The organism is Polyangium sp. 15x6 (genome assembly GCF_029960785.1).
Lineage (GTDB): Bacteria > Myxococcota_A > Polyangia > Polyangiales > Polyangiaceae > Polyangium.
The window spans coordinates 114,085-195,040 of record NZ_JASBQE010000010.1 but is presented as its reverse complement, the minus strand read 5'-3'; the positions used below and the strand labels follow the sequence as shown (position 1 = coordinate 195,040).

Annotated in this window: 65 protein-coding genes, 4 tRNA genes and 1 other RNA gene (1 of these 70 cut by a window edge); 38 read left to right on the top strand and 32 right to left on the bottom strand. The window is 69.1% G+C overall.

Annotated features, from left to right (window positions below; translation table 11 throughout):
* The 3 genes from QHF83_RS10730 to QHF83_RS10720 form a co-directional block, all read left to right on the top strand.
* Positions 1-1,189 (top strand): plastocyanin/azurin family copper-binding protein (locus QHF83_RS10730; RefSeq protein WP_282417684.1); only part of this gene is annotated, 1,189 nt, incomplete at its 5' end.
* Positions 1,190-1,293: 104 nt separating this feature from the next.
* Positions 1,294-2,916: a PAS domain-containing protein gene (locus tag QHF83_RS10725; protein ID WP_282417683.1), complete on the top strand. Its 1,623-nt coding sequence runs from the start codon at positions 1,294-1,296 to the stop codon at positions 2,914-2,916.
* A gap of 1 nt (position 2,917) precedes the next feature.
* Complete coding sequence (locus tag QHF83_RS10720; RefSeq protein ID WP_282417682.1) at positions 2,918-3,760, top strand: hypothetical protein; 843 nt, start codon at positions 2,918-2,920, stop codon at positions 3,758-3,760.
* On the opposite strand, the gene QHF83_RS10715 is transcribed toward QHF83_RS10720, so the two are convergent.
* Together QHF83_RS10715 and QHF83_RS10710 are read right to left on the bottom strand one after the other, a co-directional pair.
* On the bottom strand, positions 3,749-5,314 hold the full coding sequence (locus tag QHF83_RS10715; protein WP_282417681.1) for a carotenoid oxygenase family protein: 1,566 nt from the start codon (positions 5,312-5,314) through the stop codon (positions 3,749-3,751). The two genes, QHF83_RS10720 and QHF83_RS10715, sit on opposite strands and share 12 nt — an antisense overlap.
* 26 nt (positions 5,315-5,340) lie before the next feature.
* Positions 5,341-7,137 (bottom strand): NYN domain-containing protein, encoded by a 1,797-nt coding sequence (locus QHF83_RS10710; protein ID WP_282417680.1) that lies wholly within the window; start codon positions 7,135-7,137, stop codon positions 5,341-5,343.
* A gap of 160 nt (positions 7,138-7,297) precedes the next feature.
* On the opposite strand from QHF83_RS10710, the gene QHF83_RS10705 reads away from it, so the two are divergent.
* Positions 7,298-9,694, top strand: a complete 2,397-nt coding sequence (locus tag QHF83_RS10705; protein ID WP_282417679.1) for a VCBS repeat-containing protein — start codon at positions 7,298-7,300, stop codon at positions 9,692-9,694.
* A 3-nt stretch (positions 9,695-9,697) separates the two neighbouring features.
* Here QHF83_RS10705 and QHF83_RS10700 read toward each other — a convergent pair whose 3' ends face one another.
* Entirely contained in the window at positions 9,698-13,108 is a 3,411-nt protein-coding gene (locus QHF83_RS10700) for an ATP-binding protein (RefSeq protein WP_282417678.1), read from the bottom strand.
* Between the two features lie 239 nt (positions 13,109-13,347).
* Here QHF83_RS10700 and QHF83_RS10695 point away from each other — a divergent pair, with 239 nt between their 5' ends.
* On the top strand, positions 13,348-14,223 hold the full coding sequence (locus QHF83_RS10695) for an SIMPL domain-containing protein (RefSeq protein ID WP_282417677.1): 876 nt from the start codon (positions 13,348-13,350) through the stop codon (positions 14,221-14,223).
* 2 nt (positions 14,224-14,225) lie between these two features.
* Here the strand turns inward: QHF83_RS10695 and QHF83_RS10690 are convergent, their stop codons facing one another.
* From QHF83_RS10690 to QHF83_RS10670, 5 genes are all read right to left on the bottom strand, one after another.
* Positions 14,226-14,630 (bottom strand): hypothetical protein, encoded by a 405-nt coding sequence (locus QHF83_RS10690; protein ID WP_282417676.1) that lies wholly within the window; start codon positions 14,628-14,630, stop codon positions 14,226-14,228.
* A gap of 4 nt (positions 14,631-14,634) precedes the next feature.
* On the bottom strand, positions 14,635-15,618 hold the full coding sequence (floA, locus tag QHF83_RS10685) for a flotillin-like protein FloA (protein WP_348980440.1): 984 nt from the start codon (positions 15,616-15,618) through the stop codon (positions 14,635-14,637).
* Positions 15,619-15,624: 6 nt separating this feature from the next.
* The gene (locus tag QHF83_RS10680; protein WP_282417674.1) at positions 15,625-16,959 is read right to left on the bottom strand and encodes an NfeD family protein; all 1,335 of its coding nucleotides are present in this window, start codon (positions 16,957-16,959) and stop codon (positions 15,625-15,627) included.
* Positions 16,960-17,055: 96 nt separating this feature from the next.
* Complete coding sequence (locus QHF83_RS10675) at positions 17,056-20,547, bottom strand: protein kinase (RefSeq protein WP_282417673.1); 3,492 nt, start codon at positions 20,545-20,547, stop codon at positions 17,056-17,058.
* 95 nt (positions 20,548-20,642) lie between these two features.
* Positions 20,643-21,428 (bottom strand): sterol desaturase family protein, encoded by a 786-nt coding sequence (locus QHF83_RS10670; protein WP_282417672.1) that lies wholly within the window; start codon positions 21,426-21,428, stop codon positions 20,643-20,645.
* Between the two features lie 154 nt (positions 21,429-21,582).
* Between QHF83_RS10670 and QHF83_RS10665 the strand changes: the two genes are divergently transcribed.
* Positions 21,583-21,984, top strand: coding sequence for a DUF6184 family natural product biosynthesis lipoprotein (locus tag QHF83_RS10665; RefSeq protein ID WP_282417671.1), 402 nt, complete (start codon positions 21,583-21,585; stop codon positions 21,982-21,984).
* 170 nt (positions 21,985-22,154) lie between these two features.
* Positions 22,155-22,916: a hypothetical protein gene (locus QHF83_RS10660; RefSeq protein ID WP_282417670.1), complete on the top strand. Its 762-nt coding sequence runs from the start codon at positions 22,155-22,157 to the stop codon at positions 22,914-22,916.
* Here the strand turns inward: QHF83_RS10660 and QHF83_RS10655 are convergent.
* Positions 22,913-25,645, bottom strand: a complete 2,733-nt coding sequence (locus QHF83_RS10655; protein ID WP_282417669.1) for a phosphoenolpyruvate carboxylase — start codon at positions 25,643-25,645, stop codon at positions 22,913-22,915. The two genes, QHF83_RS10660 and QHF83_RS10655, sit on opposite strands and share 4 nt — an antisense overlap.
* Positions 25,646-25,852: 207 nt before the next feature.
* On the opposite strand from QHF83_RS10655, the gene QHF83_RS10650 reads away from it, so the two are divergent.
* Positions 25,853-26,473 (top strand): DUF4360 domain-containing protein, encoded by a 621-nt coding sequence (locus tag QHF83_RS10650; RefSeq protein WP_282417668.1) that lies wholly within the window; start codon positions 25,853-25,855, stop codon positions 26,471-26,473.
* Positions 26,474-26,501: 28 nt separating this feature from the next.
* On the opposite strand, the gene QHF83_RS10645 is transcribed toward QHF83_RS10650, so the two are convergent.
* The 4 genes from QHF83_RS10645 to ffs form a co-directional block, all read right to left on the bottom strand.
* Entirely contained in the window at positions 26,502-27,047 is a 546-nt protein-coding gene (locus QHF83_RS10645; protein WP_282417667.1) for a hypothetical protein, read from the bottom strand.
* Positions 27,044-27,805: a TerC family protein gene (locus tag QHF83_RS10640; RefSeq protein WP_282417666.1), complete on the bottom strand. Its 762-nt coding sequence runs from the start codon at positions 27,803-27,805 to the stop codon at positions 27,044-27,046. Before QHF83_RS10640 ends, QHF83_RS10645 begins: the two co-directional genes overlap by 4 nt.
* Positions 27,806-27,869: 64 nt before the next feature.
* On the bottom strand, positions 27,870-28,661 hold the full coding sequence (locus QHF83_RS10635) for a hypothetical protein (RefSeq protein ID WP_282417665.1): 792 nt from the start codon (positions 28,659-28,661) through the stop codon (positions 27,870-27,872).
* A gap of 64 nt (positions 28,662-28,725) precedes the next feature.
* Positions 28,726-28,813, bottom strand: an RNA gene (gene ffs / locus QHF83_RS10630) — signal recognition particle sRNA small type.
* Positions 28,814-28,986: 173 nt separating this feature from the next.
* On the opposite strand from ffs, the gene purD reads away from it, so the two are divergent.
* The 5 genes from purD (at position 28,987) to QHF83_RS10605 (ending at position 33,087) form a co-directional block, all read left to right on the top strand.
* The gene (gene purD, locus QHF83_RS10625) at positions 28,987-30,330 is read left to right on the top strand and encodes a phosphoribosylamine--glycine ligase (protein WP_282417664.1); all 1,344 of its coding nucleotides are present in this window, start codon (positions 28,987-28,989) and stop codon (positions 30,328-30,330) included.
* 27 nt (positions 30,331-30,357) lie between these two features.
* Positions 30,358-30,864 (top strand): hypothetical protein, encoded by a 507-nt coding sequence (locus tag QHF83_RS10620; RefSeq protein ID WP_282417663.1) that lies wholly within the window; start codon positions 30,358-30,360, stop codon positions 30,862-30,864.
* A 79-nt stretch (positions 30,865-30,943) separates the two neighbouring features.
* Entirely contained in the window at positions 30,944-31,882 is a 939-nt protein-coding gene (locus QHF83_RS10615) for an FHA domain-containing protein (RefSeq protein ID WP_282417662.1), read from the top strand.
* Positions 31,883-31,891: 9 nt separating this feature from the next.
* Entirely contained in the window at positions 31,892-32,758 is an 867-nt protein-coding gene (locus tag QHF83_RS10610) for an FHA domain-containing protein (RefSeq protein WP_282417661.1), read from the top strand.
* Between the two features lie 44 nt (positions 32,759-32,802).
* Positions 32,803-33,087, top strand: a complete 285-nt coding sequence (locus QHF83_RS10605) for a hypothetical protein (protein WP_282417660.1) — start codon at positions 32,803-32,805, stop codon at positions 33,085-33,087.
* A 230-nt stretch (positions 33,088-33,317) separates the two neighbouring features.
* Here the strand turns inward: QHF83_RS10605 and QHF83_RS10600 are convergent.
* Positions 33,318-33,400 (bottom strand) — tRNA-Leu (locus tag QHF83_RS10600).
* A 114-nt stretch (positions 33,401-33,514) separates the two neighbouring features.
* Between QHF83_RS10600 and QHF83_RS10595 the strand changes: the two genes are divergently transcribed.
* Positions 33,515-34,816: a DUF362 domain-containing protein gene (locus QHF83_RS10595; protein WP_282417659.1), complete on the top strand. Its 1,302-nt coding sequence runs from the start codon at positions 33,515-33,517 to the stop codon at positions 34,814-34,816.
* Position 34,817: 1 nt separating this feature from the next.
* On the opposite strand, the gene QHF83_RS10590 is transcribed toward QHF83_RS10595, so the two are convergent.
* Positions 34,818-36,821: a protein kinase gene (locus QHF83_RS10590; protein WP_282417658.1), complete on the bottom strand. Its 2,004-nt coding sequence runs from the start codon at positions 36,819-36,821 to the stop codon at positions 34,818-34,820.
* Between the two features lie 123 nt (positions 36,822-36,944).
* Here QHF83_RS10590 and QHF83_RS10585 point away from each other — a divergent pair, with 123 nt between their 5' ends.
* Positions 36,945-38,876, top strand: coding sequence for an ABC-F family ATP-binding cassette domain-containing protein (locus tag QHF83_RS10585; RefSeq protein WP_282417657.1), 1,932 nt, complete (start codon positions 36,945-36,947; stop codon positions 38,874-38,876).
* 4 nt (positions 38,877-38,880) lie between these two features.
* Here the strand turns inward: QHF83_RS10585 and QHF83_RS10580 are convergent, their stop codons facing one another.
* From QHF83_RS10580 to QHF83_RS10570, 3 genes are read right to left on the bottom strand one after another with little or no spacing between them, the layout of a single operon-like run.
* Positions 38,881-40,419, bottom strand: a complete 1,539-nt coding sequence (locus QHF83_RS10580; protein ID WP_282417656.1) for a hypothetical protein — start codon at positions 40,417-40,419, stop codon at positions 38,881-38,883.
* A 38-nt stretch (positions 40,420-40,457) separates the two neighbouring features.
* Positions 40,458-41,705 carry a phospholipase D-like domain-containing protein gene (locus tag QHF83_RS10575; RefSeq protein WP_282417655.1) on the bottom strand — a complete coding sequence of 416 codons (1,248 nt, stop codon included), beginning with the start codon at positions 41,703-41,705 and terminating at the stop codon, positions 40,458-40,460.
* A 59-nt stretch (positions 41,706-41,764) separates the two neighbouring features.
* Positions 41,765-43,534, bottom strand: a complete 1,770-nt coding sequence (locus QHF83_RS10570; protein ID WP_282417654.1) for a VWA domain-containing protein — start codon at positions 43,532-43,534, stop codon at positions 41,765-41,767.
* Positions 43,535-43,945: 411 nt separating this feature from the next.
* On the opposite strand from QHF83_RS10570, the gene QHF83_RS10565 reads away from it, so the two are divergent.
* Positions 43,946-45,124 (top strand): hypothetical protein, encoded by a 1,179-nt coding sequence (locus QHF83_RS10565; RefSeq protein ID WP_282417653.1) that lies wholly within the window; start codon positions 43,946-43,948, stop codon positions 45,122-45,124.
* Positions 45,125-45,127: 3 nt separating this feature from the next.
* Here QHF83_RS10565 and QHF83_RS10560 read toward each other — a convergent pair whose 3' ends face one another.
* The 4 genes from QHF83_RS10560 to QHF83_RS10545 form a co-directional block, all read right to left on the bottom strand.
* Entirely contained in the window at positions 45,128-45,793 is a 666-nt protein-coding gene (locus QHF83_RS10560; RefSeq protein WP_282417652.1) for a hypothetical protein, read from the bottom strand.
* A gap of 56 nt (positions 45,794-45,849) precedes the next feature.
* Positions 45,850-47,484 (bottom strand): TROVE domain-containing protein, encoded by a 1,635-nt coding sequence (locus QHF83_RS10555; RefSeq protein ID WP_282417651.1) that lies wholly within the window; start codon positions 47,482-47,484, stop codon positions 45,850-45,852.
* 299 nt (positions 47,485-47,783) lie between these two features.
* Positions 47,784-49,214 (bottom strand): HAMP domain-containing sensor histidine kinase, encoded by a 1,431-nt coding sequence (locus QHF83_RS10550; protein ID WP_282417650.1) that lies wholly within the window; start codon positions 49,212-49,214, stop codon positions 47,784-47,786.
* Positions 49,211-49,882: a response regulator transcription factor gene (locus QHF83_RS10545; protein WP_282417649.1), complete on the bottom strand. Its 672-nt coding sequence runs from the start codon at positions 49,880-49,882 to the stop codon at positions 49,211-49,213. Before QHF83_RS10545 ends, QHF83_RS10550 begins: the two co-directional genes overlap by 4 nt.
* Before the next feature lie 127 nt (positions 49,883-50,009).
* Here QHF83_RS10545 and QHF83_RS10540 point away from each other — a divergent pair, with 127 nt between their 5' ends.
* The 3 genes from QHF83_RS10540 to QHF83_RS10530 all read left to right on the top strand — a co-directional run bounded on the left by QHF83_RS10540 (position 50,010) and on the right by QHF83_RS10530 (position 52,289).
* Entirely contained in the window at positions 50,010-50,963 is a 954-nt protein-coding gene (locus QHF83_RS10540) for a hypothetical protein (RefSeq protein WP_282417648.1), read from the top strand.
* A gap of 124 nt (positions 50,964-51,087) precedes the next feature.
* On the top strand, positions 51,088-51,702 hold the full coding sequence (locus QHF83_RS10535; protein WP_282417647.1) for an HdeD family acid-resistance protein: 615 nt from the start codon (positions 51,088-51,090) through the stop codon (positions 51,700-51,702).
* Positions 51,703-51,773: 71 nt separating this feature from the next.
* Complete coding sequence (locus tag QHF83_RS10530; protein WP_282417646.1) at positions 51,774-52,289, top strand: GNAT family N-acetyltransferase; 516 nt, start codon at positions 51,774-51,776, stop codon at positions 52,287-52,289.
* Between the two features lie 78 nt (positions 52,290-52,367).
* Here the strand turns inward: QHF83_RS10530 and QHF83_RS10525 are convergent.
* The 3 genes from QHF83_RS10525 to QHF83_RS10515 form a co-directional block, all read right to left on the bottom strand.
* A tRNA-OTHER gene (locus QHF83_RS10525) sits at positions 52,368-52,492 on the bottom strand.
* 151 nt (positions 52,493-52,643) lie between these two features.
* A tRNA-OTHER gene (locus tag QHF83_RS10520) sits at positions 52,644-52,767 on the bottom strand.
* A gap of 217 nt (positions 52,768-52,984) precedes the next feature.
* Entirely contained in the window at positions 52,985-53,335 is a 351-nt protein-coding gene (locus tag QHF83_RS10515; protein ID WP_282417645.1) for a hypothetical protein, read from the bottom strand.
* Positions 53,336-53,697: 362 nt separating this feature from the next.
* Between QHF83_RS10515 and QHF83_RS10510 the strand changes: the two genes are divergently transcribed.
* Positions 53,698-54,261, top strand: coding sequence for a LuxR C-terminal-related transcriptional regulator (locus tag QHF83_RS10510; protein ID WP_282417644.1), 564 nt, complete (start codon positions 53,698-53,700; stop codon positions 54,259-54,261).
* Positions 54,262-54,409: 148 nt separating this feature from the next.
* Complete coding sequence (locus tag QHF83_RS10505) at positions 54,410-54,814, top strand: hypothetical protein (RefSeq protein WP_282417643.1); 405 nt, start codon at positions 54,410-54,412, stop codon at positions 54,812-54,814.
* Positions 54,815-54,990: 176 nt separating this feature from the next.
* On the opposite strand, the gene QHF83_RS10500 is transcribed toward QHF83_RS10505, so the two are convergent.
* Positions 54,991-55,115 (bottom strand) — tRNA-OTHER (locus tag QHF83_RS10500).
* Between the two features lie 242 nt (positions 55,116-55,357).
* Between QHF83_RS10500 and QHF83_RS10495 the strand changes: the two genes are divergently transcribed.
* A complete protein-coding gene (locus QHF83_RS10495; protein ID WP_282417642.1) occupies positions 55,358-55,906 on the top strand; it encodes a hypothetical protein in 549 nt (182 codons plus the stop codon).
* Positions 55,903-57,408, top strand: coding sequence for a hypothetical protein (locus tag QHF83_RS10490; protein ID WP_282417641.1), 1,506 nt, complete (start codon positions 55,903-55,905; stop codon positions 57,406-57,408). The genes QHF83_RS10495 and QHF83_RS10490 overlap by 4 nt, the downstream gene beginning before the upstream one ends.
* Here the strand turns inward: QHF83_RS10490 and QHF83_RS10485 are convergent, their stop codons facing one another.
* Positions 57,409-58,203 carry a sulfite exporter TauE/SafE family protein gene (locus QHF83_RS10485; RefSeq protein ID WP_282417640.1) on the bottom strand — a complete coding sequence of 265 codons (795 nt, stop codon included), beginning with the start codon at positions 58,201-58,203 and terminating at the stop codon, positions 57,409-57,411.
* A gap of 21 nt (positions 58,204-58,224) precedes the next feature.
* Positions 58,225-59,853 (bottom strand): RNA repair transcriptional activator RtcR, encoded by a 1,629-nt coding sequence (gene rtcR / locus QHF83_RS10480; protein ID WP_282417639.1) that lies wholly within the window; start codon positions 59,851-59,853, stop codon positions 58,225-58,227.
* A 154-nt stretch (positions 59,854-60,007) separates the two neighbouring features.
* On the opposite strand from rtcR, the gene QHF83_RS10475 reads away from it, so the two are divergent.
* From QHF83_RS10475 to QHF83_RS10435, 9 genes are all read left to right on the top strand, one after another.
* Positions 60,008-61,234, top strand: a complete 1,227-nt coding sequence (locus QHF83_RS10475) for an RtcB family protein (RefSeq protein ID WP_282417638.1) — start codon at positions 60,008-60,010, stop codon at positions 61,232-61,234.
* A gap of 5 nt (positions 61,235-61,239) precedes the next feature.
* A complete protein-coding gene (gene rtcA, locus QHF83_RS10470; protein WP_282417637.1) occupies positions 61,240-62,268 on the top strand; it encodes an RNA 3'-terminal phosphate cyclase in 1,029 nt (342 codons plus the stop codon).
* A gap of 93 nt (positions 62,269-62,361) precedes the next feature.
* Positions 62,362-65,613, top strand: a complete 3,252-nt coding sequence (locus tag QHF83_RS10465) for a PD-(D/E)XK nuclease family protein (protein WP_282417636.1) — start codon at positions 62,362-62,364, stop codon at positions 65,611-65,613.
* The gene (locus QHF83_RS10460) at positions 65,610-69,077 is read left to right on the top strand and encodes a UvrD-helicase domain-containing protein (RefSeq protein ID WP_282417635.1); all 3,468 of its coding nucleotides are present in this window, start codon (positions 65,610-65,612) and stop codon (positions 69,075-69,077) included. The genes QHF83_RS10465 and QHF83_RS10460 overlap by 4 nt, the downstream gene beginning before the upstream one ends.
* 82 nt (positions 69,078-69,159) lie before the next feature.
* Positions 69,160-69,441 (top strand): hypothetical protein, encoded by a 282-nt coding sequence (locus QHF83_RS10455; protein WP_282417634.1) that lies wholly within the window; start codon positions 69,160-69,162, stop codon positions 69,439-69,441.
* A gap of 100 nt (positions 69,442-69,541) precedes the next feature.
* Positions 69,542-70,120, top strand: a complete 579-nt coding sequence (locus tag QHF83_RS10450) for an HD domain-containing protein (protein WP_282417633.1) — start codon at positions 69,542-69,544, stop codon at positions 70,118-70,120.
* A 78-nt stretch (positions 70,121-70,198) separates the two neighbouring features.
* Positions 70,199-70,396, top strand: coding sequence for a hypothetical protein (locus tag QHF83_RS10445; protein ID WP_282417632.1), 198 nt, complete (start codon positions 70,199-70,201; stop codon positions 70,394-70,396).
* An 11-nt stretch (positions 70,397-70,407) separates the two neighbouring features.
* A complete protein-coding gene (locus tag QHF83_RS10440) occupies positions 70,408-70,866 on the top strand; it encodes a hypothetical protein (protein ID WP_282417631.1) in 459 nt (152 codons plus the stop codon).
* On the top strand, positions 70,863-71,414 hold the full coding sequence (locus tag QHF83_RS10435) for a hypothetical protein (RefSeq protein ID WP_282417630.1): 552 nt from the start codon (positions 70,863-70,865) through the stop codon (positions 71,412-71,414). The genes QHF83_RS10440 and QHF83_RS10435 overlap by 4 nt, the downstream gene beginning before the upstream one ends.
* Here QHF83_RS10435 and QHF83_RS10430 read toward each other — a convergent pair.
* Positions 71,397-72,899, bottom strand: a complete 1,503-nt coding sequence (locus QHF83_RS10430; RefSeq protein WP_282417629.1) for a D-Ala-D-Ala carboxypeptidase family metallohydrolase — start codon at positions 72,897-72,899, stop codon at positions 71,397-71,399. The genes QHF83_RS10435 and QHF83_RS10430 overlap by 18 nt on opposite strands.
* A gap of 483 nt (positions 72,900-73,382) precedes the next feature.
* Between QHF83_RS10430 and QHF83_RS10425 the strand changes: the two genes are divergently transcribed.
* Genes QHF83_RS10425 through QHF83_RS10410 form a run of 4 tightly spaced genes read left to right on the top strand, consistent with a single transcriptional unit; the run spans position 73,383 to position 75,880 of the window.
* Positions 73,383-73,991, top strand: a complete 609-nt coding sequence (locus QHF83_RS10425; RefSeq protein ID WP_282417628.1) for a hypothetical protein — start codon at positions 73,383-73,385, stop codon at positions 73,989-73,991.
* Complete coding sequence (locus tag QHF83_RS10420; protein ID WP_272417122.1) at positions 73,988-74,404, top strand: hypothetical protein; 417 nt, start codon at positions 73,988-73,990, stop codon at positions 74,402-74,404. The genes QHF83_RS10425 and QHF83_RS10420 overlap by 4 nt, the downstream gene beginning before the upstream one ends.
* 7 nt (positions 74,405-74,411) lie before the next feature.
* Positions 74,412-74,861, top strand: coding sequence for a D-aminoacyl-tRNA deacylase (dtd, locus tag QHF83_RS10415; protein WP_282417627.1), 450 nt, complete (start codon positions 74,412-74,414; stop codon positions 74,859-74,861).
* 44 nt (positions 74,862-74,905) lie between these two features.
* A complete protein-coding gene (locus tag QHF83_RS10410) occupies positions 74,906-75,880 on the top strand; it encodes a 2-dehydropantoate 2-reductase N-terminal domain-containing protein (protein WP_282417626.1) in 975 nt (324 codons plus the stop codon).
* Here QHF83_RS10410 and pdxA read toward each other — a convergent pair.
* The 3 genes from pdxA to QHF83_RS10395 all read right to left on the bottom strand — a co-directional run bounded on the left by pdxA (position 75,875) and on the right by QHF83_RS10395 (position 79,174).
* Complete coding sequence (gene pdxA / locus QHF83_RS10405) at positions 75,875-76,927, bottom strand: 4-hydroxythreonine-4-phosphate dehydrogenase PdxA (RefSeq protein ID WP_282417625.1); 1,053 nt, start codon at positions 76,925-76,927, stop codon at positions 75,875-75,877. The two genes, QHF83_RS10410 and pdxA, sit on opposite strands and share 6 nt — an antisense overlap.
* Positions 76,924-77,664, bottom strand: a complete 741-nt coding sequence (locus QHF83_RS10400; RefSeq protein WP_282417624.1) for a response regulator transcription factor — start codon at positions 77,662-77,664, stop codon at positions 76,924-76,926. Before QHF83_RS10400 ends, pdxA begins: the two co-directional genes overlap by 4 nt.
* A 61-nt stretch (positions 77,665-77,725) precedes the next feature.
* Positions 77,726-79,174, bottom strand: coding sequence for a metallopeptidase TldD-related protein (locus QHF83_RS10395; protein ID WP_282417623.1), 1,449 nt, complete (start codon positions 79,172-79,174; stop codon positions 77,726-77,728).
* A 137-nt stretch (positions 79,175-79,311) separates the two neighbouring features.
* Here QHF83_RS10395 and QHF83_RS10390 point away from each other — a divergent pair, with 137 nt between their 5' ends.
* The gene (locus QHF83_RS10390) at positions 79,312-79,734 is read left to right on the top strand and encodes a CopD family protein (RefSeq protein WP_282417622.1); all 423 of its coding nucleotides are present in this window, start codon (positions 79,312-79,314) and stop codon (positions 79,732-79,734) included.
* A 179-nt stretch (positions 79,735-79,913) separates the two neighbouring features.
* Positions 79,914-80,956, top strand: partial view of a tetratricopeptide repeat protein gene (locus QHF83_RS10385; protein WP_282417621.1) — the 5' portion only. 1,396 nt of this gene lie beyond the right edge of the window; the window shows 1,043 of its 2,439 coding nt (coding positions 1-1,043); its start codon is at positions 79,914-79,916; the stop codon falls past the right edge of the window.

Below are 80,956 nucleotides of genomic sequence, written 5' to 3'. Positions count from 1 at the left end.
CCAGGGCGGCGTCGGCGGCGGGACCGGTGGCCAGGGCGGCGTCGGAGGTGGCACCGGCGGCCAGGGCGGCGTCGGCGGCGTCGGCGGGACCGGCGGCGAGGGTGGCGCCGGCGGCGGGACCGGCGGCCAGGGCGGCGTCGGTGGCGGGACCGGCGGCGCGGGCGGCATTGGTGGAATGGGCGGTGCCGGTGGAATGGGCGGTGCCGGTGGAATGGGCGGTGCCGGTGGAATGGGCGGCGCCGGTGGAATGGGCGGCATGGGCGGCACCGGTGGAATGGGCGGTGCCGGTGGAATGGGCGGCATGGGCGGAACCGGTGGCATGGCCAACGTCTGCCTCACGGCGGCCGATTGCCCCACCCCGGCGAACGAATGCGAGCAGGCGACGTGCTCGAATGGCATGTGCGGCGTGGAAGGCAAGATGGCCGGCACGCCGACCTCGTCGCAAGTGGACGGCGACTGCAAGCAGCAGGTCTGCGACGGCAGCGGCGCCACGACGGCCGAGAACGACGATCTCGACCTGCCGGACGACGGCAAGTCCTGCACGACGGACACCTGCGACAATGGTTCGCCCGTGTATACCCCCCTGGCGGAGGGGACCATGTGCATGGAGTCCGGCGGCAAGGTCTGCAGCGCCATGGGCGCGTGTGTCCAGTGCAACGTCGACGGCGATTGCACGAGCGGCTCGACGTGCATGGCAAACCAGTGCGTGGCTCCCGCGACGTGCTTCGACGGCATCCAGAACGGCGACGAGACGGACGTCGATTGCGGCGGGGCCTGCCCGAAGTGCAATGGCGACGCTTGCACGGCCGATAACGAATGCCAGAGCGGCATCTGCAACGGCGGCCAGTGCGTGGCCAGCGTCAATGGTTGCACGCCCGCGTCGGCGGTGGATCTCACCGCCCAGGGGGCGACGACGATTACGTCCAGCGGCCTGGCCTACAGCCCGAAGTGCATCAAGGTGAAGGCGGGGTCGACTGTGACGTTCTCGAGCAACTTCAGCACGCATCCGCTGCAGGGCGGCGTGGTCGTGAACGGCACGGCGACGCCCGCCGCGACCGGCCCGTTCGCCACGGTGACGGACTCGGGCACCATGAAGGACTTCGGGATGGTGGACCCGGGGACGTATCCCTTCTACTGCGTGCCGCACGCGACGCTCGGCATGAACGGCGCGGTGTTCGTCGTTCCGTGACAGGAAGATGACGCAGAAGTGCGGGCACCCTCGTCCGAGGCGTGCCCGCTCCTTGCGCGCCGTCGCCCAACTTGCCGGGTCGTGTTATCGTCCCCGGTAAAGTCATGGCAACCCCCGACGGAGCGCCAGCCTCGTTCTCGATCCACCCGGATCTCCTGCTCTCGGTCCTCGACGACGCGACGGCGCTCGTCGACGGCCGCGGCCGCGTTCGGCTCACGAACCCGCGCATGGACCGCCTGTTCGCCTCCGAGGAGGGCACGCGTTTTCTCCCGTTCTTCGAGCGCCAAGGCGCGTTTCGGATCTTGCCGACGAGCGTGCTCGAGGGCGGGGCGCTCGCGGCCGCGCGGGGGATCGAGGACGTGCTCGCGGGGGCGCGCGAGCGGCTCGAGATCGACCTCGGGGCCCCGGGAAGCTCGCTGCTCGCGATTGCGTGTGCGGTCGACGGCGGCCGCGGCGCGCTCGTGCGGGTGCGCCTGCGTACGGCCGAGGAAGAACACCGCGCGCGCTGCGCCGAGGTGGTCGAGGCCATGCAGCTCGGGCTCTACGTCTACCGGCTCGAAGAATCAAAAGGCAACGAGGCGGCGCTGCGCTGCGTGTACGGCAATACCGCCGCCGAGCAGCTCACGCAAAGGCCCACGGCGAAGTTCGTGGGAAAGCTGCTCGACGAGGTCAGCAGCGTCCCGCGGCAAAAGGGGCTCATCGATCGATATGTCGAGGTGGTCCACGAGAGGAGGACCGTCGACATCGATTACACGGTGACGGACGCGAGGACGGGCAAGGACGTTTCCTGGGCGATCAAGGCCTTCCCGCTCTCGGGGCAATGCGTGGGCTCGATCTTCGAGGACGTCACGAAGCAGCGGGAGACCGAGCAATCGCTCCGCAGCACGTCGCAGTTCCTCGACTCGATCCTCGACAACATCCCGATGATGATCTTCATCAAGGAGGCGAAGGAGCTCCGGTACGTCCACATCAACAAATACATGGAGGAGCGCCTCTCGTCGCCGGTCGGCTGGATCGGGCATACCGATTACGACATTTTTCCGAAGGAGCTCGCCGACGTTTTCATCGAGGCGGACCGGGCCGTCTTCGAGGGCCGTGTCATCGTGGACATCCCCGAGGAGGAGGTCCCGATGAGCGGCGCGGGCGTGCGCCTTTGCCATACCCGCAAGATTCCGCTGTACGACGAGGCGGGAGAGCCGCTCTTCCTGATCGGAATGAGCGAGGACATCACGGACCGGAAATCGGCCGAGGACGCGAAGCGGCGCGAGCTCGTGCTGCTGGAGACGCAGACGAAGCTGATGGAGCTCGTCCGGCAGCTCTCGACGCCGCTCCTGCCGCTTTCGCAGGGCGTGCTCGTGGCGCCGCTCATCGGGCAGATGGACGAGGCGCGGGGGCAGCATTTCATGGAGGCGCTGCTCGCGGGGATCCAGCATCACCAGGCGGAGACGGTGCTCATCGACATCACGGGCGTGCCCTCGATCGACGCGTCCGTGGCCGAGCAGCTCCTTCGGGCCACGCGCGCGGCGGGCCTGCTCGGCACGGAGACCGCGCTCGTGGGGGTGTCTCCGGACGTGGCGCGCACGATCGTGGACCTCGGGGTCGATTTCGGCGCGCTCGTGACCTATGGGGACCTCCGGGCGGGCATGCGGGCGGCCGCGGAGGGGCGGCGGCGCCGGCACGCCGCGAAAGCGGGCCAAGGCCAGGGGCGGCCGAGCCCGCGGACGTGACATGTCGAGCCCGGCCCCGCTCACGCCTGTCCTCGCGTCGATGCTGCCCGGGCCGGGCGCCTCGGACGCGGAGCACGCGAAGTCCTTTCGCCGGGCGGCGCACCTCCTGCTCGATCACGCGACGCTTTTCATTGCCGGATCGCCTCATCGCCTGGCCGAAATCGAGTTTTACTGGTACGGCCCCGGGCATCAGGATCCTTTCGCGCATCGAGATCCGATCCAGGTCGACGCGGGGGTCTGGTATTTTCATCGGCAGGGCGGGACGTACAAGGGCGGGACGTACAAGGGCGTCGACGTCGCGATGGGGCGAAGGCCCGATACGTACGTCGGCATTCTGATTCGCAGCATCGTGGACCCGGCGAGCGAGGCGTTGATCGAAGGCTCGTGCACGTGCGTCGATCACGTGCTCCTGCGGACCGGCAAGGAGAGCGTCGCGGCGCTCGCGGGCTCGTTCGATGGGTCGATCGATCCGCGGGAGGGCTCGCCGCTGTATCTCGCCCACGAGAATCCCCGGGGCGGCCCGGCGGAGGTCTTCGATTCGCCGCGGGTGGGTTTGACCTTGAAGAAGGGCGCGACGCCCGAACGGCAGGCCTTTCTCGGGCGGCCGTATCGATTCACGATCGAGCCCGCGCGGACGAAGAAGGGGCGGCCCCACCTCGTCGTCCGGCTGCACCAGAAAGGTGTTTCGAATGAGGAGATTGTCCGGGTCACCCGGGGCGGGGCAGCTTCGATCGAGCGATGGGTGCGGGCGTTCGAGGCGGGGAAGGGGAGAGACCCGGAAGCGTATCGGGGCGATCTCTCGACGGAGCAGCTTTGCGAGCTCTGGGGCGCGCTATCCGCCTGACGCGGGCACCCACGTGCCGTGAAAGCCGAAGGGGACGCGCTGGCGGGCGCGGACGACGGCGACAGGCTCGGCGTCGGGGTTCGTCGCGTCGAGGATCAAGAGGTCACTCGTGTCCTCGTCGGCGTGATAGACCGTGGTGATCAGATACCCATCGCCCTCGGGCGCGGCTTCCGTGCGCGGGACGAAGAGCGCCTCGTTCGTGTACGTCGATCGGCCGAGGTTGCGATATCGCACCTCGCCGGTCTCGAAATCGACGCGGCCGATCGCGTTCATGATGCCGCGGCCGCACGTCGGCGCGATCCGCGCCGCGACCCAGCCATACCGATGGCGGCGCGTCGCGAAGCGCGGGTCGACCACGGGGAACTCGCACGGCGCGTCGTCGAGGATCGTCTCGCTGATCCTGCCCGTGTCGAGGTCGAGCCGGAGCCGCACGAGCGCGCCCGGCGGGTATTCCTCGATGTGCGGGTTCATGGTCTCGCCGCCCGGATCGAAGAGCGGCAAGCGGGGATAACGGACGATGTCGAGGACGACCGCGTTCCCGTCGTCGAACGCGTTCATCGGATGGAACACGTAGCAGGGCGGGATCTCGTACCAGCGCACGGGCGCCGCGGGGTCGTCCCGTAAAACCACGCCGAGCCGCGCGCCGCGCGAGGGCTGCCAGCGGACCGTGTTCGGGCTCTTCATGTCGTCCATGTGGAGCACGGCCGGCAGGTGATAAAAGACGGCACGGGTCTCGGTCACGCTGAAATCGTGCATCATCGCGGGGAAGGGCGCCTCGATGTCGCGCGAGAGCCGCACGGCGCCGTCCTTTTCGAACACGTGATACGTGAGCCCGCCCCGGCCGCCCCAGTAGCCGAACGTGTAAATCGTCTCCGTGCCCGGCTCGATCTTGGGGTGCGCGACCATGCCGCCCTTGCCGGATCGCAAGGCGCCGCCGAAATCGAAGCGGCCCTTCGTCGCGAGGGTGACCGGGTCGATCTCGTGCGCGGGCGAGCCCTCGACGAGCGAGAGCAGCCGGCCGGCCATTCGCTGGATGCTGGTGTTGCTGCGGTCGACGGCGCGCAAGATGCGCTCGAATTGCTCTTCGCTCGGTCCTTTGCCGAGGAGCGCCTGCGCCTGCAGGGTGACGAGCTCCGTTCCGGAGAAGCCGAGCGCGAGCCAGCCTTCGATCGTCGTGGAGAGCGCGAGGTCGCGGATCCCGCCGAAGAGCGCGCGTCCGGCGCGCTCCTCGAGGGCGAGTTTTTCCGTGCGGACCCAGCGATTCTTGTGGGAGACGCGGCCGTCCTCGATCACGAAGGCGTCGATCATCCCGTCGCCGTCGAACCAGTGATAAAGGTCCGGGTTCGGCGGTTCGAACCGGGGGCCGGGGCTCATGCGATAGAGGGTGCCGCGGAGATCACGCGGGACTTCGCCCCGGAGGACCTCGAGCGACGACGCATCACTCTCCCGGCGCACGGGCGCGAAGTTGCCTTCGAGGTAAGGGTTCGGCCGGAAGGCGCGGGGCCTCGGCCTCTTCTTGTCGAGCGCGAGGAGGAGGTCTTCGGCGAGGCCCATGGCAAACGCTCCTTTCGAATCGAGGTTCAGGCTTTGGCTTCTTGTACCGTCCCGCTCACGTCGGTCGTCTCCGCGGGCGGAGTCTCCTCGATGGCGCCGATGAGCCAGCGCTCGATCGCGCCGCGCTCCGTCGTGGAGAGGTTCAGCTCGGCGTCCTCGCACATCGCCAGCACGTTGCGCTGGAACGCCTCGGCGAGCAGGCGCGCGCCCCAGGGTTTCGGCGCCTCGTGCAGCGGCAGCCCGCCGTACATGATGCCACGAAGGACGAACGTCACGGCCGAGCGCGACACGGAATGGCCCTCGGCGAGCAGGGCGTCCCGTACCGATTTCGAGGTCGCCGTGACCTGGAAGGCGCTGCGGCCGAGGATGTCCGCGATCGTCCGGAAGAGCAGGCCGAACTCCGGCGGCCGGAGGACGGGCACGCCCGTGATCTCGTGCACGCGCCGGAGCACGCCGAACTCGTCACGCGAGGGCGGCGGCCAGTCCTCGCTCTCGGCCTCCGGAGGCTCGTGCCGGGCGGGATCGTAGAGGTGTCCAGGGCTCGCCGTGTGCACGACGAACCCCGGATTTCCCGCGTGGAGCAAGAGGTCCTTGAAGCTGCCGGTCCCGGCCCAGCGGCTATCGACGACCACGTTGCCGAGCCGTCGGATGACCTCCTGCGAGGCCGAGGCCATGGTCACGGGGCGCGGCGAGCTCGACACGTAGTCGCGCAGGACACGGACGATCTCGGCGCGTAGATCCGAGGGGCGCGCGAGCGTGTCGGGCGAGGGCTCGATCGTGGTCGCGAGCTGGATGCTCGGGTTCGGGGTCGACGGGAGCGGGATGCTCGGCGCCGGGCTCGACATCGGCATGGGCACCGGCGGCGGCGGCGGGACGAGGGCCTGCGTGGGCGCCGTGGGCACGGCGAGCGACACCGCGGGTGGAAGGTCGGTCGTGACGCGCCAGCTCTCGGCCTCGTCGTCGACGATGCGCAGGCGGACGTCGCGCCGACAGAGCTCCTCGGTGAGGGCGCGCAGGCTCTTGAAGCCGAGCCAGTCGTTCGCCGCGGAGAACTCGTGGAAGCGGCGGTAGACGCGCGGCAGGCTCGCGGCGGGCAGGCTCCCGCCCGCGCGCGCGGCGCCGACGACGGCCGCTGCCATCTGCGAGAGCAGCTCCGCGCCCGCGTCGCCCGCGGGCAGCGAGGCCGGCGGGGGCAGGATCGAGGCGGACGGGAACATCGAGAACGAGCGGTCGCGCTGCGGCGGCGAGATCGCCGGCGGCTCGAACCCTTCGCCCTCGCTCGGGACGCGCAGCGTCTCCTCGATGAACCGGTCCTCCGTGATGAGCCGATCACACGCGGCGGTGTACGCCGAGGCTGCATACCCGACGGCCACGACCACGGTGCGCCGGTCGTGGGCGCGAAGCCGCAGCAATACGGGCGTGAAGTCGGCGTCGCCGGACATGATGACGAACTCGTCGAAGCGCGTCGGGTGACCGAGCGTGTCGAGGATGTCCATCACCATGCGGATGTCGGAGCTCGTCTTGCCCAGCGACGTGAGGGGCGGGCAATCGACGACCTCGAACGCGGCGCGGGTGAAGTACGGCCGGTACTTGTGGAACGTCTTCGGGTTCAGGTAGCACTTGCGGACGAGGACGGAGAGGGGCGTCCTGACCAACTCGCTGCTCTGCGCCTTGGCGATGAGACCTCGCTCCATCCACGCGAGCCAGCGCGTTGGTTCGGTGGCGAAGACCTCTGCCGCTTCCGGATCGACCCGATGGAGCCCGAGGTAAATGTTGTCGAAATCGACGAAAAGCGCGGTTCTGATCCGCTCGGCTTGAGGCATGGAGTTCCCCCCGACGATCCGGGACCACGAGCCTAGGCTGGGGCGACGAGGTTGGTCAAGCGAACCCCGACGAGGATCTCGGGCATCACCGGAGCCTGGAAGGGGGAGCGCCAGAGATTTGTCCTTCACGCCCGTGCGTCGCAGTGCCATTCCTCCAGGGATGCGACGACGGTTTGCGTTCCTGGTGCTTTCTTCATCGGCCGCGGCGCTGCTCGCGGCGCTGGGCCAAGGGTGCGGTGACGGCGGATCGTCGTCCGCGGGCGGAACGGGCGCAGGCAGCACGACCGGCACGGGTGGCATGGGCGGATCGTCGTCGACGGGGACGGGCGGCGACGACACGCTCTTCGACGCGGGGAGCTGCCCGACCGGCGAGGCGTGTGACGGCGGCGTCTGCGCGGGCGGCGTGTGCTGCGCGGTGGAGCTCGCGTGCGGCGACGCGTGTTGCGGCGGGGGCCAGGTCTGCTCGTTCCAGAAGTGCGTGACGCCGGGGGCGAGCTGCGCCGAGTCGGGCGACTGCGCGGCCGGCGAGTATTGCGAGTTCTCGCTCGGCGATCCGCAGGTCATGGACGGCGGCGTGGACGCGGGGTGCATGGGCGGCGCGCAGGTGCCCTCGGGCAAGTGTCTCCCGAAGCCGCCGACGTGCGCGCCTGGCATGCCCCCGCCGAACCCGGGCGATCCGCTCACGTGCCTCGAGTCTTGCCAATACAAGCCCGCGGCGTCGACGTTCGCGCCCGAGCTCAAGTTCGCCTGGGGTGGGCAGCTCTCGGCGCCTTTCACGACCGACGTGATGATGTCGCCGATCGTGATCGAGCTCGACGACGACGACTGCGACGGGAAGGTCACGGCGAAGGACATCCCGGAGATCGTGTTCGCGACCTTCACGAGCGGCGCCTACCAGGGCGCCGGGGTCCTGCACGCGATCAGCATCGTGGGCGGGCAGGTCGTGGAGAAGTGGACCGTGGCCGGCATTCACCCGACGAAGCAACTCGCGGCGGGCAACATCGATGGCGCGGCGGGCAACGAGGTCGTCGCGTGCGCCGAGGGCGCGGACGCGGGCGTGCGCGCGCTGAAGGGTGACGGGAGCCAGCTCTGGGCGACGCCGCCGATGCGTTGCTTCATGCCCACGGTCGCGGACCTCGACGGCGACGGGACGGTGGAGGTCGTGGTCGAGGGCGGCATCCTCGACGGTGTGACGGGCGCGGTGAAGGCCTCGTTCTCGACGGAGCTTTCGAGCTCGTTCGTCGTGAGCGACGTGACGGGCGACGGCGTGCTCGACATCGTGACGGGCAGCCAGGTCTTCGACGCGAACGGCATGCTCGTGCTCGACACGGGCACGGCAAACCAGAGCAACTTCTACGCGACGCAGGACTGGAAGAGCCCCTGGCCGGCGGTCGCCGATTTCGACGCCGACGGCAAACCCGAGGTGGTGGTCGTCGACAACCTGAACCACGCGCTCGTCGTGTGGCGGTACGACGCGGCGGCGCCGGGCAAGTTCACGATCGTGCGCCCCGCGCTCGACATCAATGGCACGCTCTCGCCCTCGCTTTGCCCCGCGGGGAGCTGGGGCAACACCCACGGCGGCGGCCCGCCCACGATCGCCGATTTCAATGGGGATGGGACGCCGGACGTGGCGATGGCGGGCGGCGTGGGGTATGCGGTGCTCGACGGCAAGAAGCTCGTCGACGCGGCCGTGCCCGGGCCCGAGGCGTTCTTGTGGATCAAGCAGACGTCCGATTGCTCGAGCGCCTCGACGGGCAGCACGGTCTTCGATTTCGACGGTGACGGCAAGGCCGAGGTCGTCTATTCGGATCAGCAGCGGCTCCGCGTGTACGAGGGGCCGACGGGGAACGTGCTCTGGGAGCGGTGCAACACGACCGCGACCTTGATCGAGAATCCCGTCGTGGCGGACGTGGACAACGACGGACACGCCGACATCGTGGCCGTGTCGAACGCCTACGGGCAGGCGAGCGCGAGCTTGCAATGCGACGACGGCGTGAGCATCGCGCAATCGGGCGTGCGGATCTTCGGCGACACCTCGGGCAAATGGGTGCGCACGCGGCGGGTGTGGAACGAGCACGCCTACCACATCACGAACGTCGAGGAGGACGGGACGATCCCCACGAAGGAATTGCCGAATTACCTCCAGCCTGGCCTCAACAATTTCCGCCAGAACAAGCAGCCGGGCAGCGAGTTCGCCGCGCCGGACGCCGTCGTCTCGCTCGCGCCCGTCTGCTTCGGGCCTTACGGGCTCGTCGCGGTCGTGCGCAACGTGGGCGAGGCGTCCTTGCCCGCGGGCGTCGTCGTCGGGTTTTACAAGGGAAACCACCCCAATGGCGAGCTCCTCGGGCAGGGCACGACCTCGAAGGTCCTTTATCCCGCGGAGTCCGAGTCCGTCCTGCTCCCGCTCGCCGGCGCGCCGGGCGACGTCACGAACGGGACCGCGCCGATTTACGCCGTCGTCGACGACACGAGCGTCCCGCACCCGGCCTGGACCGAGTGCCGCACCGACAACAACGTGTCCGCTCCGGCGAGCGGCGCCTGCAATTCGCCGAAGTAAGCTTCAAGCGGCGGCGGCCGAGACCGCGTCGAGCAGTCCGAGGACCACGTCGGGCTGGGCCGGTTTCACGAGGTGCTGCGTGAAGCCGGCCGCCGCGGTCAGACGGCGATCCGACTCCTGCCCATACCCCGTCAATGCGACGAGCCTGGCCGGCCTGTGCCCCGAGGCGCGCAGGCGCCGGGCGACCTCGTAGCCATCCATGCCGGGCAATCCGATGTCGAGGAACACGACCTCGGGGCGCTGCTCGCCCGCGGCCGTGAGCGCGCTGAGCCCATCGTGGACGATCCGCACCTCGTGGCCCTGCTCTCGTACGAGCTCGCCGATCATGTACGCGGCGTCGACGTTGTCGTCCACCACGAGGACACGGAGCCTCCGGCCTGCATGTGCATGGTTTGGCGAGCCAATCCTCTCCGGCGGCGAAGGCTTGGCCTCGGCGAGCGCCGGCTCCTCCGGCGCGAGGGGCAGCCACACGAAGAACGTGCTGCCGTGCCCGAGGCCCGGGCTCCGCGCCTCCACCGTGCCGCCGTGCATCTCGACCAGGTGGCGCACGATGGAGAGCCCGATCCCGAGCCCGCCCTGGGCCCGATCGAGCGTGCGCTCCGCTTGCTCGAAGATGTGCCACACCCGGTCGAGCATCTGCGGCGCGATCCCCACGCCATCGTCGTGCACGCGGAGCTCCACCCGCCCCCCGACCCGCGCCACGCAAAGGGTGATGTGCCCTCCCGGATCGGTGTATTTCGCCGCATTCGTGAGCAAATTGACGAGGATTTGCTCCAGGCGAACGGCGTCCGCGAAGACGGGCACGGGTTCGCCCGGAAGCTCGAGCGTGAGCGTGTGGTGCCGCCCCTCGATGAGCCCGCGCGTCGCGTCGACGGCGCGCGAGACCACGGTCGCGACGTCGAGCCGCTCCTTGCGGAGCTCGATCTTGCCGCGGGTCAGGCGCGAGACGTCGAGCAGGTCGTCGACGAGGCGCGCGAGGTTGTCGGTCTGGCGCTCCAGGATCTGGAGATGCCGATCCGTCCCCGCATTCGCGTGCCGCGCCCGGATGATGTGCAGCGCGATGCGCATCGGCGCGAGGGGATTGCGGAGCTCGTGCGCGAGCATGGCCAGAAACTCGTCTTTGCGGCGGTCCGCCTCGGTCTGCATCTCCTCGGCCTGCTTGCGCTCGGTGATGTCGGTGCACGAGCCGATGTGGCCGAGGAACGTGCCGTCCTCGCCGAGCCGCGGGACGCCATAATCGAGGAACCACCGGTACGAGCCGTCCGGCATCCGCAGGCGATACTCGAAGGTGAAGGGCTCGTGGGCGGCCACGGCCGTCTCGAAGATCTTCCCGACCCGCGGGCGATCTTCGGGGTGAAACGGTTCGAGCCAGCCGCTGCCCAGCGCCTCTTCCTCCGATTGGCCCGTGAGCCGCTGCCAGGTCGCATTGACGTAATCACACGAGCCGGTCGCGTCCGTCACCCAGATGATGACCGGAGCGTTGTCGGCCAGCGTGCGGAAGCGCTTCTCGCTCTCGCGCAGGCGCTCGGTCTCCTTCGCCACCTGCCGGCGCAGCCGCGAGAGCTCGATCCGCGCCTCGACCCGCGCCAGGAGCTCCCGCGGCGAGAAGGGTTTGACCAGGTAATCGTCCGCGCCGAACGCGACGCCCTCCACGCGCGCCGACTCGCTGGCGCGGGCCGAGAGCATCACGATGGGTACGGTCTGCGTCCGCGGGTCGGCGCGTAGCTCACGGACGAGGGCGAAGCCGTCGAGGCCCGGCATCATCACGTCGGTGAGGATCAGATCGGGCACGTGGGCGCGGGCGTGGGCGAGCGCCTCGATCCCGTCCGAGACCGCCTCGACGTCGTGGTACGGCTCGAGCAGGCGGCGGATGTAGTGCTGCATGTCGGCGTTGTCCTCGGCGAGCAGCACGCGGGCGCGGACGTCCGCGTGCGCGGGGTGCGGGGAGGGCGCGCCCTCGCTCGCGACCCGCGCGGGCGCCTCGGTCCAATGCTCCGCCTCCTCCACGAAAGCCGCTGCGTTCGTCGCCGAGAGCCCGAGCTCGCGCTCGGCGCCGATGCGCTCGGGGGGTAGGTGCGCTGCGCCGGCGGGAATGCTGACCGTGAACGTGCTGCCCTGACCGACGGTGCTCGTGACGGAGACCGTTCCTTTGTGAAACCCCACGAGCTCGCGGACGAGCGCGAGGCCGATGCCGGAGCCCTCGAACGTGCGCCCGCGGGCGCGCTGCACGCGATGAAAACGCTCGAAGAGCCGCGGCAGCTCCTCCTCGGGAATGCCCGTGCCGGTGTCGTGGATCGAGAGCGCCACGCGATCGCCGTCCCAGCGCAGCGAGACCTCGATCGCCCCCTCGAACGTGAACTTGAAGGCGTTCGAAACGAGGTTCAGGACGATCTTCTCCCACATCTCGCGGTCGACGTAGACCGGCTCCGGGAGCTTGGGGCAATCGACGACGAGACCGAGGCCTGCCCGCTCGACGACCGAGCGGAACGTATTGACGAGCTCCGCGGTGAACGTCGCGAGATCCGTCGGCTCGTAGGCCACCTGCAGGCGCGCAGACTCGATCCGAGAGAAATCGAGCAGCGTATTGACGAGCTTGAGCAGGCGCCTCGCATTGCGCCGCACGACCTCGATTTCGCGCCGTTGCTCGTCGCCGAGCGGGCCGTGCGCGCCGCGGAGCAGCTCCTCGACCGGGCCCAGCATGAGCGTGAGCGGCGTGCGGAACTCGTGGCTCACGTTGGAGAAGAAGCGGGTCTTGAGCTCGTCGAGGCGGCTCAACTTTTCGTTCGCGACGCGTAGCTGCTCGTTGGCTCCCTGGATCTCCTGCGCGCGATGGTAGAGCTCCGACTCCATCCGCTCCGCGCGCGTCCGCTCCTCCTCGACGAGCCGGCTCTGCTCGCCGCCGAGCTTCTTCAGGAGCACGAACTCCGTCACGTCCTCGCCGCGGTGAATGACGTGCGTGACCGTCCCGTTCTCGTCGAGGACCGGGGTATTCGTCGGGCTGTAGTACCGCTCGGTGAAGCCCCCGCCCTCCGACGCGGGCCGGCGAATGTCGTACTTCTGCACGGCCATCGTGTCGGCGACCCCCGTTGCGAAGACGCGCTCGAGCGAGGCGCGGAGGTTGCGTGACCCCGTGGCGTTCGGATCGTCCGGGTTATCGGGAAAGACTTCGAACAGGTTGCGGCCGAGGATCGCCTCGCGCGAGACCAGCCTCGTGCGCAGGAAAGCGTCGCTCGCGGCGACGAGGGTGAAGCTCGGGTCGACCACGAGGTAACTCTCGGGCGCGGACTCGAAGAGCGCGCGGAAATCGGGCTCGCTCGTCCGGGAGGCGGTGGGCGGGCAGGATGCGCCGTTCCGCCCGTCGGCGCACGCGCGCGGGTGCTGCCTTCGCTCGTGTTGCTTGGATCGCCCTAACATGGTGCAGTTTGGCGACGCTCGTGTTTCGTCGATCGGCGCCCCCGTGCGTGTCGGGTACGAACATTGCGCGCGGGGGGTACGATTCAATCCTGTTGCATGATCCCTTCCACTCGGATCGAGCGGTCTCGGGAACAATGGGAGAACTCGACACCCGCCGGACCATCTGCCAGAGTCGGGGCGGCCGCCTGTAAGTTGGGCGGAGGTTCGGCGTTATCTTCTTCGTCAGGAGGATCTTTCGTATGCGCTTCGGTTCCGTGCTCGCGTTCGTTTTGCTCGTCCCCGCCTCGTTTGGGCTCATCGGCTGCGGTGGTCCGCATCATGGGGGCGGCTGGGGGGCGCGCGCCTCGCAGGAGGCGGTCCGTCACATCACGGTCGTCGGCCACGGCGAGGCCCAGGGCAAACCCGACATCGCCCGGACGAGCCTCGGCGTCGAGGCCTCGGCGTCGACGGTCGAAGAGGCGATGAACCAGACGAACGCGCGGATGAAGGCCATCCTCGACGCGCTGAAGAAGCTCGGCCTCGAGGAGAAGGACATCCAGACGGCGAATTTCTCGATCTCGATCGAGCGGCCCTTCGAGAGTCCGGTGCCCGTGCCCATGGCCATGCCCATGCCCGAGGCGCCCCCCGCGCCCGCGAAGGGCGGAAAGGCCGCGGCGGCCACGACGGCGGGCGCGGCGGCCCCCGCGGTGCCGCCGCCGCCGTCCTTGAAATACCGGGTGAGCAACACCGTGGAGGTCACGATCCGCGACGTGTCGAAGGCGAGCCGCGTCGTGCAGGCGGCGGTCGACGCCGGCGCGAACAACGTGTGGAACGTGAACTTCGGGATCGACGACACGAAGGCGCTCGAAGCGACGGCGCGGGAGAAGGCGGTCGCGGACGCGAAGGCGCGGGCCGAGGTGCTGGCGAAGCTCTCGGGGCTCGAGCTCGGGCCGGTGATCAGCGTGAGCGAGGTCATCGGGCGCGGCCCGATCGGCCCGATGCCGATGATGGCCACGGCCGAAGCGAAATGGGGCGGCGGCGGCCCGCCGCTCTCGATGGGCGAGGTGACGTACTCGACCTCGATCGAGGTCATCTTCGGCATCAAGAAGGCGCCCGAGCCGCCCCCGGCGGAGTGATCTCAATCGGCGCCGCGCGGCGGACCTAGCAGGGTACCGAGCAGGATCGCACGACGCACGTCCTCGGGTTTTTCGAAAAGAACCCGGGACGCGCGTCGGGGGCGCGGCGCGGCGGGTGAGGTTTCGAGCGGGCTCGGGAGCACGGGGAGCGCCTCTTCGAGCGAGATCGGGCGCGCGGGGATTTCCTCCAGCGAGCGATATTCCACCGGGAAACGACGATCGGGCAGCGGGCGCGGCGGCGGGGGGACCGTCCCCATCGGCGCCATTCCGACGAGCGCGCGCCGACGCTCCGCGAGCTTCAGCGCGGCGCGCTGTTGAGCTTTGCGGGCGGCCCGATCGAGAAGCGTTGGGACGACCGGCATCATCAAAAAGAAGATCACGACGAGCAGGGAGACGAAACCCTCCACGGCCTCACCTTCGTCCTTGCCCGATCGCCGGCCTCACGTCGGTCGAGACGTCGTTCGCGACCGAATGCCGCATGGCCGTGTCCGCCTCGATGTTCCGCATCCGATAATAATCCAGAATGCCGAGGTTACCTGACCGGAACGCCTCGGCCATCGCGCGCGGCACGTCCGCCTCCGCCTCGACGACCCGCGCGCGCATCTCTTGCTCCAGCGCCACGGCCATCGCGCGGCGCTCCTCCGCCTTCGCCTGCGCGATCTGTTTGTCCGCGTTCGCCTGGTCGATCTGGAGCTTCGCCCCGATGTTCGCGCCGACGTCCACGTCCGCGATGTCGATCGACAGGATCTCGAACGCCGTCCCCGCGTCGAGCCCCCGCGCGAGGATGTTCTTCGAGATGTGATCGGGATTTTCGAGGACCTCCTTGTGGTTCGCGGCCGAGCCGATCGTGCTCACCATGCCCTCGCCGACGCGCGCGATGATCGTCTCCTCCCCGGCGCCGCCGACGAGCCGATCGAGGTTCGCCCGCACCGTGACGCGCGCGATCGCGATGAGCTGGATGCCATCCTTCGCGACCGCGGCGACCCGCGGCGTCTCGATCACCTTGGGCAACACGGACATTTTGACCGCGTCGAGCACGTCGCGTCCGGCGAGATCGATCGCGGCGGCGCGCTTGAGCGGGAGATGGATGTTCGCCTTGTCGGCTGAGATCAGCGCATTGACCACGCGTGTCACGTTGCCGCCGGCGAGGTAATGCGCTTCGAGGTCGTTCGTCGACACGTCGAGCCCGGCTTTTACCGCGCTGATGCGCCCGTTCACGACGACACCCGGCGGCACCCGGCGAAACCGCATGCCCACGAGCGACGACAGCCCCACGTACGCCCCCGAGGCCCACGCCGCGATCCAGAGCGGCACGGGGATCAGATAGAGCACCACGAACAGCCCCACGAGCACGAGGCCGACGATCCCGATGATCCCGAGCTCCACGCCGAACATGGCCATTCACCCTTTTTCCTTTTCCGCAGCCGGCCGCACGACCACGTAGCTGCGCTCCACGCGCAAAACCTCGAGCGGCGTGCCGGCCGGGATGTATTCCCCCTCGGACAGCGCATCGACCCGCGCGCCCGTGATCTCCGCGATGCCCGAGGGCCGGAGCGGCGAGGCCGCCTTGCCGAGGTCGCCGGGCAGGATCGCGTCGAGCGGCGAGGCTGAAAACGGGAGCGCGCGCTCGGGACGCCCGTTTTCGAGGATGAGGCTGCGAGCGAACGGCAATCGGGGGAGAAACCGCAAAACGAGGGCCGCCCCGACGAGCGTGACCACGAGCGCAATGGCGACCTCGGCCGCGGCCTGGACCGCGCCCGCCGCGGTCACGCCCGGCCCGATGAAGCTCATCCCGAGCCCCGCGAGAATGGCCGCGACGCCGAGGACGCCTGCCAGGCCAAACCCTGGAATCACGAAGATTTCGAGGAGCAGGAGCGCGACCCCGCCGCCCACGAGCACGAGCTCCTCCCAGCCCACGAGCGCGAGGATCGCGTGCGACCAGAAGAACAGCGCGAGGCAAACGAGCCCGACGATGCCTGGCGCGCCAAACCCGGGCGTGCGGATCTCCACGAAGAGCCCCATCAAGCCGAGCCCGAGCAGGAGCGAGCTGACGATGGGCGAGGTCGCGAACCGCACGAGCTTTTCCGCCCAGTTCGGAGCGAGCGTGCGAATCTCCGCGCCGGACAAACCACGGTTCGCCAGGATGTCGTCCAGGGTTTCGGCGCGATGACCCACGGCGCCGAGCGCGAGCGCCTCCTCGGTGGTCAGCGTGAGCAGCTTGCCTTTCGCCACGACGCCCGGGATGTCCACGTCCGCGTCGACCATGGCCTCGAAGAGCGCGGGCGGGCGGCCGCGCGCTTCGGCCGTGGCGCGGAATTCTTTGCGTACGAACGAGGTCGCCTTCTCCCCGGCGGGCTCCGCGCGCCCCTCGGGCCCGGCGATGACGGGCGCGGCCGCGCCGATCGTCGCGCCCGGGGCCATCACGATGTCCTCGGCCGCGAGCGCGATGAGCGCGCCTGCCGAGATCGCCCGCGGATCGACGAAGGCAATCGTGGGGATCTTCGCGTCGAGCAGAGCGTCACGAATGACGAGCGCCGCGTCCACGCGTCCGCCGAGGGTATCGATGGGCAAGACGAGCGCGGCCGCGCCGGCTTGCTCGGCCGTGCGCACGGCGCGCTGCACGTAAGGCGCGAGGCCATTGTCGATCTCCCCGCGAATGGGCGCGACAAACACGATGGGCCGCGCCGCTTGCCCGCGCGCGAACGCGCAAAGCAGCATGGCCCAGAAAGCGAGCACGAGGACCCAGACGCGACGTCGAGACGGACCGCGATGCGCCACGAAAACCCCCGCTTTGAGGCTAGGGCTCCCGGGGCGCGGCGGTAGGGGAGGATGTCAGCGCGTGGGTTCGGGCGACGCCGGGCGATCGTCCAGGTGCACGACGTCCTTCGTTGCCGTGTCGAGCCAGGCCCGCAGGCCCGCCTCGTCCGCGGGAAGGTCGTCGCCCCAGAGCCGCACCGTCCGGTCCTGGCCCGTCGAGACGAGCGCGTGGCCGTCCGGCGAGAACGCGACGAACGAGACGCCGCCCGCATGCCCGGCGAGCGGCCGATCCTCGTGGCTCTCGAGGTCCCAGATGCGGACGCTGCCGTCGAGGCTCGCCGAGGCGATCCGTTTTCCATCGGAGGAGACGGAAATGCTCGCCACGGTTTTGCCGTGCCCGCGCAGGATGTCGCGGGGCTTGCCCGTCGCCGTCTCCCAGAGACGCACCGACGGTTCCGAGCCGAGCGAGGCGAACGTGGCGCCGTCCGGGAAAAACACGATCTGCGTGACGCCATTGCCGCTCGCGTCGATCACCCGACCCTGGCCCGTCGCGAGGTCCCAGAGCCCGATCGTATGGTCGGCGCTGCCCGACGCGAGCGTCTTTCCATCCGGCGAAAACGCGACGGCGCGGACCGGGAGCTCGTAGGTGCCGAGCGTCTTCGCTTCTTTCGTCGCGAATCGATAGGTGCGCACGGTCTTGTCGGCGCTGCCCGTCGCAAGGACCGCGCCGTCGGGCGAGAAGGCGAGCGTCTCGACGGGTTTTTCGTGCTCGAAGAGGACCTCGGCTTGCCCCGTGGCCACGTCCCAGAGCCGGACCTTTTTATCGGCGCCACCGGAGGCGAGGTGTTTTCCGTCGGGCGAAATGGCAAGACGTGCCACGCGCCCCTTATGGCCCCGGAAGACCTTGGGCGGTTCGCCCGCGAGCGAGGCGATCCGCACGGCGCCGTCCTCGCTGGCGGAGGCGACGGCCGTTCCATCCGGAAAAACCCGCAGGTCGCTGACCTTGGCGCCATGCCGATCGACGATCTGCGGCGCGCCGGAGGCGAGGTCGAAGAGGCGCACCGTGCCGTCTTCCGCGGCCGAAACGACACGTTTTCCGTCGGGCAGGAAGGCCGCGACCGTCGACGCGCCGTCGTGCTCGCCGACCACACGATCGACCTGCGTGCCGAGCTCCCAGACCCGCATCGTCTGGTCGAATCCCGCCGCCGCGAGGCGTTTTCCATCGGGCGAGAATGCGACGCCGTGGAGACCGAGCCAGTCCTGGAATCCGCCGAGCGTGCGGCGCTGGCCATTGCCGACGTACCACATGACGACGTTGCGATCCTGTCCGACGACGGCGACGCGGCTCCCGTCGGACGAGACCGCGAGCGTCTTGACCTCGCCGCCATACTGGCCGAGGAGCCGGGTCGCGCCGTTCGAGAGATCGGCATAACGAACGGCGCGGTCCTTCGCGCCGGACACGAACGCGGTGCCATTCGGCAAGAACGCGAGCGCCGTGACCTCCTTCGTGTGGCCGGGGAACGTGCGGAGCGCGCCTTTCGAGCTGTTCCACAGCTTGATCGAGCCGTCGACGCCGCCCGTGACCACGAACATGCCGTCGAAGGAGACCGCGATGCTGGAGCAGGTCGAGGTTTGGCCGGAAAAATCACGGCTCTTGTCGGTCGCGAGGTCCCAGACGACGAGTTTTCCCTTCTCGACGAGGACGAGCGTGCGGCCGTCCCCCGAAAAGACCGCGCCGCGGCTCAATTCGGTGCCGCTGTTCACGGCGACCCGCTTCCCCGTGCCGGCCGCGACGTTCCAGAGGAAGACGCCGTCGCCGAAGCCCTGCGAGGTGAGCCATTGGCCATTGGCGGAGAAACGGATGCTCGTGATCCATTTCTCGTGGCCCGCGAGGACACGCGAGGTGCCCGTCGCGACGTCCCAGATCCGGACGGATTTGTCCTTGCCGCCCGTGGCGAGGAGTCTTCCGTCGGGCGAGAAGGCCGCGGCCCAGACCTCGTCGCCGTGGCCCGCGAGGACCTTGTGCGTGCCCGTTTCGAGGTCCCAGACCCGCACGGTGCGATCGTCGCTCGCCGTGGCAACGGTGCGGCCGTCGGGCGCGAACGTGACCGCGTTGATGCCGCCGGCGTGCGCCCGGAAGACCCTCCCGATGCCGCGCGAGAGCGCGTCGGCCGCGAGCGTGCGCGCGGCGGGGAAACGTGGGCTGTTCGGCGAGAGCGTCTTCAGCCACGCAATGGCCTGGCTCGGGTCCCGATCCATGAGGCCGCGGGCTTGCGAGATCGTGAGCTCGTCCGCGCGTTTCGTGGCCTCGGTCTGCTTTTGCTGGGCTTCGAGGCGCTGCGCCTGGGCCTCGGCCTTCTGCCGCTGCGCCTCCACCTCGTTCGCCTGCGCGCGATTGCGCTCCTGGATGATGCGCGTGAGGCTCAGGATGCCGACGACGGAGAGGGCCACGACGCCGACCAGGCCCACGAGGAGCGGCGTGCGGCGGCGCTTGATGAAGCGGCGTACGATCTCGCCGCGCGAATACGTGTGTGCCGCGACGAACTGGCCCATCTGGAAACGGCGCAGGTCGTCCGCCAGCTCCTTCGCCGTCGGATATCGCTTCGACGCGTCGCGGGCCATCGCTTTCTCCACGATGGCGAGGAGGTCCTCGGGGATCCCTTTTTGCCGCTCGGCGAGCGGCACGGGCGGCGCTTCGAGGACCTTGAGGGCCACGTCGAGCACGTCCCCGCCCGGGACGTCGTACGGGGCCACGCCGGAGAGCGCGCGATAAAGCAGGGCGCCGATCGCATACACGTCCGCACGCTCGTCCACGGGTTTGGCCATGGCCTGCTCCGGGGGCATGTATGCGGGCGTGCCCATGATCGCGCCGACGGACGTCAAATGCGCGCTCCTGCTGACCGATTTCTCCTCGGACGCCGGCGGCCGGGGTTTGCCGGAGAGCGGCTCGGAGGACTCGTCGTTCAGGTCCTTCGCGAGGCCCCAATCGATGACGACGGTCTCGCCGAACCGACCCACGAGGACGTTCGCCGGCTTGAGGTCGCGATGGACGATCCGCTGGCTATGCGCATACGCCATCGCGTCGGCCACGGCGAGCAGGTGCGGGAGCAGGGCGAGGCGCTGTTCGAGCGTCTGCGCGTCGTTCATCACGTCGCCGAGGGGCTTGCCCGTGATGAGCTTCATCGCGTAGAACGGCTCGCCCGTTGGCCAGCGGCCGGCCTCGTGCACGGGGACGATCGAGGGGTGCTGGAGGCGCGCCGTGATGATCGCCTCGTACACGAAGCGCTCGGCCTCGGCCGCGTCCGTGGAGAGCAGCTCCTTGATGGCGACCGTGCGGTCGAGCCGCGTGTCGCGCGCCTTCATGATGCGGCCGATCCCACCCTCGGCGAAGACGCCGCTCACGGCGTAGGCCGTGCGCTGGACGACGGGGAGCGACGCGGGGGTGAGCGCGGGGCGCACCGCGGGCGGAGGCGGCGGAGGAGGCGCGTTCCGGAGGGAGGCGATCTCCGCGTCCGAGATCTCGAGCTCTTCGATGGAGTTCCTGTCGAGGGGAGAGCTTTCCGGCACGGGGGCAGACTATCCGATTTGCGTTTGGCCGGCACGAGGGAGCGGAGCGGCGTGGTCGTGCTTTTTCCGCCCCTGGGAGGTTCCGGACGCCCGGGTCAAGAGGGGTCGGCGCGCTCCTTGAGGCTCCGGAGCGGCTGGCCGTCCATGACGCGCTTGAGGAGGACCGGCCAGTCCTTCCATTCGGTGCCGCAGAGCCGATCCATGATCGCGGACTGGAAGCTGTAATGGCCGGTCCATCGGGCGTGATGGAGCGCGTGATACACGAACGGATTCGCGTTGATGGAGCGCCACCGGATACCCTTGATGGAGCGCGTGAGCTCCACGTTCGAGTGCCCGACGATGTTGCCGCCGATGTTGACCACGAGATACGCGGCCCAGCCCCAGAAGCCGATCGGCGCGACGTACGACATGGCGAGCGGCATCCCGGCATACCCGATCATCCAGGCGCACGACTCGACGAAGCTCATGGATTGGCCCGTGAGCGGCGTCGTCACGTGCGAGCGATGGTGCCAGCGATGAAACCGCACGAGCGCCCGGTGGTGCATGGCCCGGTGCAGGAAGTAATAATACACCTGAAAACCCGCGCTCATCGCGAAGAACGTGAGTCCGTCGCGCAGGAGCGAGGTCTCGCCGAAGCGCACGAGGCCCGAGGAAAGGACCGCCGTGAACGTCGTCACGGTGACGGCGAGAAAGACGAGGTTCCCCAGGAGCTCGAAGCGGTACTGGCCCTCCGCGAGGGGCACGTCGTAAATGCGGCGGTGCTGGAGCAGGCGTTCGAGCGCGAACCCGATCGGCACGTTGAAGATCGTCAAACCCACGAAGAAGGCGAGCACGATCAACGAAAGCTCGGGCAAGGAGGCCTGGGCAAGGATGTCGGGCATGTTCCCACCCGTAGCGGCGAAACGCTGCGCATTCAAGAGATCCGTGGTCGGGCTCGCTCGTTCCGTCCACACTCGTTCGCACCGTCCGCCCGTTACATCCCGTGCCGTCCGGCGCGGTCCCGTCCTGGCGCTCCGATTGCACGGAGCTCGCGGCATGAAGAAGACCAGCACCCGCTACGCTCCGGCTCTCCTGTTCGTCGTCCTCGGCACGGGCGTCGCGCTCGGCGCGTGCAGCCGAGAGAACCGCGCCCTCGGCGAGTCGCCCCGCAGCGACGTCAACCGCGCCCTGCAATCGCTGGCCGACGCGCGCTGCGACCGCGCCATGCGCTGCAACCAGATCGGCGGCGGACAACGTTATGCGAGCCGCGACGCGTGTGTTCAGTCCGTGCGCCAATCGGAGCGCGAGGACATCAACCTGTACGAATGCGCCGGGGGCATCGATCAGAAGGAGCTCTCCGAGTGCCTGAACGAGATCAACACGGCCGATTGCGACTCCGCCTTTGACGCGTTGAGCCAGATGGCCGCCTGTCGCTCGAGCGACATGTGCCTCCACTGAGGACGCTCCAGGGCGCCCAGCGCACACGAACCCACCCGGCGAAAAATTTACCGGGTGGGTTCAAAGTTCCATGGGTGATGCGCGTCCAATCCATGCGCACGACGTGATGGCCGCCCTCGGCGGTGCCCGTCGGTGTCGTGATCCTTTGCTCTATCGGGAGGCATTCCCCCATGTCCGCCACGCGTGACAACTCCGTCCTGTTTTCGCTGAACCAGCTTCTTTCTCTGCACGACCAGACCCTGCGCGAGGAAGAAGAGGCCGCGCGGGCGCGGGCCTCTGCCGCGCGCGTCGCCCGGGAAGAGGCGGCGCGGCGCGAGGCAGAGGCGCTCGAGCAAAAGGCGCGGGCCGAGGCCGAGCGTATCGCCCGGGAAGAGGCGGCGCGGCGCGAGGAGGCGGCGCGGCTCGAGGCGCTGCGGCTCGCGGAGGTGGAGCGCGCGCGCGCCGAGGTCGAGGCGCAGGCGCGAATGGAGATGATGCGCAAGGCCGACGAGCACGAGCGGGCGCTCGCGGCGCTGCGCGAGGACGAGAAGAAGAAGAAGCTGAAGCGCGCCCTGGTCTCGAGCGTGATCGGCGCAGCGGCGTTGATCGGCGGCGGGATGGGCCTGTACTTCGGCAAGATCAAGCCGGACCAGGACGCGTCCCTGGCGTACCAGTCGGCCGAGGTCGAGGCGACGCGCGAGGAGGCGGCGCGGCTGCGCGCGAAGCTCGACGCGAATGGAAAGCGGCTCGACGAGACCGCGGCGCGGCTCGAAGAGGAGAAGCGCCGGGCGCGCGAGCTCGAAGAGGCGAAGAACGCGGCAAACGAGGCCCCGGCGACGCGTCCCGGCGGGCGTTCGTGGACGGCGCCGAAGCAGAACGAGGGCCCGAAGCAGGGCGGCAAGTGCCTGCCCGGCGAGCCCGGCTGCGATCTCGACGGTAATCGCCTCTTCTAGCCGGTATTTCGCATTCCCGCGGCGATCCCGTTGATGGAGAGCAGGATCGCCCGGTCGCAGCACCCATCCCCCGCCCGCTTCCGCCGAAGCAGCGCCACCTGCAAGAACGACATCGGGTCCACGTACGGGTTGCGGAGGTCGATCGACCTCTGGAGCGTGGGGTTGCCGTCGAGCAATCGCTTCACGCCGAAGAGGCGCTTGATCCATTCCACCGTGCGCGCGTGCTCTTCCTCGATGGCGGGCCAGACGGCCTTGCGCGTCGCGGGCGAGGCGAGGGCGGCATACCGGGCGGCGATCTCCATGTCGCTCTTCGCCAGCACCATTTGCACGTTGTCGAGCACGGTCCGGAAGAAGGGCCAGCGCTTCGTCATTTCGACGAGCTGCTCGGCGCCGCCCTCGCGCCGGGCGAACGCGTCGAGCGCGCTGCCGACGCCATACCAGCCGGGCAGGATGGCGCGCGTCTGCGTCCAGCCGAAGACCCAGGGGATCGCGCGGAGCGCTTCGAGTCCGCCGGCCTTGCGTTTGCTCGGGCGGGAGCCGATCGGCAATCGCGCGATCTCGTCGACCGGGGTCGCGGTGGTGAAGAAATCGACGAAGCGAGGGTTTTCCCAGACGAGCGCGCGATAGACGCGCCGCCCCTCCTCGGCGAGCTCCTCGAAGGCCTCGGCATAACGACGCTCGTCCTCCTCGGAAGGTTTTTCCTCGGCGTCGAGGGTATGCAAGAGGGCGCCGCCGATCACGAGCTCGAGCGTGCGCAGGGCGAGCTCGGGGCGCGCATATTTGTGGTCGAGCGCCTCGCCCTGCTCGGTCGCCTTGTACCGTCCCGCCACGCTCCCCGCCGGGAGCGCGAGAATGGCTTGCTGCGCGGGGCCTCCGCCGCGCGCGACGGATTCGCCGCGGCCGTGAAAGACGCGCAGCGGAATGCCCGCCTCGCGCGAGACCTTCGTCAGCTCGGCCTGCGCTTTGCGGAGCGCGAACGCCGCCGAAAGGAGGCCCACTTCCTTGCCGGAATCGCTGTAGCCGACCATGACCTCCTGCGCGCCGCGAGCTGCGAGGTGGCGCCGATATTCGGGGTGTGCGAGCAGCGTGCGCAGAATGGTCGGCGCGGAGACGAGCGCGTCGTGTGTCTCGAAGAGCGGGACGATGTCGATCGTGACCGCTTGTTTGTCGACGTCGTACAATCCCGCGGCTCGCGTCAGGGTGAGCGCCGCGAGGAGGTCCTCCGCGCGCTGGGTCATGGAGAGGATCAACGTGCGGGCCGAGCGCTCGCCGTACTGGCGCTGGGCCTCGCCGAGCTTGCGGAGCGCGGCGAGCAGGCGCGCGGCGCCGGGCGTCTCCTCGCCGCCGCCCGCGAGCCACGCCGCCGCGGCCGTCGCGTCCTCCGCGGGCGCGCGGAGCTCGAGCTCGGCGATCGAGAGGCCGAGGACACGCACCCGCTCGGCGAGCGCACGCGCCCGCTTTTCGCCCGCGTTCGAGGCGTTCGCCTCGCGCAACGTGTCGGCGACGAGCAGGAGGTCGCGATGCAGCTCGTCGCTCGTCCTGTACGCGACGCCGAGCTCGGCGTGACTGCCGATCGCGCCCGCGAGGCCCCGCGCCGGCGGCGGCACGCTGCCCACGCGCGGCGCGCGTTGCCGCGCCACCTGCCGCTCCGTCTCCACGGCTTCGAGCGCCGCCGCGAGCCGCGCCTCCACGAAACGCAGCTTGCGCCGCCACGGCTCGCCCTCGGTCTGCACGCTCTCCTGCGCCGCGACGCCGGGCATCACCACCGCGTCGGCCGCGAGCGAAGCGATCAGCGCGTTCGGCACGCGCACGTGCCGCGCCGACTGCGAGAGCGATCCGCCGAGCTCGCGCACCGCGCCGAGCCAGCGCCGAAGGCCGCGGACGCGATACGCGCGGATCGCGTCCTCGACGACGTCGGGCGTGACGTTGGGGTTGCCGTCCATGTCGCCGCCGGGCCACGCGTGGATGCGCAGCGGCATCGGGAGCGTGTCGAGCGGCTCGCCGTACGCGCGCTCGAACGCGCGCCCGAGTTCCTGCGGCAGCTCGGGCAAGAGGTCCCAGAGGATCTCCTCGACGTACCAGAGGACGTTCTTCACCTCGTCGCCGACGGTCGGTTTTTCTCGACGCACCTCGTCCGTCTGCCAGAGCAGGGTGATCTCCTCGCGGATGGCCGCGCGTGCTTCCTCCTCCTCGCGCGGCAAGAGGCGGCACCGGTCGCGCTCTTCGAGGCGACGCGCGATGCGGTAGAGCTTCTCGAGCACCGTGCGCCGCGCCGCCTCCGTCGGATGCGCGGTCAGCGTGAGCGTGACTTCGAGCCGCGCGAGCGCCTCGCGCATGGTCTCGGCCGAGACGCCCGCGTTCTTCGCGGCGATCATCACGGCCGCGAGCGAGCCGCGTTGCGGCGGTTCGCCGGGGCTACTCGCGTGCGCACGCGCGCGCCGGATGCGGTGATGCTGCTCGGCGATGTTGACGAGGCGGAAGTACATCGCGAAGGCGCGGAGCACGGGCTCGGCTTGCTCGATCGGCAGCGCTTCGAGCAGCCGCACGAGCTCCTTCTGCGCCTCGGACCTCCCCGCGCGCGGCCCTCGCCGTCTGCGGATCGAGAGCTTGCGGATCACCTCTTCCACGGAGAAGAGCGCCTCGCCCTCTTGCTCGACGAGCACCTCGCCGAGCAGGCGACCGAGGAAACGGACGTCGGAGCGGAGCGGAGCGTCGACCTCGCGGCTCATGCAACGGAGTGTACGCCGAGCCGAAGACGAAGATGACGGGGAACGGGCGAATCGGTTTTCCCCGGGAATCCGTGGCGAACAGAGCGAACGAGTCCAGCGCGGATCGCCTTGCCGTCGAGCTCGATCGGCTCGAGGTGCTCACGACCGGCGCACCACGCTTGCGCCGCCCACATCGATACCGGGGCGCGGGCCCCAGGGGAGGATTCCATGAAAAAGACGTTGGCTCGGGTGTTCTTCGGGCTCGGGCTCTCGGCGCTGTTCGCGCCCGCAGTCGCAGAGGCTCAGGTGCCGCCCGAGGTCTCCCTCCGCTCGGTCACGGCGCTCGGCACCGGATGCCCGTCGGGTACGGTGCGGGCGATCCTCGCGAGCAACGGTCAGCACATCGTCCTCGCCGACGGCGCGCTCTCGGCCTCCGCGGGGCCCGGCGTGTCACCCTCGGAGCAACGCGTGTTTTGCCAGGTGATCCTCGATCTCGCGCACACGCCCGGCTATTCGTTCGCCGTGACGAACGAGTACGGCTTTCGCGGCTACGCGGAGCTCGACGACGGTGTGACCGCGACGCTCGACGTCGAGCGGTACTTCACGGGCGAGCTCGGCGAGAACCCGATCCAGACGACGCTGCGCGGACCGTTCGCGGATCGCTTCGTGGTGCGCGAGCCGCAAAGCGCCGTGGGTCCGTTCTCGCCGTGCGGAGCGCAGCGGCCGCTCAACATCCGCACCGCCGTGGCGTTGAGCAGGCTCGGGAACCCTTCCGGTGCGGGCCACATCCGGCTCACGCCGGCGTGGGGCGTGCAGATGTTGCGCCTCCACTGGAGGCGTTGCGGCTGACCGAAGAAGCGCGCCACGCGCGCGGCGCCTACTTGGCCTTCCCCTTGGCCTTGATGGGCAGCCGCGCCGTGGCGAGCGTCGCGCCGCCGTCGTCGAGCACGCGCACTTCGAGCTCGCCGGTGTCGCCGGCTTGCATCGTGTTGTAGCCCCACGTGCGGAACGACCACGACGGCTCGACGGTGAGGTCGAGCGGCGTGCGGAGCTTGCCGTTCACGAGGAAGTCGACGTGCACCTTGCGCTTGTCCTGCGAGCGGTTGCGCAGCTTGAGGTGCGCGTAGACGCGCGTCCCCGGAGGCGCGACGTCGAGCGTGTCGACGGGCTCTTTCTTCTGCACGTCGGACGTGAGCGTGAGCTGAAGCAACTCGAGCGAGGCACGCTCGCTCGTCGGCTCGGCAGGCGGGGACGACGGCGTGGACGACGACGCGTGCCAGGGGATCGTGCCCTGTGCGTCCGCGACGCCCGCGTCGACGGGCGCTCCTGCGTCTGCGCTTTGCGCGACGGCGGAGCCCTCGGGACAACCCGCGAGGGCGAACATCGATGCGGCGAGCGCGGCGAGGGAAAGGACGCGTGTCACTGCGCGCGATCCTCGTACGGGTTGTGCAGCGAAACGGGCGCCTGCTGGCGCACGCGCAGCTTCATGTTGATGAGCTCGACGCCGAGCGAAAAGGCCATGGCGAAGTAGACGTAGCCCTTGTTGATGTGCTGGCGCATGCCCTCGGCCACGAGGAGCACGCCGATGAGCAGGAGGAAGCTCAGCGCGAGGATCCGCATGCTCGGGTGACGGTTGACGAAGCGGCCGATCGCCCCCGCGAAGAGCAGCATCACGAAGACGGCGATGACGACGGCCGTGGCCATGATGCTCAGGTGCTGCGCCATGCCGACCGCGGTGATGACCGAGTCGAGTGAGAAGACGATGTCGAGCAAGACGATCTGCGCGACCGCAAAGGCGAACGAGATGTGCTTGACGGGCTTGCCGTCCTTCCCGCCTTCGACCTCGAGGCGCTCGAACATCTCGTGCGTGCTCTTCGCGATCAAGAAGAGGCCGCCGCCGAGAAGGATGAGGTCGCGCGTGGAGAACGCATGGCCGAAGAGCGAGAAGAGATCACTCGTCAAGCTCATCACCCACGTCAGCCCGAAGAGCAGGCCGAGGCGCATGAAGAGCGCGAGCGCGAGGCCGAGCGAGCGCGCCGCGGGCTGCTGCTTCGGCGGCAGCTTGTTCGTCGTGAGCGTCAGGAAGACGATGTTGTCGATCCCGAGCACGACCTCGAGACCCGTGAGCGTCGCGAGGCTCGCCCAGCTGTCGGCATGCTTGAAGACTTCGAGGCCGGACATCAGGCGCTCGCTCTAGCACGGCCGCCGTTCGGCTGCCGAACGACCTCGTGCATCCATCGTTCGTTCACGAACAAGGGGACGGCGAGAGCCGCGCGCGCTCCTCGATCTCCAGGTGGAAGGCGCGGAAGATCGACTCCTCCGGCCAGGGCGGGGCGCCGGCGAGCAGGCGCGTGGCCTTGTCGTTGTCGCCGCGGTCGATCGCGATGACCGCCGCGGCATACCGCATCGCCCAGAAGACGAGCGGGCTGTTCTCGCTCGCCCGTTCGAGGAGCTCGTCGTCGCCGGGCTCGCTCTGATGCGCGAAGGCGCGCGCGAGCGCGAACGCCGCGGAGCGCAACGCGAGGACACGATCGCGCAGCGCGCCTTCGCCACGCGGCAAGGGCAAGCGCACGAGGCGACGAGCTTTTTCGAGCGCGGCGTCGCGGTCGCCCTCGAACGTGAGGAGGAGCGTGTCGAGGAAGAGGCGATGTTCGAGCGCCGCTTCCCACACGGGCCCTCGCTCGGCGGAGGCGAGCGCGGCGCGCGCCTTGTCGATCCAGCCGCACGCGGCGAACGCCGTGGCCGCCATGAGCGGCGCCATCGTGGCCGGGTAGGGGATCCGCTCGAGCGCACCCGCCCAGCTCCGCAGGACCGCGATCACGTCGCCCGATCGCAGCACGCGCCGGAGCCGCCTTCGCGAGAGCCAACGGCCGACCAGCGCCGCGAGCAGGATGCCGATCACGACGGCGGCGACGAGCGGTTCGTGCAGGGCAAACCGCAGACCTGCAGCGACCAGGGCGGCGGACGCGACGAACGCGACCCACCGGAAGACGCGGCTCTCGCGCGGCTCGCCGTTGCCCGGGGACAGAAAATCCACGACGACCGTAGCGTACGGCCAAGCGTCGGGAGAGCAACCCCCGCGGGACTTCCGAGGACAAAAAGCAAAAGGGCCCGCCACACCCGCTTCCTGCTACCGTTGCTCCCTTCCGGGCCTGGCGGGGTTCACAGTGCGCTGTCGGCGGACCCACAACGGGACGAGTCCCGAACGGCCACAGTCGTACTTCATCGAAACGCGCCTGTCGAGCGCCCGTCCGAAAAAAGATCGGGCTGCGCTTCGGGCGCGGTCGAACGTCCCTGCTCGTTCGGCGCGCGGGGCCACTTTTCGTTCGCGCGAGGTCGGGGCGCGTGGTAGCCGGCGCACCGTGAATCAGCGGGCTTCCGGATCGGAGCGGTCGTCGGGGCGGCGGGTGCTCGTGCTTGGCTCGGGTGCGCGAGAGCACGCCCTGGCCAGGGCGCTTGCGAGGTCGAACACGACGGCCGAGGTCCTCGTGGCGCCGGGCAACGCAGGCACCGTGGACGAGGGCGGGGCGGGCACGGCGCCGATTCGCTCCATCGCAGGCGCGCGGCTCGATGCCGCCGACGTCGTCGAGCTCGCGCGGCGCGAGGCGGTGGACCTCGTGGTCGTGGGCCCGGAAGGTCCGCTCTGCGCGGGCGTGTCGGACGCGCTCGAAGCGGCGGGGATCCGGGTCTTCGGGCCGAGCGCGGAGGCGGCGCGGCTCGAAGGGTCGAAGGCGTTCATGAAGCAGTTCGCCGCGCGGCACCGGATCCCCACGGCGGACTTCGAGATCGTGACGGACATGGCCGCGGCCGAGGCGGAGATCCGTCGGCGCGGCGCGCCCGTGGTCGTGAAGGCCGATGGCCTCTGCGCGGGCAAGGGCGTGGTCGTGGCGCAGACCGAGGCGGAGGCGATCGAGGCGGCGCGCGCGATGCTCGTCGAGCGTCGCTTCGGCGACGCGGGGCGCACGGTCGTGATCGAGGAGGCGCTCGTCGGCGAGGAGGCGAGCGTCCTCGCGGTCACCGATGGGACGTCGCTCCTCGTGCTGCCCGTCGCCCGGGATCACAAGCGTGTCTTCGACGGCGACCGAGGCCCGAACACGGGCGGCATGGGCGTGTTCGCGCCGTCGCCGCACGTCGGGCCCGAGTTGCTCGCGCGCATCGAGCGGGAGATCTTGCGACCGACGATCGATGGCATGCGCGCCGAGGGCCGTCCCTTCCGCGGCGTGCTCTTCGCGGGGCTCATGATCACGCCCGCCGGCGATCCGTTGCTGCTCGAACATAATGTCCGCTTCGGGGATCCCGAGTGCGAGGCGCTCGTCGCGCTCCTCGACGGCGACCTCGCCGCGATGTGCGCGTCGGTCGCGAGCGGCAAGCTCGATCCCACGTCGGTCCGCGTCGCGCCGGAGCGAAGCGCGGTCGTCGTGGTGCTCGCGGCGGCCGGATATCCGGGCACGCCGCGCGCGGGCGACGTGATCCGCGGGCTCGACGAGGCTGCGAACGTGCCCGGCGTGGTCGTATTTCATGCGGGCACGAAGAGGACCGCCGAGGGGATCGTCACCGCGGGCGGGCGCGTGCTCGCCATCACGGCCGTCGGGACTTCGATCTTCGAGGCGCGGGAGCGTGCCTACGAGGCGGCGCGGCGTATCTCCTTCGCGGGCGCGCACTTCCGCGCCGACATCGGCGCCTCGGCCCTCCCCGGCGCGCGGTAGCGCTCGACCGCGCGGCGCGCCTTCGTCATGCTCCTCTCACCCGGCGCGTCAAAGCCCGGGACGAGCGGCACCGTGGACCCGATCATCGACCTCGCCGAAGGCACGGAAGAAAACACACTCGCGATCCTGCTCGCCGACCGGATCCGGCAGAACGTCACCCGCTCCGCCCGGAAAATGCAGGACTTTCGCGCCCTTCGTGGCTCCGTGCTCATCGTGGCGCAGGACACGACGCAGACGCTCACGATGCGCTTCGATCACGGTCGCCTGACGATCCACGACGGCACCGTGGGCATCCCCTCGGTGACTCTTTGCGGCGACGAAGCCGTCCTGCGGCGCCTCGCGAACGTCGGCCTGTCCCGCTGGTTGCGCCTCCCGAAGGTGTTCATGCGTACGCCGGAGGGTGGTGCGACATTGTGGGACATGGCGCGTGCGATGACGGACGAAAAGCTCACGATTTACGGGCTCCTCTCGCATCCGCGGCTGCTCGTCTTCCTCTTGCGGGTTCTGTCCGAGGAGGGCGCGGGCCGAGGGTAGCCCGTCTTTCGGGGGGGCCTTCGGCCGGACCGAAAAGAGCCGCTTTGACGGCGTTCTGCGCCATTGGTATGGCTCGAACATGGCGGTCCGACTGCGGTATCTGTCGCACGAGCTCGAAGTGCCGCTGGGCCAGTTCGTGATCGGCCGCAGCGCCGACTGCCAGCTCGCGCTCGACGATCCGCTGGTATCACGCAGGCACGCGCTCCTCACCGTGCGCGGCGACAGCGTCACGATCGAGGACCTCGGCAGCCGCAACGGCGTGAGCTTGAACGGCACGAAGATCGAGGGACCGCAGAAGCTCTCGCACGGTGATCACATCACCATCGGCGGTCAGGAGATGGTGCTCGAGAACATCCCCGAGGAGGGCCTCTCGAGTGTGCCCGAGTCGATCGCGTTCGGCCATCCGCGCAGCGTCGCGCGCTCGGCGCGCATGCCGACCGTGGCGGGCCACGAGGGCTTCGACACGCGCGAGGACTTCTGGACCGACTACACGGCGCCCGGCGTCGCGTCGCAGCACAACACGGCCCCGACGCCGAGCGTGAACAGCGCGAACCTCGCCACGCTCGCGGCGAACGCGCAGCCCGATCGGCACGTCAACGCGCTCTCGCTCATCGGCAGCGTCGCGGACAAAGCGCTCGCGATGGGCCGCGCCGAGGAGGCCGAGCGCATCTTGCTTCGCTCGCTGAACGACGTGCTGCAGAAGGCGCGCGACGGTCAGCCGCCGCCGGTCGACCTCGCGTCGACGGCCGCCATCTACGCGGCGAAGCTCGCGTCGGCCACGGGCAGGGGCATCTGGATCGACTACATCTTCGATCTCTACACGCGCATCGATCAGCTCGTGCCGGGCACGGTCGTCGACGAGCTCTACTCGGCGGTGCGCAAGGTCAAGACGCTCGACATGGGCAAGATGCGGGCGTACACGGAGTCGCTGCGGAGCCGCTCTTCGAGCTTCAGCCCCAGCGAGCGTTTCGTGCAGCAACGACTCGAGGGCCTCGAGCGCCTCGGCGGGCTCAAGTGAGGTTGCGACATGCCGTTCAGGATCCGCTACCTCGCGCATGACCTCGAACTCCCGTTCGGGGAGTTCGTCGTCGGGCGCGGGCCCGAGTGCCAGCTCGCGGTCGATGATCCGCTCGTGTCGCGCAAGCACGCCGCGCTCGTCGTGGGCTCGAACGGCGTCGTCGCGAAGGACCTCGGCAGCCGCAACGGCGTGCTCGTCAACGGCGTGCGCATCGATGGTCCGCGCGAGCTCGTGCCGGGCGACAAGATCCGCATCGGCAACCAGGAGATCATCATCTACAAGACCGACGAGCCGCGCTCGGGCCCGCTCGCGGACGAAGAACATCGCCGCGCGATGCAGACGATCGGCGGCATGCAGGTCGCCGAGATCCATGCCTCCATCGAGGCCGCGGCGATCGACTCGAAGGGCGAGGTCGACATCCGGCTCGGCGGTCGATCGGAGACGTCGCGACGTTTCCAGTCGGTGCGCCTGCTCTGCGGCGTCGCGGACAAGGCGCTCGCGATGGGCCGCGCCGACGAGGCCGAGCGCATCCTCGCCTCGCTCCTGCAGGGCATCCTGAAGCGCGCCAAGACGGGCCAGCGTCCGAAGGGAGGCGTCGCCGAGTACGCCGCGCTCTACGCCGCGCGCCTCGCCGCGGCGACGACGAAGGGCTCGTGGATCGACTACGTCTTCGATCTCTACACGACGATCAGCGCGCCCTTGCCCGGCTCCGTGATCGACGAGCTCTACACGATCGTGCGCAAGGCCAAGGGCTACGACATCAGGTTGATCCGCGCGTACGTCGCGGAGCTGCAGAAGATTGCGCCCCAGCTCGGTCCTGCGGAGCGTTTTCTGGTGCAGCGGGTCGAGGGCCTCGAGCGGCTCGCGTCGTCGTAGCCGCATCGGCCTCGGGCGCCGCCGTCCTCTTGCGGCTCGCGCGCATGCGTTGCCATCCGAGGTTCTTCGACGCCGCGCGTCGGATCGCCTCGCGCAGCGCTTCATCGGCCACGTGCTCGATCTGCGCGGCGAGCGGCTCGGGCAGCTTCACGGCCGGCGGCGCGATGCGCACGTCGTTCCGTGTCTTCGCCCGCTCGGGCGGGTCGACGGGCCCCACGCGGAAGCGCAGCGACTCGACCTGGATGCCCCTCGCCTTGAGCTGCGCGAGGATCGGCTCGCACAGCATCGAGAGCTCCTGCGCCCACGTCGCGCTCGCCGCGCGCACGTGAAGCACGCCGCGCTCCAGCTTGACCGGCCGCGCGCGCGCCGCGATGCGCGAACCTACGGCGGCCTCCCAGTCTCGTGCGTGGACGGGCGAGCGCGCCGTGTCCGACGGCGGCGTGATCCCGTGCTCCCGGGCGAGCACCGCGACGAGCGGCTCCATCCCCGAACGCGCCCTTGCCCGCTTCAAACTCGCCTCTTCGCGCTGCTACTGCCTGCTTTGCGGCGACGAACTCGGTACCGAAGGTGGGACTCGAACCCACAAGCCCGTGAGGACAGTGGATTTTGAATCCACCGCGTTTGCCATTCCGCCACTTCGGCTCGTCTTGGACCGGATCCTACCCATCCTGGCGGCGATCTGCAACGCCCGAGGCGGCATCGGCGGCCCCCTGCGCCTCCCATGCTATATGCAGGCCCGAAAGCGCCGAGGTCTAGATGAGCAAGTCGAAAGTCGCGATCTTGCGGACGTCCCCCGCGACCGTCCTCGAGGACTACCACCGCTTGATGAACTTGGCGGGCTACCAGGACGTCGTCGCCAAGGACGCGGACACGGCCCTCAAGGTCAACATCTCCTGGCATTTCTTCTTCCCGGGCTCGTCCACCGTGCCCTGGCAGCTCGAGGGCGTCATCCGCGCGATGCAGCGGGACGGCTACGCGAAGGACCTGATCCACGCCTGCCACAACCGCACGGTCGTGATCGACGCGCACCTCGGCGAGCGCGAGAACAAGCAGATCGACGTCGTCCAGGCCCACGGCTTGCGCAACGTCCACCTCTACGAAGGCGAGGAGTGGATCGACGTGCGCGACGCCGTCGGTGACCTGACGAAGAAGTTCCTCTGCTTGAACGAGGTCTACCCGAAGGGCTTCAGCATCCCGAAGCGCTTCATCGGCGAGAACATCATCCACCTGCCCACGGTGAAGACGCACATCTTCACCACGACCACGGGCGCGATGAAGAACGCGTTCGGCGGCCTCTTGAACGAGCACCGCCACTGGACGCACCCGGTCATCCACGAGACGCTCGTCGATCTCCTGATGATCCAGAAGAAGATCCACCGCGGCGTCTTCGCCGTGATGGACGGGACCTTCGCCGGCGACGGCCCGGGGCCGCGCTGCATGATCCCGCACGTGAAGAACGTGATCCTCGCGTCGGCCGATCAGGTCGCGATCGACGCGGTCGCGGGCAAGCTCATGGGCTTCGACCCGCTCAAGGACCTCAAGTTCGTCCGCCTCGCGCACGACCTCGGCCTCGGCTGCGGCGACGTGCGCGACATCGAGATCGTCGGCGACGTCGACGCGCTGAACGACAAGTGGGACTTCCAGGGCCCGTTCAAGGAGATGACCTTCGCCTCGCGCAACCAGCACCGGATCTACTGGGGCCCGTTGAAGAAGCCGGTCGAGTGGTCGCTGAAGACGTGGCTCGCGCCGTGGGCCTACGTCGCGTCCGTCGCGTACCACGACGCGTTCTGGTACCCGATGTACGCGCAGAAGAACGTGCAGCGCGTGCTCGCGAGCGAGTGGGGCCGGCTCTTCGCGAACTGGGGCAAGGTAGCGCCCGACGCCGAGGGCCGCGGCTACCCCGACGTCGGCGAGGTGAGCCCCGAGCTCATCCGGATCGGCCTCAAGCACTTCCTCGAGGCCTTCCGCCTCATCGGCATGGCCGTCGCCGAGTCGCCCGAGCTCAAGCACCGCCGCATGCGCCAGGAGCGCGAGGCGGCGCGCAGCCAGCATCCGTGAATCAGATCAGCGGCGACCCGCCCCCGGTCGCCGCGTTCCCGCCCGACGGGCCGCCCGACAGGTCGATCGTCTCGGCCATCGAATTCGGCCCACCCCTGCCGCCGATCAGATCTCCGCCCGCCCGACGCACGAGCTCGAACGCTTCCATCGGCTCGCTCGTATTCGGGTGCATGGGCACGCAATCGAATGAATCTCGCGCGACGTCGAACGCGCCTCGATTCATCAAGATCTGATTCTTCGTGGCCGCCCCCTGCAGCATCGCCGCCGCGCGCGGCACCTCGCCGAGGATCGTGTAATCGAGGCGGCCGAACGCCTTCGACCCGATCTCGCCGGACAGCATTTCCCCCGTCGCCACGCCGATCGATACGCCGAGCGCGAACGGCGAATCCTGACCGGCGCGTAATGCTAGCGTCCGGAGCTGCATGCGCACGTCGAGGCTCGCTTCGAGCGCGCGCGCCACGTGATGGTCGCCCCGGAACGTCGCCATCACCGCGTCGCCGAGGAACTTGTCGACCACGCCGCCGCGGTTCGTCACGGCCGGCACGATCACCTCGAAATTCGCGTTCAGCGTGCGCACGCGTTCATTCGGCGCCTGCGTCTTCGAATTCGCGTGGAAGCCTGCCACGTCGATGAACACGACCGTGCCTTGCCAGGTATCGATCGCGGCGAACGGCGACGCCGAGCGCAGCCGGTCGACCAGGCTCGGGCTCACGAACATGCGCAGCACGCTGTTTTCCTCGGTCGAACGTGCGTTCGACCTGAGCTCGGTCACGTGCTTCAGTGTCTTCTCGATCGTGACCTCGAGGTCCTTGAAATCGATCGGTTTGACCAGGAAATCGAACGCGCCGCGGTTCATCGCGGTGCGAATGTTGCTCATGTCGCCGTAGGCCGAGACGATGATCGTCCGGACGAGCGGGTTCACGTCGCCCACGCGCGAGAGGAACGTGAGCCCGTCCATGCCCGGCATGTTGATGTCGGTCAGGACGACGTCGATGTCGCCGTGTTTGCGCAGCTCCTCGAGCGCGCTCTCGCCGTTCGTCGCGAAGACGAACGTGTAAATCTCTTTCTTGATCTGCTGACGAAAGCGCTGCTTGATGAGGTGCGGGACGTCCGGCTCGTCGTCGACGACGAGGATCTTCGCCGTCCCCTGCTCCTTGCGCTCGGCGAGCGCCGCGAATGCGCTGGCGAACTCCCGCGCCGAGCGGAAACGCTTGTCCGGGTCCTTCGCCAGCGCCCGCTCGAAGAATCGATCGACCTCCGGCGGCAGCTCCTTCAGAATGGTCGACGGCGCCGGGAACGGATCGGTGCAAATGCGCACCATCAGCATTCCCAGCCATTGCCCTGGGAATGGGTGCTGCCCCGTCAGGGCCCGATAGGCGAGGACCGCGAGCGACCACAGATCGCTCCGCAGATCCACGGCGCCGCAGCGGATCTGCTCGGGGCTCATGTAGAGCGGCGTCCCCACGATGCTGCCCGCCGACGTGAGCTGAAGCTCGTCCTCCGTCGGATCGTCCTCGCTCGTCAGCATCGACACCACGCCGAAATCGAGGATCTTGACCGTCTCGTCGGCTTCACCGCGCGCCATGAACACGTTCGCGGGCTTGAAATCGCGGTGCACGATGCCCTTCGCGTGCGCCGCGGCGAGGCCGATCGCCGCCTGCGTCACGATTGGCACGAGCGCGCCGAGCGGGATCCGCTCGATCCGTTCGAGCCGGCTCTCGAAGTCCTCGCCCTCGAGCAGCTCCATCACGATGTACGGCGAACCCTCGTCAATGCCGTAATCGTAAATCTGCACCACGTGCTGATTCCGAAGCTGCGCAATCGCCTTCGCCTCCCGGTCGAACCGGGCCCGCGCCGTGGGCGAGGCCACGTGGTCCGGCGACATGAGCTTCAGCGCCACGCGCCGGCGCAGATGTTGATCGAGCGCCTCCCAGATGTAGCCCATGGCCCCACGCCCGATCTGCCGCACGAGCTCGTATTTGCCGGCGATGAAGCGCTGGGACATGAGGATTTTCCCGACTCTAGCCGATGGTCCCTCGCGCCGTCAACGCGCCGTTCGAGGCTCCATGACGGAAGGTCTGTCGTTCCCGTCGCACCAGAAGTTCGCCGCAGTGCTACGCTCGGTTCCGTGCCCGTCCTCGTTGCGCAGGAGTTAACGAAGTCCTTTGGTGAGAGGCGCATCCTCGATGCCGTCTCGCTTTCCATCCACAGCGGAGAACGCGTCGGGCTCGTCGGAGCCAATGGGAGCGGCAAGAGCACGCTCGCGCGTATCCTCGCGGGTCTCGACAAGCCCGACACGGGCACGGTCGCGCAGCGGCGCGGCGCGGACGTCGCGTATCTCGCGCAGGAGCCCGCGCTCGACCCGGCGAAAACGGGCCGCGAGCTGGTCGTAGAGGGCCTCGGCCCGTGGGCCGCGGCGAAGGCGCGATACGAGGCGATCTCGGCGCGCCTCGGCCATGGCGACGGCGATCAGGACGCCCTCCTCGCCGAGCAGGCGGAGGCGGCTGCGCAGATCGAGCGGCTCGGCGGTTGGGATCAGCTCCACAAGGTCGACGAGATCCTCGGCCACGTCGGCGTCACGCGCCCCGACGCGCCCACGACCGAGCTCTCGGGCGGGGACAAACGCCGCGTCGCGCTCGCTTGCTTGCTCATCGCGCCGCCTTCGCTGCTCGTGCTCGACGAGCCTTCGAACCACCTCGACACCGAGACGATCGACTGGCTCGAGCGCTGGCTCGTCGAGGAGTACAAGGGCGCGCTGCTCATCGTCACGCACGATCGGTATTTGCTCGACCGCGTCGTCGATCGGACGATCGAGCTCCACCGCGGCAAGGTGTATTCGTACGAGGGCGGCTACGAGGACTACCTCGAAGCGAAGGCGGAGCGGCTCGCGCTCGAGGCGCGCACCGAGCAAAACCGGCAGAATTTGCTCCGGACCGAGCTCGAATGGCTGCGGCGCCAGCCGAAGGCGCGCACGACGAAGCAGAAGGCGCGGATCCAGAGGGCCGAGGCTGCGAAGGCGGCCGTCCCCGCGCGCGCCGAGCAGACCGCGAAGCTCCTGGCGGAATCGAGTTTTACGGGGAAAACCGTCCTCGAATTGCGCAAGCTCACCCTCGACATGGGGGGCCGCACGCTCGTCAAGGACCTCGATTTCGTGCTCGCGGCCGGCGAGCGCGTGGGGATCGTGGGGCGGAACGGCACGGGAAAAACCACGCTGCTCCGGGCGATCCTGGGCGAGGTCGCGCCGGCGCGCGGCGAAGTGGTGGTCGGGAAAAACACCCGCGTAGGGTATTTCGATCAGCACCGTGGTGGGCTCGACGAGGACAAATCGATCTATGACAACGTCGCGGCGGCGGGCAACAAGATCGAGCTCGGCGGCCAGCCGATCGAGGTCCGCTCGTTCCTCGAACGGTTCCTCTTCGACGGACATGCGCAGCGTCAACCCGTGAAATCCCTCTCCGGCGGCGAGCGGGCGCGGGTCGTCTTGGCGAAGATGTTATCGCAGAGCCATAGCCTGCTGATCCTCGACGAGCCCACGAACGACCTCGACCTGCCCACGCTCTCGGCGCTGGAGGAGATGCTCACCGAATACGGCGGCAGCGCGCTCGTCGTGACGCACGATCGGTGGTTCCTCGATCGCGTCGCGACCTCGCTCCTCGTGTTCGAGGGCGACGGCCGTGTCGTGCGGTATGCGGGCGGGCACCAGGATTATCTGGTGCAAAAGGCGGCCGCGGAAGCCGCGAAGGAGGAGGCGGCCAAGGCCGCGGCGGCAGCGGCGAAAATGACCAGCAAGGACAAACCCGCCGCCGCGAAGCCCACCGCGCCGAAATCGAAGGGGCTCACCTGGGCCGAGCAGCGCGAGCTCGAAGGGATCATGGGTCGGATCGAGGAGGCGGAGAGCGAGGTCGCGGCGCTCGAAAAGGATCTCGCGGATCCGGCGCTGTATTCGTCACGCGGCGCGGACGTCCCGGTGCTCGGAAAGCGCCTCGACGAGGCGAAGGCCCGCGCCGCGACGTTGCTCGCGCGGTGGGAAGAGCTCGAACAGAAGCAGGCGGGGGCCTAACCCCTCACTCCTTCACGATATCGCACGTGAGCTCCTCGGAGACGAGCTCGGTGCCGCCCGTGCCCTCGCGCAGCGAGACCACGAGGATCTTCCCGTCGGGAAGCGGCAAGAGGCGCACCTCCGAGGCCAGGGCTTTGTCGTCGAGCACCGAGAAGCGCTTGCCGATCGCCTGGAACTTCTCGTCGATCGGCACGAGCTCGAGGTCGCCGCTGCCGCGCTTGCCCTCGATGAACGCGAGCCAGCGCCGCCCCTGCGTGTCGCGCAGGAAGGTCGGATCCGTCTCGGAATGGTCGTGGTGGTCGGCCTCGTCGTCGTGCCCGTGCGCGTGATCGTGGCCCGCGTCGCCCATGTGCGTGTCGATTGCGACGAGCTTCTTCGGCAGCTCCTGGCTCTTCGGCACCCGGAGCGCCCGCAGCGCGAAATGGCCCTTCTCCTTGGCCACGGACGTCACGATCACGACGTCCTCGCCGTCCTCCGCGGCGTACGGGATCGTCGGGAATCCCGGATAGCTCACGAGCTTGCTCTTCAGGCGCTTGTTTTTCCCGAGGATCCCCACGCGGAGCGTCGAGCTGAACCGCGTCGCGAGCAGGAGCGAGCCGTCGTCGAACGCGCGCGAGATCGGCACCTCGAACGAGGCGAGCGCGGGCGGATCCCCCTTGAGCACGATCTCGTGCAGGTGGACCTCGTTCTCCTTGTTCCCCGTGTCCACCATCAGCGTGCTCTTCCATTCGAGCGCGCCTTCGGCCTTCTCGTCCGCTTCGAGCTCGGAGCCCACGATCCACGCCCTGCCGCCGCCGTCCGAGAACGTGCGGCAATCCCTGAGCTCGTGATAGCCCTTCTCGTCCTCGGCCTCGTCGACCTTGGCCTTCGCGTCGTCCTCGGCGTGGCCCCGATCGTAATCGTGGCCCTTGAGCAGCTTCGCCCGCTCCTCGCCAGCGGGTTTTTCCGGACGATCGAGCCAGGGCGTGCCGTCGAAATGGTTCCAGGCGTCGCTCGTGTCGGCCGGGCCGCAGGCGACGCGGCGCCGCTTGTCCTTGTATTCGTCGTGGTAATCAACGAACGCGTAGACCTTGTCGCCGTCGGCCTTCGACGGCGTCACGCGCATGACCTTGCGCGTCCCTTCCTCGGCCTTCGGCGGCTTTGCGAGGGGCGAGGTTTTGCCCACGGCGACCTTCACGAGCCGGCCCTCGCCCGACTTCTCGACGACGAGCACGTACGGGTCGTAGCCCATCGCCAGGCCCACGCCGTGCCGGCCTTCGCCGAGGTTCACGACCGAAAGGCCCGTCAGCTTGTTCGCGCCCGCGCCCCACACCTTCTTTTCGCCCGCCTTGCACGCGGGCGGCCCCTCCGGGGGCTTGATCGGCGCGGCCGTGCTGGTCGCGGCCGCGACGGCGGGCGTGGTCGAGCCCTGCGGTGCCGCCGAAGTCGCTGCGGCGGCTGAGGGCGCGGGCGTCGGGGTAGGCTTGATGTCGTTCGAACCGCGGTCACACGCGGCGACGAGGACGAGGGGAAGGAGCGGGGCTACGCGGCGGAAGTCGTGCACGCGCCGATGAGAAAACGAAATGCCCCCGCCCGTCAATCTCATTCGATGCGCGGCGGCTCGTACTTCCGATCGGGATCGAGCGCCTCGGTGTACGTGCTGCCGAACCCGTCCTCGAAGATGCGCCCGAGCCGCTCCGCGATCGTCTTGCCATCGATGAACAGGCCGACGTTCCGGCTCACCGTGAAATAGTCGCCCTCCCAGTTGCTCGTGCCGATCCAGGCGCTCTTGCCGTCGACGACCATGTATTTCGCGTGGGCCACGCGCGCGAACGGGATGAAGCCGGACGAGCTCTGCGGGATCACGATGAACTTGATGGAGATCCCCGGCGCGCGCGCGAGCTCGCGCAGCCCTTCGAGCGACGCCTCGCGTTTGCTCCAATCCGCGACGAGCAAACGCACGCGCACGCCGCGCTTCGCCGCGCGCCGGAGTGCGTCGTCGAGGTCCGTCCACGGCGTGCCGTTTCGCATCTTCGTGCGGTACGTGAGGACCTGCAGATCGAGCGTACGCTCGGCGCCGTCGATCCGCGCGAGCAGCTCGGGCAGCTCCCACGGTACGCCTGCGGGCAGGAGATCCTTGGGGCTCGCCGTGGGCAGGATCCGCGCCTCCTCGCCGCCGAGCGTGACCTTTGCGGGGATCTGGAGCGGCGTCGTTTTCGGCGGCTCGGCATTCGGCTCGTCGCCGGATGCCCCCCAATCTTGCTCGAAGACCCGCGCGAATGCCGCGACGACCTCGGGCACGCGCACCCGCGCTCCGATTTCCTGGATGTGCTCGAGGGAGCGGTAATCCATGTTCTGGCTGCCGACGTACGCGTCCGAATCGTCGACGACCATGTATTTCGCGTGCTGCACGCCGTCGCGCGCTCGAAGATCCATCTTGCGGACGATCACCTTGCGCGAGGCCAGCCGATCGACGGATTCGGGGTATCGCAGGTAAAACTTGATGTCGACGAGGAGCCGCACGCGCACGCCGCGCGAGGCGGCCTCCTCGATCGCCGCGAGCACCGGCTCGAGTTTTCCGCCGGGCGCATTGCTGATGTAAAAATGCTCGATGTCGATCGAACGTTTTGCGCCCTGGATCATCGCGAGCCAAACGTCGGCGGCGTTCGGCACGTCGGGGTGGTCGAGCGTGGTCTCGGTCGGCGGGGTCTCGACGAGCTCGATCGGCGGCACCGCGGCGATCGGCTGCGCGGGCGTGGGCGTGGGCGCGGGGGTTTGTGGGGCCGGTTCGTGGGGACAACCCGCGAGGGCGAGGAGCGAGGCGGCGAGGGGGAAGGCGAGGCGCGACATCGGAGTCGCGCCCAGAATAGAAGGATCGAAGTCGTTCGTCGAGGTCCCGGCGCTCTTTTTCAGCGCGCCACGGCCGGGCCCTGATTGCCCGTCGCGAGCTTCTCCGCGCGGTGCACGAGGCTCACGAACTCCTGCTGATCGGATTGCGTCGTCGCGGCCTGATCGGCGAGCCGCGCGATGTCCTTCATCGACCAATCCCGCGCGTGCGGGCTCTGCCGCAGCACCTCGGCGAACGCCGCGACCGTCGCGGCGAACCGGAAATCGCGCCCCGCCGCGTCGAACGAGGCCGCGATCGCCCCGGGATCCATCTTGAACTCGCTCTCCGTCGCCGTATCGCCGGCGAGCGGCTGCTTGTGGCGCAGGCGCAGCACGATCGGCGAGGCCTTCGTGTCCTTGAGGACCACGTCGTAGATCGCCGTCACCGCGTGGCCGTTGCCGATCTCGCCCGCGTCGACCTTGTCATTGCGGAAATCCTTGTCCGCGATGTCCCGGTTCTCGTAGCCGATGAGCCGATACTCCTTCACCACCTTCGGGTCGAACTCCACCTGGATCTTCACGTCGCGCGCGATGACCTCGAGCATGCCGGAGAGCTGGTCCTGGAATACGCGCTTCGCCTGCACCTCGCTGTCGATGTACGCGTAATTCCCGTCGCCCTTGTCGGCGAGGCGCTCCATCATCGTGTCCTTGTAATTGCCCATGCCGAAGCCCACCGTGCTCAGCGTGATGCCCTTGTCCTTGTAACGGCCGATCATGTCGAGGATCTGCTCGTGCGACGTCGCGCCCACGTTCGCGTCGCCGTCCGAGAGCACGATGACGCGATTGACGTGGCCCTTCACGAACGTCCGCTCGGCGAGCTTGTACGCGAGCTCGATTCCGCTCGCCATCGCGGTCGAGCCCGAGGCGTTGAGGTCGTCGATCGCGCGGAAGATCTTGTCCTTCTCCTCGATCCCGGTCGGCGCGAGCACCTCGCGCACGTTGCCGGCGTACGTGCAGAGCGCCACGGTGTCGCCCTTCTTCAGCGAATTCGTGAGGAGCTTCAGGCTCCGCTTGGCGAGCGGGATCTTGTCGGCCGATTCCATCGAGCCGCTCGTGTCGACGAGATACACGAGGTGCACGGGCTTGCGCGCGCTCTCCGGCACGCGCTTGCCTTGCACGGCGACGCGCACGAGGTGATGGCCCTTCGTGAACGGCGACGGCGCGGCCGCGAAGTGCACGGCGAACGGCCCGCTCTTCGGGCCCTCGTAGGTGTAATCGAAGTAGTTCAAGAACTCCTCGGCGCGGACGGAGGCGAACGGCGGCAGCGTGCCCTCCATGATTTTTCGACGCGCGATCGAATAGGACGCCGTGTCGACGTCGATGGCGAACGTCGAGAGCCGATCCTTCGCCGTGTCGACGACCGGGTTCACGCCGTAATCCTTGTAATCCTCGGTGCCCTTCGGCTCGGGCGGCGCGACCGCGATCGGGGCGGGCTGCTGCGGCGACGGCTTTGGCGTGGCGACGGCGACCTTGCGCTCGACCTCGGCCTTCTTCATGGGCGCCGTGGGCATGATCGGAGGCGGGGGCGGGGCCATCATGGTGGGCGAGGGGTTCACAATGGGCTGCTGCGCCATCGGCGCGGCCGCGCCGGCGGCCACGGGCGCGGCCTCGTCCTCGGCCGCCGGCGCGGCGGCGGTGTATTCCTGCGGGTAGGAGGAATCGCTGACCGCCGTCGCAGTGGTCCTCGGCTCGGCGGCGCCTCCCGACGAGGCGGAGCTGGCGCTGCAACCGGCGAGGGTCTGGGCAAGCGTGACGAGGGCGACGAGGGCGACGACGGGGCGGGAGCGCAACATGGCAGAAGTTCCTCCGGGTGGCGTTTCGCCCAAGGAAACGGCGCCGCTCGGCGGACCTTACAGGCGCCTCGCACGATCGCGTGCAGAGGCGTCCGTATCGCCGTGGCGGTGGATCCGTCTGCTCGGGAGAGTGTGAACGAAACGACGGTGCCGCCCCTGCGCAAGTCGAGCAGCCCCGGCGCAACCGGGGCCTCGAATGCCGGGGCCCGCCGCCGATTCCACCTTGGCCCTCCCTTTGCAATGCGGCGGGACGAACCCTTTCGCGGAGCCAAACCCTTGCGAACTTCGCTTGCTTTTCTCTTTCTTGCGTCTTTCCTCCCTGCCTGCTCGTCGGGACCCGGGCCCAGTGAACCGTACCCGGGTGATAGTCCTGACAAACCCAACGATCCCGTAGCGCTCGTCTGCGACCTCATGCGCGCCGCGTGCGATCGACAGGTCGCGTGCGGGCATCCTTTCGTCAACAACACGCCGGGCGGCGTCGATGCTTGCCTCGAAGCGCAGCGCTGCGAATCGGTCGCCGACGTGCTCACCTCGCCCGACGTCGTGGTCGACTCCGACGCCGTCGAGAAATGCGCCGCGGCGATCGAAGCCTCGAGCTGCGGAGCGCTCGCCGCGCAGGGCCTCGGCATCGATCCTTCTTGCGAGCATTACGTCGTCGGCACCCGCGCCGAGGGCGAGAGCTGCCGCGGAGGCACCGTCTCCGATTGCGCCGCGGGCCTTTCCTGCGTGTTCGAGGGCGACACGTGCCCGGGCACCTGTGCGCGCGCGCCCGCGCGTTGCAGTGAGGGATCCTGCGGCCCGGACGCGTTCTGCGCTTCGGACGGCGCCTGCAAGGACCGCGCGGCGATCGGCGCGGCGTGCGACGAGACACTCCTCGACTTCGAGAACCTGCGCGACGACCCCTGCGTCGCCGGCGCCCATTGCGCGGGCTCCTTCTGCGTGGCCGACCTCGACGCGGGCGCAGCGTGCGCCGGGGCAAACCTCTACGCGTGCGGCGAAGGCGCGGCCTGCCTCTGCGCGGACCCCGCGAATTGCACGAGCGACGCCGATTATGCTTGCCGCCCCGCGCGCGCCGAGGGCGAGCCTTGCAACATGGCGCTCGATTGCGGCGCGGGCCTTTATTGCAACTTCGACGACGAGGGCCGCTGCTCGAAGCGCGGCGGGCTCGGCGCGGCGTGCGGCAATGCGCTCGGCGCCTGCCAGCATCCGCTCACGTGCGTCGAGGGGAAATGCGCGGGCGAGGAGCCGATCGTCTCCGAGCTCCCGCTGCTCGAAGAGGGCGAGAGCTGCGTCGAGAGTGGCGCCTGCCCGCTCGGCACGGCCTGCACCTGCGACAACGAGGGCTGCACCGAAAAGCGCTGCCTGCCCGCGCCGGGCCTCGGCGCGAGTTGCCAGGAGCAAATGCTCGCGAACGTCACCCCGTTCGCCTGCGCCGAGGGCCTCTGCGACATCCTCGCCGATTACACCTGCGTGCTGCCTGCGGCCGCGGGCGAGCCTTGCCCCGTCGACGGCTTGACCCTCGCCTGCGCCTCGCTCGTCTGCATCGGCGGCAAATGCGCCTCCGTGGAGCAGACGCGCTGCGAGGAGTGACGCTCAATCGTCGTCATCCTCGTCTTCTTCCTCGTCGCCCGGCTCGGGCATCTCGATCTTGAAGGGGGGATCGAGCCGCTCGCCGTTCTCGGGATCGTACGAACCGAACCGGATGCTCCCCTCACCGGCATACATGCGTTTCGGCGACTTCCTCCACTTGCTGTAATCGAGCTTCGCGCGCTCGCCAGGGGCGAGGCTCGGCGGTTCGAGGGCGGGCAGGCGCGGGGTGACGGCGCCCCAATCGACCGCCAACGTCATCGCCTCGTATGTGTTCCAATCGTCATCGTCGTGGTCGTCCTCGCCGGGGATGTCCTCCTCGTCCTCGCCATCGTCGAGATAACGCTGCCGGCGCCTCTCGTATACGAGGGCTCGCGCGGCAGCCGTGTCCGAAAGCGGCACGGCAGGTCCGTCGCCGAGGCGAACCTGAAGGAAGGAATGCAGGTCGAGGAAGCCCACCACGTTTCCACGCTGGACCGTCCAGATACCGAGCGTCGCGCCATACCAGATCGCGTGGTACGCGCTCATTCCGCCGCCATTCTCGAGGAAGACGTCGAGGCACGCGCGGATGTGATCGAGATTGGAATAGGCGTGGAGCTCGGCCCAGCGAGAACCGCCGGGCCCGACCGAGAGCTCGAGGACGTAGCAGCTTCGATCCTGCGGAGGAGCCATGCGAAAGAGGAGAGCAGATCAGGGGGCGAGGCACAAGATGCGCCCCGCCCCCGCGATCACGCCGCCTTCCCGGAGGAGGCCTTTTCCATCTCCGCGGCGAAGCGGAGCAGGCCCTCGCCCCAGCCGCCGAGGATGTACGTACGGTCGTAGAACTCCGGCACGAGCGTGTCCTTGTAGCCCGCGATCTGCACCAAGAACACCTTCACGTTCGGGTTCACGCGCTTGCGATACGTCGACACGAGCTTCGCCACGTCGATGTATTGCCCGCCCGCGCCCCAGCCGTACTCGCGGTAATGCGCCTTGTTCGTACCGTACAGCCCGCCGTGGCCCGCCTGCATGTCGCTCATCACGAAGATCGAGTCCCAGTGCTCCTTCATCCGGATCGCCCGGTCGAGGAAGAGCCAGATACCATTCTCCGTGGACTGACCGATGTCCTTCGCGAGCCCCTCGGCGCGCTTCAATTGATCGAAGATCGACGCGCCCTTGCGGATCGCGAACGTCTCCAGCTTGTCACCGAACACGCCGAGGTGACCCTCGTCCGCGCGCATACCCGCGAGCACGCCCGTCAGGTTGCCGATCGTCGAGACCTTCATCGTGCCCATCGCGCTCGTCGTCGTCCCCTGCGCCGAGCCGCTGTTGTCCGCGAGCACCATCACGCGGCCGCGGAAATGGGGCAATTCACCGAGCGACGTGACGAGGCACTTCTCGATCGCGTCGAGCAGCGGCCCCGGCGCCTTGTTCTCCACGGCCTTGTAGGCCGAGAAGTAGCGGAAAGGCAATTGCTTGCCGTCCTTCGCGCCCGCGAGGAGCGACGGAACGATCTCATCCGCCTTGATACCCGCCTCCAGCATGTTGCGGAGATTCCGCAGCATCGCCATGTGGCCCATGACCGCCATCGCCTTCTTCCACGCCGTGCGGTTCGAGCCGCGCGCGCTCACGATCGCCTCCCACGTGCGGCCCGTGTTCTTCGCCTCGCCCTTCACGAGCTTATGAACCGCCTCGCTCTTCGGGTGCACGAGGTTCACGACGTCCACGGTCTTCGCCGCGTGGTCCTCGAGCCGGTACTTCGCGAGCCCGTACGTATCGAAGCGCGTGATCGCGTCACGCCACGCCTTCTTCAGCGCATTCGGGATCGGCTTGCCGTACCGGAACATCTGGTACGCGAGGCCGACCGCCGGCTCGTCCGCGCGCTTCACGATGCGCGGCGCATACTTGCGCACGAGGCCCGTGCCCTTCACGGCGCGGTGGTTCGCCGCGCGCACGAGGATGACCTGCGGCGTCGTGCGGATATGCTCCTCGTTGCGCAATCGCGCCGCCTCCTCGAGCGTCGCCTCGGCGTCGTGATCGAGCGCCTCGTCGATCGCGCTCTCGATGAGCTCCGCGGGCGACATCTTGCGCCACGCCTGCGGGTCGACCGCGTCGAGCGTCGCGCGCAGATAATCGACCTCCTTGTTCGACAGCCGGCACGAGCTCGCCGCGGCCTTCACGGGACGCGCGTCCTTCTCGTCACGATGGTAATACATCGGCTCGCCGAAGAAGCACGTCGACGCCGCGAGGCGGAGGCGCAGGAGCGGCGACGAGAGGTCGTACGACACGCCGGCCATGAAATTCAGGTGCCCCGAGGCCGGGGGCGTCTGCGACGCTGCCTTCGCGCGAGCCTTCTCCTTCTTGATGAAGCTGAAAAACGCCATGACGAACCTACCGGTTCTCCGCGCGGCACGCGCCGCGTGGATCGAAAAAAACGCCCGAGGAGCCCGGGAGGACCATGGGCGGCGGGTTTGTTTCGTTGAAATCGAAGGAACCGCCGCCCTCACTGCCCGGGGCTCGGGGGAGCGGCCCTCGCGAGGAGGGTGCTCGGGGAGAGGGCATTGCAGCGGTCGTGCCAGCGCACCGCGGGGCCCGGAGAGGCCGGCGTTCGTGCGGGTTTCGTGAGGATGCGGCCGGCCGGGGAGGGTAGCGGAGCGCAGCGCGTAGACGATGGGATAAAGATTTATCCTACAGGAGCATCGAGCTCGCCTTCGAGCTCGACCTCGAGGCCGCCATACTCGGACGGCCGGAGCGTCAGCCGGAAGCCGTGCAGCTTCGCGGCGCGGTACGTGATGTGGAGCCCGAGCCCCTGTCCGTCCGGAGCACGCGAGCGCGCCTCGTTGCCACGAAAGCCGCGCTCCGCGAGCCGTGAAAGCTCGGCCTCCGGGATGCCGGGGCCGTCGTCGACCACGCGCAATCGAAAAAGCTCGTTCGCGACGCGATCCAGGATGACCGCGACGTGGCCGCCGGGGCGATTGTAACGGACGGCGTTGTAGGTGACGTTGCTGATCGCCTGTTCGAGGAGCGTCACGTCCGCCGAGACGGTGACGGGCTCTCCGGGGACGGCGGTCTCGATCGATACCCCGAGCTGTTTCGCAATGGGCCTGTGCCGGCCGACGACCCGCTTCACGAGCGCTTCGAGATCGACCTCGCACCGCTGGAGCGTTACGTCGGCCGCTTCGAGCCGCGCCGTGGCCGCGAGGTTGTGCACGAGCGACGCCATGTAATGCGCCTCGTCCATCGCCGAGACGAGCGCGCCGACGTCGACGGGTTTTCCCGCGGCCGCGTCCTCGCGCAAGGTCGCGAGGTGACCCTGCAGCACCGTCAGCGGGATCATCACGTCGTGCGTCGTGTTGGCCAGGAAATGGCGGAGCGCCTGCTCGCGCCGGTCCTTCTCTTCGAGCTGGGATCGAATCTCGCGGCCCGCCGCATTGAAGGCTCGCGCGAGCACGCCGATCTCGTCGTCGCCCTCGATCAGGACGGCGTCCGCGTACGTGGCCGACGCCGAGCGCAGGACGGCCTCGGTGAGCTTGCGAATGCGCCGGACCACCGGGCCCAGGGCGAGGAGCATGGCCGCGAAGACGGCCACCGTGGGCAGGAGCCAGATGTTCGATTCGGGGAGCACCGCGCCCCAGGTCGGATCGGTCGTCCCGCGGGCGAGCACGTACGCGCACGGGCCCGTGCCCCAGGGCATGCGCGCAAGGAGCTCGACCGAAGAGGTTGGCAAGACATACGATGCAATGGCGACGTCTTGCTCGTGGATGGCGCGCGCGAGCGCCTCGGGGATCACGGGCGCGTCGGGGTTCGCCGAATGAAGCGATTCGTCGTAGGCATGCACGACCGCGGGCCGCGCGCCGTGGGGCCGCGGAGGCCCCGGCGGAGGACGAGCGCCGCGCGGAGGCCCCGGAGGCAGGCTCGGCCGCAGTTCGCCCCCGAACGACGACGGGGCGGCCTCGCACGCCTCGCGCGCCGTGGGCATTTGCCCGAGCACGAATTCCGTGAGCTTCTGCTCCGCGGCCCGATGCCTCGCCGCTCCGTCGTACCAGAACAAGGCGAACGTCATCGGGACCATCACCAGAATGGTGGCGACCGCGAGTCGCGCCCGAAGCTTCATTCGTCGCGCCCGTCGCCCAGCCGATAGCCGATCCCCCACACCGTCTCGACGAACGCGCCGCGCCCGAGCTTCTTGCGCAACCTCGAGACGTGCACGTCGAGCGTCCGCTCGGTCCCGTCGCGCTCCGGATCGAGCACGCGCGCGGCGAGCGAGCTGCGCGTCATGGCCTCACCCGGCCGCTCGGCGAGCGCCGCGAGGAACTCGAATTCGAGCCGCGTGAGCTCCACACGTTCGCCGCGCACGGAGACCTCGCGCCGCCCGCGCTCGATCCGGAGCGCGCCGACCTCGACGACGTCCCCGCGCCCGAGCGTGGGCCTGCGCAGGCGCGCCCGTACGCGCTCGACGAGCTCCTCGGGCCAGAATGGTTTCGTCATGTAGTCGTCGGCGCCGAGCCGGAGCGCGCGGACCTTGTCGGCCGTATCGTTGCGCGCGCTGAGCACGAGCACCGGCACCTCGGAGAACACGCGCAGGTCCTTCAGGATGTCCATTCCGTACGTTCCGGGCAGCATCAGATCGAGCACGACGAGGTCGACATCGGGCAGGGTCTCTCGAGACAAACGCCGCCCCTCCTTCCACCAGGTCGGCTCGTAGCCGGCGTCGCGGAGTCGCTTGACGATCTGCGCGCCTAGCTCTTGATCGTCCTCGATGACGAGCACCCTCTTCCCCATGGTCCCTCTTGTGGATCGCTTTCGCCGGCGGCGCGAGCCCCATCGTAGCCGAGGACGGAAGGCGTGTCCCGGCACGTAAGGAATTCGTAAGATTTCGGATCTACATACCAGTCCAGGAGGAACGCGCATGCCTCGCCATACGAAGAAGGACCGCTCCCAGGAAACCATCACGCGCCGATCCGTGCTCCGCGGCATTGGCACGGCCCTCTGCGCCGCGCCGCTCGCAGCGTTCGTCGGTTGCGGTGGAACGAATGAAAACACCGGCTCCGGCGGGACGGGCGGGTCGGGCGGCGCCGGCGGCGCCGGCGGATCCGGAGGCGCGGGTGGCAGCGGCGGCACGGGCGGCGCCGGAAATGGCGAATGGGCCACGGGCGGCACAGCCTCGATGTCCGGCGATTACGCGGATCCGTTCACCGACGATCCGGGCGCGACGTGTGCGCTCGTCTGCGCCATGACGCTCGGGCCTTGTTATGCCGAGACGGTCGTCCGGAAAGACATCAGCGAGGGATCGGCGGGCCTGCCGATGCGGCTCGCGCTGCGTGTCGTCGACGAGTCGTGCAAGCCGGTCGAGGGCGCGGAGGTCGACGTCTGGCACACGTCCGCCACGGGCCTCTATTCGGGCGACGACTCCGTGGAGATGTGCACGGGCAACGACGCGGAGGCCCTCGCGGCCCGCTGGTTCCGCGGCGTGCAGACCACGGACGCGAGCGGCCGTGTCGATTTCGATTCGTGCTTCCCGGGCTGGTATTCGAGCCGGACGATCCACATCCACTTCACGGTGCGCGTCGGCGGAAACGAATACGTCACGTCCCAGCTCTTCTTCCCGGACGATCTCAGCGACGAGATCATCGCGACGCAGCCGATTTACAAGGACCGCGGCGCGCGCGACACGACGAACGAGAACGACACGGTGATCGCGGCCGACGCCGCCGCCGATTACACGCTCCAGACGAAGAAGATGTCGGACGGCGCGCTGCTCGCGTGGAAGACGCTCGTGATTCGCTCCTCGCTCGCGAATGCCTTGTGCCAGGCGCCGGGTGGAATGGGAGGCCCGGGCGGCGGGCCGCCTCCGGGGCCCTGAGCCGGCTCGCCTCGCGAGCGTCTGCACGCCATTGCGATCGCCCGGGCCGCCTCACGCGCGCCCACCTCCTTGACACCCGCCGAGGATGGCACCCTGTTCCGCGCAGGAAAAGGAGGGTACTCCCATGACGCAACCTCCGGAAGGGCCGGTCGACACGACCCGCATAACGGTGGTCGGGCAGATCGAGGATGTGGTGCGGAAAAACCGCGCGTGGTTTTTCGGGCTCGGCGTGGCTTTCATGGTGTTCGGTGTTCTCTTGCTCCTCATGCCCGTGATCGCCTCGGTGGCCACGGCGGTCGTGATCGGCTGGGTCATGGTGATCGCCGGCATCTTCCAGGGGTTTCACGCGGTCCGCAATCGCGGCTGGAAAGGCGCCGGCTGGTCGCTCGTGGGCTCGGCGCTGCTCGTGGTCGCCGGCGCGCTCGTCGCGGCTTTCCCGCTGACGGGCACGCTTACCCTGACGCTCACGCTCGCGGCCTTCTTCGCGGCCAATGGCGTGGTCAAGATCATACGGGCCGTGCAGAACCGCCGGATCCCCGCCTGGGGATGGCTCTTTTTCGACGGCATCATCTCCCTGGCGCTCGGTGTGCTGATTGGCGTCGGCTGGCCGAGCACGGCCGCCTGGGCGCTCGGTATGCTGGTCGGGATCGATTTGCTGCTCGGCGGGACGTCGATGATCTTGATCGGTCTCGGCGCGGGGGCCGCGCTCCGCGGGCCGATCGCCACGACGCGGCCGTAACGGCGGCTCCTTCCGGTCCCCCTCGCCGTCGGCCTTGCCAAACCCCACCCACGACGTTGTATCGTGGCGGCATGGCTCAGCCCATGGCAGACGTGACCATTCGTCCTCTCCGAATCGAAAACCAAGCCGAACGCGGGCTCGTGCTCGCCCTCTTCGAGCGCTCGACGAGTGTCGGCTTTCCTGCGTGGTACACGCTCGAGGAGCTCGCCTTTCGCCAGCGCGAGACCGCGGCGGCGCTGCTCGAGCGGCAGGCATTGTCCGAGACACCGCTGCAAACGATCCCGGGCGAGGTCGTGCTGATCGCGGAAACGGCAGCCGGCGAGGCGATTGGCTTCGTGTGGGTGAGGACGGCTGTGGACCCTTTCACGCAGCAGCCGGTGGGCCACGTCGAGGATCTCGCGACGGTGCCGGGGCATGAGGGGAAGGGCGTGGGGGGCGCGCTCATGGCCGCGGCGGAAGATTGGGCGCGGGACCGCGGGCTGTCAGCGTTGACGCTCCACGTGTGGCCCGCGAACACGCGCGCTCGCGCGCTTTATGTGCGGCAGGGCTTCGGTGAGGAGATGATTCGAATGAGGAAAGTCCTCTGAGGGGCTTCCCTTCGAAACAGCAAAGCCCGATCCCCATTCTCGGGGATCGGGCAGAAAGCTCCTTCCGAGCCTTCCAAGCGCCAGGAGCGGGACTCGAACCCGCGGCCTCGCCGTTGACAGCGGAGTAACCCTGATCATCACTGCCGTCGCCGGAGAATATCGACCAAGGTGTTTTTCGCGCTCTACCCCTGAGCTATCCTGGCATTCATCGTCTCTCTGTTTCCAAAACGCTCGCTCCTCGGGAGAAAATTGGCCGCGGGGTCTTGTTCGTACCCTAAACGAAGGAACCGCAAGCCTCACTGCCCGGGGAGCTAGCGCGCGAAGGGAACGAGGGGGAACCCGAACCCTTCGCGGTACCAGGAGCGGGATTCGAACCCGCGACCACGTCCTTTCATGGAAGTAACCCTGGCCATCACTGCCGTCACCGGAGAAAACCGGCCAAGGTGTTTTACGTGCTCTACCACTGAGCTATCCTGGCGTCTTCGTGCTTCCCCTTGAAGCAGGCGGCGTGCCAAGCCGGCCAGGACCCCGCAAGGCCCGTTTTGGAGCGGATTTGGTGGTTCAGGTCGGAAAGGACGCCTGGTGCCCGGGAGGAGAATTATCCACGAGGATAAGTCCTATCCTGTAGGCTCATACGCGGAGGCGGGGCATGGAGCGGGCGGGGGCGAAGGTTCGCCCGAAGCGGCCGCGGCGTGTCAATGGCAGTAGAGCGCGACGAGATCTTCGCAGGCGGGGCCGGCCGTCGCCGTGTACCAAGTCCCTCCGGCCGTGCAGTCGAAGACCCTGCAGCCCGCCGTGCCCTTGTTGCCGCAGTGATACTTGAAATCGAAGCCGTTCGGGAGTTCGCAGAGGGTCCCCTCCGGGACCGGAACCGCAGGCTCGTCGCACCCCGCGGTGGACGGCAATCCGCAGAGCGCCTGTTCCGCTTCCAGCACCGCACCTTCGTCCTGCTCGGCGGGGGCTTGCTCGCCCTCCGCAATGGCGCCGCACGCGGTCAGAATCACGATGCTCGCGAGAGAAAGAATGAGACCTTGAAGCTTGCGCATATGTCCTCCTCGTTTGTCGGGGCGTGGCCCCACCCGACGAGTCGCATCATGGCGGGCGATGCGGCGCGGGCCCATCCCCCAGAACAGGGGGTACGGCGCTGGCGGATGAGGTAGACTCGGCGGGCACGGTCGAGGTGCGCGCATGCCCGCTGATAACGCGAGGGACATGGTTCGGGTCGAGGAGCTACGACGGCTGCTCCGGCTGACCCACGAGCTGCGCGACTTGCCGCGAGGGTCGGAGGCGCAGCGGCGGCACGCGCTGGAAGGGCTCTGTGCGCTGGTGGGCGCAAAAGTGGGGATGTGGAGCAACGTCCACGTGACGGGCGGCGCGGGGGGCCATCGCCATCGAGAATCTGCTCGACGTGGGATTCGCGGATTCCAGATCGCGCGAGCTTTTCCGCTCGTATGTGCAATCGGGGGAGCGGACGGCGGAGGACCCTTCACTGCCCGAGCTCGCGGCGCGGGCGCAGGGGCCCGTCTGCACATTCACGCGAGCAGAGCTCGTGGAGGACCGCGCGTGGTATGGCTCGGCGCACGTGCAGGAGCTGCGCCGCCCAGGCGACAGCGACGATTTCATTTACAGCATGCATCGAAGCAGCGGGGAGCCCGCGCGCGTCATTTCGCTCCATCGCCCCTGGGGCGAGCGGGCCTTCTCCGAGCGCGAGCGCCAGCTCGTCGCGGTGTTCCACGAGGAATGCAGCTTCCTGCACGAGCCGCCGGGCGTGCCCGCCGCGCGGCTGAAAGGCCTCTCCCCGCGCCTGCAGGAAACGCTGCGCGTCCTCGCGCGGGGCCTCAGCGAGAAGCAGATCGCCGCGGAGCTCGGCCTGAGCCAGTACACCGTGCACGATTACGTGAAGACGCTGCACCGCCATTTCGGCGTGGCCAGCCGCAGCGAGCTCTTGGCTCTCTGTCTCACGCCGGGATAGGTGTTCGAACCGGCGTGGTTGGGGTCGAAATGAGGGTCGGACTTGTGTTCCTGACCGGCGATGGATTCGTGCGTCCGTGCTTTACCGACGGAGGCTTCTTGGGTAGGGTCGGCGCACCGGCTCGTCCGGCCTTAGGTAAGGAGCTTCAATGCGAATGAAAAACTTGACCCGCGCGCTCGCTCTGACGTTCACCTTTGCCCTCGCTGCCCTGATCGGCGTGGGCTGTAGCTGCGACGAGGACGAGTTCAATGGCAAAGACGCCTGCCAGAAGCTCGTTGACGCGGTGAACGGCGTGCGCGCAGGATGCAGCAACCTGCCCCCGGTTGAGGACTCCGAGGTCTGCGGCTACGAGACCGACGCGTGCAACGACGCCGGCGGGTGCAGTCCGAAGGTGGATGTGGAGGCGTGCGTGAAGCGGCTCCAGCAGTTCTCGTGCACGGACGCCGAGGCCGGGGCGTATCGCGTGGCGGAGTGCAAGGACGTGTTCTACAATATCCAGTTGTCTTGCTCGCCGAAGAGCGGCGGCAACTACGGGGGTGATGATGACGACTGAGATCGAGGGCACCGCTGTAGCGAGCTCTTGAGACAGCTCGCACGAAAAACGCTCGCTCCCCGGGAGAAAACTGGCCGCGGGGTCTTTATTCGTACCCAAAACGAAGGAACCGCGAGCCTCACTGCCCGGGGAGCTAGCGCGCGAAGGGAACGAGGGGGAACCCGAACCCTTCGCGGTACCAGGAGCGGGATTCGAACCCGCGACCACGTCCTTGAAATGGAAGTAACCCTGGCCATCACTGCCGTCGCCGGAGAAAACCGGCCAAGGTGTTTTACGTGCTCTACCACTGAGCTATCCTGGCGTCTTCGTGTTCCGCCTGAAGCAGGCGCCGTGCCAGGCCCGCCAGGAACCCATGACGGTCCGTTATCGGCCGGATCGGGTGAACTGGTTCGCCAAGGACGGCCCGATGCTCGGGAGAGGTACTATCCCATCGGATAAAGATTATCCCCAGCGCTCAAGCGCAGCGCCGTCGCGGGAAGCGGCTCCCGCGACGGGATTGACGTCCCGGGTGTGGCCTGTACCATCGGCGCTCGGAGGCGAGGGATGCAGGCGAGGCGGCTTCTGCTCAAGGATGGGGTACAGACGGAGGTGGTCCGGCAGCTCGCCCAGGGGAACTGGTTCCTGTGGAACCGCATCGAGCCGCTCGACCATCAGCCGCTCGTCTACGAGTGGGCGACGCCCGCGAGCGATTGCCGCATCCGATACGTGGACGATCACCGGCTCGGGCTCAAGTGGTTCGACCTCGACGGGCCGCGGTGCGAGCCCACGATCGAGCTCATCCGGCGGAGCCTGCCGGTGTACGAGCGCGCCGAGATCATCACGCTTTGCAGCGAAGCGCGGACCGAGGCCGAGGGGATCTGGGCGGCGTACAAGCTCGCGGTGACGGCCGGGCCGACGTTCGATCCGGAGCTCTTCGGCTGCTTCGGGGATCTCGCGAATCACCGGGACGCGGGCGTCCGGCGGGCGGCGATTTACGCGATGGAGCAGGCGCGGTGGCGCGAATTCGCCGGGATCGCCGAGCCGATGGCGGAAGACGATCCGAACGAAGACGTGCGAGCGCGGGCCGCGGCGCTTCTGCGGGCCTTGCAATGAAGCACGTGGCACTCCTCGCGGGATGGCTCGCGTTCGCGGCGGGCTGCGCCGCGCCGACGGTCCCGTCCGCGCCCGCGTTGTTCGTTGTGACGAACGGCATCGGGAGCGGCGAGATGCGGGTCTCGATGCCGAAAGAAGGGTGCGGGGTCGATTGCCTGGACGTGATGGGGAAAGGTGCGGCGTTGCGGATCGTCGGGCATCCGCACCCGGGGTCGCGGTTCGATGGTTTTTCCGGGCCGTGCACGGGGCGAATGCCGTGCGTCCTGCCGTTCGATCGGCAGCGCTGGGTCGCGGCCTCGTTCAGCGACGCGGCCGCGCGTTACGATCGGCCGCTCGGCGACGGCCGTTTTTTCGTCTCGTCGCCGCGCGCGGTCGCGCTCGACAAGGGCGGGGGCGGGGCCGTGGTCGGGCTCCAGGATGCCTGGCTCGAGCGGTTCGATCGCGAGGGGCAAAAGGCCTGGGACCTGGCCGGGGACAAGAGGAACGCGACGGCCGTCGTCTTCGACGCAGCGTCCGATATCGTGGTTGTCGGGGGAGCCCACGTCGAGAAACGCGGAGCGTCGGGCGGCCCGCTTTGGGTGTTCCAGTTCGAATGGGGGCTGAAGGCGACGGACGTGGCTGTGGACGCGGCTGGGGACATTTACGTCGTGGGGACGTTCGTGGGATCCGTGAAGGTAGGAAAGCAGAGGCTCGAAAGCGCGGGCGGGCTCGACGTGTTCGTCGCGCGCATTTCGTCCGAGGGAAAGCCGATCGATGCGCTCCGGCTGGGGGGCCCGACGGACGAGCGCGAGCCTCGGATTGCGACCGAGGGGTCATCGGCGGTCCATGTCGCGTACGTCGCGGGTGGGCTCGAGGATGAATTCAAAAGGCCGGATTGCGGCGCCGCGCGGATCGTCTCGTTCGCGCCGTTCGGGCAGAAGGCGTGGGAGGCGCCGATCGAAGGCAAGGCGCGCGTCGAAGTGCTCCGGACGACGACGGGCGGCGAGGTCGTCGCGGCCGGTCGATTCACCGGCGGGATCAAGCTCGCGGGAATGTCGCTTCGTTCGAATGGGGGCAACGACGCGATGATCGTGAAGCTCGATCGGAATGGCGCGGCCCTGTGGGCGAAGTCCTTCGGAGGGACGAGGAATGACGGAGTATCGGCCCTGGACGTGGATCCGAGCGGCCGTATCGCGCTCTTCGGGACGTTCGAGGCCGAGATGAAGGTTTCCGGGACGACCCTCCAGGCGAAGCGGATTCGCCGCACATGGCATCATGGAACGTCGTTCGACGGGGCCACCCTCGACGCGTGGCTCTCGGTGCTGTCGTCCGAGGGAGAGGTGCGCTCGGCCAAGGCGTTCGGCGGATCCGGAAACGATTTTGGGCTGGCGGTCGCGTGGGCGGAGGGCGGCGACGTGGTCTTGCTCTTCGATCAAGAGCAGCTCTCGGTGGGGCCCGAGGGGTACGGGCCTGGTTCGAGCCTCCAGCGGAGGCTCGTGCGCAGGCCCGCCGAGGCGCCCTGATCAGGGGAAGAAGGCGGCCCGAGAAAACCAGGCCGTCATGGCGAGGCCCAGCACCACGATGCCCCGGCGCAGTTTGTCGGGGTCGATGCGTTGCGAGAAACGCGCGGAGAAGTAACCGCCCGCGATGGCGCCGGCCATGACGGCGAAGCCGGGGACGAGCCAGAGCAGGCCTTCGCCGAGGAAAAACATCGAAGCGACGAGGTTGATGGCCACGCCGAGCCAGGCCTTCATCGCATTGAGCTCGTGCAGCGTCCCTTCGATGAAGAGGCCAAAGACGGCGAGCATGACGATGCCCATCCCGGCCCCGAAATAGCCGCCGTACACGCTGACCAGGAACTGAAGGACGATCCCGAGCGCGACGGGGACGCGGGCCTTCTTCCCGAGCACGGCCTTGCGAATGCGCGCCTGGAAGGCGAGGAGGAGCGTGGCGGTGAGGACGAGGAGCGGGACGACGAAATCGAAGAGGCGCTCGGGCGTGTGCGTGAGGAGCCACGCGCCGAAGAGCGCGCCCACGATCGTGGGGGGCGTGAGATAACGCAAATGGGACTTCGTGCGCGCGAGCTGGTCGCGGAAGCCAAAGGCGCTGGCGAGCGCGCCGGGCCAGAGAGCGACCGAGTTCGTGGCATTCGCGGCGAGCGGGGGGACGCCGAAAGCGACGAGGGCCGGAAAGGAGAGGAGGGAGCCGCCGCCGGCGACGGCATTGATCGACGATGCCACGAAGCCCAAGACGAAGAGGGCCGCGAGCGCGAGCGGGTTCTGGCTGGAAAAACCGAGGTCCTGGGAGACGAGCGGCATGAGGGGGTCCTCGGGTTGGACTCAGGAAGCGCGTCCGCTCGCGGTTTGCCAGTCGAGTCCGAAGCGGGCGAGGTATTTGCGCAATCGATCGGCGTCGTTGACCGTGGTGCGCTCCTTGCGCGATTCGGCGAAGAGCGTGCGACCCGCCTCGCTGAGGGTGCGCGAGGAGCGGCAGACGCGCAAGACCTCTTCGAGCTGGGCGCGGTCGAATCGATCGAGCTTCGCTCCCGCCTCGGGGCCGAGGACCTCGGCGAGGATCTCGCCGCCTCCCGCGGAGCTGCCATTCTGCAGGTGAATGCGGCCGCTCGTCCAGGAGAGCTCCAATCGCTCGATCTCCTCGGCGACGATCTCCTTCGTGATGCGGCCGCCGTGCGCGAGCGTGGCCATGCGGGTGACGGAGGCGTTGAGGTCGCGAAAATTGCCGCTCCAGAGCGCGCGCGGGGAGACGGCGAATTCGAGGAAGGCGTCACGCGCGGCCCGGTTCATCGTGACGTTCACGCCGAGGAGGCGCGAGGCGAGCTCGAGCTCGTAATCGAGGTTCGGCTCGATGTCCTCGGGGCGCTCGCGCAAGGCCGGGAGGCGGAAGGTCCAGAGGTTGATACGGGCGTATAGGTCCTCGCGAAAATCACCGCGCGCGGCCCGGGCGCCGAGGTCGCGGTTCGTGCCGGCGATGAGGAGGAAATCACTCTTGACCTCCTGGTCCGCGCCGACCGGATAAAAGGCCTTTTGCTCGATCGCGCGGAGGAGCATGGCCTGCTCGTCGAGGCCGAGCTCGCCGATCTCGTCGAGGAAGAGCAGTCCGCCGTCGGCCTTGCGCAAAAGGCCCGGGCGATCGGCGACGGCGCCGGTGTACGCGCCCTTTTTGTGGCCGAAGAGCGTGGCCATGGCCGCGTCGCCGCGCAGCGTGGCGCAGTTGACCGGGACGAACTCGCCCTGGATCTGGCGCCGCGCCTTTTTGAGCTCGTAAATGCGCGCGGCGAGCTGGCTCTTGCCGGCGCCCGTGGGGCCCATGAGGAGCATCGGGGCGCGCGAGGCCTTGGCGACCTCCTCGACTCGTTCGATCAGGCGATTGAAGGAAGCATTTTTGGTGTCGATGCCGGCCTTGAGAAAGCTCTGGCTCTCGTGGCGCTCGCGGGAGAAGCGCGAGGCAATGCGGTCATAACGGGAGAGGTCGAGGTCGACGATGCTATAGGTGCCCGGCCCGCCGCGGGTTTCCTTGCGCGGCGGTGAGGTCTGAATGACGCGGCCGGGGAAATAACGGGCTTCCGTCAGGAGGAAGAGGCAGATCTGCGCGACGTGGGTGCCCGTCGTGAGGTGGACGAGGTACTCCTCGCGCTCGGGTTTCCACGGATAGGCGCGCGCGATGTCGTGGAGGCCCGCATAAACCTCCTCGAAATCCCAGGCGTCCTTCCAGGTGACCGCGATTCGCTCGACGATCGTGTCGGGCGAGGCGTGGCGGACGTCTTCCTCGACCTGCGTGGCGAGGTCTCCGAATCTGGGCTCGGCGAGCAAGACGAGGCGGCTCACGAGCAGGTCCTCGTGCTGGCAAAGCGCGACCGTGGGCCGCCAGCGCTCCCACCGCGCCGGGCCTTTGCCCGCATCGAGCGAGGTGCCGAGGATGCCGAACACGACGAGAGGTCGGGAGGACATGGTAATGTGGGCGACGGAATAGCACGTTCTTCGTCCCCTGTATCGCAATTTATCCAGGCATCTATGCGCGGGCCCGAAAAGGGCCCCGGGAGCCAGGCACGGGGCGTGCTCTTCCGGTCCGCGTCCCACCCGTGACCTGAAAGGCAAGGCGACCATGAGCGAGACGACCCACCAGACGTTCGAGACCGACGGCGTGCCGATCAAGGCCTGGACGCGCGGCGTGCCGTTCGAGAGCGAGGCCGAAGAGCAGGTCCGGCGCCTGGCGACGCTGCCCTTCCTCCACAAGTGGGTCGCCGTGATGCCCGACGTGCACGCCGGGAAGGGCGCGACGGTCGGGAGCGTGATCGCGACGAACGGCGCGATCATCCCGGCGGCGGTGGGTGTGGACATCGGCTGCGGGATGATCGCGGTGGAGACGACGCTCACGGCCTCGCAGCTCCCCGACGACCTGAAGGAGATCCGCAGCGCGATCGAGGCGGCGGTGCCGCACGGGCGCACGAACAACGGCGGGCCCGGCGACCGCGGCGCGTGGGGTGACGCGCCCGAGCGCGTGCAGAAGGCGTGGGCAGAGCTCGCGCCCGGCTACGAGGCGATCGTGAAGGAAAACCCGTCGATCGGGCGCGCGACGGCGATCGGGCACCTCGGGACGCTCGGGACGGGGAACCACTTCATCGAGGTCTGCCTCGATGAGCGCGACCACGTATGGTTCATGCTGCACTCGGGTTCGCGCGGCGTGGGAAACCGCATCGGGAGCCACTTCATCGACCTCGCGAAGAAGGACATGAAGCGGTGGTTCATCAACCTGCCGAACGCGGACCTCGCCTACATCCCCGATGGGAGCGAGACGTTCGGCCAGTACTGGCGCGCGCTCGCCTGGGCGCAGGAGTTCGCGCGGACGAACCGCGCGTTGATGATGGAGGCGACGATCATGGCTGTGCGAAAGACGGGGCTCTTGCCGCCGTTCGAGCTCGTGAACGAGGCCGTGAACTGCCACCACAACTACGTGTCGAAGGAGCACCACTACGGCAAGGACGTGTGGGTGACGCGCAAGGGCGCGGTGCGCGCAGGCGAGGGCGAGCTCGGGATCATTCCCGGGAGCATGGGCGCGAAGAGTTTCATCGTTCGTGGATTGGGAAACCGCGAGTCGTTCTGCTCGTGTAGCCACGGCGCGGGTCGGAAGATGTCGCGCTCGGCGGCGAAGCGGGCGTTCTCGCTCGAGGACCACGCGCGCATGACGGCCGGGATCGAGTGCCGCAAGGACGAGGACGTGATCGACGAGACGCCCGGCGCGTACAAGTCGATCGACGATGTGATGTATGCGCAGCGCGACCTCGTCGAGGTCGTGCGCACGCTGCGACAAGTGGTGTGCGTGAAGGGGTGAGGGCGATGCTGACGCTGGATGGAGCGACGGGCGAGGGCGGAGGGCAGATCCTGCGCTCCTCCCTGGCCTTGTCGATGGTGACGGGTCAGGCGTTCCGGGTGCACTCGATCCGCGCGAAGCGGTCGAAGCCGGGGCTCATGCGGCAACACCTCGTGGCCGTGCGCGCAGCCGCGGAGCTGAGCGATGCGGCGGTCGCAGGGGACGAGATCGGCTCGCGCGAGATCGTGTTCAGGCCGGGCGCCGTGAAGCACGGGTCGTATCGGTTCGCGATCGGGAGCGCGGGGAGCGCGACGCTCGTCTTGCAGACGGTGCTGCCGGCGCTGCTCGCGACGGAGGGCAGCTCGTCGCTCGTGTTCGAGGGCGGGACGCACAACCCGATGGCGCCGCCCTTTGATTTCGTGGAGCGCGCGTTCTTGCCGATCGTGCGTCGCATGGGCGCGGGCGTCTCCGCGCGGCTCGTGTCGTATGGGTTTTACCCGGCCGGCGGGGGTCGCGTGGAGGTGACCGTGGAGGGCTGTCCGCGGCTCGCGGCGCTCTCGCTGCTCGATCGGGGCGAGGTGCGAAGGACGCAGCTGCGCGCGCTCGTTTCGCAGATCCCGGGCATGGTCGGGGTGCGCGAGGTCGACGCGTTCCTCGCGGAGGTGCCGTGGGAACGCGCGTGCGCGCGGCCCGAGGTCGTGAAGAACAGCCCGGGGCCGGGGAACGCGCTCGTGGCCGACGTGGAGAGCGAGCACGTGACCGAGGTTTTCACGGCGTTCGGCGAGCGCGGGGTGCGCGCGGAGGAGGTGGCTTCGAAGCTCGCGAAGGAGGTGAAGCGATACCTCGCAGCGGGCGTGCCCGTGGGCGAGCATCTCGCGGATCAACTGCTCTTGCCGATGGCGCTCGGCGAGGGCGGGGCGTTTCGTACGCTCGCGCCGTCGGGTCACACGCGGACGCAAGTCGAGGTGATCCGGACCTTCCTCGGAACGAAGGTGCGGATGGACGAGCGCAGCGCGGAGGAATGTGTGATCGAAGTGGAAGGGACGAGGCGGTAGGAGCGAGCGGACAGGCGCTCGGGCTCGTCACGCAAGGGAACGCTCGACAAAGCGGCCGTCCCCGGGCATGACGGGCACGTGCTGCGTCTGCTCGTGTCCCCCCGAAGCGAGGAGCGGCTCCGGGCCGCGGAGGTTTTCCTCGGGGAGGGGAAGGCCGACGCGATCGCGCTCCTGGTGGGTCCGTCGCGCGGAGCAGCGCTCGATCTCGCGGCGCGGGTGGGATCGTCGCGGGGCGCGATCTTCGGGCTGCATCGGCTGACGCTCGGGCAACTCGCGGCGCGCCTCGCCGCGCCGGAGCTCGCGCGGCGGAGGCTCGCGCCGGCCACGCCGCTCGGGGTGGAGGCGGTGGTGGCGCGCGCGGTGGCGAGCGCGCTCGAAGCGGGCGCACTGGGATATTTCGCGCCGGTCGCGCGGACGCCGAGCTTCGCGAGCACGCTCGCGGCGACGCTGAGCGAGCTGCGCATCGAGGGCATCGGGCCCGCGGAGATCCGAGGGGACGATCCGAGGAGCCGCGATCTGCGTGAGCTCGCGCGTCGTTACGACGAGCAGCGAGAGCGAGCGCGGATCGCCGATCGCGCGGAGGTGCTCGCGGCGGCGACGGTGGCCGTGCGCGAGGCGGAGGAGATTCGAAGGGCGCGGCTGCTTTTGCTCGACGTGCCGATCACGTCGCGGCTCGAAGAGAGGTTCGTCGCGCAGCTCGTCGCCGCGGCGGAGAGCGCGTTCGCGACAGCGCCGACGGGGGATGATCGCGCGGTCGAGACGCTTGCGGCGCTGGCTTCGGAGGTCGTGACGGATCGGAGCGAGCGGTCGCATTCGTCGCTCTCGCGGCTGCATCAATATCTGTTCGCCGCGGCGGAGCTTCCGGCCGCGGAGGCGGGCGACGACGTGTCGTTTTTCTCGGCGCCGGGTGAGGGGCGCGAGTGCATGGAGATCACGCGGCGGATCCTCGCGGAGGCGCGGCGAGGCGTGCCGTTCGACGACATCGCGGTGTTCTTGCGGGCGCCGGACACGTACGCGTCGCTGCTCGAGAGCGCGCTGCGTCGTGCGAAGATCCCGGCGCATTTCGCGATCGGAGCCGCGCGGCCGGATCCCTCGGGGCGCGCGTTCCTCGCGCTGCTCGCCTGTCGCGCAGAGGATCTTTCTCCTCGGCGTTTCGCGGAGTACCTGTCGCTCGCGCCGATGCCGAAGGAGAGCGTCGCGGTGGAGGCGGCGCCGCGGCCCTTGCTTCCGCGGGCCGATCTCTTCGGCGCGCTCCTCGAAGGTGAGCCGTCGGCGAAGCGGATTCGAAGAGAGCAAGCGGCGGCGAGCGAGGGCGCGCGTGTGCCCGTGCGGAGCGCGCCGATCGGGTGGGAGCGGCTGCTCACGAAGGCGTCGATCGTCGGGCGCAAGGAGCGATGGGCCGAGCGGCTCGCGGCGCTCGGGAAGGCCTTCGAGCGAGAGCTCGCGCTCCTGCGACGGCGGGATCCGAGCTCGCCGCGGATCGAGACGGTGGAGCGCGAGATCGAGGCGCTCCGCGAGCTCACGCGGTTCGCGCTGCCGCTCGTGGATGCGCTCGCGGCGCTGCCCGAGCACGGGAGCTGGGGCGTGTGGATCGAGGAGCTCGGCAATCTCGCGCGCATGGCGCTGGAGCAGCCGGAGGATGTGCTCTCCGCGCTCAGCGAGCTCGCGCCGATGGCGGAGCTTCCGGCGGTGTCGTTCGACGAGGTGCGGCGCGTGCTCGAAGGTCGGCTCGGCTCACGCGTGACGCCGCCGTCGGGGAGAAGGTACGGCGCGGTGTTCGTCGGGACGCCCGAGCTCGCGCGGGGTCGGTCGTTCGCGGTGGTGTTCGTCCCGGGCCTCGCGGAGCGGCTGTTCCCGGAGGCGCCGCGCGAGGATCCGATCCTGCTCGACGCGGACCGGCGCGCGATCTCGAAGGCGCTGCGGGTGCAGGCGGATCGGAGCCGCACCGAGAGGTTGCTCCTGCGTTTGTCCGTGGGGGCCGCGCGGGAGCGGGTGCATCTTTCGTATCCGCGTGTCGAGGTGGCGGCGGGACGGCCGCGCGTGCCTTCGTTTTACGGGCTCGACGTCACGCGCGCGACGACGGGTACGTTGCCCGATCACGACGCGCTCGAGCGAGACGCGGCGAGCGCGGCGGGCGCGCGGCTCGCGTGGCCCGCGCCGACGGAGCCCGAGGACGCGATCGACGATGCCGAGCACGACCTCGCGATGCTGGGGCGGCTCTTGCACGGAGGCGAGGAGGCCGAGGCGGCGGGGCGCGCGCAGTATCTGCTCGACCTGAACCCGCACCTCGCGCGATCGCTCCGCGCGCGGTCGGCGCGGTGGGACAAACCGGTCACGCACCACGACGGCATCGTGCGCAAGACCGCGGTCACGGCGGCCGTGCTCGCGGCGAACCGGCTGCGCGTGCGGCCGTATGCGGTGACGGCGCTCGAGAAGTTCGCGGCGTGCCCGTATCGATTCTTGCTGGCGGCGATCCATCGGCTCCCGGCGCGGGAGCGGCGTGGCTCGCCGGACAGGCTCGATCCGATCTCGCGCGGCGTGCTCTTTCACCGCGTGCAAGCCGAGACGCTCGCGGCGCTGGAGCGCGAAGGGGCCTTGCCGTTCGGGCCGGAAGGTTTGTCGCGGGCCCAGGCGGTGCTCGACGAGCGGCTCGACGCGGCGGCGCGCGAGCACGAGGAGCGCACGCTGCCGCCGGTGGAGAGCGTGTTCCGCGACGAGATCGAGCGGGCGCGGGTGGAGCTTCACGCGTGGCTCGCGCGCGTGGCCGATCAGAGCTGGCTCGTGTGGCCGGTGCGGTACGACCTCGCGTTCGGGTTGCCGCCGCACGAGCACGAAGATCCGCGCAGCGTGGCCGAGGCCGCGGTGATCGAAGGACAGTATTTGCTGCACGGCGCGATCGACGTGGTCGAGCGGCACGCGGCGACGGGGCATGCGCGCGTGACCGACGTGAAGACGGGGGCAAATTTCGCGCGGCCGGGGCTCGTGATCGACGGCGGCGAGGTGCTGCAGCCGGTGCTCTACGGCCTCGCGTACGAGGCGGTGTGGAAGGAGCCGGTGGCGGACGCGAGTTTGTCGTTCTGCACCACGCGCGGCGGGTATGTAGAGCACGTGATCGAGCTCGACGAGGCCGCACGCGAGAAGGCGATCGAGGTGCTCTCGCTCGTGGACGACGCGATCGACAAGGGGTTTTTCCCGCCCGCGCCGAGGCCGGGTGCGTGTGACACGTGCGGCTACAGGCTCGTGTGCGGGCCACACGAGGAGAGGCGCGCGGCGCGCAAGGACGAGACCTCGCTCGACGGCGGCGCGCTGTTCATGCGTCTGCGGATGCTCCGAGGTGAGCCGTGACCGAGGGCGCGCTCGTGTTCGAGGCGCCGCAAGGCGAGGGGCTCGCCGACGCCGAGGCGCGCGCGCTCATCCGCGGCGCGCTCGGGCGCACGATGATCGTCGAAGCCGCGGCCGGCACGGGCAAGACGACCGAGCTCGTGCTGCGCATGGTCGCCGTGCTCGCCGAGGGGCGCGCGGAGATCGAGGAGATCGTCGCGGTCACGTTCACCGAAAAAGCGGCCGGCGAGCTGAAGCTGCGGCTCCGCAGCGGGATCGAGCGCGCGCGCAGGCTCGCCCGAGACGAGGCACAACGCGCGAACCTGGAGCGCGCGCTCGCGCATCTGGAGGAGGCGCGGATCAGCACGATCCACGGGTTCTGCGCGGACCTCTTGCGCGAGCGTCCCGTGGAGGCGGGCGTCGATCCGGCGTTTCGCGTGATGACCGAGGCCGAGGCGGATCGACGCTACGGCGAGGCGTTCAGCAGGTGGCTCGAGCAGATCCTCGGTCGCCCGCCCGAGGGCGTTCGAAGGCTCTTGCGGCGGCGCGAGCACGGCCCTGGGCCGATCGAGCGACTGCGCCGCGCCGGGCAGGAGCTCATCGCCTGGCGGCATTTCACCGCGCGCTGGCAGCGGCCTCCGTTCGATCGGGATCGCGCCGTCGACGCGATCCTCGCGGAGATGACCGCGTTCGCGGAGGCGAGCGAGGGCGCGCTCCACGCGAATGACCCGCTGCACCGCGACACCGAGCCGGCCCGCGCGCTCGTCATGCGCCTGCGCGCTGAGGGCGAGCATCGCTGGGATCGGGACGAGATCGAGGCCGAGCTCTGCGCGCTCAGCAGGCAGCGCGACTTCATGCGTCCGCGCCGCGGCGCCGGATCCCGCTACGGCGCGCACACGACGCGGGCCGATCTGCTCGCAGCGCACGGCGCGCTCGTGGCCTCGCTCGAACGATTCCAGCGCGAGGCCGACGGCGATCTCGCGGCGCTCTTGCAGGAGGAGCTCGGCGCGCTCGTCGCGACGTACCAGGCGCGCAAGGCCGAGGTGGGCGCGCTCGACTTCGAGGATCTGCTCGTCTGCACGCGGGACCTCGTGCGTGATCAGGGCGAGGTGCGCCGCGGCTTTCAGGAGCGTTACCGCTGCATCTTCGTCGACGAGTTCCAGGATACGGACCCGCTCCAGGCCGAGATCCTCATGCTGCTCGCGGCCGACGATCCGAGCGTCCGCGCGTATCGCGACGTGCAGCCCGTGCCCGGGAAGCTCTTCCTCGTCGGCGATCCGAAGCAGGCGATCTACCGGTTTCGCCGGGCCGATCTCTCGGTTTACGAGGAGGTCAAGGAGCTCGTCGTCCGGCGCGGCGCGCTCTTCGTGGAGCTCAGCACGAGCTTCCGATCGGTCCCCAGCATCCAGAAGCTCGTGAACACGGCGTTCGCGCCGGTGATGGTGGGGGATCACGAGGCGCTCTCCGCGCGGTACGTGCCGCTCCGGCCCGCGCGCAAGGCGATCGCGGGGCAGCCGTCGATCGTGTGCGTGCCCGTGCCCGAGCCGTACGGCAAGCAGCGGCTCACCTCGGCCGCGGTCGAAGAGAGCGTGCCGGCCGCGGTGGGCGCGTACCTCGATTGGCTCCTGCACGAGAGCGGCTGGAAGGTGACCGAGCGGGATCAACCAGGCGAGCTCGTCCCCGTCGCGCCGCGGCACGTTTGTCTGGTCTTCCGGCGCTTCGAGAGCCACGGCGAGGACGTCACGCGCGCCTACGTCGAGGCCCTCGAAGCGCGCGGCATCCCGCACGTGCTCGTCGGTGGAAAGTCGTTTTACGCCCGCGAGGAGGTCGAGACGATGCTCGCGGCGCTCCGCGCGATCGAGCGGCCCGAGGACGAGCTCGCGGTCTTCGCGACGCTGCGCGGGTCGCTCTTCGCCGTCGGGGACGAGGCGCTGCTCGAATACCGTTTCACCTACGGGAAGTTGCACCACCAACGAATCCCCGAAGCACCGCTCCCGCCGCACCTCGCGCCGATCGCCGCCGCGCTCTCGCTCCTCGCGCGGCTCTCCGAGGGGCGGAACGCGCGGCCGATCGAGACCACGGTCGCCGAGCTCTGCGACGCGACGCGCGCCTGCGTGGGGTTTGCCCTGCGTCCCTCGGGCGAACGCGCGCTCGCGAACGTGCTGCACATCGCCGAGCTCGGGCGCGCGTACGAGGCTTCGGGAGGTACGTCGTTCCGCGCGTTCGTCGAGCAGCTGGAAGAGGACGCAGAGCGTGGTCGCGCGCCCGAGGCGCCGATCCTCGAAGAAGGCGGCGACGGCGTGCGCATCATGACGGCACACCGGGCCAAGGGCCTCGAATTCCCGGTCGTCGTGCTCGCCGACGTGACCGCGCGTCTCGGCGCGCAAGCCGTGAGCCGCTACGTCGACGCCTCGCGCTCGCTCTGCGCGCTTCGCCTCGGCAGCGTCGCGCCATGGGATCTCGTCGAGCACGAGGCGCTCGAGATGCGCCGCGACGAGGCCGAAGGCACGCGGCTCGTGTACGTGGCTGCAACCCGCGCGCGTGACCTCGTCATCGTGCCGGCCGTGGGCGACGATCCGCGGTTCCCCGAGCAATCGTGGATCGGGCCGATCCACGCGGCGATCGCGCCTCCTTCGGGCTCCGTGCCTTCCGCCGAAGCGGCGCCGGGGTGCCCGCCGTTCGGCGACGATACGGTTCTGTCGCGGCCCGAGGGGATTTCACGCGGGCCGGCGACGGTTTGTCCGGGCGGATATCGTTTGCCCGGGGGGCACGACGTCGTGTGGTGGGACGTGACGCGCCTCGACCTCGAACGCGAGCCTGCGTTCGGCGTGCGCCGCGAGGACATGCTGCGCAAGGACGCGCCCGTCGGCCGCGTGGAAGAGGACCTCGAGACGTATCGACGCTGGGTCCGGGAGCGCGCGGCCGATCGCGAGCGCGGCGCGCGTCCGCTGTACAAGGTCCAGACGGTCACCGAGCGGGCCGAGACCTCGAACGAAGCGCCCGCGCTCGACGTGCCGATCCTCGACGTCGGTCGAGAGGCGGGCCGACCGGGGGGAGCTCGCTTCGGCGAGCTCGTGCATGCGGTGCTCGCGCAGGTGCCGCTCTCAGCCGAACGGGACGTCGTGGAGCAGGCGGCGGCGCTCGCGGCGCGGCTCTTCGGCGCGACCGAGATCGAGGAGGCAGCGGCCGTGCGCGCGGTGGTCCTCGCGCTCGCTCATCCGGTGATCGAGAGGGCGCGCGCGGCCGAGGCGCGCGGCGAATGCCGGCGAGAGACGCCGCTCAGCTTGATGGCCGAGGACGGGACGCTGATCGAGGGCATCGTCGACCTCGCGTTTCGCGAGCCGAACGGCTGGACCGTGGTGGATTTCAAGACGGACCGCGAGATCGTCCGCGCGGGGCCCGTGTATCGGCGGCAGGTGTCGCTGTATGCGACGGCGATCGCCCGGGCGACCGGGGAGGCGTGCGCGGCGATCTTGTTGCGGGTTTGAAATGGGACGGACGAGCCAGCGCGCAAAACCACTGTAGGCTGACCTTGACGGCCTACTTACACGCTGATGGAGTGGTTCGATCATGCGTGACGATGCGCCCGCGCCGAACCCGTACGAGCCCCCGAAGGAGCCGTCTCCCCAGAAATGGGAGACTTCGTGGACCCAGAGCGCGGAGCTCAGTGGGTCGGACTGGGCCTTCATCGTCCTCTGCTCCTGCCCCGCGGCCATCGTTGGGCTCATCCGCGTCTTTCGAGGCGATCCCAGGGGCGGGAAAATGCTGGGGTACGCCGTCCTGTCCATGTTCGTCTGGGGGATTTTGCGCGGGTGCATCACCGCGGCGCAGCAGACCCAGCACATGTACTGAGGCAGCGAAGCAGCCGCGCCGGCTTGACAGCGGCGTGGCGTTGGCGAGACGCGCGCGCTCGGCCCTCGCCGAGGCGCCTCTTGGGCACTAGATTCCAGGCATGACGCCCCTCCTCAAGCGCGCGCTCGATCAGGCGGCGGTTTGGCATCGGGGACAGAAACGCAAGTACCCCGGCGTCGACGTGCCGTACGTGAGCCATCTGGCCGGCGTCGCGATCCTCCTCGCCAAGCATGGCTTCGACGAAGAGGTCATCGCGGCAGGCGCGCTGCACGACGCCATCGAGGACACCGGCGCGACAGCCGAGGAAATCGGCCGGCTCTTCGGGCGCCGCGTCGCCGATCTCGTGCTCGCCGTGACCGAGCCGGCGAAGTCGTTCGCCTGGGAGGAGCGGAAGCAGCGCTATCTCGAGCAATTCACGAAAAACCCCTGGGACGCCCAGGCCATCACCATTGCGGACAAGATCGACAACTTCCAATCGATCGTCGTCTGCGCGAGCACCCACGGCGACCCCTGGCCCATGTTCCGCCGCGGCCGCGAGACGCAAATCGCCGGCTTCCGCGCGCTCCACGAGCGCATCGTGCGCCTGCCGCCGCACCCGTTGATCGAGGAGTTCGAACGCGCCTTCGCCGACGTCCTCGCCGCCCCGGCCGGCGCCGCGCTCGAACATCGCTCGGCCTGAACACGCGGGGTCTGTGATATGTGCGGATCGCCCGGCCGTTCGCGCGCTCCGGGCCATCCCACGAGAAGAGGTAGAGCGATGAAGAAGACCCTCGGCTTTCTGATGGCGGTGGGCGTGCTCAGCGGCTGCTCGTACGGCGGCATCGCGACGGTCGGCGACAAGGTCGTGATCACGCGGAACGACCTCTTCCTCTTCGGCGCGCTCCGCAAGGTGTACGTCTGCAAGGTGGCGGACCGGGGCTTGACCGAGTGCGCCGCCGACGGCGAGACGCCCTGAGCGTCCTGCGCATGAAACACCGAAATTCGTGGGTGGGGCTCGCGCTCGTGTTCGCTCTGGCCTCCGCGTGTCGCTCGGAGCCGCAGGAGCCCGCGATCGAATACGGAGAGCCAGTCGGGCTCCGGATGGCGACGAAGCGCGGGATGCCGGACTATGAAATCGCCGTCGCCGTGTCCAAAGGGACCGACATCGCGCCGCTCGTCCCGGCGCTCGGCGCGGCCTTGCACGCGGCGGTCGAGCTTTGCCCGGAGATCGTGCAAGCCGGAAAGCGCGGCGAGAGCGTGGGCGTCTGGTTCCGCGTGGAGCAGGGCGCGATCGGCAAGGTCGAGACGAAGGGGGTCCAGGCGACGTGTGTCGCGGGCGCGATCGGCGGGAAACCCATCGCCGCGCCGGACAAACTCGCCGTGCTCGCGCAGATCCGCTTCCCGTCCGAGGCGTCCGCTCCGACGGCTCCGACGGGCACGCCGTGAAGCGACCCCGCGTCGGGGTGGGCGGCGCGCTCGTGCTGTCGCTCCTTTCGACGGTGGCGACGGCAAACGCAGCCGAACCCCCTGCGACGCCCGCCGAAAAACGAGGCGTCTCGTCGCGAGAGCGTCGTGCTCCGTTCTGGACCTGGGATGCGAACGTCGAGGGCGGCATCGGTGCGCTCTTCGAAGAACGCGCGCATCTCTCGGGGTTCGGCCGGGTTCGTGGAGGCTTGTTGCGGGTCGACGAGCGCTCCGTCTCGGAGCCGCGTTTCCTCGCCCTCGGCCTGACCTACGAGCTCTCGGACTTCTCGCCGGCGACCTTCGGCATCGAGGTCGAGGCGCTCGGCCTCGCCTCGGGCGCGTGGCTCCAGCTTGGGGCGCTCGTCGACGTGCAGCCGCGCCCCGGCGCGAAGCTCGCGCTCGGCTGGAGCCTTTTCGGCGTCGAAGGTCAGGTTCGGTGGGACAAGGACGACGGGGTCGTCTGGGCAGCTTATGGCAAGCTGCGCGTGCCCGTCGGGATTCTCGGCTGGGCGTTATCGAGCCGTCGGTGACGTCGCCGCGGGGGGCGGAGTTGGCTGCGCCGTCTTCGGAGGAGGCACCGGATCCTTCGGGTCGGCTTCCTTGGGCTCCTCGTCCTTTTCCGCCGGCGGCTGCGCCGTCGGGTTCGTGGGGGCCGGCGCCTGCGTCGTGGGTGGGTCCTTCGGAGTCGGTTGCTCCTTCGCGGCCGGTTGTTCCTTCGCCGCGGGCTGCTCCTTGGTTTGCTCCTCCATCGCCTCGTCCGCCGCGGCGACGGGCGACGTCGCTTGCGTGTCGGCAGGCTCCGGCGGCGGCGGCCACTGGCTCACGTAGCGCGGCGTTTCTCCCGGCCCCGATGCGTCGATCCAGCTCACCGAGCCCGTGCCCGGCGTGCGCACGTCCACGTGGACGAACGAGCTGTTCGGGTAGTAGCCGCAGCCCGTGTCCGTGATCGTCTTGCAGAATGCGACGACCTCCTCGTTCGACACGCCCGCGACGCGCAGGTCGAGCGCGCGCGCGCTCTGGTGCAAGCTGCCACGGCTCTTCGGGCGGTAGCCGCTCACGAGCGAGATCCCCTTGCCCGGGAAATGCTTCGCGATCGCCTCGACCCGCGACAGGAGCCCCGGATCGAGCAATCGCACGTTCGGTGCGATCTCGCCCGCCGCGAGCGCCGGCTCCGCCGCCTTTTCCTTGCTGCCCTTGCCCTTGGCCGGGCCCGGCTTCTCTTGCTTCGCCGTGCGCGGGTCGGGCTTCTTCGCCTTCGGCAGCTCGGGCCGCGGCGTGCCCCAGGGCCGCGCGAGCACGCTGAGCTTCTCGCGGGCCTCGTCGAGCACCTTGCCCTTGCAGTCGACGAGCGAGAACGTCTCGCCTTCGAGGCCGTTCCGATCGATCGAGATCGCCGGCGCGAAGCAGGGTGGGCGATCCGTCTCGGCTTCCGCCTTCTTCGTGCCCTTGCGCTTCTTGTTCGGCGTCCGCGTCGACGCCTTCTTCGAGCGCGACACGCCCGCCGCGCCCTCGGTCTTCTTCGGGGTCGCGGTCTTCGTGCTGGCCGTCGTGGTCGCGCCGTCGGTCTTCTTCGCGCTCGCCGTGGTCGTCGCGGCCTCGGCCTTCTTCGCGGTCGTGGTCTTCGTGCTGGCCGTCGTGGTCGCGCCTTCGGACTTCTTCGCGCTCGCCCCTGCGCTCTTCGCGTGCGTGGCGGGCTTCGTGGCGCTGTCGGGCTTCGCCTTCGTCGACGCGGCCTTGTTCGGGGCCTCGGCCGTCTTCGTGTCGGCTTGCACCATCCGCTTCGGCGGGGCCTTGCGGCGGCTCTTGCGTTTCTTCGGCGCAGCGGCGGTTTTTTGCGCCTCCTCGGGCGCCTTCTCCGTCTTCGCGGGCTCTGTCTTCGCGGGCTCTGCCGCCTTCGGCGCCGCCGCCTCCTCCGCGAACGCCTCGCCGAAGGCGAAGGGCGCCGCGAGCGTGAGCAGCGCCGCGAGCGTGGACGCAACCCTACGCCTGATCCGACCGTAACGACCGCTGACCATGTGTCGTGCTCTCCACCGACGCCCATCCGTCCGCGCGGGGGACGCTGGGTACGCCGGTGTCTCGCGTTGTGTCATGGGGTGGGTGTGCGGGCCTAATTTTCTGAGGCTTCCACGGGTGCCTGTGGTAGAGGTGGGGCACCCATCGCGGCGCCATGTGCGCCTCGATGGCGCGGACGTCGCCCTCGTTCATGGCACGTCCCGTCGCTCGGACGGCGGCGGGCAGAATCCAATCGAGGCGCCCGCGCAGTTGGCCCGCACCGGGGGAAAGGTCGGCTCGAAGCAGACGAGCGTTCTTGGAGAACCAGACAAGCGCAACGCCGCACGGCGAGCCCGCGCGTGAGCGAGCGAAGCTCGAGCACGAAACGACGCGCGGACGTCGAGCATGAACGTTGCCTCCGGGCTCAACCAGTCCCGGGACCAAGAACCGCGAGCACTGCCAAGCCATCTCCCTCCGGCGGCAGCAAGGACGAATTTATGCGGCGGATGCGGAAAGACGAGACCAAGGTCTGGCACAACCCCGAACTCGCGCCCTTCGCGCGAGCGCCGAAGACCGGCAGCACGAGCCGGAACAGTACGACCCAGCAGGACAGTCGCGTCGCGAAGGAGCATCGCGCGGCGCTCGAGGCGCTCTTCGCGCCGCGCCGGGACCCCGAGCCCGAAGGCAGCAAGAACGGCAAGAACGGCCGCGACTCCACGCCGAAGCCAGGCCGCATCGTGCTCGCGCCGCCTCCGCAGAGTGATCCGCGCGCCACCGAGCGTCAGCGGCTCCTCGGCAAGCTCCTCGGCGCCGAGGGGCGCCCGCACATCACGAAGGCCGCGAACGAGTTCCTCGGCGCCGGCTTCAACTTCCCCGACGACCAGGACGTGCACCTGAAGCTCCTCGAGCACAGCGACGAGTCGCGCGTGCGCGAGGCGCTCTCCTCGCTCTCCTCGCTCCTCGTCGGCGAGCTGCCGAAGCGCCGCGCCGTGCTCGAGTCGCGCCTGCGCCGTATCGAGGAGTTCGCCGAGGACGAGTCCACCCGCGACGCTGCCGCCCAGCTCCGCAGGCAAGTGAGTGGCAGGCCCGACACGCAGAACCAGTCCGCCCAATGAACAAAGCCGAGTTCGAGGCCGAGCTGCGCAAGCTCTTCCAGGCCCACGAGACCCGCACCGAGAACGAGCGCTGCGTGCAGTGCACAGGCTGCGAGCGCTGCGTCGACTGTACGTTCTGCAAGAACTCGAAGGCGCTCGCGCGGTGCCACTACTGCGTCGACTCGCAGCGCTGCTCGGACAGCACGCACTGCCGGAGCTCGCGCGACCTCGTGCGCTGCAACCACTGCGTCGCGTGCGAGCGCTGCACCCAGTGCTCCTACGTGGTCCGCTCCGTCGACTGCACCGAGTGCACGTACTGCTTTGGCTGCGTCGGGCTCGTCCGGAAAGACTTCCACATCCTGAACAAGCCCTACGATCGCAGCACGTACTTCGCGATCACGAGCCGCCTCGCGCGCGAGCTCGGCCTCGGCTGAGAGCGCGATGCGCGCCGTCGTGCAGCGCGCCCTCTCTGCCCGCGTCGAGGTAAACGGCGAGGTCACGGGCCGCATCGGCCACGGCCTCGTCGCGTTCGTCGGCGCCGAGAAGGGCGACGCGCAGGCCGACCTCGACTACGTCGTGAGCAAGGTCCTCGGCCTGCGCGTCTTTCCCGACGAGAGCGGCAAGATGACCCGCGCGCTCGCCGACGTCGGCGGGGGCCTGCTCGTCATCAGCCAGTTCACGGTCTTCGGCGACGTGCGCCGGGGCCTCCGCCCGAGCTTCGACGGCGCGATGGAGCCTGTGGGCGCCGAGGCGCTCTACGACCGCTTCGTCGAGGCTGCCCGGAAGAGCAGCGTCCCGGTCGAGACCGGGCGCTTCCGCGCGGACATGCGGGTCTTCGTGGAGAACGACGGACCGGTCACGATCCTCGTCGATTCGCGTCGCCTCTTCTGACCGACTTCCCAGGTGCGGCCGGCGGCGGTACGTAACGGCTCACCATGCACGTGATCGTGTTCGGAGCAGGCGCGCTCGGGCGCATCTATGGCGTACGCCTCGCCGCGGCGGGCGTTCAGGTCTCGTTCGTCGTTCGGCCCTCGCGCCTGGCCGAGACGTACTCGTTCGTCGTCGAGCAGGTGAACGGGGACAAGCGCCGCGACGTCATCGCGGAGCCGCGTCGCATCGAGACGATCCCCGCCGACGCGACGCTCGTGCTCCTCGCGGTTCGGTTCGATCAGCTCGACCTTCTGCGAAAGAACCAGGACGACGCGCTCGCCGAGGCGCTTCGCCAGGGCCCCGGCGTGCCGCTCGTCGTGCTCACGCCCGCCCTTCAGCCGCAGCTCTCGGCGCTGGAGAAGGCGATCGGGCGGCGCGCCGTCAGCGCCATGCCCGGCGTCGCGGGGTACGTGGACGACGTCGACGATCGTGGCGTCGTCCGCTACTGGTCGACCGGCATCGCCTCCACGCTCCTCGACGATGACGCCTCGGGCCCCGCGCACTCGATGTCCCGCGACGCGCTCGAGGTCCTCGCTCGGCGCCTCACGAACGGCGGCTTGCCCACGCGCTTCGAGCGCGACGTCGCCTCGCTCGACGCCGCCAGCACCGTGTCGTTTTTCCCGCTCATCGCGGCGATCGACGCGGGCCGCGGCATCGACGGCGTGCTTCACGACAAGGACCTCCTCGAGACCGCGCTCGCGGCCGCCAAGGAGTGCGAGGGCCTCGCGAAAAAGCTCGGCAAGGTCGCGCCGTGGGCGCACGTGCTCACGCGGTTCGTCGGGCCGTACACGATCAAGCCCGGCGTCGCCCTCGCGCGCCGCCTCGCGCCCGAGACCGTGCGCTTCGTCGAGCGTCATTTCGGCCCGAAGCTCCACGCCCAGCACCTCGCCATGGGCGACAGCATCCGCGAGCTCGGCCGCGAGCAGGGCCTCGACATGCCCCAGCTCGATCACCTCATGCAGCGGCTCCGCGCGTCATGACGCGCGCGCGATGAGCGACGCGCGCCCCTCGACCTTGGCGAGCCTCAGCGCGAGCCCGAGGGCGCTCTCCATCCCGCGTGGATCGGCCTTTCCCGTGCCCGCGATGTCGTAGCCCGTCCCGTGATCGACGCTCGTGCGGATCACGGGCAGGCCGAGCGTCACGTTCACCGCTTCGCCGAACCCCACGAGCTTGCAGGGGATCGTCGCCTGATCGTGGTACATCGCGACGACCCCGTCGAAGGCCCCCGCCGCTTGTTTGCGGAACGCGGTCTCGGCGCCGAGCGGTCCCGCGAGCGTCGCGGAGAACCCACCCGCGGAGAGCCGCTCGTTCGCGCGCTCGATCCCCGGCTTGATGCACGTCTCCTCCTCGATCCCGAGCATCCCGCCCTCGCCCGCGTGCGGGTTCAGCGCCGCCACGGCCACGCGCGGCGCTTCCATGCCGAGCGATCGGAGCAGCCGCACGAGCCAGTAACAGCTCGTCGACACCGCCTCGGGCGTCACGGCCGTCGGGACCTCTGCGAGCGGCAGGTGCGTCGTGACGAGCGCGGTCGTGATGTTCGCCGCGCGAAACGCCATCACCACCTCGCGCGCCCCGAGCCGCGCCGCGAGATGCTCCGTATGTCCGGAAAAACCTTTTGCTCCTCGAGCGCCGCTCGTCGCGATCGCGAACTTCGACACGGGCCCCGTCACGAGCGCGGCCGCGGTGCCGTCCGTCACGAGCGAGAGCGCCTCGTTCACCCACGCGAGCTGCGCGGCGCCGGCCTCGCGATCGGGCGCACCGGGCCGCGCGGGCGACGAGAGCTGCGTGCTCGGCCCCCACACGCCGATCTCCCCGAGCGCGAGCGACTCGATCTCCCGCGCGTTTTTCACGACGCGAAACCTCGCCGCCGCGATCTTCCCATCGTGCGCCGCGCGCCGGAGCGTCTCGGCGTCCCCGACGAGCACGCACCGCGCCTCGGCCTCGGCGTTCGCCGCCGCGTGCACCGCGACTTCGGGCCCGATTCCGCTCGGGCAACCCACGCTCACGGCGATCGTCACCCTCTTCATGCGAGCATCGCCCTCCGCAGCTCGGCCGCGTGCGTGATCGGCTGGTCCGGCGCTTCGAGCTTGTAGCCCGCGCCTCGCAGCGTCACGAGCGGCAGCGCGACCCCGAGCTTCGAGCGCAGCCTCCGCACGTGGATGTCCACCGTGCGAGGACCCCCTTCATAACGCGACCCCCACACCTTCACGAGCAGCTCCTCACGCGACACGACCTTGCCGCGCTTCTCGCAGAGGTACGAGAGCAGCGCGAACTCCTTCGCCGTGAGTGGCACGCTGCGGCCGTCGATGCACGCCTCGTGCGCCGATCGATCGACGACGAGCGCGCCGACCTTCACGCGCTCCTCCGTGGCGAACTCGCTCTTCTGCCACTCGGCCTTGCGGATGCGCGCGTAGAGTTCCGCCGGCACGTACGGCGAGAGGACGAAATCGTCGAAGCCGCTCGCGGGATCCATCCGCGCGACCTGCGACACCGAGACGGACGCGATCGCCGGCACGCCCGTGAGCCGGGGCTCGCGCCGGAGCGCCCGGAGCGCGGACGCCGCGAGGTCCGGCCGCTCCGGCGTCTCCACGAGGATCGCCCGCGCCTCGTCGTCCTCGCGCTGGAAACACCGCGCGGGTTCGTCCCACAGATCGAGCGTGCGCACCGTGGCGCCGAGGCCTCGCAGCACGCTCGCCGCGCCCTCTTCGCGTTCCAGTTCGGGGCCGTGCCCGACGATGACGATGAACGACGAGCGGCGCGGCATCGGGCGTCGCTATAAAGCTCATGCTGCGGCGCGGCAAGCGCGAGCCTGCCGCGCCGGATCTTCAGCCGATCTTGGTGCCGCCCACGGTGATCTTGTCGATCTTGATCGTCGGGCATCCGACGCCGACGGGAACGCTCTGGCCGTCCTTGCCGCACGTCCAGATGCCGTCCGAGATCGCGAGGTCCGTGCCGAGCATCGTGACCTTGCCGAGCACGTCGGGGCCGTTGCCGATGAGGTTCACGCCCTTCAAAGGCCGCGTGATCTTGCCGTCCTCGATCAGGTAGCTCTCGGTCAACGAGAACACGAAGTCGCCGTTCGAGATGTCGACCTGGCCGCCGCCGAACTTCTTGGCGAAGACGCCGCGTTTGACGCTGCGAACGATCTCGTCCGGATCGTGCGGGCCCGCGAGCAGGATGGTGTTCGTCATGCGCGGCAGCGGCGCGGCGCCGAAGCTCTCGCGTCGGCCATTGCCCGTGGGCTTGAGCTTGTAGTGCTTGGCCGAGAGCCTGTCGTGCATGTAGCCGGCGAGCGTGCCGTTCTCGATGAGCACGCTCCTTCCGGGCTCGTTGCCCTCGTCGTCGACGTTGATCGCGCCGCGCGAGGAGAGCAACGTCGCGTCGTCGATCACGGTGCAGAGCGGGCTCGCGACCGGCTCGCCGACCTTGCCCGCGTAGTTCGACGTGCCCTTCCTGTTGAAGTCGGCCTCGAGCCCGTGGCCCACGGCCTCGTGCAAGAGGATGCCGCTGTCGCCGGGGCCGAGCACCACGTTCATCTCGCCGGCCGGCGCCTCCTCGGCGTCGAGCATCGTCGCCGCCTGCCGCGCGGCTTCGCGGGCGTGCATCTCCGGCGAATGATCGGCGAAGTAGGCCGCGAGCGTGGTTCGTCCGCCGCCGCCGCTCGATCCTTCCTGCCGTTTGCCGTCGCGCTCGGCGATCGCGCGCACGCCGAAGCGGAAGAGCGGCTGCACGTCGTGCGCCATCACGCCGTCGCTCGTCGCGAGCAGGATCTCGCGGATTTCCTCGGAAAAACTCGCCTCGGCCTTCACGATGTGCGGGCCCTCGGCGAGGGCCGCGGCGCTCGCGCGTTCGAGCAGCGCGCGCTTCTCCATGCCGGGCACGTCGAGCGAGACGAGCGGCACGTCGTAGCGGTTCGGAATGTCGCGGAACCTCGGCAGCACGTGCGTCGTGCCGCCCGCGCTCGTGGCGATCTGCGCGGCGGTCTCGGCGGCGCGCTTCATCGACTCCCACGAGAGATCCTCGGTGTAGGCGTAGCCCGTCGCGTCGCCGCGCTGCACGCGCACGCCGACGCCCATGGAGACGCCGCGCGAGGCGGCCTTGAGGATGCCTTCGTCGAAGGAGAAGCCGCCGCCGGCGCGGTATTCGAAGAACAGATCGGCGTACTCGCCGCCCTTGGAGAGCGCGACGGCGAGGAGCCGGCCGCACAGGTCGGCGTCGATCTCGTTGTCCCCGCCCGGCGCGAACGGGGCACGATAGGCAGCGCTTCTTGTCATGGGCCCACCAATGTAGAGCGCGCCCCTGGATCGGTCGAGCCGAACGCCCGGAAATCCGGCCTCGGCGTGTGGTTTCTCGCGGGCTCGGGCGCAGAAAAGTCGACGTCGCTCGGGCGACGCGGTAACGCGGTTTCACGATGAACGGACCCCAGATCGCCCTCGTGTGGCTTCACGTGTCGGGCAACCTCGTCTGGATCGGCTCGATCCTCGCGGTCGCGTTCGCTCTCACGGCGGCAGGGGCGGACCCGAAGGTCCGCGGCGCGCTCGGGGAGCGGATCTACCGGCTGCTCAGCGTGCCTGCGTTCGTGCTTTCGTTCGTGACCGGCGTCGCGCGTCTGCTGATGGACACGCGTTACTACCTCGTCGAGCACCACTGGATGCACGCCAAGCTGCTCTTCGCGCTCGCGGTGATCGGGATCCACCACGTGATCGGCGGCCGGGCGAAGAAGCTCGCGCGGGGAACTGTGCAGGACGCCGGGCCGACTGCTATGATGGCCTTGATCCTCGCGGTGTCGGCGGTCATCGCCGCCTTCTTCGCGGTTTTCAAGCTGCCGAACTGAAAAAATCGGGATCTCGGCTCGCCTGAGATCGCCCGGTTTTCGTCTCGATATTCCGTTCGTACGTGACCGCGCTTGTGCGCGGCTCGTCGTTCCGTTAGATCATTAATCGTGGACGAGGCGGCGCGAAGCGTCGTGTCGTGTCGTCCCCGGGTCGCTCTCTCGAGGAGAATCCCATCGCCGTGGCGGTCGATCGCGACAAGGTGCTCCGAGCAGCGCAGAAGTTCGTCGAAGGAAAGCGCTGGGACAAAGCGATCGCCGAGTTCCAGAAGCTCATCGCCGAAGATCCGAAGGACGTCCGGGTCCTGCTCAAGATCGGCGACTGCCACATCAAGATCGAGCAGTACGCCGAGGCCATCGAGACGTACGAGATCGTGGCGCGGCTCTACATCGAGCAGAAGCCGCCCGAGCCGCTGAAGTCGATCCGCGTCTACCGTCAGATCCTGGAGATCATCGACAAACGCGCGCCGAAGCTGCTCGAGCGGTTCGGCTATGTGCTGCCGCGCCTCGCGGAGCTCTACACGCAGCTCGGCCTGACGAGCGACGCGGCCGCGGCGTACGACGACATCGCGAACCGCCTGCACAAGGCGAACAAGGATCGCGAGGCGATCGAGCCGCTGAAGAAGGTCGTCGACCTCGACCCGCACAACCCCGTGCCGCGCCTGCGCCTCGCCGAGGCGTACAGCCGCATCAAGGACACGCCGGCGTCGATCGCGCAGCTCGGACAAGCGGCGGAGGTCCTCGTCAAGATGGGCCGGCGTGACGACGCGCTGAAGGTCCTCGACCGGCTGCTCACGATCAAGGCCGACGGCAGGTACGCCAAGGTCGCGGCGAAGATGTACCTCGAGCGCGCGGGGCAGACCGACGCGATGACCGCGCTCGCGAAGCTCCAGATCTCGTTCAAGGAAAACCCGAAGGACCTCGAGACGCTGAGCTTGCTCGCGAAGGCCTTCGACAAACTCGGTCAGGCGCCGAAGGCGACCGAGGTCCTGAAGGAGGCCGCGCGCCTCGCCAAGGAGGCCAAGAAAAACGACGAGTTCAACGCGCTCGTCGACGCGCTCCTCGCGCGCGCGCCGAACGACGATGCGGTCCGGCAGCTCGCGGCGCAGCGGCCCGCGCCGCCGCGCAAGCAGGTCGAGGAAGAGTCGGTCATCGACATCCAGGAGGAGGAGGTCGACGAGATCGATTACGTCGAAGACCTGCCGCCCGAGTCGTCGATCCCGCT

What these genes read in the sequence shown, in the direction of transcription:
- QHF83_RS10725 (WP_282417683.1), top strand. Translation starts at nt 1,294, where the DNA reads ATGGCAACCCCCGACGGAGCGCCAGCCTCGTTCTCGATCCACCCGGAT.
- QHF83_RS10720 (WP_282417682.1), top strand. Translation starts at nt 2,918, where the DNA reads ATGTCGAGCCCGGCCCCGCTCACGCCTGTCCTCGCGTCGATGCTGCCC.
- QHF83_RS10715 (WP_282417681.1), bottom strand. Translation starts at nt 5,314, where the DNA reads ATGGGCCTCGCCGAAGACCTCCTCCTCGCGCTCGACAAGAAGAGGCCG.
- QHF83_RS10710 (WP_282417680.1), bottom strand. Translation starts at nt 7,137, where the DNA reads ATGCCTCAAGCCGAGCGGATCAGAACCGCGCTTTTCGTCGATTTCGAC.
- QHF83_RS10705 (WP_282417679.1), top strand. Translation starts at nt 7,298, where the DNA reads ATGCGACGACGGTTTGCGTTCCTGGTGCTTTCTTCATCGGCCGCGGCG.
- QHF83_RS10700 (WP_282417678.1), bottom strand. Translation starts at nt 13,108, where the DNA reads ATGTTAGGGCGATCCAAGCAACACGAGCGAAGGCAGCACCCGCGCGCG.
- QHF83_RS10695 (WP_282417677.1), top strand. Translation starts at nt 13,348, where the DNA reads ATGCGCTTCGGTTCCGTGCTCGCGTTCGTTTTGCTCGTCCCCGCCTCG.
- floA (WP_348980440.1), bottom strand. Translation starts at nt 15,618, where the DNA reads ATGTTCGGCGTGGAGCTCGGGATCATCGGGATCGTCGGCCTCGTGCTC.
- QHF83_RS10670 (WP_282417672.1), bottom strand. Translation starts at nt 21,428, where the DNA reads ATGCCCGACATCCTTGCCCAGGCCTCCTTGCCCGAGCTTTCGTTGATC.
- QHF83_RS10665 (WP_282417671.1), top strand. Translation starts at nt 21,583, where the DNA reads ATGAAGAAGACCAGCACCCGCTACGCTCCGGCTCTCCTGTTCGTCGTC.
- QHF83_RS10660 (WP_282417670.1), top strand. Translation starts at nt 22,155, where the DNA reads ATGTCCGCCACGCGTGACAACTCCGTCCTGTTTTCGCTGAACCAGCTT.
- QHF83_RS10655 (WP_282417669.1), bottom strand. Translation starts at nt 25,645, where the DNA reads ATGAGCCGCGAGGTCGACGCTCCGCTCCGCTCCGACGTCCGTTTCCTC.
- QHF83_RS10650 (WP_282417668.1), top strand. Translation starts at nt 25,853, where the DNA reads ATGAAAAAGACGTTGGCTCGGGTGTTCTTCGGGCTCGGGCTCTCGGCG.
- QHF83_RS10640 (WP_282417666.1), bottom strand. Translation starts at nt 27,805, where the DNA reads ATGTCCGGCCTCGAAGTCTTCAAGCATGCCGACAGCTGGGCGAGCCTC.
- QHF83_RS10620 (WP_282417663.1), top strand. Translation starts at nt 30,358, where the DNA reads ATGCTCCTCTCACCCGGCGCGTCAAAGCCCGGGACGAGCGGCACCGTG.
- QHF83_RS10615 (WP_282417662.1), top strand. Translation starts at nt 30,944, where the DNA reads ATGGCGGTCCGACTGCGGTATCTGTCGCACGAGCTCGAAGTGCCGCTG.
- QHF83_RS10610 (WP_282417661.1), top strand. Translation starts at nt 31,892, where the DNA reads ATGCCGTTCAGGATCCGCTACCTCGCGCATGACCTCGAACTCCCGTTC.
- QHF83_RS10605 (WP_282417660.1), top strand. Translation starts at nt 32,803, where the DNA reads ATGCGTTGCCATCCGAGGTTCTTCGACGCCGCGCGTCGGATCGCCTCG.
- QHF83_RS10595 (WP_282417659.1), top strand. Translation starts at nt 33,515, where the DNA reads ATGAGCAAGTCGAAAGTCGCGATCTTGCGGACGTCCCCCGCGACCGTC.
- QHF83_RS10590 (WP_282417658.1), bottom strand. Translation starts at nt 36,821, where the DNA reads ATGTCCCAGCGCTTCATCGCCGGCAAATACGAGCTCGTGCGGCAGATC.
- QHF83_RS10575 (WP_282417655.1), bottom strand. Translation starts at nt 41,705, where the DNA reads ATGTCGCGCCTCGCCTTCCCCCTCGCCGCCTCGCTCCTCGCCCTCGCG.
- QHF83_RS10570 (WP_282417654.1), bottom strand. Translation starts at nt 43,534, where the DNA reads ATGTTGCGCTCCCGCCCCGTCGTCGCCCTCGTCGCCCTCGTCACGCTT.
- QHF83_RS10565 (WP_282417653.1), top strand. Translation starts at nt 43,946, where the DNA reads ATGCGCGCCGCGTGCGATCGACAGGTCGCGTGCGGGCATCCTTTCGTC.
- QHF83_RS10560 (WP_282417652.1), bottom strand. Translation starts at nt 45,793, where the DNA reads ATGGCTCCTCCGCAGGATCGAAGCTGCTACGTCCTCGAGCTCTCGGTC.
- QHF83_RS10555 (WP_282417651.1), bottom strand. Translation starts at nt 47,484, where the DNA reads ATGGCGTTTTTCAGCTTCATCAAGAAGGAGAAGGCTCGCGCGAAGGCA.
- QHF83_RS10550 (WP_282417650.1), bottom strand. Translation starts at nt 49,214, where the DNA reads ATGAAGCTTCGGGCGCGACTCGCGGTCGCCACCATTCTGGTGATGGTC.
- QHF83_RS10545 (WP_282417649.1), bottom strand. Translation starts at nt 49,882, where the DNA reads ATGGGGAAGAGGGTGCTCGTCATCGAGGACGATCAAGAGCTAGGCGCG.
- QHF83_RS10540 (WP_282417648.1), top strand. Translation starts at nt 50,010, where the DNA reads ATGCCTCGCCATACGAAGAAGGACCGCTCCCAGGAAACCATCACGCGC.
- QHF83_RS10535 (WP_282417647.1), top strand. Translation starts at nt 51,088, where the DNA reads ATGACGCAACCTCCGGAAGGGCCGGTCGACACGACCCGCATAACGGTG.
- QHF83_RS10530 (WP_282417646.1), top strand. Translation starts at nt 51,774, where the DNA reads ATGGCTCAGCCCATGGCAGACGTGACCATTCGTCCTCTCCGAATCGAA.
- QHF83_RS10515 (WP_282417645.1), bottom strand. Translation starts at nt 53,335, where the DNA reads ATGCGCAAGCTTCAAGGTCTCATTCTTTCTCTCGCGAGCATCGTGATT.
- QHF83_RS10505 (WP_282417643.1), top strand. Translation starts at nt 54,410, where the DNA reads ATGCGAATGAAAAACTTGACCCGCGCGCTCGCTCTGACGTTCACCTTT.
- QHF83_RS10495 (WP_282417642.1), top strand. Translation starts at nt 55,358, where the DNA reads ATGCAGGCGAGGCGGCTTCTGCTCAAGGATGGGGTACAGACGGAGGTG.
- QHF83_RS10490 (WP_282417641.1), top strand. Translation starts at nt 55,903, where the DNA reads ATGAAGCACGTGGCACTCCTCGCGGGATGGCTCGCGTTCGCGGCGGGC.
- QHF83_RS10485 (WP_282417640.1), bottom strand. Translation starts at nt 58,203, where the DNA reads ATGCCGCTCGTCTCCCAGGACCTCGGTTTTTCCAGCCAGAACCCGCTC.
- rtcR (WP_282417639.1), bottom strand. Translation starts at nt 59,853, where the DNA reads ATGTCCTCCCGACCTCTCGTCGTGTTCGGCATCCTCGGCACCTCGCTC.
- QHF83_RS10475 (WP_282417638.1), top strand. Translation starts at nt 60,008, where the DNA reads ATGAGCGAGACGACCCACCAGACGTTCGAGACCGACGGCGTGCCGATC.
- rtcA (WP_282417637.1), top strand. Translation starts at nt 61,240, where the DNA reads ATGCTGACGCTGGATGGAGCGACGGGCGAGGGCGGAGGGCAGATCCTG.
- QHF83_RS10455 (WP_282417634.1), top strand. Translation starts at nt 69,160, where the DNA reads ATGCGTGACGATGCGCCCGCGCCGAACCCGTACGAGCCCCCGAAGGAG.
- QHF83_RS10450 (WP_282417633.1), top strand. Translation starts at nt 69,542, where the DNA reads ATGACGCCCCTCCTCAAGCGCGCGCTCGATCAGGCGGCGGTTTGGCAT.
- QHF83_RS10445 (WP_282417632.1), top strand. Translation starts at nt 70,199, where the DNA reads ATGAAGAAGACCCTCGGCTTTCTGATGGCGGTGGGCGTGCTCAGCGGC.
- QHF83_RS10440 (WP_282417631.1), top strand. Translation starts at nt 70,408, where the DNA reads ATGAAACACCGAAATTCGTGGGTGGGGCTCGCGCTCGTGTTCGCTCTG.
- QHF83_RS10430 (WP_282417629.1), bottom strand. Translation starts at nt 72,899, where the DNA reads ATGGTCAGCGGTCGTTACGGTCGGATCAGGCGTAGGGTTGCGTCCACG.
- QHF83_RS10425 (WP_282417628.1), top strand. Translation starts at nt 73,383, where the DNA reads ATGCGGAAAGACGAGACCAAGGTCTGGCACAACCCCGAACTCGCGCCC.
- QHF83_RS10420 (WP_272417122.1), top strand. Translation starts at nt 73,988, where the DNA reads ATGAACAAAGCCGAGTTCGAGGCCGAGCTGCGCAAGCTCTTCCAGGCC.
- dtd (WP_282417627.1), top strand. Translation starts at nt 74,412, where the DNA reads ATGCGCGCCGTCGTGCAGCGCGCCCTCTCTGCCCGCGTCGAGGTAAAC.
- QHF83_RS10410 (WP_282417626.1), top strand. Translation starts at nt 74,906, where the DNA reads ATGCACGTGATCGTGTTCGGAGCAGGCGCGCTCGGGCGCATCTATGGC.
- pdxA (WP_282417625.1), bottom strand. Translation starts at nt 76,927, where the DNA reads ATGAAGAGGGTGACGATCGCCGTGAGCGTGGGTTGCCCGAGCGGAATC.
- QHF83_RS10400 (WP_282417624.1), bottom strand. Translation starts at nt 77,664, where the DNA reads ATGCCGCGCCGCTCGTCGTTCATCGTCATCGTCGGGCACGGCCCCGAA.
- QHF83_RS10395 (WP_282417623.1), bottom strand. Translation starts at nt 79,174, where the DNA reads ATGACAAGAAGCGCTGCCTATCGTGCCCCGTTCGCGCCGGGCGGGGAC.
- QHF83_RS10390 (WP_282417622.1), top strand. Translation starts at nt 79,312, where the DNA reads ATGAACGGACCCCAGATCGCCCTCGTGTGGCTTCACGTGTCGGGCAAC.